This window comes from Bradyrhizobium liaoningense (genome assembly GCF_018130785.1).
GTDB lineage: Bacteria > Pseudomonadota > Alphaproteobacteria > Rhizobiales > Xanthobacteraceae > Bradyrhizobium > Bradyrhizobium liaoningense_A.
The window spans coordinates 1-110,849 of record NZ_JAFCJT010000017.1 but is presented as its reverse complement, the minus strand read 5'-3'; the positions used below and the strand labels follow the sequence as shown (position 1 = coordinate 110,849).

Annotated in this window: 116 protein-coding genes, 1 pseudogene and 1 riboswitch (1 of these 118 running past the window's edge); of the genes and pseudogenes, 58 read left to right on the top strand and 59 right to left on the bottom strand. The window is 64.3% G+C overall.

All coding sequences use genetic code 11. From position 1 onward, the window contains the following. On the bottom strand, positions 1 to 239 hold the 5' end (the start) of the coding sequence (locus tag JQ627_RS27660; RefSeq protein ID WP_212487387.1) for an LVIVD repeat-containing protein. It extends 1,087 nt beyond the left edge of the window; 239 of the gene's 1,326 nt are visible here — the first part of the coding sequence; the start codon lies at positions 237 to 239; its stop codon lies beyond the left edge, outside the window. A gap of 73 nt (positions 240 to 312) precedes the next feature. Further along, positions 313 to 2,220, bottom strand: a complete 1,908-nt coding sequence (locus tag JQ627_RS27655; protein WP_212487383.1) for an acyl-CoA synthetase — start codon at positions 2,218 to 2,220, stop codon at positions 313 to 315. 247 nt (positions 2,221 to 2,467) lie between these two features. On the opposite strand from JQ627_RS27655, the gene JQ627_RS27650 reads away from it, so the two are divergent. Continuing rightward, entirely contained in the window at positions 2,468 to 3,565 is a 1,098-nt protein-coding gene (locus JQ627_RS27650) for a SecDF P1 head subdomain-containing protein (protein WP_212487382.1), read from the top strand. Between the two features lie 250 nt (positions 3,566 to 3,815). Continuing rightward, on the top strand, positions 3,816 to 4,622 hold the full coding sequence (locus JQ627_RS27645; RefSeq protein WP_014494157.1) for a Crp/Fnr family transcriptional regulator: 807 nt from the start codon (positions 3,816 to 3,818) through the stop codon (positions 4,620 to 4,622). 39 nt (positions 4,623 to 4,661) lie between these two features. On the opposite strand, the gene JQ627_RS27640 is transcribed toward JQ627_RS27645, so the two are convergent. After that, entirely contained in the window at positions 4,662 to 5,408 is a 747-nt protein-coding gene (locus tag JQ627_RS27640; protein WP_212487381.1) for an SDR family NAD(P)-dependent oxidoreductase, read from the bottom strand. A 154-nt stretch (positions 5,409 to 5,562) separates the two neighbouring features. Here JQ627_RS27640 and JQ627_RS27635 point away from each other — a divergent pair, with 154 nt between their 5' ends. Next, entirely contained in the window at positions 5,563 to 6,468 is a 906-nt protein-coding gene (locus tag JQ627_RS27635; protein WP_212487379.1) for a LysR family transcriptional regulator, read from the top strand. Between the two features lie 19 nt (positions 6,469 to 6,487). Here the strand turns inward: JQ627_RS27635 and JQ627_RS27630 are convergent, their stop codons facing one another. Both JQ627_RS27630 and JQ627_RS27625 read right to left on the bottom strand, forming a co-directional pair. Next, entirely contained in the window at positions 6,488 to 7,129 is a 642-nt protein-coding gene (locus JQ627_RS27630) for a glutathione S-transferase family protein (protein WP_212487377.1), read from the bottom strand. A gap of 150 nt (positions 7,130 to 7,279) precedes the next feature. Then, a complete protein-coding gene (locus JQ627_RS27625) occupies positions 7,280 to 7,831 on the bottom strand; it encodes a cytochrome b (RefSeq protein ID WP_212487375.1) in 552 nt (183 codons plus the stop codon). A gap of 170 nt (positions 7,832 to 8,001) precedes the next feature. Here JQ627_RS27625 and murI point away from each other — a divergent pair, with 170 nt between their 5' ends. From murI to JQ627_RS27595, 6 genes are all read left to right on the top strand, one after another. Further along, complete coding sequence (gene murI, locus JQ627_RS27620) at positions 8,002 to 8,799, top strand: glutamate racemase (protein WP_212487373.1); 798 nt, start codon at positions 8,002 to 8,004, stop codon at positions 8,797 to 8,799. A gap of 69 nt (positions 8,800 to 8,868) precedes the next feature. Continuing rightward, entirely contained in the window at positions 8,869 to 9,642 is a 774-nt protein-coding gene (locus tag JQ627_RS27615) for an HpcH/HpaI aldolase/citrate lyase family protein (RefSeq protein WP_212487371.1), read from the top strand. Positions 9,643 to 9,709: 67 nt separating this feature from the next. Continuing rightward, positions 9,710 to 10,108 (top strand): cupin domain-containing protein, encoded by a 399-nt coding sequence (locus tag JQ627_RS27610; RefSeq protein ID WP_212487369.1) that lies wholly within the window; start codon positions 9,710 to 9,712, stop codon positions 10,106 to 10,108. 103 nt (positions 10,109 to 10,211) lie between these two features. After that, on the top strand, positions 10,212 to 10,979 hold the full coding sequence (locus JQ627_RS27605) for an acyltransferase (RefSeq protein ID WP_212487367.1): 768 nt from the start codon (positions 10,212 to 10,214) through the stop codon (positions 10,977 to 10,979). Between the two features lie 198 nt (positions 10,980 to 11,177). Next, positions 11,178 to 11,795, top strand: a complete 618-nt coding sequence (gene rpsD / locus JQ627_RS27600) for a 30S ribosomal protein S4 (RefSeq protein WP_014494148.1) — start codon at positions 11,178 to 11,180, stop codon at positions 11,793 to 11,795. A gap of 89 nt (positions 11,796 to 11,884) precedes the next feature. Then, entirely contained in the window at positions 11,885 to 12,952 is a 1,068-nt protein-coding gene (locus JQ627_RS27595; RefSeq protein WP_212487365.1) for a low specificity L-threonine aldolase, read from the top strand. A 62-nt stretch (positions 12,953 to 13,014) separates the two neighbouring features. Here JQ627_RS27595 and JQ627_RS27590 read toward each other — a convergent pair whose 3' ends face one another. The 4 genes from JQ627_RS27590 to grxD are packed head-to-tail and all read right to left on the bottom strand — an operon-like array spanning position 13,015 to position 16,495. Further along, complete coding sequence (locus tag JQ627_RS27590; RefSeq protein ID WP_212487363.1) at positions 13,015 to 14,280, bottom strand: serine hydrolase; 1,266 nt, start codon at positions 14,278 to 14,280, stop codon at positions 13,015 to 13,017. A gap of 1 nt (position 14,281) precedes the next feature. Then, positions 14,282 to 15,568, bottom strand: coding sequence for a serine hydrolase (locus JQ627_RS27585; RefSeq protein ID WP_212487361.1), 1,287 nt, complete (start codon positions 15,566 to 15,568; stop codon positions 14,282 to 14,284). Positions 15,569 to 15,613: 45 nt separating this feature from the next. Continuing rightward, positions 15,614 to 16,165, bottom strand: coding sequence for an O-acetyl-ADP-ribose deacetylase (locus JQ627_RS27580; RefSeq protein WP_212487359.1), 552 nt, complete (start codon positions 16,163 to 16,165; stop codon positions 15,614 to 15,616). A gap of 3 nt (positions 16,166 to 16,168) precedes the next feature. Beyond that, positions 16,169 to 16,495 carry a Grx4 family monothiol glutaredoxin gene (grxD, locus tag JQ627_RS27575; RefSeq protein WP_014494143.1) on the bottom strand — a complete coding sequence of 109 codons (327 nt, stop codon included), beginning with the start codon at positions 16,493 to 16,495 and terminating at the stop codon, positions 16,169 to 16,171. A 240-nt stretch (positions 16,496 to 16,735) separates the two neighbouring features. Between grxD and egtB the strand changes: the two genes are divergently transcribed. Together egtB and egtD are read left to right on the top strand one after the other, a co-directional pair. Then, entirely contained in the window at positions 16,736 to 18,034 is a 1,299-nt protein-coding gene (egtB, locus tag JQ627_RS27570; protein WP_212487357.1) for an ergothioneine biosynthesis protein EgtB, read from the top strand. A gap of 50 nt (positions 18,035 to 18,084) precedes the next feature. Further along, entirely contained in the window at positions 18,085 to 19,056 is a 972-nt protein-coding gene (gene egtD / locus JQ627_RS27565; protein WP_212487355.1) for an L-histidine N(alpha)-methyltransferase, read from the top strand. Between the two features lie 90 nt (positions 19,057 to 19,146). Here egtD and JQ627_RS27560 read toward each other — a convergent pair whose 3' ends face one another. Together JQ627_RS27560 and JQ627_RS27555 are read right to left on the bottom strand one after the other, a co-directional pair. Then, entirely contained in the window at positions 19,147 to 20,364 is a 1,218-nt protein-coding gene (locus JQ627_RS27560) for a low temperature requirement protein A (protein WP_212487353.1), read from the bottom strand. A 25-nt stretch (positions 20,365 to 20,389) separates the two neighbouring features. Beyond that, positions 20,390 to 20,635: a BolA family protein gene (locus tag JQ627_RS27555; protein ID WP_212487351.1), complete on the bottom strand. Its 246-nt coding sequence runs from the start codon at positions 20,633 to 20,635 to the stop codon at positions 20,390 to 20,392. A 183-nt stretch (positions 20,636 to 20,818) separates the two neighbouring features. Between JQ627_RS27555 and JQ627_RS27550 the strand changes: the two genes are divergently transcribed. Together JQ627_RS27550 and JQ627_RS27545 are read left to right on the top strand one after the other, a co-directional pair. Then, positions 20,819 to 21,178 (top strand): DUF427 domain-containing protein, encoded by a 360-nt coding sequence (locus JQ627_RS27550; RefSeq protein ID WP_212487349.1) that lies wholly within the window; start codon positions 20,819 to 20,821, stop codon positions 21,176 to 21,178. Positions 21,179 to 21,231: 53 nt separating this feature from the next. Further along, positions 21,232 to 22,335, top strand: coding sequence for an alpha/beta fold hydrolase (locus JQ627_RS27545; protein ID WP_249143420.1), 1,104 nt, complete (start codon positions 21,232 to 21,234; stop codon positions 22,333 to 22,335). A gap of 15 nt (positions 22,336 to 22,350) precedes the next feature. Here JQ627_RS27545 and JQ627_RS27540 read toward each other — a convergent pair whose 3' ends face one another. Beyond that, positions 22,351 to 22,524 carry a DUF1328 domain-containing protein gene (locus JQ627_RS27540; protein WP_212487347.1) on the bottom strand — a complete coding sequence of 58 codons (174 nt, stop codon included), beginning with the start codon at positions 22,522 to 22,524 and terminating at the stop codon, positions 22,351 to 22,353. Between the two features lie 180 nt (positions 22,525 to 22,704). Here JQ627_RS27540 and JQ627_RS27535 point away from each other — a divergent pair, with 180 nt between their 5' ends. Then, positions 22,705 to 23,895 carry an acyltransferase gene (locus JQ627_RS27535; RefSeq protein WP_212487345.1) on the top strand — a complete coding sequence of 397 codons (1,191 nt, stop codon included), beginning with the start codon at positions 22,705 to 22,707 and terminating at the stop codon, positions 23,893 to 23,895. Between the two features lie 60 nt (positions 23,896 to 23,955). On the opposite strand, the gene purL is transcribed toward JQ627_RS27535, so the two are convergent. Then, positions 23,956 to 26,166, bottom strand: coding sequence for a phosphoribosylformylglycinamidine synthase subunit PurL (gene purL, locus JQ627_RS27530; RefSeq protein ID WP_212487343.1), 2,211 nt, complete (start codon positions 26,164 to 26,166; stop codon positions 23,956 to 23,958). Between the two features lie 185 nt (positions 26,167 to 26,351). On the opposite strand from purL, the gene JQ627_RS27525 reads away from it, so the two are divergent. Then, on the top strand, positions 26,352 to 26,831 hold the full coding sequence (locus JQ627_RS27525; protein WP_028147494.1) for a PaaI family thioesterase: 480 nt from the start codon (positions 26,352 to 26,354) through the stop codon (positions 26,829 to 26,831). Between the two features lie 75 nt (positions 26,832 to 26,906). Then, positions 26,907 to 27,866, top strand: a complete 960-nt coding sequence (locus tag JQ627_RS27520) for a DMT family transporter (protein ID WP_212487341.1) — start codon at positions 26,907 to 26,909, stop codon at positions 27,864 to 27,866. A gap of 64 nt (positions 27,867 to 27,930) precedes the next feature. On the opposite strand, the gene JQ627_RS27515 is transcribed toward JQ627_RS27520, so the two are convergent. Continuing rightward, positions 27,931 to 29,286: an NAD(P)H-dependent oxidoreductase gene (locus JQ627_RS27515; RefSeq protein WP_212487339.1), complete on the bottom strand. Its 1,356-nt coding sequence runs from the start codon at positions 29,284 to 29,286 to the stop codon at positions 27,931 to 27,933. Between the two features lie 210 nt (positions 29,287 to 29,496). After that, on the bottom strand, positions 29,497 to 30,387 hold the full coding sequence (locus JQ627_RS27510) for a LysR substrate-binding domain-containing protein (protein ID WP_212487337.1): 891 nt from the start codon (positions 30,385 to 30,387) through the stop codon (positions 29,497 to 29,499). A 283-nt stretch (positions 30,388 to 30,670) separates the two neighbouring features. Between JQ627_RS27510 and JQ627_RS27505 the strand changes: the two genes are divergently transcribed. Both JQ627_RS27505 and JQ627_RS27500 read left to right on the top strand, forming a co-directional pair. Further along, positions 30,671 to 31,693: a TRAP transporter substrate-binding protein gene (locus JQ627_RS27505; protein WP_212487335.1), complete on the top strand. Its 1,023-nt coding sequence runs from the start codon at positions 30,671 to 30,673 to the stop codon at positions 31,691 to 31,693. Next, positions 31,690 to 33,570: a TRAP transporter large permease subunit gene (locus JQ627_RS27500; protein WP_212487332.1), complete on the top strand. Its 1,881-nt coding sequence runs from the start codon at positions 31,690 to 31,692 to the stop codon at positions 33,568 to 33,570. The genes JQ627_RS27505 and JQ627_RS27500 overlap by 4 nt, the downstream gene beginning before the upstream one ends. A 78-nt stretch (positions 33,571 to 33,648) precedes the next feature. On the opposite strand, the pseudogene JQ627_RS27495 reads toward JQ627_RS27500, so the two are convergent. From JQ627_RS27495 to purQ, 3 genes and pseudogenes are all read right to left on the bottom strand, one after another. Beyond that, positions 33,649 to 34,002: pseudogene (locus JQ627_RS27495) on the bottom strand (hypothetical protein); the annotation flags it as partial. 71 nt (positions 34,003 to 34,073) lie between these two features. Then, on the bottom strand, positions 34,074 to 35,063 hold the full coding sequence (locus JQ627_RS27490) for a tripartite tricarboxylate transporter substrate binding protein BugD (protein ID WP_212487330.1): 990 nt from the start codon (positions 35,061 to 35,063) through the stop codon (positions 34,074 to 34,076). After that, positions 35,060 to 35,761 (bottom strand): phosphoribosylformylglycinamidine synthase subunit PurQ, encoded by a 702-nt coding sequence (purQ, locus tag JQ627_RS27485; RefSeq protein ID WP_212487328.1) that lies wholly within the window; start codon positions 35,759 to 35,761, stop codon positions 35,060 to 35,062. The genes JQ627_RS27490 and purQ overlap by 4 nt, the downstream gene beginning before the upstream one ends. A gap of 167 nt (positions 35,762 to 35,928) precedes the next feature. Here purQ and JQ627_RS27480 point away from each other — a divergent pair, with 167 nt between their 5' ends. After that, positions 35,929 to 36,945: a magnesium and cobalt transport protein CorA gene (locus JQ627_RS27480; RefSeq protein WP_212487326.1), complete on the top strand. Its 1,017-nt coding sequence runs from the start codon at positions 35,929 to 35,931 to the stop codon at positions 36,943 to 36,945. Positions 36,946 to 36,994: 49 nt separating this feature from the next. Here the strand turns inward: JQ627_RS27480 and purS are convergent, their stop codons facing one another. Both purS and purC read right to left on the bottom strand, forming a co-directional pair. Beyond that, positions 36,995 to 37,237 (bottom strand): phosphoribosylformylglycinamidine synthase subunit PurS, encoded by a 243-nt coding sequence (purS, locus tag JQ627_RS27475; protein WP_128950927.1) that lies wholly within the window; start codon positions 37,235 to 37,237, stop codon positions 36,995 to 36,997. 15 nt (positions 37,238 to 37,252) lie between these two features. Further along, complete coding sequence (purC, locus tag JQ627_RS27470) at positions 37,253 to 38,020, bottom strand: phosphoribosylaminoimidazolesuccinocarboxamide synthase (protein WP_212487324.1); 768 nt, start codon at positions 38,018 to 38,020, stop codon at positions 37,253 to 37,255. Positions 38,021 to 38,349: 329 nt separating this feature from the next. Between purC and JQ627_RS27465 the strand changes: the two genes are divergently transcribed. Then, the gene (locus JQ627_RS27465) at positions 38,350 to 38,673 is read left to right on the top strand and encodes a DUF1476 domain-containing protein (protein ID WP_212487322.1); all 324 of its coding nucleotides are present in this window, start codon (positions 38,350 to 38,352) and stop codon (positions 38,671 to 38,673) included. A 94-nt stretch (positions 38,674 to 38,767) separates the two neighbouring features. Then, positions 38,768 to 40,210 carry an adenylosuccinate lyase gene (gene purB / locus JQ627_RS27460; RefSeq protein ID WP_212487477.1) on the top strand — a complete coding sequence of 481 codons (1,443 nt, stop codon included), beginning with the start codon at positions 38,768 to 38,770 and terminating at the stop codon, positions 40,208 to 40,210. Positions 40,211 to 40,270: 60 nt separating this feature from the next. Here purB and cynS read toward each other — a convergent pair whose 3' ends face one another. Together cynS and JQ627_RS27450 are read right to left on the bottom strand one after the other, a co-directional pair. Continuing rightward, a complete protein-coding gene (gene cynS, locus JQ627_RS27455; RefSeq protein WP_212487320.1) occupies positions 40,271 to 40,759 on the bottom strand; it encodes a cyanase in 489 nt (162 codons plus the stop codon). A 90-nt stretch (positions 40,760 to 40,849) separates the two neighbouring features. After that, the gene (locus JQ627_RS27450; protein ID WP_212487318.1) at positions 40,850 to 42,418 is read right to left on the bottom strand and encodes an alpha/beta fold hydrolase; all 1,569 of its coding nucleotides are present in this window, start codon (positions 42,416 to 42,418) and stop codon (positions 40,850 to 40,852) included. Between the two features lie 148 nt (positions 42,419 to 42,566). On the opposite strand from JQ627_RS27450, the gene mddA reads away from it, so the two are divergent. Genes mddA through JQ627_RS27435 form a run of 3 tightly spaced genes read left to right on the top strand, consistent with a single transcriptional unit; the run spans position 42,567 to position 45,115 of the window. Next, complete coding sequence (mddA, locus tag JQ627_RS27445; RefSeq protein ID WP_212487316.1) at positions 42,567 to 43,358, top strand: methanethiol S-methyltransferase; 792 nt, start codon at positions 42,567 to 42,569, stop codon at positions 43,356 to 43,358. Next, a complete protein-coding gene (locus JQ627_RS27440) occupies positions 43,355 to 44,332 on the top strand; it encodes an NADPH:quinone oxidoreductase family protein (RefSeq protein ID WP_212487315.1) in 978 nt (325 codons plus the stop codon). Before mddA ends, JQ627_RS27440 begins: the two co-directional genes overlap by 4 nt. 33 nt (positions 44,333 to 44,365) lie before the next feature. Next, positions 44,366 to 45,115 carry a hypothetical protein gene (locus tag JQ627_RS27435; RefSeq protein ID WP_212487313.1) on the top strand — a complete coding sequence of 250 codons (750 nt, stop codon included), beginning with the start codon at positions 44,366 to 44,368 and terminating at the stop codon, positions 45,113 to 45,115. 240 nt (positions 45,116 to 45,355) lie between these two features. Here JQ627_RS27435 and JQ627_RS27430 read toward each other — a convergent pair whose 3' ends face one another. After that, positions 45,356 to 46,555, bottom strand: coding sequence for a TrmJ/YjtD family RNA methyltransferase (locus JQ627_RS27430; RefSeq protein WP_212487311.1), 1,200 nt, complete (start codon positions 46,553 to 46,555; stop codon positions 45,356 to 45,358). Positions 46,556 to 46,905: 350 nt separating this feature from the next. Between JQ627_RS27430 and JQ627_RS27425 the strand changes: the two genes are divergently transcribed. Together JQ627_RS27425 and JQ627_RS27420 are read left to right on the top strand one after the other, a co-directional pair. After that, positions 46,906 to 48,120, top strand: a complete 1,215-nt coding sequence (locus tag JQ627_RS27425; RefSeq protein WP_212487308.1) for an NADP-dependent isocitrate dehydrogenase — start codon at positions 46,906 to 46,908, stop codon at positions 48,118 to 48,120. Positions 48,121 to 48,220: 100 nt separating this feature from the next. Continuing rightward, complete coding sequence (locus JQ627_RS27420; RefSeq protein ID WP_212487307.1) at positions 48,221 to 48,724, top strand: DUF3455 domain-containing protein; 504 nt, start codon at positions 48,221 to 48,223, stop codon at positions 48,722 to 48,724. A gap of 4 nt (positions 48,725 to 48,728) precedes the next feature. Here JQ627_RS27420 and JQ627_RS27415 read toward each other — a convergent pair whose 3' ends face one another. Then, entirely contained in the window at positions 48,729 to 49,955 is a 1,227-nt protein-coding gene (locus tag JQ627_RS27415; RefSeq protein WP_212487304.1) for a cyclic nucleotide-gated ion channel, read from the bottom strand. Positions 49,956 to 49,961: 6 nt separating this feature from the next. After that, the gene (alaS, locus tag JQ627_RS27410) at positions 49,962 to 52,640 is read right to left on the bottom strand and encodes an alanine--tRNA ligase (protein WP_212487302.1); all 2,679 of its coding nucleotides are present in this window, start codon (positions 52,638 to 52,640) and stop codon (positions 49,962 to 49,964) included. Positions 52,641 to 52,862: 222 nt separating this feature from the next. Then, positions 52,863 to 52,953: riboswitch (glycine riboswitch) on the top strand. A 144-nt stretch (positions 52,954 to 53,097) separates the two neighbouring features. Between alaS and gcvT the strand changes: the two genes are divergently transcribed. From gcvT to gcvP, 3 genes are all read left to right on the top strand, one after another. Then, positions 53,098 to 54,246 (top strand): glycine cleavage system aminomethyltransferase GcvT, encoded by a 1,149-nt coding sequence (gcvT, locus tag JQ627_RS27405; protein WP_212487299.1) that lies wholly within the window; start codon positions 53,098 to 53,100, stop codon positions 54,244 to 54,246. A gap of 11 nt (positions 54,247 to 54,257) precedes the next feature. Next, positions 54,258 to 54,626, top strand: a complete 369-nt coding sequence (gcvH, locus tag JQ627_RS27400) for a glycine cleavage system protein GcvH (RefSeq protein WP_212487297.1) — start codon at positions 54,258 to 54,260, stop codon at positions 54,624 to 54,626. 179 nt (positions 54,627 to 54,805) lie between these two features. Next, the gene (gcvP, locus tag JQ627_RS27395) at positions 54,806 to 57,670 is read left to right on the top strand and encodes an aminomethyl-transferring glycine dehydrogenase (RefSeq protein WP_212487476.1); all 2,865 of its coding nucleotides are present in this window, start codon (positions 54,806 to 54,808) and stop codon (positions 57,668 to 57,670) included. A gap of 118 nt (positions 57,671 to 57,788) precedes the next feature. On the opposite strand, the gene JQ627_RS27390 is transcribed toward gcvP, so the two are convergent. After that, the gene (locus JQ627_RS27390; protein ID WP_212487295.1) at positions 57,789 to 58,781 is read right to left on the bottom strand and encodes a hypothetical protein; all 993 of its coding nucleotides are present in this window, start codon (positions 58,779 to 58,781) and stop codon (positions 57,789 to 57,791) included. Positions 58,782 to 58,881: 100 nt separating this feature from the next. Next, the gene (recA, locus tag JQ627_RS27385; RefSeq protein WP_028178852.1) at positions 58,882 to 59,970 is read right to left on the bottom strand and encodes a recombinase RecA; all 1,089 of its coding nucleotides are present in this window, start codon (positions 59,968 to 59,970) and stop codon (positions 58,882 to 58,884) included. Positions 59,971 to 60,362: 392 nt separating this feature from the next. On the opposite strand from recA, the gene JQ627_RS27380 reads away from it, so the two are divergent. Then, positions 60,363 to 60,578 (top strand): hypothetical protein, encoded by a 216-nt coding sequence (locus tag JQ627_RS27380; RefSeq protein WP_212487293.1) that lies wholly within the window; start codon positions 60,363 to 60,365, stop codon positions 60,576 to 60,578. 31 nt (positions 60,579 to 60,609) lie between these two features. Here the strand turns inward: JQ627_RS27380 and JQ627_RS27375 are convergent, their stop codons facing one another. Continuing rightward, complete coding sequence (locus JQ627_RS27375; RefSeq protein WP_212487291.1) at positions 60,610 to 60,765, bottom strand: hypothetical protein; 156 nt, start codon at positions 60,763 to 60,765, stop codon at positions 60,610 to 60,612. 157 nt (positions 60,766 to 60,922) lie between these two features. Here JQ627_RS27375 and JQ627_RS27370 point away from each other — a divergent pair, with 157 nt between their 5' ends. From JQ627_RS27370 to JQ627_RS27345, 6 genes are all read left to right on the top strand, one after another. Further along, positions 60,923 to 61,108, top strand: a complete 186-nt coding sequence (locus JQ627_RS27370; protein ID WP_212487290.1) for a hypothetical protein — start codon at positions 60,923 to 60,925, stop codon at positions 61,106 to 61,108. A 769-nt stretch (positions 61,109 to 61,877) separates the two neighbouring features. Continuing rightward, the gene (locus JQ627_RS27365; RefSeq protein WP_212487287.1) at positions 61,878 to 62,045 is read left to right on the top strand and encodes a hypothetical protein; all 168 of its coding nucleotides are present in this window, start codon (positions 61,878 to 61,880) and stop codon (positions 62,043 to 62,045) included. 994 nt (positions 62,046 to 63,039) lie between these two features. Further along, on the top strand, positions 63,040 to 64,056 hold the full coding sequence (locus tag JQ627_RS27360; RefSeq protein WP_212487285.1) for a glycosyltransferase family 2 protein: 1,017 nt from the start codon (positions 63,040 to 63,042) through the stop codon (positions 64,054 to 64,056). Positions 64,057 to 65,087: 1,031 nt separating this feature from the next. Beyond that, complete coding sequence (locus tag JQ627_RS27355) at positions 65,088 to 65,282, top strand: hypothetical protein (protein ID WP_212487283.1); 195 nt, start codon at positions 65,088 to 65,090, stop codon at positions 65,280 to 65,282. A gap of 178 nt (positions 65,283 to 65,460) precedes the next feature. After that, the gene (locus tag JQ627_RS27350) at positions 65,461 to 65,697 is read left to right on the top strand and encodes a DUF6894 family protein (protein ID WP_212487281.1); all 237 of its coding nucleotides are present in this window, start codon (positions 65,461 to 65,463) and stop codon (positions 65,695 to 65,697) included. Positions 65,698 to 65,981: 284 nt separating this feature from the next. Continuing rightward, a complete protein-coding gene (locus JQ627_RS27345) occupies positions 65,982 to 66,167 on the top strand; it encodes a hypothetical protein (RefSeq protein WP_212487483.1) in 186 nt (61 codons plus the stop codon). A gap of 811 nt (positions 66,168 to 66,978) precedes the next feature. Here JQ627_RS27345 and JQ627_RS27340 read toward each other — a convergent pair. Continuing rightward, positions 66,979 to 67,215, bottom strand: a complete 237-nt coding sequence (locus JQ627_RS27340; RefSeq protein WP_212487280.1) for a DUF2798 domain-containing protein — start codon at positions 67,213 to 67,215, stop codon at positions 66,979 to 66,981. Between the two features lie 93 nt (positions 67,216 to 67,308). Continuing rightward, positions 67,309 to 67,560: a hypothetical protein gene (locus tag JQ627_RS27335; RefSeq protein WP_212487278.1), complete on the bottom strand. Its 252-nt coding sequence runs from the start codon at positions 67,558 to 67,560 to the stop codon at positions 67,309 to 67,311. Between the two features lie 422 nt (positions 67,561 to 67,982). Between JQ627_RS27335 and JQ627_RS27330 the strand changes: the two genes are divergently transcribed. Continuing rightward, entirely contained in the window at positions 67,983 to 68,171 is a 189-nt protein-coding gene (locus JQ627_RS27330; protein WP_212487276.1) for a hypothetical protein, read from the top strand. Positions 68,172 to 68,317: 146 nt separating this feature from the next. Then, positions 68,318 to 68,551, top strand: a complete 234-nt coding sequence (locus tag JQ627_RS27325) for a DUF6894 family protein (RefSeq protein WP_212487274.1) — start codon at positions 68,318 to 68,320, stop codon at positions 68,549 to 68,551. Between the two features lie 9 nt (positions 68,552 to 68,560). Here the strand turns inward: JQ627_RS27325 and JQ627_RS27320 are convergent, their stop codons facing one another. Further along, positions 68,561 to 68,815, bottom strand: coding sequence for a hypothetical protein (locus tag JQ627_RS27320; RefSeq protein ID WP_212487272.1), 255 nt, complete (start codon positions 68,813 to 68,815; stop codon positions 68,561 to 68,563). 103 nt (positions 68,816 to 68,918) lie between these two features. Then, positions 68,919 to 69,215 (bottom strand): hypothetical protein, encoded by a 297-nt coding sequence (locus JQ627_RS27315; RefSeq protein ID WP_212487270.1) that lies wholly within the window; start codon positions 69,213 to 69,215, stop codon positions 68,919 to 68,921. Between the two features lie 365 nt (positions 69,216 to 69,580). Between JQ627_RS27315 and JQ627_RS27310 the strand changes: the two genes are divergently transcribed. After that, complete coding sequence (locus JQ627_RS27310; RefSeq protein WP_212487268.1) at positions 69,581 to 70,045, top strand: PaaI family thioesterase; 465 nt, start codon at positions 69,581 to 69,583, stop codon at positions 70,043 to 70,045. 115 nt (positions 70,046 to 70,160) lie between these two features. Here the strand turns inward: JQ627_RS27310 and JQ627_RS27305 are convergent, their stop codons facing one another. Further along, positions 70,161 to 70,454 (bottom strand): HdeA family protein, encoded by a 294-nt coding sequence (locus tag JQ627_RS27305; protein ID WP_063203415.1) that lies wholly within the window; start codon positions 70,452 to 70,454, stop codon positions 70,161 to 70,163. 182 nt (positions 70,455 to 70,636) lie between these two features. Between JQ627_RS27305 and JQ627_RS27300 the strand changes: the two genes are divergently transcribed. Next, positions 70,637 to 70,879 (top strand): PilZ domain-containing protein, encoded by a 243-nt coding sequence (locus JQ627_RS27300; RefSeq protein WP_212487266.1) that lies wholly within the window; start codon positions 70,637 to 70,639, stop codon positions 70,877 to 70,879. Positions 70,880 to 70,925: 46 nt separating this feature from the next. Here JQ627_RS27300 and JQ627_RS27295 read toward each other — a convergent pair whose 3' ends face one another. Then, positions 70,926 to 72,962: a pyrroloquinoline quinone-dependent dehydrogenase gene (locus JQ627_RS27295; protein ID WP_409363821.1), complete on the bottom strand. Its 2,037-nt coding sequence runs from the start codon at positions 72,960 to 72,962 to the stop codon at positions 70,926 to 70,928. A gap of 12 nt (positions 72,963 to 72,974) precedes the next feature. Further along, complete coding sequence (locus JQ627_RS27290) at positions 72,975 to 73,205, bottom strand: hypothetical protein (RefSeq protein WP_212487264.1); 231 nt, start codon at positions 73,203 to 73,205, stop codon at positions 72,975 to 72,977. Positions 73,206 to 73,380: 175 nt separating this feature from the next. Between JQ627_RS27290 and JQ627_RS27285 the strand changes: the two genes are divergently transcribed. After that, entirely contained in the window at positions 73,381 to 73,785 is a 405-nt protein-coding gene (locus tag JQ627_RS27285; protein ID WP_212487262.1) for a hypothetical protein, read from the top strand. Between the two features lie 109 nt (positions 73,786 to 73,894). Continuing rightward, entirely contained in the window at positions 73,895 to 74,227 is a 333-nt protein-coding gene (locus JQ627_RS27280; RefSeq protein WP_212487260.1) for a hypothetical protein, read from the top strand. A gap of 58 nt (positions 74,228 to 74,285) precedes the next feature. On the opposite strand, the gene JQ627_RS27275 is transcribed toward JQ627_RS27280, so the two are convergent. Both JQ627_RS27275 and JQ627_RS27270 read right to left on the bottom strand, forming a co-directional pair. Further along, a complete protein-coding gene (locus JQ627_RS27275) occupies positions 74,286 to 74,753 on the bottom strand; it encodes a DUF6691 family protein (RefSeq protein WP_212487258.1) in 468 nt (155 codons plus the stop codon). 5 nt (positions 74,754 to 74,758) lie between these two features. Further along, on the bottom strand, positions 74,759 to 75,187 hold the full coding sequence (locus JQ627_RS27270; protein WP_212487256.1) for a YeeE/YedE family protein: 429 nt from the start codon (positions 75,185 to 75,187) through the stop codon (positions 74,759 to 74,761). A gap of 160 nt (positions 75,188 to 75,347) precedes the next feature. Here JQ627_RS27270 and JQ627_RS27265 point away from each other — a divergent pair, with 160 nt between their 5' ends. Then, a complete protein-coding gene (locus JQ627_RS27265) occupies positions 75,348 to 76,517 on the top strand; it encodes a GNAT family N-acetyltransferase (RefSeq protein WP_212487254.1) in 1,170 nt (389 codons plus the stop codon). A gap of 7 nt (positions 76,518 to 76,524) precedes the next feature. Here JQ627_RS27265 and JQ627_RS27260 read toward each other — a convergent pair whose 3' ends face one another. Next, entirely contained in the window at positions 76,525 to 77,190 is a 666-nt protein-coding gene (locus JQ627_RS27260) for a DsbA family oxidoreductase (RefSeq protein WP_038933896.1), read from the bottom strand. 76 nt (positions 77,191 to 77,266) lie between these two features. Further along, positions 77,267 to 78,088 carry a helix-turn-helix domain-containing protein gene (locus JQ627_RS27255; protein WP_212487252.1) on the bottom strand — a complete coding sequence of 274 codons (822 nt, stop codon included), beginning with the start codon at positions 78,086 to 78,088 and terminating at the stop codon, positions 77,267 to 77,269. Positions 78,089 to 78,189: 101 nt separating this feature from the next. Here JQ627_RS27255 and JQ627_RS27250 point away from each other — a divergent pair, with 101 nt between their 5' ends. Together JQ627_RS27250 and JQ627_RS27245 are read left to right on the top strand one after the other, a co-directional pair. Then, positions 78,190 to 78,465 (top strand): hypothetical protein, encoded by a 276-nt coding sequence (locus JQ627_RS27250; RefSeq protein WP_212487250.1) that lies wholly within the window; start codon positions 78,190 to 78,192, stop codon positions 78,463 to 78,465. Continuing rightward, on the top strand, positions 78,458 to 78,856 hold the full coding sequence (locus JQ627_RS27245) for a hypothetical protein (protein WP_212487247.1): 399 nt from the start codon (positions 78,458 to 78,460) through the stop codon (positions 78,854 to 78,856). Before JQ627_RS27250 ends, JQ627_RS27245 begins: the two co-directional genes overlap by 8 nt. 150 nt (positions 78,857 to 79,006) lie before the next feature. On the opposite strand, the gene JQ627_RS27240 is transcribed toward JQ627_RS27245, so the two are convergent. Further along, complete coding sequence (locus tag JQ627_RS27240; protein WP_212487245.1) at positions 79,007 to 79,561, bottom strand: SET domain-containing protein; 555 nt, start codon at positions 79,559 to 79,561, stop codon at positions 79,007 to 79,009. Between the two features lie 160 nt (positions 79,562 to 79,721). Here JQ627_RS27240 and JQ627_RS27235 point away from each other — a divergent pair, with 160 nt between their 5' ends. Then, a complete protein-coding gene (locus JQ627_RS27235; protein ID WP_212487243.1) occupies positions 79,722 to 80,327 on the top strand; it encodes a hypothetical protein in 606 nt (201 codons plus the stop codon). 22 nt (positions 80,328 to 80,349) lie between these two features. Here JQ627_RS27235 and JQ627_RS27230 read toward each other — a convergent pair whose 3' ends face one another. Further along, positions 80,350 to 80,955 (bottom strand): DUF6321 domain-containing protein, encoded by a 606-nt coding sequence (locus tag JQ627_RS27230; RefSeq protein ID WP_212487241.1) that lies wholly within the window; start codon positions 80,953 to 80,955, stop codon positions 80,350 to 80,352. 90 nt (positions 80,956 to 81,045) lie between these two features. Next, complete coding sequence (locus JQ627_RS27225; RefSeq protein WP_212487239.1) at positions 81,046 to 81,768, bottom strand: TetR/AcrR family transcriptional regulator; 723 nt, start codon at positions 81,766 to 81,768, stop codon at positions 81,046 to 81,048. Between the two features lie 108 nt (positions 81,769 to 81,876). Between JQ627_RS27225 and JQ627_RS27220 the strand changes: the two genes are divergently transcribed. From JQ627_RS27220 to JQ627_RS27195, 6 genes are all read left to right on the top strand, one after another. Then, on the top strand, positions 81,877 to 83,274 hold the full coding sequence (locus JQ627_RS27220; RefSeq protein ID WP_212487237.1) for a carotenoid oxygenase family protein: 1,398 nt from the start codon (positions 81,877 to 81,879) through the stop codon (positions 83,272 to 83,274). A gap of 74 nt (positions 83,275 to 83,348) precedes the next feature. Beyond that, positions 83,349 to 83,612, top strand: coding sequence for a hypothetical protein (locus tag JQ627_RS27215; RefSeq protein ID WP_212487235.1), 264 nt, complete (start codon positions 83,349 to 83,351; stop codon positions 83,610 to 83,612). Positions 83,613 to 83,688: 76 nt separating this feature from the next. Beyond that, positions 83,689 to 84,264 (top strand): hypothetical protein, encoded by a 576-nt coding sequence (locus JQ627_RS27210; protein ID WP_212487232.1) that lies wholly within the window; start codon positions 83,689 to 83,691, stop codon positions 84,262 to 84,264. 12 nt (positions 84,265 to 84,276) lie between these two features. Next, positions 84,277 to 84,828 carry an inner membrane-spanning protein YciB gene (locus JQ627_RS27205; protein ID WP_212487230.1) on the top strand — a complete coding sequence of 184 codons (552 nt, stop codon included), beginning with the start codon at positions 84,277 to 84,279 and terminating at the stop codon, positions 84,826 to 84,828. A gap of 107 nt (positions 84,829 to 84,935) precedes the next feature. Then, positions 84,936 to 85,232, top strand: a complete 297-nt coding sequence (locus tag JQ627_RS27200; protein ID WP_212487228.1) for a hypothetical protein — start codon at positions 84,936 to 84,938, stop codon at positions 85,230 to 85,232. Between the two features lie 14 nt (positions 85,233 to 85,246). Beyond that, on the top strand, positions 85,247 to 86,167 hold the full coding sequence (locus JQ627_RS27195) for an SH3 domain-containing protein (RefSeq protein WP_212487225.1): 921 nt from the start codon (positions 85,247 to 85,249) through the stop codon (positions 86,165 to 86,167). A 15-nt stretch (positions 86,168 to 86,182) separates the two neighbouring features. Here the strand turns inward: JQ627_RS27195 and JQ627_RS27190 are convergent, their stop codons facing one another. Both JQ627_RS27190 and JQ627_RS27185 read right to left on the bottom strand, forming a co-directional pair. Then, entirely contained in the window at positions 86,183 to 86,869 is a 687-nt protein-coding gene (locus JQ627_RS27190; RefSeq protein WP_249143413.1) for a hypothetical protein, read from the bottom strand. 281 nt (positions 86,870 to 87,150) lie between these two features. Continuing rightward, positions 87,151 to 88,806, bottom strand: a complete 1,656-nt coding sequence (locus JQ627_RS27185; RefSeq protein ID WP_212487222.1) for a fumarate hydratase — start codon at positions 88,804 to 88,806, stop codon at positions 87,151 to 87,153. A gap of 210 nt (positions 88,807 to 89,016) precedes the next feature. Between JQ627_RS27185 and JQ627_RS27180 the strand changes: the two genes are divergently transcribed. The 3 genes from JQ627_RS27180 to JQ627_RS27170 all read left to right on the top strand — a co-directional run bounded on the left by JQ627_RS27180 (position 89,017) and on the right by JQ627_RS27170 (position 90,716). Beyond that, entirely contained in the window at positions 89,017 to 89,490 is a 474-nt protein-coding gene (locus JQ627_RS27180; RefSeq protein WP_212487220.1) for a hypothetical protein, read from the top strand. A gap of 260 nt (positions 89,491 to 89,750) precedes the next feature. Beyond that, a complete protein-coding gene (locus JQ627_RS27175; protein WP_167358184.1) occupies positions 89,751 to 89,924 on the top strand; it encodes a hypothetical protein in 174 nt (57 codons plus the stop codon). A gap of 117 nt (positions 89,925 to 90,041) precedes the next feature. Then, positions 90,042 to 90,716 (top strand): isoprenylcysteine carboxylmethyltransferase family protein, encoded by a 675-nt coding sequence (locus JQ627_RS27170; protein WP_212487218.1) that lies wholly within the window; start codon positions 90,042 to 90,044, stop codon positions 90,714 to 90,716. A gap of 143 nt (positions 90,717 to 90,859) precedes the next feature. Here JQ627_RS27170 and JQ627_RS27165 read toward each other — a convergent pair whose 3' ends face one another. From JQ627_RS27165 to flgB, 10 genes are all read right to left on the bottom strand, one after another. Beyond that, positions 90,860 to 91,567 carry a glutathione S-transferase gene (locus JQ627_RS27165; RefSeq protein ID WP_212487216.1) on the bottom strand — a complete coding sequence of 236 codons (708 nt, stop codon included), beginning with the start codon at positions 91,565 to 91,567 and terminating at the stop codon, positions 90,860 to 90,862. A 200-nt stretch (positions 91,568 to 91,767) separates the two neighbouring features. Next, complete coding sequence (locus JQ627_RS27160; protein WP_212487215.1) at positions 91,768 to 92,448, bottom strand: lectin; 681 nt, start codon at positions 92,446 to 92,448, stop codon at positions 91,768 to 91,770. 146 nt (positions 92,449 to 92,594) lie between these two features. Next, positions 92,595 to 93,611 (bottom strand): Tim44 domain-containing protein, encoded by a 1,017-nt coding sequence (locus JQ627_RS27155; protein WP_212487212.1) that lies wholly within the window; start codon positions 93,609 to 93,611, stop codon positions 92,595 to 92,597. 304 nt (positions 93,612 to 93,915) lie between these two features. After that, positions 93,916 to 96,498, bottom strand: a complete 2,583-nt coding sequence (gene cckA, locus JQ627_RS27150) for a cell cycle histidine kinase CckA (protein ID WP_212487211.1) — start codon at positions 96,496 to 96,498, stop codon at positions 93,916 to 93,918. Positions 96,499 to 96,655: 157 nt separating this feature from the next. Further along, entirely contained in the window at positions 96,656 to 97,732 is a 1,077-nt protein-coding gene (gene flhB, locus JQ627_RS27145; protein ID WP_212487210.1) for a flagellar biosynthesis protein FlhB, read from the bottom strand. Between the two features lie 7 nt (positions 97,733 to 97,739). Continuing rightward, positions 97,740 to 98,510: a flagellar biosynthetic protein FliR gene (gene fliR, locus JQ627_RS27140; RefSeq protein WP_212487207.1), complete on the bottom strand. Its 771-nt coding sequence runs from the start codon at positions 98,508 to 98,510 to the stop codon at positions 97,740 to 97,742. 17 nt (positions 98,511 to 98,527) lie between these two features. Next, positions 98,528 to 98,791 (bottom strand): flagellar biosynthesis protein FliQ, encoded by a 264-nt coding sequence (gene fliQ, locus JQ627_RS27135; protein WP_007612284.1) that lies wholly within the window; start codon positions 98,789 to 98,791, stop codon positions 98,528 to 98,530. 74 nt (positions 98,792 to 98,865) lie between these two features. Next, positions 98,866 to 99,174: a flagellar hook-basal body complex protein FliE gene (fliE, locus tag JQ627_RS27130; RefSeq protein WP_212487205.1), complete on the bottom strand. Its 309-nt coding sequence runs from the start codon at positions 99,172 to 99,174 to the stop codon at positions 98,866 to 98,868. 16 nt (positions 99,175 to 99,190) lie between these two features. Beyond that, positions 99,191 to 99,616 carry a flagellar basal body rod protein FlgC gene (gene flgC, locus JQ627_RS27125; protein WP_212487204.1) on the bottom strand — a complete coding sequence of 142 codons (426 nt, stop codon included), beginning with the start codon at positions 99,614 to 99,616 and terminating at the stop codon, positions 99,191 to 99,193. A 75-nt stretch (positions 99,617 to 99,691) separates the two neighbouring features. Further along, complete coding sequence (gene flgB / locus JQ627_RS27120; protein WP_212487202.1) at positions 99,692 to 100,096, bottom strand: flagellar basal body rod protein FlgB; 405 nt, start codon at positions 100,094 to 100,096, stop codon at positions 99,692 to 99,694. Positions 100,097 to 100,444: 348 nt separating this feature from the next. Between flgB and JQ627_RS27115 the strand changes: the two genes are divergently transcribed. Together JQ627_RS27115 and fliP are read left to right on the top strand one after the other, a co-directional pair. After that, positions 100,445 to 101,425: a flagellar biosynthetic protein FliO gene (locus tag JQ627_RS27115; RefSeq protein WP_212487200.1), complete on the top strand. Its 981-nt coding sequence runs from the start codon at positions 100,445 to 100,447 to the stop codon at positions 101,423 to 101,425. Beyond that, positions 101,422 to 102,180, top strand: coding sequence for a flagellar type III secretion system pore protein FliP (gene fliP / locus JQ627_RS27110; protein WP_212487198.1), 759 nt, complete (start codon positions 101,422 to 101,424; stop codon positions 102,178 to 102,180). Before JQ627_RS27115 ends, fliP begins: the two co-directional genes overlap by 4 nt. 77 nt (positions 102,181 to 102,257) lie before the next feature. On the opposite strand, the gene JQ627_RS27105 is transcribed toward fliP, so the two are convergent. The 5 genes from JQ627_RS27105 to JQ627_RS27085 all read right to left on the bottom strand — a co-directional run bounded on the left by JQ627_RS27105 (position 102,258) and on the right by JQ627_RS27085 (position 108,417). Further along, a complete protein-coding gene (locus JQ627_RS27105; protein ID WP_212487195.1) occupies positions 102,258 to 102,494 on the bottom strand; it encodes a hypothetical protein in 237 nt (78 codons plus the stop codon). Positions 102,495 to 102,575: 81 nt separating this feature from the next. Then, positions 102,576 to 106,295, bottom strand: a complete 3,720-nt coding sequence (locus JQ627_RS27100) for a tetratricopeptide repeat protein (protein WP_212487193.1) — start codon at positions 106,293 to 106,295, stop codon at positions 102,576 to 102,578. A 230-nt stretch (positions 106,296 to 106,525) separates the two neighbouring features. Beyond that, complete coding sequence (locus tag JQ627_RS27095) at positions 106,526 to 106,720, bottom strand: hypothetical protein (RefSeq protein ID WP_212487192.1); 195 nt, start codon at positions 106,718 to 106,720, stop codon at positions 106,526 to 106,528. Between the two features lie 22 nt (positions 106,721 to 106,742). Then, positions 106,743 to 107,615 (bottom strand): tetratricopeptide repeat protein, encoded by an 873-nt coding sequence (locus tag JQ627_RS27090; RefSeq protein ID WP_212487190.1) that lies wholly within the window; start codon positions 107,613 to 107,615, stop codon positions 106,743 to 106,745. Positions 107,616 to 107,667: 52 nt separating this feature from the next. Further along, positions 107,668 to 108,417, bottom strand: a complete 750-nt coding sequence (locus JQ627_RS27085; RefSeq protein WP_312015812.1) for a FecR family protein — start codon at positions 108,415 to 108,417, stop codon at positions 107,668 to 107,670. Positions 108,418 to 108,642: 225 nt separating this feature from the next. Here JQ627_RS27085 and JQ627_RS27080 point away from each other — a divergent pair. Then, positions 108,643 to 110,849, top strand: a 2,207-nt coding sequence (locus tag JQ627_RS27080) for a VCBS domain-containing protein (protein ID WP_312015811.1), incomplete at its 3' end; no start/stop codon positions are given.

Here is a 110,849-nt window from a genome sequence, read left to right as displayed (position 1 = left end):
GTCACGCCGTCGCTGAACATGTGCCCGACATAGACATGCTGCCGGTTGAACATCACCTGCACGCTTTCGGGCCGGCCGCCGATATCGCTGTAGGAGACGTGCTTGATGCCCTTGCCGATACCCTCCGGTGGAATGTCCGCCTCTGACGCCGATGCCGGCCTCGACCATCCGGACAGTGCCGCGGCTCCGAACACACCTGACAATTGCTGGAGGTGACGGCGGCGAGAGAGTTGAGGCATCGATTTCCCCCTTTTTTGGAGAATGATGCTCGTTTGCGGCGAGGCGTGCAAGCCTTGTGTCGTCCGCCCTCACCTACGCATGCACCACCTCGTGCCGCATCACGAACGGGTCGAGCAGTGTGTGCACTTCGCGGGCGACGAGTTCGCGCTGGTCCGCCGGCAGGCCCGCGAGCGTCACGGTGGCGATCGAGCCGTGGCTACCGTGCGCGCCGACCTTCACCTTGCAGTCGATGCCGCGCTCGACGAGCGGCGTCAGCACTTTCGTGAACACGCGCTGCGCCGCGTCCCAACGCAGCTGCGGCTTGAACACCTTGCCGACGCCGGTCAACGGCATCGGATCGATCGGAATGACCTGCACCGGAACGGCGGCGCGCTCCGGCGTGCGCTCGCGTACCCAGGCTTCCAGCTCGCCCGGCTCGACCTTGGCGCCCGGCTTCAGCTGCACATAACCGACCGGCAATTCACCGGCATAGGCGTCGGGCTGGCCAACCACGGCGGCGAAGCCGACGGCGGGATGGCGAAACATGATCTCCTCGATCGGCGCCGGATCGATGTTGTGGCCGCCGCGGATCACGAGATCCTTGGCGCGGCCGGTGATCCAGAGATAGCCGTCGGCGTCGAGCCGGCCGAGGTCGCCGGAGTTGACCCAGACATCGTCAACGAAGGCGCCCTTGTTGTGCTCGTCGTTGAGATAGCCGCCGAACACGCCGGGCCCGGCCATGATGACGACGCCGATCTCGTCGGCTGCGCAGTCGCGGATCAGCCGGCCGTCGGCGTCAAGCTGCACGATGCGCACGCGCGCGTAAGGCATCGGCAGCCCCACCGAGCCGAGCCGGATCGGCCGCGACGGATAGGCGAGCGTATGCACACTGGAGGTCTCGGTCATGCCGTAGACCTCGACCACCGGCAGCTTCAGCTTGTCCTGGATCGCCGAGCCCACGGCGACAGGGATCGCCGAGCCGCCGCCGGCTGCATATTTCAGGCTGGAGATGTCGGCATTGCCGGGCGGCACGCCAAGCGTTGCCGCGAGCACCGTCGGCACACTCGACAGCGCCTCGGGCTTGAAGCGCTCCACCAGTCCCCAGATGTTCTTCACAGAATTCGGATTGCGCCAGCCGCTCGGCGAGAGCACGACCAGCGAGCCGCCACTCGACAGCGTCAGCAGCACCTGCGTCAGTGATCCCCCGACGTGAAACAGCGGCATGCCGAACAGCAGATTGGAGCCGGGCTTCGATCGCAGCAGCAGATTGAGCGCCCAGGCCTGGTAGACCTGGTTGGCGTGCGTGTGCCGCACGAGTTTTGGCGTGCCGGTGGTGCCGCCGGTGTGGAAATAGGCGGCGATGTCGTGGCCTGCAATCTTGCGCCCGCTGACAAGCCGGTCGGACGGCTGCTGCTTGATCAGGTCGTTGAACGCGAAGATGCCCTTGTCAGGATCGCCGCCGCCGAACACCTGCACGATCGCCTTGAGGTGTTTGAGCTGCGGACGGATCTGCTCGACCTTCTGCCAGATGTCGGTGCCCGGCATCGGCCCGAGCGCCACCAGGATCTTGGTGTTCGCCGCCTCCAGGATCTCCGCGATCTGGTGCGGCTCGAGCAGCGGATTGACGGGATTGGCGATGCCCGCGGCCTCGGCCCCCAGCAGCGTCACGAAGGCATCGGGCACCAGCGGCAGCATGAAGCTGACGACGTCGCCTTTCTCCACGCCGAGCGCATGAAACATGTTGGCGGCTTGCGTGACGCGCGCGATGAGATCGCGATACGTCACCACAACCGGCGTATCGGCCGGATCGGCGTTTTGCAGGAACTGAATCGCCGCCCCATCGGGGTTGCGCGCAGCGCCGAGCCTGACGGCGTCATAGGTGCTCTCGGCTGCGACACGATCGGCATAAGGCACCTGCTCGAAGGCCCGGACCTCCGCGTCCGTTGCCAGGTCCGGATAGTCGTCGCCGATGAGCCGATCGAGCGCGTGGATGCCCGCCATGGAATTCTGTCCTCCCTCAGATGCATTTCCCCGCCCCTGTCTTTTGACATTTTGGTTCGGCGAGGCCTCGACCGATGGCCGGTCGAGCGCGGACAGAATGATGGATGATTGAGCATTCGTCCATGGCCTAACGGCTATGGTCGTAGCACTCGTATTCGAAGCCTTTGAACCTCCGCGCCCGATCCGGGGACCAAGAACTGGCATCGGACTCGCCGGCCAGCGTCCTGCCGCAAGACTTGAGGTGATCATGACTACGCCCCCGCGGGACCGCGTCACACGGCAGCTCGTCGCGCTCACCATGACATCGGTGATCGGCGCATCGGCGATCGCCCTGCCGCGCGGCGCGCTTGCCGGAGACAGCCAGTTCGACAAGATGCGTGCCAGGATCGCGGCCCTCGTCGCCGACAAGATGGAGAAGCTGGGCGGCTCGCGCATCATCTACAAGGTCGACACCGACGGTTTGCGCGAGAGCGACGTCACGGATTTGCGCGACGATGTCTACAAGACCCTGCGCGAGGGCAAGATCGCCTTCTCCGGTCTTGCGATACGCGACGCCGGCGTCGAACTGAAGATCGCCGATGCCAAGGGCCGCGATCAGCTCGCACGCAAGCTCGCGTCAGCCGCGGAGGGATTGCCATCGCATGCGCTCACGGTGACCGACGGCGGCGACGGACTGGTCAGGCTCGCGCCGACCGATGTCGCATCCGCGGCACGGCTGCGCGATCTCGTCGACGATTCCATCGCCATGATCGAGCAGCGCCTCAAGGACGCCGGCATCGACCTCGCCAGCGTCCAGCCTGATGGCGCGGATCGCATCCGCATTTTCATCCCGGGCATGATGGAGCCCGGGCGCGTGACTGCTGTCTTCGCCAGGAAGGTCAATGTCAGCTTCCGCCTGGTCGACATCTCGATGCCGGCGGAACAGGCACAATCCGGCGCGCCGCCTGCGGGCACCGAAGTCCTGCTCGGCTTCAAGGACGCGCGCCGTTACCTCGTCGCCAAGGACAGCGCGCTCGACGGCGACGACATCAGCTATGCCGGCCCGGGATTTGCCGGCGGCACGAAAGACCCGATCGCCTCGTTCCGCTTCAACGGCCGCGGCACGCGGCGCTTTGCCCACGTCACCGAAGAGAACATCGGAAGGCCCTTCGCCATCGTGCTCGACGGCAAGGTGATCTCCGCCCCCGTGATCCGCGAACCCATCACCGGCGGCTCGGGCCAGATCTCCGGCAATTTCACGCTGGAGGAAGCCAATAGCGTCGCGATGTTGCTGCGCGCCGGTTCGCTGCCGGGGCACCTCGGCCTCGTCGAGCAGCAGGTCGTGCAGCCCGCCGCCAAGCCGTAAGGCTGGTCGCCCTGCGCCCCGCCGGTCGGGGACGCCACGGTCCACGCCGCCGAAGCCCGGGCCCCGAATCACGGGCGCAACACGGCCATGCGCACAACCAAGGGGCAATTGCCGAAACGCCCGATCAGGCTAAAATTTGCCCCTTGCGGCATGGCGGCCGAAGGCTTCATTTCAAGCGGTCGTCATTCGATTTCGGCTATACGTGTCGAGCATACCGACCAGGACTGAAGGCCTTACGCGGGGTTAGTACATGCCGTCCGGCAGCGCAGACATTTCCTCGATCCTCGACCGCATTCTCGATGCGGCGACGGACAACCTCAGGATCGCAAAGATCCTGGTCCAGATGGGCCTCGATCCCAACAACGTCACCTACGACGCGATCTTCAACCGGCTGCTGGAGATCTTTGTCCAGAACATCACGCTGGCCAATCTGTTCGCAGCGGTCGGCGCCGGCTTCTTCGTCGCCACCCTCTTGATGCGGACGATGGTGCCCCTGCGCGTCGCCAACATGGTCGGCTGTGCGTTCTTCGCCGTTTTCGGCGCACTGTCAGCCAACGTCTCTACGTTCCTCCTCTATCTTCTGCTGCTTCCGATCAACGCCCTGCGCCTGCGGCAGATGCTCAAGCTGGTCAAGAAGGCGCGCCATGCGGCCGAAGGCGACATGTCGATCGAGTGGCTCAAGCCGTTCATGACCGAGCGCAAATATCGCAGTGGCGATACGCTTTTCAAATTGGGCGATCCCGCCAAGGAGATGCTCCTCACGGTCACCGGCAAGTTCCTGGTCAAGGAGATCAATGTCGAGATCGGGCCCGGAGCTCTCATGGGAGAGCTCGGCTTCCTCACGCCGGACAACCGGCGCACCGGAACGATCGAATGCATCGAAGACGGACAGGTGCTGACGATCACCTATGACCGCCTGCTCGAGATCTATTTTCAGGACCCGCAGTTCGGCTATTACTTCCTGGTGTTGACCAGTCAGCGCCTGCTGCAAAACATCGATCGCTTGCAGAAGCAACTGGCGAGCGAGCGGGCGGCGACCACCAACAGGATCGCGTGAACCGGGCGGCCGAATGCGCTTCGGCCACCCGGCCACGGCTCAGAGCTTCGAGCCGCCGTCGACGTGCATGGTGTCGCCGGTGATCCAGCGCGCGTCGGGAGAGGCGAGGAAGGCAACCGCGTCCGCGATGTCGTCGGGCTCGGCAATCCGCTTCAAGGTCTGCATGCCGAGCGTGTAGTCGCGCCCCGCATCGGTCTTGGTGAAGGACGACATCTCGGTCCCCACCACGCCCGGCGCCACTGCGTTGACGCGCACGCCGCGCGCACCCAGCGCTGCCGCAAAGTGCTTCACCAGGGTGTCGATCGCACCCTTGGTGGCGGCATAGGCCGGCAGCGTCCCGACCACCGCATGGGCGGCAAGCGAAGAAACGAGTACGACGCTGCTGCCCTCATGCAGGATCGGCAGCAATTGCTGCACCAGGAAGAATGGCGCGCGAACGTTGACGGCAAACAACCGGTCGAAATCCTCAACCGTCGTTTCCTCGATCACAGCCGACTTGGCGATGCCGGCATTGGCAACCAGAATATCGAGCCGATCGCCGACGATGCCACGCACCCGGGTCGCCAGTTGATACGGACCATCAGGCGCGCCGAGATCGGCCCCGATCGCATCGGCCCGCCCGCCGCTCTTGCGGATTTCGGCGACGACGGCCTCGGCCTCCTTGGCGGCCTGGCCGTAATGCACCAGCACCTGCCCACCGCGCTTCGCGAGCGCCAGTGCCGAGGCGCGGCCGATGCCGCGCGAGGCACCGGTGACGAGAGCAGTTTTTCCCTTGAGGTCGGTCATGGTCATCACTCCTTCGCCGGGCGCAGGGACCCCATTCCCTGCCAATCAGGTATGGTGCTGGTGCAGCGTCTTTTGCTGGCATGCTGTTTGGAGCCGGCTGGCGGCTTTGAAAAAGACTTTGTAAGCTCATGGGCATACCCGGGAGGTATGCTTCATGGAGCTGCGCCATCTCCGTTATTTCATCGCCGTGGCCGAGGAAGGCAGCCTGACGGTCGCCGCCGAGAAGCGGCTGCACACCGCGCAGCCCTCGCTCAGCCGCCAGATTCGCGATCTCGAATACGAGGTCGGCGTACCTCTACTGGTACGCAGCGTACACGGCGTCGAACTGACGGCCGCGGGACGAGCCTTCCTTGATCACGCGCGCCTTGCGCTGACGCAGGCCGATGCGGCGATCGAGGCGGCGCGGCGCGCCGGCCGCCCCGAGAAGTCGCGCTTTGCGCTCGGCTTCCTCACCGGTCAGGAAATCGATTGGCTGCCGGAGGCTATGCGCGTGCTGCGCGACGAACTGCCGAACATCGACGTGACCGTGACGAGCGATTTTTCGCCTGCGCTGGCCGACGGCCTCAGGCGCGGAAGTCTCGACCTCGCCTTCATGCGGCGCGAGGCAAGCTCAGCGGAACTCGTCTACAAGACCGTGATCGAGGAGGCGCTGGTCGCAGTGCTCCCAAGCGACCATCGCCTCGCCAAGCTCGACCGCATCGACCTCGCCAAACTGGAGGGGACGCCCTTCGTCAACGTCTCCGACACCGCTCCAGAGCTCCTCAAGATCATCAACAGCCATGTTCGCGAAAGCGGCCTGCCGATCGCGACGGCGCATGATGCCGACAACATCGCGATGGCGGTGTCGATGGTGGCTTCCACCCGCGGCTTCGCGCTACTCCCGGGCTACGTCAAAAACTTCCTGCCCTGGTCCGTCGTCAGCCGTCCGCTCAGGGGCAAGGCGCCGACGATCGATCTCGTCGTGGGCTATCACAAAACCAATGCCTCACCGATCCTCGCAAAATTCGTCTCGAGGCTGAGCGACTTGATCGAGCGCGCGACCAAACATATGGCGCACTGATCATGACCCGCTCCGCGGCTCAGCTCAGCAGCAGCGCCATTCCCGGATCGCCCTTCTCCATCGCACGCCGGTAGGCTGCCCGTGCACCGATCCGGCCGAGATACTTGATCACGTTCGGACAGCGCTGGAGATCATAGGGCTGGAAGTAGCGCATCGTGGTGAGCGAGAAGCCGATCATGATGTCGGCGGTGGTGAAGGTATTGCCCGCCAGGTATTCGGCGTCGCCGACGCGCGCATCGACCAGGTCGAAGGCGCGGTCGATACGCCCCCTTGTCGCGGCCAGCATCGGATTGTCGTCGGCGAGCTTGAGCCGGTTCAGGATCATCAGCCGGCCCATGCCGGCCTGCAGCGTGCCGTTGGCGAAGTGAAACCAGTACAGGAACTGCGCGAAGTCAGCATCATCGGGGCGGAGCACGAGACGTCCCTTGCCGTATTTGGCCATGATGTAATCGACGATGGCACCGGATTCTGCGAGCACGAGATCGCCGTCGGTGATGACGGGCGCGGCCCCGATCGGATGCAGCGCCTTGTAATCGGGCGGCGCCAGCATGGTCACGGAATCGCGTGTGTAGCGCTTCAGCTCGTAGGGAATTTCGAGCTCCTCGCAGAGCCAGACGATGCGTTCGGACTGCGACTTGCCGAGATGATGGACTGTGAGCATGGCACTTCCTGCGACCGTGAGTTGGATCAGTCGTGACGCCGCATCCTAACCCGTCATTGCGAGCACAGCGAAGCAATCCAGAGTCTTTCCGCGGTGGCAGTCTGGATTGCTTCGCTGTGCTCGCAATGACGATGGGAGAGAGCGTCTCCCCTACCCCGCCTCGTCCGCCACCATCCGCGCCACGACGCGGTCGCGGCGGATGAAATGGTGCCAGAGGGCGGCGATCACGTGGATCGCGATCAGTGCGAGCAGCACATAGGCAAAGAGGATGTGGCGGTCCTCATAGGCGCCCGCCGCCGCACGGTCCGGAGAGGTGAATTGCGGCACGTGAAACAGGCCGAAGAAGTCGGAATAGTCCGGCGTACGCGCGCCGGAATGCGCCCAGCCCAGCAACGCGACCAGGATGACCACGAGATAGAGCGCGCCGTGGCTGACATGGGCCGCGATCCTCTGCCAGCGGGAGGTCTCAGGCGGCATCGCCGGCGTCGGGTTGACGGCTCGCCAGACCAGGCGCAGCACGGTCAGCAGCAGGATCACATAGCCGATATCGGCATGGATCGAGCGGTAGAAGAAGCGGTCGGGACGCGCCGGGATGTGGTTCATCCACCAGCCGAAGCCGATCATGCCGATGATGGCCAGCGCCAGGCCCCAGTGCAGCCACCGGGAAACGCGGCCCCAGCCGGCAGCGGTATTTCTGATCATGTCGGCTCTCCGGAATTTTGCGGATAAGTCCCCCGTCCGCAGCGCTGCTGCTGATAGCGGGAACATGCGGCAACCGTGAAATTGAATCGTTCCAAATTGGCCCCAAACGGCCCCGCCGCAAAACCGCCCCAAATACCGAATGGTAACCATGGTGCCCTTAAGGTAGCGACGTGACCTATTCCCCGACGATCCTGGTGTTCGATTCCGGCCTTGGTGGGCTCACGGTGCTCCGTGAGGTCGTGGCCGCGCGCCCGGACGCGCATTACGTCTACGTCGCCGACGACGCCTTCTTCCCCTATGGCCACCACAGCGAGGACGAGATCATCGCCCGCGTCGTGCCGCTGATGGGCGAACTGATCCGCACGCACGATCCTGACCTCGCCGTCATCGCCTGCAACACGGCGTCCACCTTGGTCCTATCTCACTTACGCGCCGCTTATTCCCTGCCCTTCGTCGGCACCGTGCCGGCGATCAAGCCGGCCTGCGCGCAGTCCAAGACCCGTCGCGTCTCGGTGCTCGGCACCAAGGGCACGGTGAAGCGCGAATACACCAAGGCGCTGATCCGCGATTTCGCGCTGGGTTGCGAGGTGACGCTGGTCGGCTCGCCCGAGCTTGCCTCGCTGGCTGAAGCTGACCTCAGCGGCCATCCGATCAGCGACGATGCCATCCTCGCCGAACTCACCCCCTGCTTCGTCGGCGATCCCCAGGATACGGGTGCGCGCACCGACATCGTGGTGCTCGCCTGCACGCATTATCCGCTGCTGCTCGACCGGCTGAAGCGGCTGGCACCCTGGCCGGTCGACTGGATCGATCCGGCGCCGGCCATCGCCCGCCGCGTCTCCGACCTGCTCGGCACACGCCTTGGCGATATCACGCAATCCGGCGCGGAGATGATCTTCACCTCGAACCGCGCGCATGGCCTTTCCGCCACGCTGATGCCGTTCTTCGGCGGCCGTGTGCCGGCCTGACTTTGCGCCGCAACGGCGCGCTGCTAGGCTTCGCCGTCGTCTCCCCGCAGGTCATCCCAAGGCAATTCCATGTCGGTCCCGACTACGCCACTCAACCGTCTGCGCCAGCTCTGGCGCGAGGGCCGCCCCGCCTTCGGCGCGATCGCGACGATCCCGAGCGTGCAGATGGTGCAGATCATGGCCCGCTCGCTCGACTGGATCATCGTCGATCTCGAGCATGGCCCGATCGGGCTCACCGAAGCGCATGCGATGATCGCCGCCACGACAGGCACGCCGTGCACGCCCCTGGTGCGGATCGCGGCGAACGAGCCGTGGCTTGCGAAAGCGCCGATGGACATCGGCGCCTTCGGCATCAATTTCCCGATGATCACCAATCGCGGCGATGCCGAGAAGGCGGTGCGCAGCGTGCGCTATCCGCCGCGCGGCGATCGTCTCTGGGGACCGTTTCACGCGCCGTTCCGCTGGGGCCAGTCGATGCCGGACTACATGGCGTCGGCCGACGACGAGATGATCTGCATGATCACCATCGAGCATGTCGATGCCGTCAACCGCATCGACGAGATCATGGCGACGCCGGGCATCGACGTCGCGGTGATCGGCCCCGGTGATCTCGCCACCTCGATCAACAAGCGCGGCCGGATGGATGATCCGGAATTGCTGGAGCTGGTCGCCCGCGCCGAGGCCGGCATCCTCAAAAGCGGCGTGCCGATCGGCGGCGTGGCGCGCACGGCCGACCAGGCCAACCAGCTGATCGACCGCGGCTATCGCGCGATCGCGCTGGGTTTCGACTGGTCGCTCTTCCAGCGCGGCATCATGGCCGCGTTCGACGGCATCAAGCGCTGAACAAGCGGATTGCGACCTTGCCGGGAATGGCGGCGCTGTTAGGGTCGGCCGTTCCAGGGAGGAAACAATGCCTAAAAAGACTTTGCTCGCTCTGACCTTCGCCACTCTTGCCTTCACGGGCCTTGCTTGTGCGGCCTTCGCCCAGCAGCCCGGCATCAAGCGCACCCCACTCCAGAAAATCGATTTCCCGGACAGTTACACGACGGTGACCGCTATCGCCGAGGTGCCGCCCGGCGGCGCCGCCGGCCGCCATACCCATCCCGGCGTCGAGACCGGCTATGTGCTGGAGGGCGAGGTCGACCTCCTCATCGAGGGGCAGCCCGAGAAACACCTGAAAGCGGGTGATTCCTATGTGATCCCGGCCGGCGTCGTTCATGACGCCAAGACACATGGCGATAAGCCATTGAAAATCATTGGTATTTACATCTTCGACAAGACCAAGCCGCTGGCGACGCCGGCGCCCTGATGCGGCGAACCGACCGACCCCAGGCGGGTTGGTTCGTGCTAGAGCACGCGGCGAGCGGGAACTCCTCTCGCCGCATTTTCATTCAGCCCGGAACCGGAGACCAATGCGCGGGAAAGCCAAGACCATTTCGATGCCGCGCCGCCTGATTTGCGACCTCATGCGCGCCTCGATGGACGTACCCTTCGTCTCGCTCTCCCGTACGCTCAATATTCGCCCCCTGCTGGAGGCCCGCGCGGGCGCGATGACGCCCGCCGGCTGGGCAGCGATGTTCGTCAAGGCCTTTGCCCTCGTGGCCAGGGACGAGCCGGTCCTGCGCACCGTCTACGCCAAATGGCCCTGGCCGATGCTCTACGAGCTGCCCAATAGCGTGGCGTCGGTCGCGATCGCCAGGGTCCAAGACGGCGAGGAATGCGTGATGCCGCAGCGAATCGCGGCTCCCGAAGCCATGGCGCTGGCTGCAGTCGACGCCGAGATCCGGCGCGCCAAGACGGCGCCGATCGAGGACGTGCCGATGTTCCGCAAGATCATGCGGGCGACCCGCCTGCCGCTGCCGCTGCGGCGGCTATCCTGGGCGGTGGGGCTCAATTTCGGCCGGCAGCGAGGCAACTGGTTCGGCAGCTTCGCGGTGAGCTCGGTGGCCGCCTATGGCGGCGGCGAGCTCCACCCCGTCACGCCGGGCCCGTTCATCGTCAGCTATGGCGTGGTCCAGGGCGACCAGACCATCCATGTCGTGATCCGCTGGGATCACCGCGTCACCGACGCCGCCCCGATCGCCCGGGTCCTGACCCGGCTGGAACAGGTCCTGAACACTGAAATCGCTGCCGAATTGCGGGCGGCTAGCCCCAAGCCTATCCGGGTGGTGAGGACCTGATTCCGGGGCCATTCGCATTGACAGCGAACCCCAAACTCCCCTAAAAGCCGCCTGCTCGCGGGCCGATTTCGGCCCGCGAAGCGTTTCGCGACCCGTGGTCCTGCCCCCTATGCTTTGGGGATCGGACCTGTCGGTGCCGGGATTTCCCGTCACACAGGAGGGCGCGTTTCCTCAAACCATGTACCTGAAGAGGACGCGATGACTAAGCGCAGTGAGGCGAAGTACAAGATCGATCGCCGTATGGGCCAGAACATCTGGGGCCGCCCGAAGAGCCCCGTGAACCGCCGCGAGTACGGCCCCGGCCAGCACGGCCAGCGCCGCAAGGGCAAGCTCTCCGATTTCGGCGTGCAGCTGCGCGCCAAGCAGAAGCTGAAGGGCTACTACGCCAACATTTCCGAGCGCCAGTTCCACGGCATCTATGTCGAGGCGAGCCGCCTCAAGGGTGACACCGGCGAGAACCTGATCGGCCTGCTCGAGCGTCGTCTCGACGCGGTCGTGTACCGCGCCAAGTTCGTCTCGACGATCTTCGCCGCGCGCCAGTTCATCAACCACGGCCACATCAAGGTGAACGGCCGCAAGGTCAACATCTCGAGCTACCAGCTCAAGGTCGGCGACGTGATCGAGGTCAAGGAAGCCTCCAAGCAGCTCGCGCACGTTCTCGAAGCCAGCCAGCTCCCCGAGCGCGACACCCCCGACTATCTCGAAGTCGACCACGGCAAGATGACCGCGAAGTACGTGCGCATCCCCGGCCTCTCCGACGTGCCGTTCCCGGTGCAGATGGAGCCGCATCTGGTCGTCGAATTCTATTCGCGCTAAGATCTGGATATCGAAAGGCCCCGGTTCGCCGGGGCCTTTTTGCTTAAGAGCCACACTTCAGTGGCCGTCATGCCTTCAGGAGGCGTCGCATGCTCTACACCCCTCCCCCGATCGATCCCAAGGCGCCGCCGGTGCGCATCAATCTGCTCTCGGACACGCAGACCAAGCCGACGGCTGCGATGCGCGAGGCGATGGCGCGGGCGGAGGTCGGCGACGAGCAGGTCGGCGACGATCCGACCGTGAATGCGCTGTGCGAGCGCGTCGCCGCGCTGCTCGGCAAGGAAGCCGCGGTCTACATGCCATCAGGCACGATGTGCAACGTCACCGCGACGCTGGTGCATTGCCGCCCCGGCGATGAGATTCTGGCGCATGAGACCGCCCACATCATCGCCCGGGAAGGCGGCGCGCATGCCGCGATCGGCGGCTTCCAGGTGACGCAGCTCAAAGGCGCCGACGGGCAGTTCACGCCGGAGACGCTCCGAAAGGCCCTGCACCCGCGCACCCGCTACCAGCCCCCGCAGACGGTCGTGAGCGTCGAGCAGACCGCCAATATCGGCGGCGGCACGATCTGGAAGAAGACCGCGCTCGACGAGATCGTCGCGATCGCCAAGCAGCACGGGCTCATCACGCACATGGACGGCGCGCGCCTGCTCAACGCCACAGTGGCGAGCGGCATCTCGCCGCGCGACATGACCGCGGGCTGGGATTCGGCCTGGATCGATTTCTCCAAGGGCCTTGGCGCGCCGATCGGCGGCGTGCTCGCGGGCACCCGCGCCTTCATCGACGCGGTCTGGCAGTGGAAGCAGCGCCTCGGCGGCTCGATGCGGCAGGCCGGCGTCTGTGCGGCCGCCTGCATCTACGCGCTCGACCATCACGTCGATCGCCTTGCCGACGACCACGCCAATGCGCGCGCGCTGGCCCGCGGGCTGTCGCAAATCGCGGGCGTCGAGGTGCAGGAGCCCGAGACCAATCTCGTGTTCTTCAAGCCCGACGGCGCCGGCATCGCCGGCGACAAGATGGTCGCAGCACTCCGTCAGCGCGGCGTGACGCTTGCGATGATGGACGGCCGTATCCGCGCCTGCACCCATCTCGACGTCAATGCGGCCCAGGTCGAGGAAACGATCGGGTACGTCCGCGAGATCGTGCGCGGGGCGTAATCAGAACGTTTTCAAGCGAAGTGGATACCGGTTCGCGCAAGGAAAACGCGTCAAAAGAGAATCTACCGCCCCATCGCCTGATAGATCAGCGTCTTCAGCGACAATTGAATCCGGCCGCGCTGCGTCGGGGTCTGCACCATGAAGATCCCGAACAGATCGTCTTCGGGATCGATGAAGAAGAAGGTGCCACCGACGCCGTCCCAGCGATATTCGCCAAGCGGCCACGATGTGCCTGATGGCACCGAGGTGCGCACGGCGAAGCCGAGGCCGAAGCCGGAGCTTCCGCCCGGATAGTAGTTCTGATCGCGCGCGATCTTCGTCTCGGGACCGATATGATCCGACGCCATCAGGGCGATGGTCTCGGGCTTGAGATAGCGCCGGCCGTCATAGGTGCCGCCATTGAGCAGCATCTGCGCGAAGCGGGCGTAGTCACCGACCGTACCGACAAGGCCGCCGCCGCCCGACTCCCACCTCAGCGGTTTCCTGGGATCGCGGACCTGCGTCATCGGGCTAATCGCGCGATCCTGCGGCATCGGCTCGGCGATGCGCGGCCACTTGGCAGGATCGGCGACATAGTATGCGGTGTCCGTCATCCCGAGCGGATCGAGCAGCCGCTCCTTCTCGAACGCGAACAGCGATTTCCCCGATATGACCTCGACGATGCGGCCGAGCACGTCCGTGGAGTGGCCATAGTCCCAGTTCGTGCCGGGCTGTTCGGCGAGCGGAAGCGTGGTGATCTTCGCGACGAGTTCGGCGTTGGTCAAAGCCTTGTTGTCGAACAGACCGGCGTCGGCATAGAGCTTGTTCACCAAGCCCCCGCCATAGTAACCGTAGGGCAGTCCGGCAGTGTGGCGCATCAAATCCTTGATCGTCACGGCGCGACTGAGCGGCTCCAGCACCAGCGCAACCTTGCCGTCCTCGGCCTTCGTCTCGACACCGACCTTCATCTCGGCAAACGCCGGAATGTACTTTGCAACGGGATCGTCGAGCGCGAGCTTGCCCTCCTCGACCAGCATCATCGCCATGACGGACGTGATCGGCTTCGACATCGAATAGAGCCGGAAGATCGTGTCCGCGCTCATCGATATCTCGGTTGCGACATCGCGGACGCCGAAATTCTCGTAATAGACCGGCTTGCCGTGCTGCTGGAGCAGCAGGATCGCGCCCGGAAACTTGCCCGTCGCGACCTCGTTCCGGATGAAGTCGGAGACCTTTGCCAGGCCTTCGGGAGAGAAGTTGTGCGCCGCGCGCCGCTCGGAGCCCGCTCTCGCACCGACTGCGCCGAACAGAAGAACGAGCGCCGCGATCAGCGCGCGACGCCCGCGCATGTCACTTCTCCATGGCTTCATAGACCAACTGCTTCAATGTCCGCTGCACGCGCTGGCGCTCGGTCGGGGTCTGCTCCAGCAGGACGAAGAACATGTCCTGCTTGGGGTCGATCACGAAATAGCAGCCGGAGGCGCCGTCCCACTTCAATTCACCGAGATCGCCGGGCGGCGGCGGCTTGGCGTTGCCGGGATCGGTGCGGACCGCAAGGCCGAGGCCGAAGCCAAAACCGTCGCCGGGGAAGTAGAAATAATCGCGACCGACGCCGGAGTTCGGGCCGACCTGATCGGTCACCATCAGCTTGAACGTCTCGGGCTTCAGTATCGTCTTGCCATCGAGACTGCCGCCGTTGAGTAGCATCTGCGCAAAGCGCGCATAGTCGGCCATGGTCGTAACCATGCCGCCGCTGGCGAATTGGATCTTCTTGACGACGGTCGGATCGTTGATCCGGCCAACCCGGAAATCGCTGTCGTTCGGCACCGGCTGCGCCAGCAGCTTCTGCTTCTCGGGGGCAGTGACGAAGAAGCCGGTGTCGACCATGCCGAGCGGCCCCAGCAGCTTCTCCCGTTCGATGTCGAGCAGCGGCTTGCCGGCCGCAACTTCCATCACGCGCGCCAGAATGTCGGTGGAATGGCCGTATTGCCACAGCGCGCCCGGCTGGTTGTGCAGCGGCAGCTTTGCGATGCGCTCGGCGAACTCGGCGAGGTCGAAATCGCCGGCATAGATATTGGCATCGCGATAGGCTTTGCGAACCAGGCTGTCGCCATAGAAGCCGTAGGTGACGCCAGAGGTGTGCGTCATCAAATCGTGCACCGTCATCGGCCGGTTCAACGGCACCAGTTCGAGCGACTTGGTGCCGTCGTCGGCCTTCTTCTCGACGCCGACCTTCAGATTGGCAAAGGACGGAATGTATTTCGAGACGGGATCGTCGAGCTTGATCGTGCCGTCCTCGATCAACTGCACCGCGACGACGGAGGTGATCGCCTTGCTCATCGAGAACAGGCGGAAAATGGTCTTATCCGTGATCGGCGCCTTGCTCACCACGTCCTGCACGCCGAAGGCTTCGTGGTAGACCGGCTTGCCGTGCTGCTGGATCAGCACGGTTGCGCCGGCGATCTTGCCGGTCGCGACCTCGTTCTTGAAGAACTCGCCGACCTTGGCGAGCTTGTCCTGATTGAAATGCGCGCCGGCCGGGATCTCGTAGGTGCCCTCCGCCCGCGCGAGCGTGATCGCCCCGAGCGATACCAGCGTGCCGCAGACGAACGAGCGCAGTCCAGAATGTGAAATCATATCCCCTCCCCGGAACATGGCGGGCGGAGTGTACTGACGGCGTTATCAGGCACAAGGGCCGCCGTACCGCGCCAGAACGTCCGTGTGGAGCGCGGCACTTGTCTCCGAGAAACAACAGAATATGACGTGGGTGACCAGCGGCGCAGCCGGCAGGGCTTCGATGGTCGTGTGGACCGCAATCTTCGCGGCCTGATCGGCCGGAAAGCGATATACCCCGGTCGAGATCGCGGAGAAGGCTAGAGAGTTCAGTCTATTGGCCTGGGAGAGCTCGAGCGCACGGCGATAACAGGAGCGCAACAAATCCGCCTCGCCGCGACCGCCGTCGTGCCAGACGGGACCGACTGCGTGAATCACATGTCGCGCGGGCAGACGGTAGCCCTTCGTGATCTTGGCATCGCCGGTCGGACATCCCCCGAGCATCCGGCACTCGGCCAGAAGCTTGGGACCGGCAGCGTCGTGGATTGCGCCATCAACGCCGCCTCCGCCCAGAAGAGACGAATTTGCGGCGTTGACGATGGCGTCAACGCCGAGTGTCGTGATGTCAGCTACGATAACCTCAAGCTCGACGCCGCCGATGCGGCGCGTCAGCTGGGCCACGTGTCAGGCCGCGACAGCGACGCCCTTCTCGGAGAAGAGCTGCTGCAGTTCGCCGGCCTGGAACATCTCGCGGACGATGTCGCATCCGCCGACGAACTCGCCCTTCACATAGAGCTGCGGAATGGTCGGCCAGTTCGAATATTCCTTGATGCCGTTACGCAGTTCGGCGGATTCGAGGACGTTGAGGCCCTTATAACCAACGCCGATGTGGTCGAGGATCTGGACGACCTGGCCGGAGAAACCGCACTGCGGAAACTGCGGCGTCCCCTTCATGAACAGAACCACGTCGTTCGACTTCACTTCGTTGGCGATGAATTCCTCGATGCTCATATCCATGTCCTTCCGGGGCGGAGCCCTCAACGATTCCCTCGGGCCGGCCCAGCCGAGTTAACCCGATACCTGCCTATATATGTAGCCCAAACCGTTGTGCATCCAAAGTAAAATGGCGGCGAACACCCCCTGGGCGGCCGGTCCAGCCCACGCCGGCCCCATTGCATGATGCCACGAATATCATCGCCGGGGAGGACTTTCATACCGTAACGGAGCCCTTATCTAGGACGAACCTCGGTTTTGGAACCGGGCAACGCCAACAACGTTCTCTTGTCCTGTCTGGAGAAAAACGTGACGAAACAAGCCTCCGCTACGGCCACCCCTCCGCTTTCGTCACCGTCGGCCGACCCGCGCGGCCTCGCCCAGGGGCTCGAAGAGGCGTTTCTCGCCGTCCGCAACGAGACCGAGCGCCGGGCCGCGCCGCTGTCGCCGGAAGACCAGCAGATTCAATCCATGCCGGATGCGAGCCCCACGAAATGGCATCGGGCCCATACCACTTGGTTCTGGGAGCAATTCCTGCTCGGCGAGCACTGTCCCGGCTACCCGCCCTTCCACCCTGACTTCGCCTTCCTGTTCAATTCCTATTACGTCAGCGCCGGCCCGCGTCATTCCAGGAATCGCCGCGGCGACATCACCCGTCCCAGCGCCGATCAGGTTGGCGCCTATCGCAGCTATGTCGATGCGGCCGTCGTCAAATTCTTCCGCGAGGCCGGCGCGGACAAGCTCCGCGAGATCGCACCGCTGGTCGAAGTCGGGCTCAATCACGAGCAGCAGCATCAGGAATTGATGTTCACCGACATCCTGCATGCGTTTGCGCAGAACCCGATCCCGCCGGCTTACGACCCGGATTGGCGTTTTCCGGCCTCGACGCGCGCAGGCGACGACTGGCTGACGCTGAACGAGGGCATCCATACCGTCGGCCATGTCGACGACAGCTTCCATTTCGACAACGAGAAGCCGGCGCATCGCGCCCTTGTCGGCCCGGTCAGGATTGCGCGCGATCTCGTCACCAATGGCGAATGGCTCGCCTTCATGCGCGACGGCGGCTACCGGACCGCAACACTGTGGCTGATGGACGGCTTTGCCACCGTCAACAACGAGGGCTGGGACGCTCCCGGCCATTGGCGCGAGATCGACGGCCAGTGGCACGTGATGACATTGGCCGGCCTCAAGCCGGTCGATCCCGACGCGGCGGTCTGCCATGTCAGCTATTACGAAGCCGATGCCTTTGCACGCTGGGCCGGAAAGCACCTCCCGACCGAGATGGAATGGGAGGTCGCCGCGCGCGCCGGCCAGCTCAACGATGCCTTCGGCATCGTCTGGCAATGGACGCGATCGTCCTACTCACCCTACCCCGGCTACCGCGCCATCGAAGGCGCGCTCGGGGAGTACAACGGCAAGTTCATGATCAACCAGCTGGTGCTGCGCGGCTCCTCGCTTGCAACTCCTGAGGGCCACAGCCGTATTACCTATCGCAACTTTTTCTATCCTCACCATCGCTGGCAGTTCACGGGACTGCGGCTCGCCGACTACGCCTAAAAAATATCCGACGACAACCGCGCGCCGGACAGCGCGTTCAGGAGAGTATCATGAATGTGCACGCCAGCGCTTTGGCCGAAGCCCATCTCCCCGACGAACAGACGACCGCTTTCGCCCGCGAGGCCATCGGAGACCTGTCGCAGCAGCCGAAAAAGCTGTCGCCGAAATATTTCTACGATGCGGCCGGATCCGAACTGTTCGAGGCGATCACGCGCCTGCCGGAATATTACCCGACGCGCACCGAGCTTGCGATCCTGGAGGAGCGTGGCAGCGAGATCGCGAAGATCATCCCGGAGCATGCGGCGCTGGTCGAGTTCGGTGCGGGCGCGACCACCAAAGTCCGCCTGCTGCTCAACCAATGCAAGTTTGCAGCCTATGTGCCCGTCGACATCTCCGGGGACTTCCTGAAGGCCCAGGCCAACGGCCTGAAGCGGGATTTCCCCTCGCTCGGCATCTATCCGGTGGCGGCCGACTTCACCACGCCGTTCGAGTTGCCCAGGGCAGTCGCATCGATGCCCAAGGTCGGCTTTTTCCCCGGCTCGACCATCGGAAATTTCGAACCGCATGAGGCGCAGGCCTTCCTGAAGAGCGCCCGCAAGATCCTGGGCAAGGGCGCGCAGATGATCATCGGCGCCGACCTCGAGAAGGAAGAGCGCGTCCTCCACGACGCCTACAACGATGCCGCCGGCGTCACCGCCCGCTTCAACCTCAATGTGCTCGTGCGCATCAACCGCGAGCTCGGCGGCAATTTCGACCTGTCCGCCTTCACCCATCGCGCGATCTATAACCGCGAGCGGCACCGTATCGAGATGCACCTCATCAGCAAGAAGAGCCAGACCGTGCGCCTGCTCGGCACCAGCTTCTCGTTCCGCCCCGGCGAGAGCATCCACACCGAGAACAGCTATAAATACAGTCTCGAGCGTTTTGCTGCGCTGGCGCAGGGTGCGGGCTGGCAGGTGCGCGAAAGCTGGACCGACGCGGCGAAGATGTTTTCGGTCCACGCGCTGGAGGCGGCGGAATAAGCGCTACATCGCATCTGAGAGCGGCTTCCCGCGGCGCATCCTTCGAGACGCCCGCCTTAGGCGGGCTCCTCGGAAGGACGAGGTGCTTGCTCAGGCGCTACCGCCGCCCGCGCTCTGATGCTCTTCGGCCTCCCCCACCTTCGATCCCAGCGACACCGATTCCCACACCCCGACCACGATCATGATCACGCTCGTCGCGACCGACAGCCAGAGCGGCGACAGGTCGGCGGCGAACCACCACAGCACCGCGAGCGCAATGATGCCGATGCCGTGGGAGAGCTGGAGGAAGCCGCGGATCGCGAGCTTGAACAGGATGGTGCCGACCAGGAACACCAGCGGTCCGCCGATCGTGCTCACGATGGTCCTGATATCGGAATGGCCGGTCGGATGCTTCAGCACCAGTTCGTCCGAAACCGCGGTCAGGATGATGCCTGCGATGATCGGCATGTGCAGATAGGTGTAGGCGAGCCGCGCCAGCCGGCCGGATTCGGAGGACTTCGACAGCAATTCGGAGCCGGCTTCCGCGCCCTTGTGGAAATAGATCCACCACATTGCGATGGCGCCGACCAGCGCCGAGACGAAGGCGAGGATGTTGTCCGCGGTCCAGTCCAGTTCGGCAAAGGTGGCGCCGTTGACGACGACGGCTTCACCGAGTGCGATGATGATGAAGCCGGCGCAGCGCTCGGCCATGTGACCGCCTTCGACGGCCCAGGCTTCGACTGACGAGAAGCCGAGCTTGGGGACCCAGAAGCGTGCCGCAGGCGAGATGTACTCCCAGGTGACCGCCGCGATCCACAGCCACAGCCGCGTTTCTCCCTCGGACAAGCCGCCTGCGATCCACAATACCGCGGAGATCGAGAGCCAGGTCAGGATACGGATCGCATTGTGCCGCACCAGAGTCCGGTGGCGCGGGGTCGCGAACAGCCAGAAGGCGGTACGTCCGACCTGCATGGTCGCGTACGCGATCGCAAACCACAGGCCCCGTCCCTCGAACGCGGTCGGGATCGTGGTCGACAGCACGAGGCCGCCCAGCATCATCAGGAAGAGCAGGATACGGACCGGGGTCAACTCGGGATTGAGCCAGTTGGTGACCCAGGCGGTGTAGACCCACACCCACCATACCGCGAGGAACAGCACGGTGACGTGCACCGCACCGAGCGGGGTAAAATGGTGCAGCAGCGTGTGCGAGACCTGCGTGACGGCAAAGACGAAGACGAGGTCGAAGAACAGCTCGGCATTGGTGACGCGGCTGTGCTGGTTCGGCGCGATGACGCGAAACATCGCGCCGCGAGGATTGTCCGCAGCCATCGTCATCCCCCGTCACGCGATCAGATCAGGCCCCGGGCGCCCCAGGGACCCCGGTTTGCAGCGCCAGAGCATGCAGAACGCCGCCCATCTGGCCGCGCAGGGACTGATAGACGATCTGGTGCTGCTGGACGCGGGACTTGCCGCGGAAGGATTCCGAGATAACGGTCGCGGCATAATGGTCGCCGTCGCCGGCGAGGTCGCGGATCGTCACCTCGGCATCGGGGATTGCCGCCTTGATCATCGCCTCGATATCGTGGGCGTCCATGGGCATTCGGGTCGTGCTCCTTCTGGTCTCAGCGTTCGAATCTCTGCCGGGGTCCCCTCGCCGGCAGGGCGAAACTTAGCGTGAACGGCCTTCTACGTCACGCCTTCCGGCACTATATCCGTGATCCCATCCGGATAAAGGCACGACAAAGTGCCGCGCGCGGCAGATTGATCGAAAAGGCGTGAAGTCATGAAGCTTCCAGGGCCCGACCACCCCATCACCATCACCCAAAACCCCCGTCGCGTCCGTGTCACGGCCGGCGACGTCGTGATCGCCGAGACCAGCAAGGCGCTGACGCTGAAGGAGGCCAAATATCCGGCGGTACAATATGTGCCGCGGGAGGACGCCAACATGGCGCTGCTCGAGCGCACCGACCGCACCACCCATTGCCCCTACAAGGGGGACGCCAGCTACTACAGCGTCAAGGCCGACGGCAAGACGCTCGACAACGCGATCTGGACCTATGAGACGCCCTTCCCCGCAATGACGGAGATTTCCGGCCATCTCGCCTTCTATCCGGACAAGGTGAAGATCGAGGAAGTGGGGTAAGCTGATCGCGCCGGGGCGATCGTAGGTCGCTTTCAGTCGGTACAAGGCTCAAGATGCCGCGCAAGGCCGCAAGACTGATTGGGGTCTCGTTGCTGGGCATGGCCGGCATCCTCATTGTGGTGGCCGTCGCCGGACTGGGTTTTCGCGCCTATCGCCAGCATCTTGCTGCCGAAACCCTCGCGATCCACTCACCGAAGGGCGTGCAGGAGGGAGGGTTCGTCGACATCGGCGGAATCAAGCAATGGATTCAAATCCGCGGCGAGGATCGGGATAACCCGGTCCTGCTGTTCGTCCACGGCGGGCCCGGGGGCTCCACCTTGGCGATCTCTTCGGGCTGGCGCCCCTGGGAAAAGCATTTCACTATCGTGCAATGGGACCAGCGCGGCGCCGGGCGGACCTATGGCGCGGCGGGAGACGCGCTCGCACCAACCATGACGCTCGAGCGGATGACACAGGACGGTGTCGAGCTCGCCGAGTACCTGCGAACCCATCTGCACAAGGACAAGATCGTGCTGGTCGGGCATTCCTGGGGCTCATTCCTGGGCATTCACATCGTCAAGCAGCGCCCCGATCTGTTTTACGCCTATGTCGGCACAGGACAGGTGGTCGGCAGGGCGACGTTCGAGAAGCAATTCGAGATCACGATCGCGCATCTGCAAGCGTTGGCGCAGTCCGCTGGCAACAGCGAGGCCCAGGCGGAATTGGCGCCAATCGTCGCGCGGCCTCTGATCAATCCACAAAATCGACTGGTTGCGGACAAGTGGAGCAAAGCGCTGGGGCTACCCTCCATCGAGAGCGTCCAGTTGGCGGGTCCCATCCCGCCCCCGTTCATGCCGGATTTCTCGCTGCTGGACTGGTACAACTGGCGCAAAGGCATGGCCTTCTCCGCAAAATATCTGCGCGGACGAGAGGGCCCCATGTTCAAGAGCGACGTCGCTTCACTGGGACTCGCGTTTCCGATTCCGGTGATCTTCATCGAGGGCGATACGGACTACAACACACCGGCCGGGCCGGCCGAACAACTCTTCAATCAGATCACGGCCCCGCATAAGGAATTTGTCTGGGTGCGCGGCGGGAGCCATTTCATTCCATTCGAGCGTCCCAACGAGTTCCTGGCGGAGTTGGTCACCCACGTGAGACCGCTCGCAGGCAATTGAGGGCCGGAGGCCCGGCTACGCCCTGAAGATCGTGAGCCCCAATACCAGCAGCACCAGGAAGATCACGACGAAGATATAGAACAGGAAGCGGGCGACATCGGCCGAGGCGGCCGAGAGGCCGGTGAAGCCGAGCACACCGGCCACGATCGAGACCAAGAGGAAGATCAGCGCCCATTTCAGGATCGTCATAGCCAACTCCGACTTGGATGCCGCATGCTTTGCGGCCCTCAACCCATTCGGGAACGCTAACTTCGCTGCACGGAACTGGTTCCTGAGGGCGTTGCCGGGCAAGGCGCGGCACAAACTGGGCTTGCTGAATCCGGTTCCCGGCGGCACAGTCCGCCGGGCAGGAGCGCAATCGGGGCAACCATGATGACGATGTCACATTCCGCGACGATCGGCGTGGAGGCGCACGCTGCGCCAAAGGCCAAGGCGCGCAATCTGGCGATTGATCGCGCCCGCACCTTCCTGACTCTGGTGGTGCTGCTGCATCACGCGGTGATCCCCTACACTTATTTCGGTCATACCGATCCGAAGTACTTCTTCGGCTTCGACATGATCGTGCTGGCCACCGACAGCTTCTTCATGGCGATGTTCTTCTTCCTGTCGGGACTGTTCGCCTGGTCTGGTATCGCCCGGAAGGGAGCGCTGAACTATTTGCAGGATCGCCTGCTTCGGCTCGCGCTGCCATTCGTGATCTGCGCCTTCACGGTCATTCCGCTCGCCTATTACGCCATCTCACTGCGGCACCATCCCGAGATCGGCTTTTCGGAGTACTATTGGAATATGATCACGAAGGGCCCGTGGCCGAGCGGGCCAATTTGGTTCCTTTGGGTCTTGTTCGCCTTCGATCTGGTTGCCTGCCTGCTGCACCGGCTGTCGCCGAATCTGCTCGATCCGATCAATCGCCTCTCGCTGCACGGTCGCCGTCGGCCCGCCGTGTTCTTCGCGGTCATGCTTGCCGTCACCGCAGCGTTCTACATTCCCGGGCGGGTTCACTTCGGATCAAGCAGCTGGTTCGAGTTCGGGCCGTTCTCGGTCCAGCACGGGCGCGTGATGCTCTACGCGACCTACTTCTTTTTCGGTGCCGGCATCGGCGTTGCGCAAATGGATCGCGGGCTGCTCGCCGCAGACGGCCGTATGGCAAAGGTCAGCTGGGACTGGATGGTGCTGACGATCGTTCCGTATTGCCTCTTGTGGGTACTGATCTTCATCAAGCGCGAAATACTGGGCAACCCGTCGCCGTTGCCGGACTGGTATGAAGCGCTCTATGCCATCTGCTTCACTGTCTTCAGCGTGGCCATCATGTTTCTGATCCTGGCGTTTTTCCAGAGGTTCAGGCAATCAGGCTCAGCCAAGCTGCTCGATCCAATGCAGAGCGACGCGTACGGCATGTTCCTGGTGCACTATCCGATCGCACTGTGGCTGCAATATTGGCTGTTCGACTATGACCTGCCGGCGATCGTCAAGGCCACGATCGGGTTTGTACTGACAGTCGCGTTCAGTTGGGCGCTAACGCGCGCCTTGCGCCAGATCCCCGGGGCAACGAAGGTGCTGTGACCCGGTAGCCCCGAACGAAGCGGGCTCGCGGAAGATTCCGCGAGCGTCGCATGTGGCGGCTCAGGCCGCCTTCCCGCCCATATATTCCGGCAGCCAGCGCTCGAACGACTTCCGCAGCGTGTCGATCGCAACCGGCGCCTCGCCCGCGATCGCGATCGCATCACCACCGGTGGTGCCGATCCGCACGCAGGGCACTTCGCAGCCGCGCATCTTCGCGAGCACGCGGCCGGCTTCCGCTTCCGGCACTGTGACGAGATAGCGCGCCTGGTCCTCGCCGAACCAATAGGCCTGCGGCACGAGCGCCGCCGGCGCTGCCAGCAGCTTCGCACCGATGCCGCTCGCCATTGCCATTTCGGCGAGCGCGATCAGCAGGCCACCATCCGACAGGTCGTGCACCGCGGTCGCGGTGCCCGCATGGATCATGCCGCGCACGCAGTCGCCGTTGCGCTTTTCGGCCGCGAGATCGACCGGCGGCGGCGCGCCCTCCTCGCGACCACAGATGTCGCGCAGGTAGACCGACTGGCCGAGCCAGCCGTGGGTTTCGCCGACCAGGAGGATCGCCTCGCCCTCGGCCTTGAAGGCCAGCGAAGCGGACTTGGTGAAATCGTCGAGCAGGCCAACGCCGCCGATCGAAGGCGTCGGCAGGATCGCGCGGCCGTTGGTCTCGTTGTAGAGCGAGACGTTGCCGGACACGACCGGGAAGTCGAGCGTGCGGCAGGCTTCCGAGATCCCCTTCAGGCAGCCGACAAACTGGCCCATGATCTCGGGCCGTTCAGGATTGCCGAAATTGAGATTGTCGGTGATCGCGAGCGGCTTGCCGCCGACCGCGGTGATGTTGCGCCAGGCTTCCGCCACCGCCTGCTTGCCGCCCTCGAACGGGTCGGCCTCGCAATAGCGCGGCGTGACGTCCACGGTCAGCGCCAGCCCCTTCGGCCCGTCCTGCACGCGCACGACGGCGGCGTCGCCGCCGGGGCGCTGCAAGGTGTTGCCGAGGATGACGTGGTCGTACTGCTCCCAGACCCAGCGCTTGCTGCACATGTCGGGCGTGCCGATCAGCTTTTCCAGCGCAGCACCGACAGCCATCGGCGCCGGCACCTCGCGCGCGTGCACGACCGGCAGCGCGGCAGAGGGACTATGCGGGCGGTCATAGAGCGGCGCCTCGTCGCCGAGCTCCTTGATCGGCAGATCGGCCATCACGTCGCCGCCATGCTTGACCACGAAGCGCTTGCTCGGCGTAGTGTAGCCGACCACGGCGAAGTCGAGGCCCCACTTCCTGAAGATCGCCTCGGCTTCCTTCTCCTTCTCGGGCTTGAGCACCATGAGCATGCGCTCCTGGCTCTCCGAGAGCATCATCTCGTAGGCGCTCATGCCGGTCTCGCGGGTCGGCACCGCGTCGAGATCGAGATCGACGCCGAGGTCGCCCTTGGCGCCCATCTCGACCGCCGAGCAGGTCAGGCCCGCCGCGCCCATGTCCTGGATCGCGATGACGCAGCCCTTCTCCATGATCTCGAGGCAGGCCTCGAGCAGCAGCTTTTCGGCGAAGGGATCGCCGACCTGCACGGTCGGACGCTTCTCCTCGGACTTGTCGTCGAACTCGGCCGAGGCCATCGAGGCGCCGTGAATGCCATCGCGGCCGGTCTTGGAGCCCAGATAGACGATCGGCATGTTCACGCCGGAGGCGGCCGCATAGAAGATCTTGTCGGCGTCGGCGAGGCCCACCGCCATCGCGTTGACGAGGATGTTGCCGTCATAGCGGGTGTGGAAGCGCACCTGGCCGCCCACCGTCGGCACACCGAAGGAATTGCCGTAGCCGCCGACACCGGCCACGACGCCGGAGACGAGATGCCGGGTCCTGGCGTGCTCGGGCGCGCCGAAGCTCAGCGCATTGAGGCAGGCGATCGGACGCGCACCCATCGTGAAGACGTCGCGCAAGATGCCGCCGACGCCGGTGGTCGCGCCCTGGTAGGGCTCGATGTAGCTCGGGTGGTTGTGGCTTTCCATCTTGAAGACCACGGCCTGGCCATCGCCGATGTCGATCACGCCGGCGTTCTCGCCGGGGCCCTGGATCACCCAGGGCGCCTTGGTCGGCAGGCCTCGCAGATGGATGCGCGAGGATTTGTACGAGCAGTGCTCGTTCCACATCGCCGAGAAGATACCGAGCTCGGTGAAGGTCGGCTCCCGCCCGATCAGTTTCAGGATGCGCTCATACTCGTCGGGCTTGAGCCCGTGGGCGGCAACCAGTTCGGGGGTGATCTTGGGTTCGTTCTTCATGGATTCGGGGCTTTCGGCGGCGTTTTGCCGTTCTTAGGAAGATCGGGGGCCTACGAAAAGCCCTTTATGGCGCATTTTCCCGCTGTCCCACGTTTTGCGGGCAGGCGGTCGGCGGGAACGGGAATTGCAAGGCGCTGACGGATCGGATTTAAGGACTAAAGACCCGTAATTGAAGGCCCATTTCCTTGCACGAATTGACCAAAGTCCCCTCCACCCGCCGCCCGGACCTGCACGTCGCCACCGATGGCGAGTTCACGGGCTGGCGGACCTGGATTCGCGACAGTTTTGAGAGCCATATCGGCCCGTTCTGGCACAAGATCGAGGACGACGGCAGCGTCCGCTCGGCCTTCCGGGTCGAGAAGAAGCACCTCAACGGCTCCGGAAACGTCCATGGCGGCTGCTTCATGGCGTTCGCCGACTATTGCCTGTTCGCGATCGCCACCCACGAGCTGGATGGTCCGGCCGTGACGACGAATTTCGCCTGCGATTTCCTCGACGCGGCCCGCGAGGGCGAGTTGGTCGAATGCGTCGGCGAAGTGTCCCGCGCGGGAGGCTCGCTGATCTTCCTGCGGGGCAAGCTGACCTCGGCCGGGCGGCCGCTATTTACCTTCTCGGGGACGATCAAGCGGGTGAAGCGGAAGCCGGCACTCCAGCCAAACGCATAGCTCAACGCCTTCCCTTTTTGCGTTCCCTCGCCCAGACTTGCAGCAAGCGCTTTGGCGCGGGGGAGCAGGAACAAGGTGCCGCAGAGCACATCGTCGGGCCGCACGGCGGCCGCCGCATCATCGTCGCCATCCATCATCGCCACCGGTGCGCGCAACTGGCGCGACTACGCGCTGCTGTTCGCGCTCGCCTGCTGCTGGAGCTCGACCTATCCGCTGGCGAAGCTCGCGCTTCCCACGATCCCGCCGATCACCTTCATCTCGGCGCGCTCGCTGATCGCGTTCGCCTTCCTGTTCGCGATCCTGTGGATGCGCGGCGTCAAGCTGCCGACCGACGTGAAGGCCTGGAAGCTGTTTGCGACCCAGCAGCTGATCAACTCGACCTTTCCGTTCCTGATCATCACCTGGTCGCAGCAATATGTCCCGGCCTCGAACACGGTGGTGCTGGCCTCGACGACGCCGATCTTCGCCTTCCTGATCACTTCGCTGATCACGCGGCATGAGCCCGCGACGCTGTTGAAGCTGGCGGGCGCAATTCTCGGCCTCGCCGGCACCATCGCCATCGTCGGGCTGGACGCGCTGCGCGGCTTCGGCAGCGAGATCGTGGCGGAGATCGCAATCCTGCTCGCCACCATCTCCTTCGCCTGCGCGACGATCTTCGGCCTGCGGCTCTCCGAGTACGATCCGATGGTGGTGGCGACCGGCTCGCTGCTGTTCGGCGGCCTCGTGCTGCTGCCGCCCTCGCTGATCATAGACCAGCCCTGGACGCTGCATCCGACGCCGACGGCGATCGTGGCCACCATCGTCATGGGCATCGTCTCCAGCGCGCTGGGGCTGATGCTGTTCTACGTCTGCCTCGGCCGGCTCGGCACGCTGACAACGAACGCGCAAGGCTATTTGCGCATTCCGATCGGCGTCGGTCTCTCCGTGCTGCTGCTCGGCGAGAGCGTGCCGTCGAACCTCGCGCTGGGGCTATTGCTCGTCATGGCCGGCGTTGCGGCCATGACGGTGCCGGCGGAACGGCTGAAGTGGCGATAAGCGGAGGCTATTGCTTGGCGATCGTCCGCCAGCAATCCCGGTTGCCTCCGCTTAATTGCGCCGATCAAGCAGCCATGTTTGGTTGCCGGAAGGCCGCTTCCATCTCGCGGCGCACCCGCACGGCGAGATTATCGGGATCGTACTCCACGTCCTCCCATTTCAGACGTTGACCCGGCTCGATATCGGTCTTGAGCTTGACATGATGGGCGAGGCCGAGCGGCAGGTAGCCCTGCTTCAATGAAGCGTCGGCCGGGGTCTGCTTGCCCCAGACGCAGAAGCCGCCCTCGCCGTCGAGCATCTCGCCGGCCTTCAGCTTGCGCTTGGCGGTCGCGACGACGTCCGAATTGAACACGATCGGCGCACCGGTCGGCTCCTTGCGCAGTGCCGCGGAAGCCACGGAGATACCAAGCTCGAGCCCGATCATGTGGATCGGCCGGTACAGCGAAGCGTATTTACCGGTCTTGTCCGGCAGCATGCTGTATTCGCGGAAGCATTCCTCGGAATAGGCGCTGTCGGTCTCGAACACGACATAGGTCCCCATCACGAGGCTCTGCGGGACGTCGGTGCCGTCACGATAGACCGAAGACGTGACCTCGGTGACGCCCGACTTCTCCAGCATGCCACCGTCGGATTTCGGCTTGCAGATCTCGGCATGCTCGAACCGCGTCGCTGGCGGGAACGACAAGCCCTCGCTCTGCGCATGCAGCCCGGTCGCATTGCACACCGCCGTCATCTCGATGCCCGACTTGGTGCCGTCGACGAAGGAGTTGAACATCTTCGGGTTGATCGAGTTGCGATCCTTAATCTTCATGTATTTGTCGAGGATGTCCCAGACCGTGTCCGGCGTCGACTGGTGATAGGTCGGGTGGTAGCGCGTGCCCTTGCCGGCGGCGACGACCTTGAAGCCGGCGGCCCGCGCCCAGTCGACGTGATCGGCGATCAGGGCCGGCTGGTCGCCCCAGGCGAGTGAGTAGACGACGCCGGCCTGCTTCGCCTTGCGCGCCAGGATCGGACCTGCGACGGCGTCAGCCTCGACATTGACCATCACGATGTGCTTGCCGTTCTCGATTGACTTCATCGCGAAGCGGATGCCGGCGCCGGGATCGCCGGTCGCTTCGATGATCACCTCGATCGCCGGATGGGTGATCAGCGCATCGGCGTTGTCGGTGACGATGGTGCGGCCGTGCTTGAGCGCGTCGTCGATCGACGTTGCCGCGTATTGTTCCTCGGGCCAGCACCCGAGCTTGAGCTGCGAACGGGCGCGGGCGGTATTCAGGTCGGCGACGCCGACGAGATGCATGCCGTCGGTCTGGCGCACCTGCGATAGGAACATCAGGCCGAATTTTCCGGCCCCGATCAGGCCAATGGTCACGGGCTTGCCGGCCGCCTTGCGCTCCAGCAGCATGCGATGGAGATTCATCTGGATTTCCTTAAGCGTTCCTCGGTGACGGCGTTGTTGCAGCCGTGAGTGCGGCCGCGCTCGCCTTGTACGGAAACGTTAGGCAGCGGCGAATCCGAGGGCAATTCAGATTATCTGCCGCGACGATGTAGGCGCGCTAAACAATCCGCGCGCCTCGGCTCTTGGTTTGCGCATGATCTTTCTCGGAAAACCGCTTCACACTTTTCCGGATCATGCGCGCGCGCTCCAGGCGTCGCGCTCCCCGCGCAACCAGTCGAGGAAGGTACGGGTCTTGCGGTGGCGCAGATGACCGTGCGGGCAGACGATCCACTGCGTGGTCAGCGCGACCTCCGGCGGGTTCCTCACGGGGCAAACCAGGCGGCCGTCGCGTAATTCGCGCCAGGCCAGCAGCTCGCTCTCCAGCCCAATGCCGAGGCCGTCGACAGCCGCATCGATCGCCATGTGGCTGCGGTCGAACAGCACTCGCTTCCAGCGTTCCGTTGGCTCGATACCGGCCTCTGTGAACCAGCGCGGCCATTGCATCTGCGATTTCACCGAATGGATCAGCCGGTGCTTGAGCAGGTCTTGGGCGGAAAGACTGCCCGGCGCAAAGGCCGAGGGCGCGCACAGTGGAAAGAATCGCTCCTTGCCGAGGCTTTCCACGAACAGGCCCGCCCAGCCGCCTTCGCCGTGGCGGATCTCAAGGTCGACGTTCTCCTTACGGAAATCGGTCGGCTCATTGGTGCCGTCGAGCCGCAACTCGATGTCCGGATGGGCGTCAACGAAGCTCGCAAGCCGCGGCAGCAGCCATTTGCTCGACACGCTCGGCGCGGCACGCACCGTCAATGTCGTGGCGGAGCGGATGCCGCGGACATGCTGCGTGACGTCGGTAACGTGCTCGATCTCGCGGCTGATCATCTCGAAATAGCGCTCGCCGGCCTCGGTCAGCGTGATGTTGCGCCCGACCCGCGAGGTCAGCGCCGTGCCGAGATGCAGCTCCAGCGCCTGGATCTGCTGGCTGACGGCCGACGGCGTCACCCGCAATTCATCCGCCGCACGGGAAATGCTGCCCGCGCGCGCCACGGCGTGGAAGACGATAATGGCGCGAAACGGGATCTGCATCAGGAAACCTTTTAGGCCAGCTAAAGTGACGACGAATATAATTCAATTGTCCTGCATGACCAGCGATCTAGGCTTCAGGCTCAAAGGCAACCCGCGACAGACGGGTGCCGACGAGGAAACAGGACCGCGCAAAGCGCCGGTTCGCCCGGGGGAAGGAACGCAAGGCTCAAGCCCTTTCACCAGACAAGCGATTTTGACGACACCGGCGCAGCAACGCCTGCGCGCGGCAACGCGCACGTGCGCCGATAAAGGCGCCGCATGAGACCATCAGGGAGGACTAACGATGTCGGGCAAGGTCCACAGGATTTCACGCCGCAACTTCATGGTGGCGGCCGCCGCCGTTCCACTGGTCGCGATCCGCACCAGGCCGGCGCAGGCAGCGGAGTTCGAATACAAGCTCGCCACCGGCCAATCGCTGACGCAGCCGATCAACACCCGTCTCGATCAGGCCGTGAAGCGGATCAGGGAAGCGAGCGGCGGCCGGCTGGAGATCAAGTTCTTTCCCGCCTCGCAGCTCGGCTCGGACACCGACCTCTTGACCCAGATCCGCAGCGGCGGCGTCGACTTCCTCAACATCGCGGGCTCTGTGCTGTCGACGGTGGCGCCGATCGCCGGCATCGCCAATGTCGGCTTCGCGTTCTCCGACTATAGCCAGGTCTGGAACGCGATGGACGGCGACCTCGGCAAGCTGATCGCAACCCAGATCGAGAAGACCGGCGCGCTGGTGATGGCCAAGCCCGCCGACAACACGTTCCGGCAGATTTCGTCGTTCACCAGGCCCATCAAGACTCCGGCCGATCTCGCCAGTTACCGCATCCGCGTGCCGGTATCGCCGATCTTCACCTCGCTGTTCAAGTCGCTCGGCGCCAACCCGACCTCGATCAACTTCAACGAATTGTACACGGCCCTCCAGACCCATCTGGTCGACGGCCAGGAGAACGGACTCGTCACCATCGAGGCCGGCAAGATCTACGAGGTGCAGAAATACATCTCCGAGACCAACCACATCTGGGATCCGTTCTTCATTCTCGGCAACCGTCGCTCGGTGAAGGCGCTGCCCGACGAATTGCAGGCGATCGTACGTCGTGAATTCGACCAGGCGGCGATGGAGCAGCGCGCGGACACCGCGAAGCTCAATCTGACGCTGAAGGACCAGCTGACCGCCAAGGGCATCACTTTCGAGGCCTCCGACAAGGAGGCCTTCCGCAAGGGGCTGTCAGCCGCCGGCTTCTACAAGGAATGGCGCGGCAAGTTCGGCGAGGACAATTGGAAGATTCTGGAGGCCGCGGCCGGAGCACTGGCATGAGCGCTGCGATCGGCATGCAGGACACGGCGACGCTCGGCGAGGCTCAGGCGCTGCGCGGACGCTGGCTGGAGCAGTCGCTGCGCTGGCTGGTGGAGATCCCGGCCGCGATCGCCGTGGTCGCCGAGGTGGTCATCCTGTTCGCGGGCATCGTCGCGCGCGGAATCTTCCACCGGCCCATCATCTGGTCGGACGAACTCGCCTCCATCCTGTTCCTGTGGCTGGCGATGCTCGGCAGCGCGATCGCCGTGCAGCGCTCGGCGCATATGCGCCTGACCTTCTTCACGTCGTATCTGTCGCCGCGTGCGGAGGCCTTCGCCTCGACGCTCGCTGCCGGCGGGGTTGCGCTGTTCCTCGCGATCATCCTGCACCCGGCGCTGGATTATGTGGAGGACCAGGCCTTCGTCGAGACGCCGGCGCTCGGTTGGTCCGGCATGGTCCGCGCGGCAGCGATCCCGGTCGGCTGCGTCATCGCGCTCGCCAGCATCTGCCTCACCCTCGTCAAGCGGTCGGCGAAGGACCTGCTTGGCGTGGCCGTCTTGTTCGCGGCGATTGCCGGCGTGCTCTATCTCGCAGGTCCCTCGCTGAAGCTGCTCGGCAACTGGAACCTGCTGATCTTCTTCGTCGGCCTGCTCGGCTGCGCCGTGATGGCGGGCGTGCCGATCGCGTTTTCCTTCTGTCTTGCGACCGTCGCTTTCCTGCTGACCACGACACGGACGCCGCTGCTGGTCGTGGTCGGGCGGATCGACGAGGGCATGAGCTCGCTGATCCTGCTCGCGGTGCCGCTGTTCGTGCTGCTCGGACAACTGGTCGAGCAAACCGGCATGGCGCGCGTCATGGTCGCGTTCCTCGCCTCTGTGCTCGGCCATGTCCGCGGCGGGCTATCCTACGTGATGTTGGGCGCCATGCTGCTTGTCTCGGGCATCTCCGGCTCCAAGACCGCCGACATGGCGGCGATCGCGCCGGTGCTGTTTCCCGAGATGCGCAAGCGCGGCATGAAGGATGGCGAGCTGGTCTCGCTGCTCGCGGCGTCCGGCGCGATGAGCGAGACCATTCCGCCGTCGATCGTTCTGATCGCGATCGCCTCCGTCACCGGCGTGTCGATCGCGGCACTGTTCACCGCCGGCATCCTGCCGGGGATCGTGCTGGCGATTGTGCTGGCCTTCGTCGCGCGCTATCGGGCGGGCACCGAGGAGAACGCCACGCTCAAGGTCGCGCGCGCCCCCATGTCGGTCGTCGCAAGGACGCTGTGGGCGGCGTTGCCGGCGCTGGCCCTGCCGTTCCTGATCCGCAGCGCGGTGGTCGAGGGCTACGCGACCGCCACCGAAGTCTCGACCATCGGCATCGCCTATTGCCTCGTGCTCGGCCTGATCATCTATCGCGGCAGCCTGGTCTGGAAGAACGTGCTGCCGATGCTGGTGCAGACCGCCTCGCTGTCCGGCTCGATCCTGTTCATTGTGGGCGCCGCGAGCGCGATGGCCTGGGCACTGGCGCAATCTGGCTTCTCGCATGATCTCGCCGCGCGCATGGCCGGCGTGCCGGGCGGGGCTTACGGCTTCCTGCTGATCTCGGTGGTCGCCTTCATCGTGCTCGGCAGCGTGCTGGAGGGCATTCCCGCCATCGTGCTGTTCGGCCCGCTGCTGTTTCCGGTCGCAGCAACGTTCGGCATCAACGAGGTGCACTATGCGATGGTGGTGATCCTGGCGATGGGCCTCGGCCTGTTCGCACCGCCATTCGGCCTCTGCTATTACGCCGCCTGCAGCATCGGCGGCGTGTCGCCGGATGCCGGCATGCGCCGGATCTGGATCTATCTCGCCTGGTTGTTCCTGGGCCTCTTGCTGATCACCTTTGTGCCCTGGATATCGCTGGTGTTTCTATGAGATTTCCGACCTGAAGCCATTTCCGCCTGGCATGCCCGTTTAGGTCGAAATCTGCTTCTCGGTGCTGACCGGCGGTGTGGCATAGGCGGGATCGTGGCCCATCGGCAGCGCCAGAGTATGATCGTAATGCTGCTCGGCTTCACCGTAGCGCCCGATCTTCGCGCACTCCTCGGCCAGCGCCGCGCGATTGGCGATGGTATCGGTGACAGCCAGCCTGTCGGACAGCTCGCGGTAGCGCTTCGCCGGATCGAGCCGGTTGGCGACGCGTTGGCGCGCCTGCCGCGCGCCGGGGCTGGAAAACCATTCCGGGATGAGCTCGACCGCGATATAGGCGAGCGCGCCCATCATCGGCACCAGCAGGATGATGTAAGCCCAGGGCCGCAATCGCCCGGTTCGCGACGCGTCCGCAGAAATCAGCGACCCCGGACGCACGCCTTGATGGCGACGAGGAGCCAGTCGTCTCAAATGCGATTGAGGTTCATGAGATCGCAGCCAAAGCGCGGCTATTGCTTGGCGTCGTCCGCCAGCATCTTCCGGTACTTCTCGACGTCGCGCGTCACGAGCTTCTGGAGCACCTCGGGCGTATGCTCGTCGGGATCGGGCGCAACGGTCGACAGATCGGCAAAACGCTTCTTCACTGCGTCGGTTTCCACGGCGGTGCGCGCGGCTGCATTCAGCTTGGCGATGATGGCCGGCGGCGTGCCCTTGGGTGCGAACAGGCCATTCCAGCCCTGCGCCTCGAAGTCCGGCAGGCCTGCTTCGGCAGACGTCGGCAGATCGGGCAGCGTGCCCAGCCGCACGGTCGAGCCAACCACGAGCCCTCGCACCAGCCTCTCGTTGATCGACTGCGAGACCGAGGCGGCGGCGTCGCAGACGCCGTCGATCTGGCTGCCGACCGCGTCAGTGAGCGCGGGCGCCGCGCCACGATAGCCGACCAGCGTCGCATCGATGCCGGCGGCCGTCACGAAGCTTTTGCAAATGAGGTAGTTCGACGAGCCGACCCCGGCATGGCCGAGATTGATCCTGCCCGGGTTGGCCTTGGCGTAGGCGATGAACTCTTTCAGGTCCTTCGCGGGAAAATCCTTGCGCAGCGCGATGATGCCGAACGTCTTCGCCACCATGGCGATCGGCACGAAGGATTCCGGCGTGAACGGCAGCTTTGGATAGATCGTGTAGGTCGCGGCATTGGTGCCGGCGTTGCCGATCGCGATGGTGTAACCGTCAGGCTCGGCGCGGGAGGCCCGCGCCAGCGCGGTCGAGCCGCCGGCGCCGGCGACGTTCTCGATCACGATGGTCTGGCCGAGCGCGATACCCATCTGCTCGGCGACCGTGCGCGCGATCACGTCCGACGTGCCGCCGGCTGCGAACGGCACGATCATGGTGATCGGGCGCTTGGGGAAATCCTGCGCGAATGCAACGGTCGCGAGCGAAAATGTCGCGAGCGACAGTACCGCGATCGCGGCGAGAGACCGCTTCAACAGAAACGAGATCACGCGGCCTTTTCCAGATGGGCGGTGAGGCCGGCGAACAGGCCGCGGCCGTCGGTGCAGCCCATGATATCTTCGACGTGGTTCTCCGGGTGCGGCATCATGCCGAGCACGTTGCCCCTGTCGTTGACGATTCCGGCGATGGATTGCGCCGCGCCGTTGATGTTGTGGGCTTCGTCCACGACGCCTTCAGCGGAGCAGTACCGATAGAGCACCCGGCCCTCGCCTTCGAGCCGCTTGATGGTCTCTTCATCCGCTTCGTAATTGCCTTCGCCATGGGCGACCGGCACGCGGATGACCTGCCCCGCATTGTAGCCGCGGGTGAACGGCGTATCGGAACGCTCGACGCGCAGATGCACGTCCTTGCAGATAAATTTCAGCCGCGCGTTGCGCATCAGGACGCCGGGCAGCAGGCCGGCTTCGCAGAGGATCTGAAAACCGTTGCAGACGCCGAGCACGAGACCGCCCTTGGCCGCATAGTCGCGCACCGCGTCCATCACCGGCGACCGGGCTGCGATGGCGCCACAGCGCAGATAATCGCCGTAGGAGAAGCCGCCCGGCACCACGACGAGATCGGTGCCCGCGGGCAGCGAGGTCTCGGCGTGCCAGACCATTGCGGGCTCGCTGCCGGAGATCAGCCTCAATGCGCGCGCCATGTCGCGCTCGCGGTTGATTCCGGGAAAGACGAGGATGGCGGCCTTCATGGTTCGGGTTCCGACGGTGATGGGAATCGGGCTGGCCAGAGGGCCAAATCGTGAAGAGACATAGCCATTTGACGGGGATTTTACCAGTGCTAGCCTCGCCGGGCGGCCTTGTACACAGGCCATAGCCTCGGCACTCTTGCCTGACGATCTTGCCCGGGATTGAAGCCATGAACGTCCCGTCGCGGCCCGCCTCCCCCTCCGAACCGGTGTCCGCTCAGGGCGTCATCGCTGCCGGCGCCTATGTCGACGGCCGGCGTGTCGCCAATATCGCCATCAGCGAGGCTTCGAGTTGGCGGGCCAAGCCCGGCCATGTGGTGTGGATCGGGCTGCACGAGCCTGACATGGCACTGCTCGGCGCCGTGCAGAAGCAGTTCGACCTGCACGACCTTGCCATCGAGGACGCCAACAACGCCCATCAGCGGCCGAAGATCGAGCAATATGGCGAGGCCCTGTTCATCGTGGCGCGGACGGCGCAACTGATCGAGGGCAGGATCACCTTCGGCGAGACGCACATCTTCGTCGGCGAAGGCTATCTGGTCTCTGTGCGCCATGGCGCCTCGACGTCCTACACGCCGGTGCGCGAACGCTGTGAAAGCTGCCCGCGGGCGCTTGCGCGCGGCGAGGACTACATCCTCTACGCCATCCTCGATTTCATCGTCGACAACTACTCGCCCGTGCTGGAGAGCATCGACGAGGAGGTCGAGGGCATCGAGGACGACGTGCTCTCCAAACCGATCAGCAAGGGGCAGATCGAGCGGCTCTACATGCTGCGCCGCGACCTGTTGCGGCTCAGGACCGCGATCGGCCCGCTGGTGGAAGTCTGCCGCCGCCTCGAGCATGACGAGCTTTCGATGGTGCGCGCGACGATGCAGCCGCTGTTCCGCGACGTCACCGACCACGTCAGGAACATCCAGGAGCGCATCGATTCCATGCGCGAGGTGCTGGCCTTTGCCTTCGAGGCGAGCCTGCTGGTCGGACAGGCGCAGGAGACGGCGGTCTCCAAGAGGCTCGCCTCGTGGCTCGCCATCATCGCTATCCCGACCGCGCTTGCAGGCATCTACGGCATGAACTTCAAGCACATGCCGGAGCTGGAATGGGAGTACGGCTATTACATGCTGCTCGGCGTGATGCTGATCGCGTGCGGCGCGCTGTACTGGCGTTTCCGCCGCGTCGGATGGCTGTGACGCGCCGGTCCGACTTTAGCGGACCGCCACGTCGGGCATTTGCCTACCCTTATGCTTTCATCTCGATCGCATAATTCTCGATCACAGTGTTCGCCAGCAGCTTGTCGGCGGCGTCCTTCAGCGCCGCTTCGGCCTTGGCCTTGTCGGCACCGGCAAGCTCGATGTCGAACACCTTGCCCTGGCGGACGCTGGCGACGCCGTCGACGCCGAGCGACTTCAGCGCGCCTTCGATGGCCTTGCCCTGCGGATCGAGGATGCCCGTCTTCAGGGTAACGGTGACACGTGCCTTCACGTCAAAAAATCCTCTTTAGCTCTTCACCAGCACCGGACCGGTGCCCTGCGGACGCTCGTTCTCCATGAGGATGCCGAGGCGCTTGGCGACTTCCGTGTAAGCCTCGAGCAGGCCACCGAGATCCCTGCGGAAACGGTCCTTGTCGAGCCTCTCGTTCGACTTGATGTCCCACAGACGGCAGCTATCCGGCGAGATCTCGTCGGCGACGATGATGCGCATCATCTCGTTCTCGAACAGCCGGCCGCACTCCATCTTGAAGTCGACGAGGCGGATGCCGATGCCGAGGAAGAGACCGGTGAGGAAGTCGTTGACGCGGATGGCGAGCGCCATGATGTCGTCGATCTCCTGCGGCGTGGCCCAGCCGAAGGCGGTGATGTGCTCTTCCGACACCATGGGGTCATTGAGCTGATCGTTCTTGTAATAGAATTCGATGATCGAACGGGGCAGCTGCGTGCCCTCCTCGATGCCGAGGCGCTGCGACAGCGAGCCGGCGGCAACGTTCCGCACCACCACTTCCAGCGGCACGATCTCGACCTCGCGAATCAACTGCTCGCGCATGTTGAGGCGGCGGATGAAATGGGTCGGCACCCCGATGTCGTTGAGGTGCTGAAACAGGTACTCCGAGATCCGGTTGTTGAGGACACCCTTGCCCTCGATCACCTGATGCTTTTTCGCATTGAACGCGGTGGCGTCATCCTTGAAGTGCTGAATCAGGGTACCGGGCTCGGGACCTTCATACAGAACCTTTGCCTTGCCTTCATAAATACGACGCCGACGGCTCATGGGGATGTACCGTGTTTTGTTGAAATCCATGTATTTGGTGTGCTCCGGTTACCAGGTTACGACCCACAGCGGAGCTGCCGTGAACGGCCGGGAACCCATCTGGAACCCAAGGAAAGACCAAGGAAACAGAACGGGAACCAAGCCTTCAGGCAACCTATCCGATTGGCTGTCCCAGCACAATCGATCCGGCCGTCCGGCATCAACTTATACCGTCTTGCCTGCGGCTTAACGGCTCGTTGTTTTGCCGATTCGTGCCCCCTATCTAGGCATGCGCCGGGGCCGTCGCAACGAGGGTCGCCGGGTCCAGTCAGCAGGGAATTGGAAAAGGCATGAGCACTTTGGACAAGCGCGAGGAAGGCTTCGAGAAGAAGTTCGCCCTCGACGAGGAGCAGAAATTCAAGGCGGAAGCCCGCCGCAACCGGCTGCTCGGCCTTTGGGCCGCCGAGAAGCTCGGCATCACCGGCGAGGCCGCCACCGCCTACGCCAAGGAGGTGGTCGCGGCCGATTTCGAGGAGGCCGGCGATGCCGACGTCCTGCGCAAGGTCATGGCCGATTTCGCCGCCAGGAACGTCGCCATCACCGAGCAGGCGATTCGCGCCAAGATGAGCGAACTGATCGCCGTGGCGGCTGCCGAGGTGAAGGCAGGGAAATAAGCCAAAAGGGAGTGGCGAACGGCGATGGTCATCCCGCTCGCCGCTCCCTCCATAACAGCTTGCAGCCGGCCCCGGGCAATGCCAAATGAGCGGCATGTCCCAGGATAAGACCCAAGATCACATCTCAAACGTCCTCGCCGAACGCTATGCCTCGCCCGCCATGCGCGCCATCTGGAGCGGCGAAGGCAAGGTTCGCCTCGAACGCGACTACTGGATCGCGGTGCTGAAGGGTCAGCGCGATCTCGGCATTCCGGTGCCGGATGGCGTGATCGAAAGCTACGAACGCGTGAAGGACCAGGTCAACCTCGAGTCCATCATGCGCCGCGAGCGCATCACCCGCCACGACGTCAAGGCGCGCATCGAGGAGTTCTGCGAACTCGCCGGTCACGAGCACCTGCACAAGGGCATGACCAGCCGCGACCTCACCGAGAACGTGGAGCAGCTGCAGGTCTACCGTGGACTCCAGCTCATCGAGACCAAGAGCATCGCCGCGCTGATCCGTTTTGCGAGACACGCGAAGCAATTGCGCGACATGCCGTTCACGGCACGCACGCACAACGTGGCCGCGCAGGTCACGACGCTCGGCAAGCGCATCGCCATGTTCGGCGAAGAGATGCTGCTGGCGCATCAGAGCCTCGTCAATGTGCTCGACACCTATCCCGCGCGCGGCCTGAAGGGCGCGGTCGGCACGCGGCTCGACCAGATCACCCTGTTCAATGGCGATGCCGGCAAGGCCCGTGCGCTCGAACAGCGCATCCTGGTCCACCTCGGCCTGCCCAAGAGTTTCGATGCCGTCGGCCAGGTCTATCCGCGCAGCCTCGACTTCCGTGCGGTCAGCGTGCTCGTCGATCTCGCCAGCGGTCCGGGCAGCTTCGCCAAGACGTTGCGCCTGATGGCCGGCCACGAGCTCGCCAGCGAAGGCTTTGCGAAGGGCCAGGTCGGCTCGTCCGCCATGCCGCACAAGATGAACAGCCGCTCCTGTGAGCGCATCAACGGCCTGCATGTGGTGCTGAAGGGCTATCTCGCCATGGCCGCAGGCCTTGCCGGCGACCAGTGGAACGAGGGCGATGTCTCCTGCTCCGTCGTCCGTCGCGTCATGCTGCCCGATACCTTCCTCGCCATGGACGGCCTGCTCGAAACCCTGCTCTCGGTGCTCGACCAGATGGAAATTTTCGACGCCGTCGTCGCAACCGAGCTCAACCGCTACCTGCCCTTCCTGCTGACCACCACGGTGATGATGGAAGCGGTGAAGAAGGGTGCCGGCCGCGAAGGCGCGCACGAGGCGATCAAGGAACACGCCGTCGCGGCCATCCGCGACCTGCGCACCGGCAAGATCGTGCAGAATGACCTTTTGCAGCGCCTCGCCGCTGATCAGCGTCTCGGCCTGAGCGAGGCCGAGTTGCAGCGCGTGCTCGATCACGGCCGCGCCAATTCGGGCGACGCCGGCGCTCAGGTCGATTACTTCGGCGAGCGGGTTGACGCTCTGGCCAAGGCCAATCCCGAAGCGGCCAGCTACATGCCGGGCGCGATTTTGTAGCGAATAGTGAGTAGCGAATTGGAAAAATCCATTCGCTACTCGAACTCGCCATTCGCCCTCTTACTCTTCCTTGAAGCCATATTCCGGCACGTTGCCGCTGGCGCCGTAATATTTGTACGGCAAAAACTTGCCGCTCATGGTGATCTTGACGCGGTCACCCTTCGGGTTGGCGACGCGCTCCATGGCCATGTCGAAGTCGATCGCCGACATGATGCCGTCGCCGAATTCCTCCTCGATCAGCGCCTTCCACGCCGGACCGTTGACCATCACCATCTCGTAGAAGCGATAGATCAGGGGATCGGTCGGCGGCATCGGCGTGCCGGTGCCGCGCATCGGCACCTCGTTGAGCATCGCGGTCTCGGCCTTCGACAGGCCGAACAGCTCGCCGGCATTGGCGGCTTGCGGTTTCGTCAGCTTCATCTGGCCGAGGATCGCGCCAACGATCAGCACTTCGGAATAGCCGCCAATCTTGTCGCAGATGTGCTTCCAGCTCCAGCCCTTCTCGCGCTTGATGTCGAGCAGCTTTTCGGTGAGGTCTTCGCGTTTCATGTCAGGGTCTCCCTTCGCCAGGCATCGTGTCAGGTCGTTTCGTGCCGCTTTGGGAGGCACGAAACGTGCCAATAAATGAGGCTCAAGGCTTCACCGCCTCGACCTCCCCTCGCGCGGCAAAGCCTCCGTGAATCGCTTGATCGCCGCGAGCACCGGCTGCTGATCGCCGGCAAAGAACCAATGGTCATTGCCGTCGAGCTCGACGAATTCTGCGCCGGCAATCCGGCTCGCGATATCGCGGCCGGCCGCGATCCGCACCGCCTTGTCGTCCCGCCGGTGCAGCACCAGCGTCGGCACGGCAATCTGCGGCAGGAGGTGCCGCACGTCGGCGTCGCGAAACGCTTCGAGCACGGCCGAGATGCCGCCGGGACTGGACGCCGCGCGCAATAGACCAGCCCACCAGGCGCGCGCCTGGGGATCATTGGCGAGGCTCGGCGCGAAGGCTTCGATCCCCACCGGGCCGCCCCATTGCGCAATCAGGTGCTTGCTCCAGGCGTCGTACTGGCTGGCGCGTAGCGCGTGCGGATAGTCCTCTGACCAGCAGCCCTTGGCCAGCGCGCCGAACAGAATGAGCCCGGCCACGCGGCTGTCGTCATCGACCGCGAATTTGATGCAGGCCGGCCCGCATTCGGACGCACCGAACAGCACGACGCGGCGCGAGTCCACCGCCCGCAGCACGGTGCCGATATCCTCCGCGGTGACGTCGATGCCAGGGGCCGATCCGACCCGGTCGGACAGACCGATGCCGCGGCGATCGAAAACGATCAGGCGTCCAAGCTTCATCAATGAGGCCAGAAACGTCCGGCTCGCGGGGTTCTCCCAAGCGCGTTCCACATGCGACACGAAGCCGGGCATGACCAGGATATCGAGCGGGCCACTTCCATAGGTCTGATAGGCCAGATGAACACCTGAGCCCTTGACGTAGCGCGTCGCCGGAACAGCATCGCGCAGGGCGGCCGCCGCAGGACTCATGATCGCCTCGGTCTCAGCTTCCGGCGCGACCCCAAGCTCGTCGCGCAGCCGCTGAGTCAGCGCCGCGTGGTGCCGTTCCGCCGCGCTTCGGTCGCCGGCCAGCAGGAGGCTGCGGATCAGATGCCGGCCGTAGACTTCGCTGAGCGGATCGAGCTCGACCAGATGGCCCGCATGCAACGTCGCAGCGACATGATCGCCCGCGGCATTCTTGTCCTGCACCAGACGTTCGAGTGCATGCACGAGCCGTCCCCGCAGTGCCTCGCGGCGGAAAAACGCCCAGTCGTCGAATTCGGAAGAGTCCTCCGGAGAGAAGCCCGCGAGGAAGTCACCGCGATAAATCCGGCAGGCCGCTTCAAACGCACCGCGATCGCAGGCACTCTCGAACTGATGCGAGTCGATCTTCAGCTCGACCTCCGGAGACCATCGCAAGCTGGTGCGATCGGTCTCAAAAACCGGCTGACCGAGCGTAAGCTCGACACGGTGAAGCAGGCGCCGCAACCGAGCGAGACTGGTCTCTCGGGCCGTCTCCGGCCACAGCAGCGTGGCCATGACGTCACGCGCGACGGTGCCCTTGGCCTCGGCGAGATAGACCAGCAGCGCAAGACCCTTGCGCAGGTTCAGCTTGATGGGACGCCCGTCGGCGTGGATCTCCGGGAACCCGAACGTCCCCAGCGAAAAAGCCGTCATGGAAATCCTCTTTCCCCGGCCGGCGTCCCCGGGGGACGCGCAGGGGACGGTCCAGCGCTAGCAGTCTGGCCAGATCGAGCCTGACCGCCGGCAAGCGGTTCAGGCTCGTGCATGCGGCACCGCTGTATCAGGCACAATAGGAAAAACCATGTTCGCGCGCCTCGCAATCCTGCTCTACGCCCTCGTGAGCTATGCTGTATTCACCGTTTCATTTCTCTACGCGCTCGGTTTCGTCGGCAATTATGCCGTGCCCAAGTCAATCGACAAGTCGATCGACGTCGGCAGCCCCGCGAATTTCGGCGAGGACATCCTCGTCAACCTGCTGCTGATGAGCCTGTTTGCCATCCAGCACAGCGTCATGGCGCGCCCGGCCTTCAAACGATGGTCGGCCAAATTCCTTCCCGTGCCCTGCCAGCGCAGCACCTACGTGCTGCTCTCCAGCCTGATCCTCCTGCTGCTGTTCTGGCAGTGGCGTCCGATCCCGACGCCGATCTGGCAGGCCAGCGGCATTGCGGCCTGGTTGCTGACCGGCGTGCATTGGCTTGGCTGGCTGATCGTGTTCGCCTCGACCTACATGATCGATCATTTCGATCTGTTCGGCCTGCGCCAGGCCTTTGTCGCACTGCGCGGGGCCGAGATCTCAGGTCAATCCTTCCGGACGCCGCTGCTCTACAAGATCGTGCGGCACCCGCTCATGCTGGGCTTTCTGCTCGCGTTCTGGGCGACGCCCGAGATGACCGCCGGCCATCTGCTGTTCGCGATCGCGAACACGGCCTACATCCTTGTCGGGCTCCAGTTCGAGGAGCGGGACCTGATCGCCGAGTTCGGCGCGACCTATCAGCAGTATCGCAGCCAGGTTCCGATGCTGTTGCCGCGTCTCTTCGGTCGCCGCCCGGCGGACAATCGCCAGCCGTCTCGGTCTGTTGGAGCGCCACAATGAAAGCCGTTCTGTGCAGCTCGTTCACCGGACCGGGAGATTTGCGCCTCGGTGAGATCGATGAGCCGCGGCCCGCCGGCGACGAGATTCTCATCGACGTCCATGCGGCTTCCGTCAGCTTCATGGACCAGTTGCTGGTCTCCGGCCTCTACCAGATGCGGCCACAGACGCCCTTCGTGCCCGGCACCGAAGCATCCGGTGTCGTCGTCGCCGTCGGCGACAACGTCACGACATTCGTCCCCGGCGATCGCGTCGCGTGCAGCAGCTGGACCGGCGGCTACGCCGAACGGATGACCGCGAAGGAATCGAAGAGCGTGCTTCTACCCGACGGCGTCGCGTTCGAAGCCGCGGCGACGGTGCTGCACAATTACGGCACGGCCTATTATGCGCTGGTCGAGCGGGCACGGGCGCAACGCCGCGAAACGATGTTCGTCACGGGTGCTGCCGGCGGGGTCGGGCTCGCCGCCGTCGACCTCGGCCGTCATCTGGGCCTCCGCGTCATCGCCGGTGTCGGCTCCGATGACAAGGCGGCCCTGGTGCGGAGTTACGGCGCCAGCGAGGTCGTCAACTATTGCAGCGAGGATCTGCGCGACCGGATCAAGTCGATCACATCAGGACACGGCATCGATGTCGGATTCGACAATGTCGGCGGCGAGATATTCCAGCAGATGGCCCGGTCGATGAAGTGGGGCGGACGACTGATGCCGATCGGCTTCACCAGCGGCGAGATTCCACAGATCGCGATGAACCTGCTGCTATTGAAGAACTATTCCATCATCGGCGTCTTCGTCGGCGCCTGGGCGGAGAAATTCTCCGCGGAAGCCGCGCGCATGAATGATATGCTGATGCAATTGCTGGCCGACGGAAAAATCCGCCCGCACATCGATCGCGTCCTCCCTTTGGAGGAGGCCACTGAGGCCATGCGCGCCGTCGCCAATCGCTCGGTTCAGGGACGAATTGTCCTCAAGATCAGGTAGACTGGGCCCGACGAGGAAGAGAGGACAAAACCGATGACCGAGATCATCATCGACAAGCGTTTTTGCGGTCCTCCGAACTCCGGGAACGGCGGCTACGTCTGCGGCCGGCTGGCCAGCCACATTTCCGGCGGCGCCGAGGTGACGCTGCGCGCGCCGCCTCCCCTGGACACGCCGCTCGAAGCCGTCGCGACAGACGACGGCACATGGGAGCTTCGCGACGACACCAAGGTCGTCGCGACCGGGCGCGCAGTAAGCGTCGAGCTTGCGCGCGTGGAGACGGCCCGTTTGCAGGAGGCACGCGCGGCCGAATTGCTGGCGCTGTTCGAACCGCACGAGCATCCGCTGCCGAACTGTTTCGTCTGCGGTCCCGCAAGAGCGAAAGGCGACGGCCTGCGTATCTTCGCCGGCCCGCTCGGGCGTCATGCACACACACCCGTTCTCGCAGCGAGCTGGACGCCCGATCCAAGTCTCACCGCCGACGACGGTCTCGTCGCCCCCGAATTCCTCTGGTCGGCACTCGATTGCCCCACCGGCTTCGCTTGCAATTGCGATCCGCAGAGCGATAGCTACGACAAGACACCGCTGCTGCTGGGCCGGATGTCAGCCCGCATCGAGTCCCGCCCGCGCCCCGGTGTCCCCTGCATCGTCACCGCATGGCCAACCGGCCGCGACGGCCGCAAGCGCACGGCAGAGGCTGCGCTGCATGATGAGGCCGGGACATTGCTTGCAGTGGCGAAGACGACATGGATTGCGGTCGAGCGCGACGTACAGCTCGGGCGCTAGGAGCGTAGGATGGGATTAGCGAACGGCTGCGCAAAGCGCGGGCGCTGGCCTAATCCACCGTGTTTCAGCGAATGCAGGACGAAGTTGGTGGATTACGCCTTCGGCCAATCCACCCTGCAACCACAAACGCGATCACGCAGGGTGGGCAAAGGCGCGCAGCGCCGTGCCCACTTCTTGCTCGGAAGACATGGTGGGCACGCTTCGCTTTGCCCACCCTACGAGAGCTGTGCGCGACGAAACCTACGCGCTCTGCTCGATCATCTCCTGCAGCCGCGCCAGCTCCGCCTCCAGATCGCGCTCCACATCCGCCGCCCGGATCTCCAGCACCCGATAGTCCCGCGCCTCGAGCCACGCCCGCCGCGATGCGCGATCGGCGGCGATCGTCTCACCCTCGCCCGGGTTGACCAGCTCGATCGCGATCCGGTGCGGGAACGAGACGAAGTCGGGGATGTGGCGGCCGACAGGGGTCTGGCGCTTGAACTGACCGGCGAAGCGGCGGTCGCGGGTCAGGGCCTGCCAGAGCAGGCGCTCGGCGTCGGTCGGGTTGCGGCGGAGCAGGCGCGCGAGGCCGCGCACCGTCGAGCCGCTGTCGGGCACGCCACCGCCCTGCCCGTGCTCGGCCAGCAGCGCGCGCAGGCGCGTCGCCTGCTCGCCGTCGAGCACGCCGCCCTTGGCCGGGCCCTTGCGCCCTTCCGCGATCGCCATCACCACGCCGTGCAGCGTGTGCATGTCCTGCTTGGTCGGCTCCATCCGGCTGAAAATGTTGCGCAGGTTGACCAGCATGGTGTCGCGCTTCTCGGCCGGGCGCAGGAACTCGACCCGGTCGAGTTCGCGGATGAGGTTGTCGAAGAAGGCCTGCATCTGGTGCTGCGACGCGCGCTCGGAGCGCTCCGGCATGCCGTGCGGGAGCTCGCCTGAGGTCGCGCGCTTGAACCATTCATAGCCGACCAGCAGCACGGCCTGGGCGAGGTTGAGCGAGGCAAACCCCGGATTGACCGGGAAGGTGATGATGCGGTTGGAGAGCCCGACCTCCTCATTGGTCAGCCCCCAGCGCTCCCGGCCGAACAGGATGCCCGCCTTGCCCCCGGTCGCGACATGCCCGGAGATTTCGGCCGCGGCAGCTTCCGGCCCCACCACCGGTTTGGCCTGGTCGTGGGGGCGCGCCGTGGTGGCGAACAGCAGGTCGAGATCGGCGACAGCCTCGCCGACCGTGTCGAACAATTCGACCTTTTCCAGAATATAGTCGGCGCCGGCCGCCGCGCGCTGGGCGGCAATGTTGGGCCAGCCGTCGCGGGGATTGACGATGCGCAACCGGCTGAGCGCGAAATTGCCCATGGCGCGCGCGGCCATGCCGATGTTTTCGCCAAGCTGCGGCTCGACCAGGATCACGATGGGACCGTCGAGGGAAAGGCCCGCCTTGCTCTTGTCAGTCCCCGACATCTGGTTTCGCTTTCACACTGACTCTCCAAGGCCTTGGCAAGGCGCTCTTCAGGAATTGATTCAAAGCCGGCCTTGCCCGATCTTTTGGGCCGGCCTTGCTGTTCGCCTGTCGTTTGCCTGTCCTGACAAAATTCTCAAGGGAAATAACGGGTTGGATTCGACTTTTGAATCTCGCCTGAAACTTCAGGGCCGCCCTGCCGGGAAGCCGCTCCCGGCCCCCCATCTGTGGAAGCTGGATGAGCTAAAAGTGCATAATCACTTGGCTTTCGCCCGCCGCGGTCCGGTGCTAAGAGGCGGCGGATATTCCAATTGGCGCCAGCGGCGCCGTTCCCAAGAGGGCTTTCCCGATCATGGCAAAAATCAAGGTATCCAATCCCGTCGTCGAACTCGATGGCGACGAGATGACCCGGATCATCTGGCAGTACATCAAGGACAAGCTGATCAACCCGTACCTCGATGTCGAGCTGCTGTATTTCGACCTGGGCATGGAGTACCGCGACCACACCAACGATCAGGTCACGATCGACGCAGCCGAAGCCATCAAGAAGGTCGGCGTCGGCGTCAAGTGCGCCACCATCACCCCGGACGAGGCCCGGGTGAAGGAGTTCAACCTCAAGCAGATGTGGAAGTCGCCGAACGGCACCATCCGCAACATCCTCGGCGGCGTGATCTTCCGCGAGCCGATCATCTGCAAGAACGTGCCGCGCCTGGTTCCCGGCTGGACCAAGCCGATCATCATCGGCCGCCACGCCTATGGCGACCAGTATCGCGCCACCGACATCAAGTTCCCTGGCAAGGGCACGCTGACGATGAAGTTCGTCGGCGAGGACGGCACCGTCATCGAGAGGGAAGTGTTCAAGACCCCGGGCTCCGGCGTCGCGATGCAGATGTACAATCTCGACGACTCCATCATCGACTTCGCCCGCGCTTCGCTGAACTACGGCTTGCTGCGCAACTACCCGGTCTATCTCTCGACCAAGAACACGATCATGAAGGTCTATGACGGCCGCTTCAAGGACATCTTCCAGGACGTCTACGACCGCGAGTTCAAGAAGGAATTCGAGGCCAAGGGCCTGACCTACGAGCACCGCCTGATCGACGACATGGTGGCCTCGGCGCTGAAGTGGTCCGGCGGCTATGTCTGGGCCTGCAAGAACTACGACGGCGACGTGCAGTCCGACACGGTCGCGCAGGGCTACGGCTCGCTCGGCCTGATGACCTCGGTGCTGCTCACCCCCGACGGCAAGACCGTGGAAGCCGAAGCCGCCCACGGCACGGTGACCCGCCACTACCGCGAGCACCAGAAGGGCAAGGAGACCTCGACCAACTCGATCGCGTCGATCTTCGCCTGGACCCGTGGCCTGGCGCACCGCGCCAAGCTCGACAACAATGCCGAGCTCGCCAAGTTCGCCACCACCCTCGAGAAGGTCTGCGTCGACACCGTCGAGGCCGGCTACATGACCAAGGACCTCGCGCTGCTGGTCGGTGCCGACCAGCGCTGGCTCTCGACCACCGGCTTCCTCGACAAGGTGTCGGAAAACCTGACAAAGGCGCTGGCGGCCTAAGCTGCCATCCGCAATTTCGCCCGACTGGGCCAGACATCATCAAGGGCCGTGCCAAAAGCACGGCCCTTTTTTTTGAGAGCTTTTGCGCGGAGATGCGACCATGTCGATCAAGCTTGCCGTCCCCTGCCTGATGCTGCTCGCTGCCCTGGCTGGGCCGACCATCGCCGCGGAGACGCTTCCCGAGGCAATCGCCGCGCCTGGCGAGAGCGTCGTGCTCAGCGTCCACGCCGAGGGCGCGCAGGTCTATGAGTGCAAGGCGGCCGCGGACGGCAAGCTCGCCTGGGCCTTCCGCGAACCGATCGCGACGCTGCTGTCCGAGGGCAAGACCATTGGCCGCCACTATGCGGGGCCGAACTGGGAGCTTGCCGACAGCAGCGCCGTGGTCGGCAAGGCCATCGGCAACGCGCCGGGCGCGACGGCGGCCGATATCCCCTGGCTGAAGCTGGAGGTCATCTCGCGCCGCGGCAGCGGCGTCCTCACGCCTGTCACCACGGTCCAGCGCATCAACACCCACGGCGGCAAGCTCGACGGCGCTTGCGACAAGGCCGGCGAGTTCAAAAGCGCGCCCTATTCGGCGGAGTATGTTTTCCTGAAGAAGGGCTAACCGCTCAGCGATCAGTGCTCCCGCGCTCCGCCTGCGCCAATTCTGCCGCCGCGAGATCGCCGCTCTCCTCGAGCCGCGCTTTCGCGGTCTGGTGGACGTGCGCGGCGAGCGTTGGCATGCGTTCGATCAGGGCGTGAAAATCCTGGGCGTCGAGCAGCAGCAGCCGCGTCTTGCGTGTCGCAGTCACGGTGCCGCTGCGTTTTGTCTTATGTAGCAACGCGATCTCGCCGAAGAAGGTGCCGTCGGTGAGCCGCACCTGCTGGCTCGGCAGCGCGATCTCGACCTCGCCCGCGGTGATGAAATACATCGACGAAGCGGCATCGCCCCGCCGCACCAATATCTCGCCCTGCTCGATGGTCCGCGCTCTGAGCAGCCGCATGATATCGGCGATCTCCGCGGCGGACAGGTGCGAGAACAGCGGCACCCGCGCCAGCATGCCCCAGGTGACCACGAAATCGCGCCGCCTCACCTCTTCCGCGAACGCGGAGGAGATGATCGCGACCGGCAGCGCGATCATGGCAAAACCGCTGATGATCGCGAATACCGAGACGAATTTTCCGAGCGGCGTCACCGGCACGACGTCGCCATAACCGACGGTGCCGAGCGTCACGATCGCCCACCACATCGCATCGGGAATCGTGCCGAGCTTGCTGGGCTGCACATCACGCTCGATGGCATAGAGCAGCGAGGCGAACGTCAGTACCACACCGATCAGGATGACGATGCAGCCGATCAGCGCACGCCGCTCGGCATGGATGGCCGCGAGCAGCGAGCGCATCGCCGGCGAATAACGGATCAGCTTGAAGAACGGCAGCACGCCGAGGCCGGCCAGCGTCGCGTGCCGGCCTGTAGCCAGCACGATCGCGGCCGGCAGGAACGCCATGAGGTCGATGATGCCGAGCGCGGAGAAGGCATAAGAGAACCGGTCGGACAGCGCGGAGCCGTTGCGCTGGGTGTGCCCCGCCACGGTCCACAGCCGCGCCAGATATTCGAGCGCGAACACGATGACGGCGAGGACGGCGATCGCGCTGAACAGCGTGTCGAACCGCGCGTCCAGCTCCGGCACCGAGGCGAGGATCATCGCGGCCACGTCGAGCACGATGACGCCGATGATGATCTGGATGAAGCGCGACCCGACCGAGTAGGCCAGCGGATCGTGCTCCAGCAATTCGTACAGGCGATCCCTTAGGTTGGGATCGGCTGAGCCACGCCCTCGCGGAACGAGGCCCATGGGTCCTTAAGCGCCTGCCATCGCTTTTTCGATCGCCGCGAGCGCCTCGGGCGCCCTGGCGCCATCGGGGCCGCCGGCCTGCGCCATGTCGGGCCGGCCGCCGCCGCCCTTGCCGCCGAGCGCTTCGGAGGCGATCTTCACCAGATTGACTGCATTGAAGCGCGAGGTCAGGTCCGCGGTGACGCCGACCACGACACCGGCCTTGCCGTCCTCGGTGACGCCGACGATGGCGACCACGCCAGAGCCGATCTGCTTCTTGCCGTCGTCCGCAAGGCTCTTGAGATCCTTCATCTCGATGCCTTCGACCGCGCGCGCCATCAGCTTGACGCCACCGGCCTCGCGCACGCTTGCGGCTGCGCCGTTCCCGACGGACGTACCGCCGCCCATCGCGAGCTTCTTGCGGGCGTCGGAGAGTTCGCGCTCAAGCTTCTTGCGCTCGTCCATCAGCGCGGTAATGCGCGCCGGAACGTCGTCGATCGAGGTTCGCAGTTCGTGGGCTGCCGTCTTCGCCAGCGCCATGGTCTCGTTGGCATGCCTGCGCGCATAATTGCCGGTCAGCGCCTCGATGCGGCGCACGCCCGAGGCGACCGCGCTCTCGCCGGTCAGCGTGATCAGGCCGATGTCGCCGGTGCGCCGCACATGGGTGCCGCCGCAGAGCTCGACCGACCAGCCGAGCGCGTTGGCGCCGCGCTCGCGCGCGGTCCTGCCCATCGAGACGACGCGAACCTCGTCGCCATACTTCTCGCCGAACAGAGCGCGCGCCCCCGCTTCGCGGGCTTCGTCCACGCCCATGACGCGGGTGGTGACCTCGTCATTCTCCAGCACCACGTCGTTGGCGATGTCTTCGACGCGGGCGAGCTCTTCCGCCGTGATCGGCTTCGGATGCACGAAGTCGAAGCGCAGCCGATCCGGCGCGACCATCGAGCCGCGCTGGGCGATGTGATCGCCGAGCACCTGGCGCAGCGCCTCGTGAATGAGATGCGTCGCGGAGTGATGCGCACGGATCGAGGAACGTCGCGAATGATCGACCTCAAGCTGCAGCGCGGTGCCGAGCTTCAGTTCGCCGCTCTCCAATGTGCCGACGTGCACGAAGAAATCGCCGAGCTTCTTCTGCGTGTCGGTGACGCGGAACTTGATGCCGCCCTCGCCCGTGAGCACTCCGGTGTCGCCGACCTGGCCGCCGGACTCCGCGTAGAACGGCGTCTGGTTCAGCACGAGCGCGCCGGTCTCGCCGACCTTGAGGCTGGTGGCTTCCTTGCCGTCCTTGACCAGCGCGGAGACGACGCCTTCGGCGCTCTCGGTCTCGTAACCGAGGAATTCGGTGGCGCCGAGCTTTTCGCGCAGCGGAAACCAGATCGCCTCGGAGGCCGCCTCGCCCGAGCCCTTCCAGGACTCGCGCGCCTTGGCCTTCTGGCGCTCCATCGCGTCGGTGAAGGATGCCTGATCGACGCCGATGCCGCGCGACTTCAGGGCGTCCTGCGTCAGGTCCAGCGGGAAGCCGTAGGTGTCGTACAGCGTGAAGGCGACGTCGCCGTCGAACATGTCGCCCTTTTTCAGGCCTACGCTCTTCTCGTCCAGGATGGCCAAGCCGCGCGAAAGAGTCTTGCGGAAGCGGGTCTCTTCCAGCCGCAGCGTTTCCTCGATCAGGTTTTCCGCGCGCATCAGGTCAGGATAGGCCTGGCCCATCTCGCGGACCAGCGCCCAGACCAGGCGATGCATCAGCGGCTCCTTGGCGCCGAGAAGCTGCGCATGGCGCATCGCGCGGCGCATGATCCGGCGCAGCACATAGCCGCGGCCCTCGTTCGAGGGCAGCACGCCATCCGCGACAAGGAACGCGGAAGAACGCAGATGGTCGGCGATGACGCGGAACGAGGCCACGGTCTGCTCGTTCGGCCCGCTGCCAAGCGCGGACGACGTCGCGTCGATCAAATGCCGGAACAGGTCGGTCTCGAACACGCTGTCGACGCCTTGCATGATGCAGGCCATGCGCTCCAGGCCCATGCCGGTGTCGATCGAGGGACGCGGCAGATCCACGCGCTCCTCCTTCGTCACCTGCTCGTACTGCATGAACACGAGATTCCAGAACTCGAGGAAGCGGTCGCCATCCTCTTCCGGCGAGCCCGGGGGTCCGCCCCAGATGTGATCGCCGCGGTCGATGAAGATCTCCGAGCACGGCCCGCACGGGCCGGTGTCGCCCATCGCCCAGAAATTGTCCGAGGTCGGGATGCGGATGATGCGGTCGTCGGAGAAGCCCGCGATCTTCTTCCACAGGCCGGCCGCCTCGTCGTCGGTGTGGTAGACGGTGACAAGCAGCTTGTCCTTCTTCAGCCCGAACTCGCGGGTGATCAAAGTCCACGCCAGCTCGATCGCGCGCTCCTTGAAATAGTCGCCGAACGAGAAGTTGCCGAGCATCTCGAAGAAGGTGAGATGGCGCGCGGTGTAGCCGACATTGTCGAGGTCGTTGTGCTTGCCGCCGGCGCGCACACATTTCTGCGAGGTGGTGGCGCGCTGATAGGGCCGCTTCTCGACGCCGGTGAAGACGTTCTTGAACTGCACCATGCCGGCATTGGTGAACATCAACGTGGGATCGTTGCGCGGCACCAATGGCGAGGACGACACGATCTCGTGGCCGTTCTCGGCAAAGAAGTTCAGAAAGGTCGACCTGATCTCGTTGACGCCGCTCATGTTCATCCAATCGGGTGTGCTTGGACCCGCTGATTTGCCATCCAAACCGGGCATTTGGGCTGATATCTGCGGGCCAAAGCGCTTTTAGACAAGGCCAGCTTCGCTGTCCAGAAACTGTGCAAGGAGATCAGTGGGTTGCCGCAGGCGCGCAATCCCGTTGAAAGGCGCTCGTGCCGCGTTGACAGGCTTGGCCGGCCTGTGGTCTGTACCCATCTGTATCGTACGGCCACGTCGGGAGAGACCGGCATCTGGTAGCCGGCGCCGAAGGAGCAACCGCCCCGGAAACTCTCAGGCAAAAGGACCGCGTGGCTTTGACAGCATCTGGAAAGAGGCGCCGACGGGTATAGCCCGGACAGCGTCCGCCGACGGGATAATACTCTCAGGCACAGCGACAGATGGGGCTTCGACTGGTTGCTTCCGGGGAATCGTCCCCGGGGAACCGCCGAGGACCCCTGTGATGCCAGTGCGTGACGACCAAGACTCCCTGAAACGTACCCCCCTTTACGACCTTCACGTGTCGCTCGGCGGCAAGATGGTGCCGTTCGCGGGCTATGACATGCCCGTGCAGTACCCCGCGGGCGTGCTGAAGGAGCACCTCCAGACCCGCGCCTCCGCCGGCCTGTTCGACGTCTCCCATATGGGCCAGATCGCGCTGCGGCCGAAATCCGGGAGGATCGAGGACGCCGCCCGCGCGCTGGAACGGCTGGTGCCGCAGGACATCGTGGCGATTGCACCGGGCCGTCAGCGCTACGCCCAGTTCACCAATGCCGATGGCGGCATTCTGGACGATCTGATGGTCGCCAATTTCGGCGATCACCTGTTCCTGGTCGTCAACGCCGCCTGCAAGGACGCGGACGAGGCGCATTTGCGCGCAAATCTCTCCGGCGACTGCGTCATCGATTCGCTTGCCGACCGCGCGCTGATCGCGCTCCAGGGCCCGAAGGCGGAATCGGTGCTGGCGAAATTGTGTGCAGAGGCGCCCTCCATGAAGTTCATGGACGCCGGCCCGCACAAGGTTGCCGGCCTCGACTGCTTCGTCTCGCGCTCCGGCTACACCGGCGAGGACGGGTTCGAGATTTCGGTCCCCGCCACGCACGCCGAGCACCTCGCCAGGACGCTGCTTGAAAACCCCGACGTGATGCCGATCGGCCTTGGCGCCCGCGACAGTTTGCGGCTGGAGGCCGGGCTCTGCCTCTACGGCCACGACATCGACACGGGGACAACGCCGGTCGAAGCCGCGCTGGAATGGTCGGTGCAGAAGAGCCGCCGCACCGCCGGCGCCCGCGCGGGCGGCTTCCCCGGCGCCGAGAAGATCCTCGCACATTTCGATCACGGCGCATCACGCCGCCGCGTCGGCCTGCTTGCCCAGGGCCGTGCGCCCGTGCGCGAAGGTGCGCTGCTGTTTGCGGACGCGACCGCGCGCGAGCCGATCGGAAAAGTCACCTCGGGCGGTTTCGGCCCGAGCCTGAATGCGCCGGTGGCGATGGGCTACGTGCCGGCGAGCCTGAGCGCGCTCGACACAAAACTCTTCGCCGAAGTGCGCGGCCAGCGGCTGCCGCTGACGGTCGCGGCCACGCCTTTCGTGAAAAACACCTACAAACGCTGAGGACTGAGAAAATGACCACGACTCTGTACACCTCCGACCATGAATGGCTGGCCATTGACGGCGACGTCGCCACCGTCGGGATCACCGACTACGCGCAGTCCCAGCTCGGCGACGTCGTGTTCGTCGAGCTGCCCAAGGTCGGCCGCACGCTGAAGAAGGCCGAAGCCGCCGCCGTCGTCGAATCCGTGAAGGCCGCCTCCGACGTCTACGCGCCCATCTCGGGCGAAGTGCTCGAGACCAACGAGGCGCTGGCCGCCGAGCCGGCGCTGGTGAACTCGGACGCGCAGGGCGCGGCGTGGTTCTTCAAGATAAAGATGGCCGACAAGAGCGAACTCGGCGGCCTCATGGATGAAGCCGCGTACAAGGCACATACGGCGTGAGATGAAGCGAACTCTGACCTCATATTCGGTGTCATCGCCCGCCTTGTGCGCACTGCGCACTGGGGCGGGTGATCCAGTACGCCGCGGCTTCTCGGCTCAAGCCCTGACACCTGCGTTTACTGGATGCCCCGCCTTCGCGGGGCATGACGGCGACAGCGAAATCTAAGCGAGGACCCATGATGACCGCGCACCGCAAATCCAACGGCGACACAGCCAGTTTCGTTCGCCGCCACATCGGCCCCTCCACGCGCGATGTCGCCGCCATGCTGGAGGCCGTCGGCGCCAAGAGCGTCGACGCGCTGATGGCGGAGACGCTGCCGGCCTCGATCCGGCAGGCCGCCCCGCTCGATCTCGGCAAGCCCTTGAGCGAGACCGAGGCGATCGCGCATATGGGCGAGCTCGCGCGGCAGAACCAGGTCTTCACCTCCCTGATCGGCCAAGGCTATTCCGGCACGATTTTGCCCGCGGTGATCCAGCGCAACATCCTCGAGAATCCGGCCTGGTACACCGCCTATACGCCCTACCAGCCCGAGATCAGCCAGGGCCGGCTGGAGGCGCTGCTCAACTTCCAGACCATGATCTGCGATCTCACCGGGCTCGACGTCGCCAACGCTTCGCTGCTCGACGAGGCAACCGCCGCGGCGGAGGCGATGGCGCTGGCGGAGCGGCACTCGCAGGTCAAGGCAAAGGCCTTCTTCGTCGACAGGGACGTGCATCCGCAGACGCTCGCCGTGATGCGCACCCGCGCCGAGCCGCTCGGCTGGAATTTGATCGTCGGCGATCCCCTCACCGATCTCGACAAGACCGACGTGCTCGGCGCGCTGCTGCAATATCCGGGCTCATCGGGCGCATTGCGCGACCTCAGGCCCGCGATCGCAGCGCTGAAGGCCAAGGGCGCGCTGGCAATCGTTGCCGCCGATCTCCTGGCACTGACGCTGCTCGCCTCGCCCGGCGAACTCGGCGCCGACATCGCGATCGGCTCCGCGCAGCGCTTTGGCGTGCCGATGGGCTATGGAGGACCGCACGCGGCCTATATGGCGGTGCGCGATGCGCTGAAGCGCTCGCTACCCGGCCGCATCGTCGGCCTGTCCGTGGACTCGCGCGGCGCCCCCGCCTATCGGCTCGCGCTGCAGACCCGCGAGCAGCACATTCGCCGCGAGAAGGCGACCTCCAACATCTGCACCGCGCAGGTGCTGCTCGCCGTGATCGCCTCGATGTATGCGGTCTATCACGGCCCCGAGGGCCTTGCGCAGATCGCGCGTAATGTGCATCGCCGCGCCGCCGTGCTCGCAGCGGGCCTGCGCAAGCTCGGCTTTGCGCTGCAGTCGGACACCTTCTTCGACACGCTCAGCGTGGATGCCAGTGCCAAGCGCGCCGAGATCGTCGCGCACGCGGCCGCCGAGAAGATCAATCTCGGCGTCGGCGAAGCCGCTCTGCGCATCGCGCTCGACGAGACCACGACGCCTGCGACGGTGGAAGCGGTCTGGCGCGCGTTCGGTGGCAAGCTCGCCTATGCCGAGATCGACGCTTCGACGCGCGAGGCGCTGCCGGACGGCTTGAAGCGCACGACCGCCTTCCTCACGCATCCCGTGTTCCACGCGCATCGCTCGGAGACCGAGATGCTGCGCTACATGCGCAAGCTCAGCGATCGCGACCTCGCGCTCGACCGCGCCATGATCCCGCTCGGCTCCTGCACCATGAAGCTGAACGCGACCACCGAGATGATGCCGCTGACCTGGCCGGAATTCGGCAGCCTGCATCCCTTCGCGCCGCGCGAGCAGGCCGCCGGCTATCACGCGCTGTTCGCGCGGCTGGAAAAATGGCTGTGCGACATCACCGGCTACGACGCGATCTCGCTGCAGCCGAATTCGGGCGCGCAGGGCGAATATGCCGGCCTGCTCGCGATCCGCGGCTATCACGCTGCACGCGGCGAGGCGCATCGCAAGATCTGCCTGATCCCCTCCTCCGCCCACGGCACCAACCCGGCCTCGGCCGCGATGGTCGGCATGGACGTGGTGGTGGTCGCCTGCGAGAAGAACGGCGACGTCGACGTCAACGATCTCCGCGCCAAGGCGGACAAGCATTCCAACGATCTCGCCGCTGTCATGATCACCTATCCCTCGACGCACGGCGTGTTCGAGGAGCACATCCGCGAGATCTGCGACATCGTCCACGGCCATGGCGGCCAGGTCTATCTGGACGGCGCCAACCTGAATGCGCAGGTGGGCTTGTCGCGGCCCGGCGATTACGGCGCCGATGTCAGCCATCTCAATCTGCACAAGACCTTCTGCATCCCGCATGGCGGCGGCGGCCCCGGCATGGGCCCGATCGGCGTGAAGGCGCATCTCGCGCCGTTCCTGCCCGGTCATCCGGCAACCCACGCGGATGCACCGGTCGGCGCGGTCTCGGCCGCACCGTTCGGCTCGGCTTCGATCCTCACCATCTCCTACATCTACATTCTGATGATGGGCGGTGACGGCCTGAAGCGCGCCACCGAGATCGCGATCCTCAACGCCAACTACATCGCCGCGCGCCTCGATGCGCATTTCCCGGTGCTCTACAAGAACGCGAAGGGCCGCGTCGCGCACGAGTGCATCGTCGATCCCCGTCCGCTGAAAACGACGTCCGGCGTCACCGTGGACGACATCGCAAAGCGCCTGATCGACTACGGCTTCCACGCGCCGACCATGAGCTTCCCGGTGCCGGGCACGCTGATGATCGAGCCGACCGAATCGGAATCGAAGGCGGAGCTGGATCGCTTCTGCGATGCGATGATCGCGATCAGGAAGGAGATCGCCGAGGTCGAGGCCGGCCGCTTCAAGATCGAGGCCTCGCCGCTCCGTTACGCCCCGCACACGGTGCACGACATCGCGGACGACGCCTGGAATCGCGCCTACACCCGCGCCGAGGGCTGCTTCCCCGCGGGCACATCGCGCACCGACAAATACTGGTGCCCGGTGGGGCGCGTCGACAACGTCTATGGCGATCGCAACCTGGTGTGCTCGTGCCCGCCGGTGAGCGATTACGCGGAAGCGGCGGAGTAAGGGATCGTAGCTTCGTAGGGTGGGCAAAGCGGAGCGTGCCCACCACCTTTGTACGCGTTGGAATATGGTGGGCACGGCGCTTACGCGCCTTTGCCCACCCTACGGCCCCGAACGGTATCTAAGGCACCACCAGCGAACGCCTCTGTGCATCCCAACGCCAAAGCCGTTCGCTGGTGAGAAGCGTACCGCCCCACCAGCGCCGGATCGGGTTTTGACGGCGGAAATCCTCCCGGCCTTCAAGAACCGCTTCGCCGAATTCGGTGAGCGACAGCCGGCTCCGGCGAAAGGCCGCGTTGCGACCTCGTCCATTGTCCGGATCGAGCGTCGCCAGCTTGCCATCCAGACCTGCAATGGCGGGCGCTGGTCCGAAAGCAAGCCCTTCGAGCAACGCACCCAATTCCCAGGGATCGAACACGCGTGTTCCGAGCGCGCCCGGTCGAAACAGCTCGTCGGTACGATTGTGTCCGCTCGCGATCAGCTCGAGAAGCCGCGCCTCGGTCGCCCCCAGTCCCGTCGTCGGCGACGGCAGCTCGGCGAGCAGGTCTTCCATGGCCGGCTTCAGGAAAGACAACTGGCCGAGCGGCCTGTCGAGCAGCCCGGAGCAGAGCTCTGGCGTCGGCGCGCGGTAGGCCTCCCAAGCCAGGCGGGCGATCTCGAAATCGCTTTCCTCGATATCGAGCTCCCGCACATCACGATGACGAAGCTCTGTCGGATCTGCTCCACGCAGGTCGAAATCGACACGTCGTAATCTCAGACTCGATGCAATAGACGGCTCGGACCGCAGGTAGTCGAGGATCCAGATCAATTGCAATTGACTGTTGGGTTCAGGGTCGAACCACAGCTCGATCAACTCGACGCCGTAAGTCTCGCAGAACCAGAGTAGTGCACCTTCCCGATCCAGGCGCTGAACATAAGGCAGTTGGCGGACGCAATCAGACCAGATGATCTCTTCGAAAATTCTGAGCGCGCGTCCACCGAGATAGCGATTGAGGTGCTCAGCCGACGGAAGTGGCCCCGAAACGAAGCGAAAGATGAACGGCACGACCATGTCGGCGCGATCCGCATGGGCAAGACCGACGCCGGACGAACTGGTCAGGATCACGCGTTTCATCGCGAACGCCCCCACCCACAAAACGAAACGGGCGCTGACGACGTCGGCAACTCAACGTCCTCAGCGCCCGCTCCTCGCGAAAAACTCTTCGCGTTAGGACTTACTCTTCCGCCGGCTCCTCGCCGTCGGCGTCGCGTTCCGGAGTGCCGGCCAAAATCTGCTCGGCGATCAGGCCGGAGTTCTGGCGGATCGAGGTCTCGATCTTGGCGGTGATATCGGGGTTGGCCTTCAAGAACGCTTTCGAGTTCTCGCGTCCCTGGCCGAGGCGCTGGCTGTCATAGGAGAACCAGGCGCCGGACTTTTCGACGATGCCGGCCTTGACGCCGAGATCGAGGATCTCGCCCATCTTGGAGACGCCTTCGCCGTACATGATGTCGAACTCGACCTGCTTGAAGGGCGGTGCCAGCTTGTTCTTCACCACCTTCACGCGGGTGGTGTTGCCGACCACCTCGTCGCGCTCCTTGATCGCGCCGATGCGGCGGATGTCGAGGCGGACGGAGGCGTAGAACTTCAGCGCGTTGCCGCCGGTCGTGGTTTCCGGCGAGCCGTACATCACACCGATCTTCATGCGGATCTGGTTGATGAAGATCACCATGGTGTTGGATTTGTTGATGGAGGCCGTCAGCTTGCGCAGCGCCTGGCTCATCAACCGCGCTTGAAGTCCCGGCAGCGCATCGCCCATCTCGCCCTCGAGCTCGGCCTTCGGCACCAGCGCCGCGACCGAATCGATCACCATCACGTCGACCGCGCCCGAGCGCACCAGCGTGTCGCAGATTTCCAGCGCCTGTTCGCCGGTGTCGGGCTGGGAGATCAGGAGCTCGTCGATGTTGACGCCGAGCTTGCGGGCATAGACCGGATCGAGCGCGTGCTCGGCGTCGATGAAGGCGCAGATGCCGCCCTTCTTCTGCGCTTCCGCCACCGTATGCAGTGCCAGCGTGGTCTTGCCCGAGGATTCCGGCCCGTAGATCTCGACGATGCGCCCCTTGGGCAGGCCGCCGATGCCGAGCGCGATATCGAGCCCGAGCGAGCCGGAGGACACCGCCTCGATATCCATCGAGCGGTCGTTCTTGCCGAGCTTCATCACCGAGCCCTTACCGAACTGGCGCTCGATCTGAGAGAGCGCGGCGGCCAGGGCTTTACTCTTGTCCATGGAAGATCCTTCGACGATACGCAGGGCGGTAGCGGACATTGGGTCGTGCTCCTTATGGCGAGGATTCGGGTGCGGGACAAACGATTGGCGAGGCGGCTCGTCGATAAAAGCAACGTACCCCATTTGTTCTCGGTTCGCAATATGTTCTTTTGCGGATTTTGCTACTGTCCGTATTTAACCCCCAGTGTTAACCCCCAGTGTCCTAAGTTGAATTCGGGAGTGTCCCAATTTGTTCTCAGACCGCCTTGGACGCGCCCAACTCTGTTCATATCCGCTGTTCACGTTGGCCGACATTCAGCCAAGGTCTGTTCATGCCTCCAACGGGGTATGTCCCATGGTGCCCCTAATTCATTAGTGGATTTTTGGTTGTGCACATCGACGGGCACAGCTTGCCAATTGCATGCTCTCCTAATTGCAACGAAGGAGACGTCATGAAGAAGTGGTTGCTTTTGTCGGTTGTTGGCTCGGTCGGGATCATCGCGGCGTATCCTGCTCAAGCTAGGTCGTGCTCTGACTACAAAGCCATCTGCATGTCCAAGGCCGCTAAGCCAGAACGGTGCGACGGCGCGTGGAAGCAGTGCATGAAAACCGGCATCTACATCGGTCCCGAGAGTGGGACCAACCACGGACAGGCCGATAAGCGCTAACTAGAGAGGCCGCCTCAGTTGGCGGCCTCCTTCATTTTGGTTTTCTCGGCCTTGGAAGGTCGTCGAACGGCAGAAGCAGAATGGCGGCGTTCAACTTCGGATAGGCAATATCCATCTTCTCCCAGAAGTCGTGCTTGTCCTTCGATAGGCGCATAATCGCCTTCACGCCCTCCAGCATTTCCTTCAAGCGCAATTCTTTAGTGTCCTACAGAAGTGCTGTCCTAATCAGCACAGCACCCGGATTTTGCCGCCAGCCTGTTTCCGACCTCAGTGGCCTAGTTTGATTTTGTAACTGGCCTATTTTGATCTCTGGGTGCACGCTGGTTCCAGATTGGAAACCGGCAATGACGCTGGATGAGAGGATCGCTCGGGCGCAGCGCCACGTTGATAGGGGCAGGCTCATTGTTGAGCGCCAGCGACTGATTGTCGCCCGGCACGGAATGTCGGCCTCAATCGACCTTCTAGAGCTCTTCGAGCGGACACAGCAGATATTCGAATTGGATCTGGCCGACCTGCTCAAGAGAAAGTAGGGCCGCCTGAAAATGTGAGTGGCCTGATTTCAGTTGCGTACACTTTTGGACAGAACTCGCCGGGCGCGACGTGCGTTAATGGAACATCACAGACCGGACCGTGGCCTTTATCTGTGATGAGATCGCTCCATCACAGCGCTCCCGCCTTCCTCTCATGGAAAGGAGCGCGCCATGTTCAAACGGCGGCGTTTCAAGCAACAGGTAACGCTTCAAGATAGGCTGTCCGCATGGGCGAAGCAGCTCGAGGAGCAGGCCTCTAAACTCCCGCCGGGTGCAGAGCGTGAAGCCCTCGTTAGGAAGGCCCGCCAAGCGGACGTGGCAAACCATCTGGACGATTGGGCCAAGTCGCCGGGCTTGCAGCCGCCGAAGTGACAAGCCCGCGCAGATGGACTCCCGAGGAGGAGCGGCAGCTTTTGGAGCTTTGCGCTTCAGGCCTTCGGTTGGCCGCAGTTGCCAGAAAGATCGGTAGGACTGAGGCAGCCGTAATCGGCCGTCTCGGAATAATGAAGGCGAGGCAAGAAGCCGCGAAAGAGTAAGGCCGCCTCAGTTGGTGAGACTACCCACTATGGATTAGGCGCGGCCGGTGTCACAAACCTGTGGCATGGGCATTGCACACTCGAAGGTGACTGGGATTTCAGTGCTCAGTTAGAAAATAGCGCGCTGCCGGAACGAGTATTTCGAGTCCGGCAGCGTTTCTTTGACGCGTTCGGTGTCGCGCCGTTCTGCGGCACCGAGATTTCCCGCAATCGTGGGGATCGGGAGCTGGATCATGACGGGAGATATTCATCGCGACGCAGATCGGCGTAATCGACTGCTAGAGGCAGCTCAACAGGAGCTGGTCGAATTCGAGCGGAAGGAACGTGAGTTCCGCAAGAAGGATCAGACGGAGCGCGCAGCGGAACTTCGCCTTCCCGTGGATACGATCAACGTCCACTAAGCGACGGCCGATAAATTCACACAACTGTCATGGCACATTTCTAGCATCGTCATGCGACGGGGGACCGACGCGGCAGCTCCCCGCCCATCTTCGGCCTAGACCACCAGACCGGGCGGGGAGCTAGCGTCTTTCCGTGAGAACCATCCGGATGCATGCGGATTGTCCCGGCATGTATCGCATCACGTTTTTTTCGCCTTGCCCGCCGTCGCCAGGATTGGTTTCGGTTTGCTGGTTGCATGACCCATTTTGGCCAGTCAGCGTATTCGGGCCCAATTACGACATTGGCAATTTCGGATTAGCTCACTTCGCTTTCACATAGGCTAATGCGCGCCATCGCCATCTGTGCTTGCGTGCCTGTCTTGGCGCTTTGCAGCCCCGGAGCGCCAGGCAAAAGCGCCGCCCGCTTAAATGTTACGCGGGCGGCGGCTTACCAGCCCCGGGAGGGGAATTGCAAAATCCCGATACCCATGTGTCTGCACGTGTCGTGCCAAGGTTCATTGTGCCGGAACGGGACACCCGCAGAAGGCCAGGCAATAGCATGGGACAGCGGGGAAGCTGTCGAACGTGCTCGGCCTGCATGGTTCGCCCGGCGATGCGGAGCATCGTCCGGAGACGCCCGCTTTGGCGGGCTTGTCACCATGAGGGTCTGATATCTCGCCGCAAAGCGCGACCTCATCCTGAGGGTCCGCCGCAGGCGGGCGTCTCGAAGGATGGCTGCGACTTGGCCGCCACGTTTTTCGTCATGTGCGATCGCTAAGGGCTACAGCCTCATCCATTGATTCCACGACGGCAAACTTGTCGCAGTCGGCCGCTTCGAAACGTCGCGGCCTGCGGGAACAAATGTCATGCGAATGGACGATGCCCGCGTCCCGATCGTCTCCCTAGATTCACCGCGCCTCGTTCGCTCGGTTCGAGAATGTTCTGCGAACAGGTTGCCGGAGGTGGGTCTGCCACTTCCAGCCGCGACCGCTTCGATGGAATGAGGTACGACTGAATGGATCAATTGCACGCCGAGCGGTCCGATAGCTCCCACAGTTCGGAACACCGCCCATTCATTTCGGTGGCACTACCAACCTTCCGCCGACCGGAGATGGTGTGCCGTGCGATTGACAGCGTGCTGCAGCAGAATCACTGCGACTGGGAAATGGTGATCAGCGACGACGAAGGCTCGGAAGGCGCGACCTGGAGCATCCTGTCCGAACACGCGCGGAGCGATCGGCGTATTCGCGTTATCGAGAACCACCGCGGCCGGGGCCAGGTTGAGAATACCAACAACGCGATGCTCGCATGTCGCGGCCACTGGATCAAAGTGTTGCACGACGACGACTGGCTCACGCCAGGATCGCTTGCGACTTTCGCGAGGCTGGCGAGCACGCATCCCGCCGCTGCATTCATGACCTCCACATCTCACGTGGTCCAGGACAGCGGCATAAAGTACCGGCGAGGACGCCAGGTTTATCTGTATTCGAGCCAGCAGTGCCTGACGGATCTCTATTTGGCGGGCAAGACCCGGTTGCTTGGGATTGTCCCGTCGACCCTGCTGATCAACAGCAAGGTCATCCAGGCCGGTTGCCTGATGCGAAACTACAAGTCGATCAGTTGGGGCGTGGACCAATTGTTCTTTCTTGATCTCGCCTGCCAGGGCGACATGGTGGCGATAGACGATGGTCTTGTCTTCTACGACGCGACCAACCACGCGAGCATCACGGCATCGGGATCGTTCCGTCAAATCGACCAAGAGACCATCGATCTCAAGCACCTCACCTGGAGCCTTCTGGAGGATAAGCGCGGACTTCCGGATCCTGAAACGGTGGTGCGTGCATTGCGGGTTGCTCGACTGCGCAGTCGGGTCCTTCACCAGCCCGTGATCGCAACGATCCGCGATGCTTTTCAAATCCTGCGCCCCTCGGTTTTGAAGGCGGCCAACCTGGCGATCCGGGCTTGGGTGCGTGCACCGGGTGCGATCGTAAGCCTGCCCGGGCTGGCTCATTGCACTTCGGAATTCTTGTGAGCGTCACCGCTGACCCGGCAGCGTTGCGCCGGCACGCGCCAATCGGATCGCCTGCCCTTCAGGCCGCCTCTCCTGGCGGCACATGCGAAGGCCGCAGCAGGGGTCTGCCGCGGCCCACCGGGTTGCGGGAATGTTTGGCAATGCGGCGGACTTGACTGCAGCTCGCTCGCCTCGACATCGCGTTCCGCCCAAATGGACCGCCGGAAGCTGATGCTGCAACCCTTCCGCCCGTCCCTGCCAGCTTGGCTGCGAACTTTGTTTCGATCACCGCTGGCCCTCGAGAGACCGTCCCTCCCTGGAGATGCATTCGCGCGGGTGAACCAGGTCGGGATAATTTGGTAATTGTGTGCTGAAACGAACAGAAACGCGGTGAGCGTAGATTAAGCTTGGAATCGCTTGGCCTTTGCCAAGGGCCAAGCATCCCCAAGCGGCCCCGGCCTTCACCCCTATCAAGCCCCACCGGCCGGGGTCGTCTTTAGGTACCTGACCTGTTTCCGAGCCTGTTGGCCTGGTTGATTTCGGGAGTGGCGGGTTTTCTCGCTGAACACAACTTGACCACGAATATGGTGTTGGAGGATAACGTGACATTGCAACGCAAAGGGTCGTCAGCGCCCCGCGTGGGAACAATATTTAGGGTTGGGCTGTTGACCCGTTTATTTACGTGGGTCCAATTATGATCAACGCTGCCAAGTGCGTGGAACTAGCAAATCATTACAAAACCCTTTCCCAGGCATCCGGCGTTTCGGCGGAGAGGGCATCCCTGATGAAGAACATCGCCCGGAGCCTCACTGGCGTGGCAAGCCAATTGGATAGGCTGGCCGCTCTCACGAGAGACGAAGCAAGGTAACGCCGCCACAGCCGGCGCCGGCCGTAGGGGGCTTCGAGAGATTGGCTCTGCGCGGCGTCCTAATTCGAAGGAACACTCCTTTGAGTGGGCTGTTGTCTGGACATCACCGGCCGAGGCTCTGCCCGTAGGCGTCGGTGGCTGAGAGATTCTTGCGCTCCCGCCTGCATAACCGGGGAGCGTTGCCATGGCGGAACATCGCCACTCGATCCTTGTTCACGTCGCCAGCATCGCGGAAGAAATTCAGCGGACGCGGGAGATTTGCGAGTTCTCCTGCGCGCTTCTGCGGCTTCCCTGCCCAGACACCTTTCTGGGACGTAAGACACAGCGCCATGACGTCGAGGAAGCAAGGCCGATCGAGATCGTCCGAGAAAGCGGCTAGGATCAACCTGGTTCAACGGCGCCCGACGTCCGGGGTCTGTCGATTGCCCAACCTGCAAGCGGCAGTACCGGAACGACCGGTTGGCGGCCTCTTGGAACAGCACCCGGATAGCAGCGAAATAAACTAGGAACAGTCCACTCAAGGCGGGGTTGGCGCCGACACACCGAGAGGCGGCGCCATGGTGCGGTACTTTTTCGATATCCGAGACGACACCGGCCTCTACGCCGACGAAGAGGGATTGGAGTTTCCCACCCAGCGCGAAGCAGAGATCGAGGCGACGCAAACATTAGGCGGCCTCGCGCGCGACCTGGCGGGACACGAGGATCGAACAGACGTTGCGATCGAAGTCCGCACCGACGCCGGACGCGTGTTCCAAGCCGCCCTCATCTTCGAGACGCCGACGACGAAGCAGTAGGCCGCCACAGTTCGACACGTTGGGCGCTTCTCGACGGAGCAAGGCCGCCTCGGTTGGCGGCCTTTTTGATTTTTCCTGATCCGCCGCATGTCGTGCAGGGACGAAGCCCAAGCTTTTCATCAAGGCCCCCTTCCCGCTTCAGAGAAAGGCAAGGTCGCCACCTGTCACCTTCGACTGAAGCTGACGCGCATCAAAGACGCAGCCGCCGCGCGCCGTCATAATTCCGCAATCCTGCGGCACCGAACCTTTCTGCGGTGTCCGGCTTTCTCCGGGATGGGACCGCAATGACGGGGATCTGGAACATGACGGAAGACACGCACCACGATGCTGTCAGGCGCACTCATTTCCTGGAGGCGGCGCATGAGGAGATGGTGAAGTTCGAGCGGAAGGAAAACGAATTCCGCAAGAGGGACCGCGAAGAGCGCGCCGCCGAACTCCGCCTTCCCCTCGGTGAGATCAAGGTCCATTGAGCCAGCCGACGGGCTTTGGATCTGACCGAGGCTGCACCGCGATGGGCAGGTAGCACCCGCACCGGCCGTCGGGGTTGCGCCCCGGAACCGTTATGCGCAATTAAGGTATCTAAACACCTCGACTAAGCCATTGATCACGCAGCGAAATCGCCCAACGCGCTACTGTGCATGGGGTTGTTTTGCATGTTTTGAAAAGGCGCGGCGGCGTCCTGGGTGTCCACCCAGGAGCGAGCGCCTGGTTAGCCTCGCCTCAACTGCCGCCTCGTGGTGCGCCCTACAGCACCGCCAGCAGCACGATGCCGATCACCAGCACGACGAAGCCAGCCGCCGTCGCGGCGGCGAATGACCGCTCTACGTTATCCATGATGCCACCCCGTTGCCGGCACGCCACGTTTCCCCCATGGCGCCACCGACGATGCAGAATTTCGCTGAGGCGTGTGGCTCCAGTTGTGCGATCGCGTGACCAAATTGGGACGGGTGCGGGGCCAGTCTGCGGCCTTCCCGATGCGGATTTCGCTGCCGCCGTCAGGCACCCGTAAGCCTGGTCTCCTAGTCTGGCTGTACCCGGTGGACCAACACCGGGCTCCATACCCAGTCGAGGACCCCGCTCCACCCCGAGCGGGGTTTTCTGTTTGCGGGCACGAATGCGCGCCGGGCTTGCAAGCCGATCTGCCGGCCCTGTCAGGCTCTCGTAAGCTCAACCGGCTAGGGTCGTCTCGCTATGGTGTTGCAGCCCAGCACCTCAGCCTCCAATAACCTTTGACCCGCTTGGCTCTCCCCAAGCGGGCTTTTTTCATGCTTGCCGGCCACCTCACCGAGCCCTCTCCTCTCGCGTCAGCCGCAGCGAGAAGGCGCGGATCGCCGGGGCCGCGAGCAGCACGATCGGCAGCATCGCGGCCCACGCGATCAGCCATGACTTCATCCAGTGCGCGAGGAAGACCGTCCCGGTCGCGGGAAGGCTGGCGATGCCCGCCGCGATCAGCGAGGTCAGGCCAGACTGGATGACACCGAAGACGAAATGAGAGTAGCGGCGGGGGATGCCGAGCATGACGCGCCCATGTTGTTTGCCGTCATGAGGCCAAGCAAGGCATGTGCCGAAGCGCGCATCGAGTGGGCTTCGACACACACCGCCGGCGTTGGATCAATGCCGCGAATCGGACAGCGGCGCGCGCCGCATCGCTTCAGTGCAATCGGTCCGGCACGATAGTCCTTCGAAACGCCAGAACGTGACGACGCTGGTCTCGCCGCACTCTTCGCAGACGAGCTTCTCGTCACCGAGCATGAAACGCGCGCGCTTGAAGGTCGGTGAGGACGCAGGATGCCGGCAATGGGGACAGGTCAGCGAGAAATTCCTGACACCCCAACGCAGCACAAGATGTCTCAACCAGCTCACGCCTTCCCCTTCGTTACATCGCGTTCGAACCGTCATTCACAAGCAGAGCATAGATGCATGACACGCAAAAGTGGAAAAGCATCGACCCCACCTGCTCGCTTCGAATGGCCGCGGCGGCGGCAACGCGCGCAGCTTTGGGTTCCATGAGATACGGGATGGAACCGGATCGCGCTTCGCAGCGATGTGACAAATGGGCAGATCAATTGCTTCAAATTCAATCAACGAGGGATCATCATCGCTGCACCGTCCCGTGGTTCTCCGACCATGAACAGAGTTCCTCGGCGCGGACGGCTGCACGGCCAGACCGTCGGTTCCAGGATTGCCGTGAACTATCCAGGAATGACCGGCAAATTTCGCTGGTCGCGGGAATATGATGACGCCCGACATGTTACCGTCATGGAGGGTGAATCCTGGAGGTGACCATGAATCACAGGGGCGTGGAGTTCACCGTTACCAAGACGCCGCTTCCCGGAATCTGGCAGTGGCAATTCCGCATCGGTGACGAGACCAGGACGGGCAAGACCGAGACGAAGATCGAACTGTTGGCGATCCGCCGCGTGCAGCTGCGAATCGATCGGGAACTGAAGGCGATCGGGCGCAAGACCGCATGAATGAGCCACCTGAGCCGGATTCAGCAGCCATGCGGCCTGCGAGGTGTCGTCCGTAGCGGCCCGGAATTGATCTGTCCCTGGTTTGGGACTGCACTGCGCGCGCTCATGGCCCGGGAGGCGGGACCATCACGCGACCGGTGCCAGCCATGCCGCTCTACTTCTTTCGAATTCGGAACGGCTGCTATTCCGGCTGCGCCGACCAGGCGACGGAATTTACCGATCGCGATGCGGCCTGGCAGAACATGACCAACATCTGCGCCGACATGGCCGCCGGCATCGCCCGCAAGCTCCACGAAAATTCCGAGTGGCACATGGAGCTGCTGGACGAGGCCAAGGAGCCCGTGTTCCGGATTCGCATCGTCGCGGAATCCTTCGAGTAGGCCTGACGTCTAGTCGGCGCTGGGCAGCCGCCGCATGGTGAATTCGATGTCGCCGCCCGGCAGTTCGCGCCAGGTCTCGACCGCGCTCATGTAGCCGGCCTTGGGGTAGCGAGCGAAGAAAGCCTCCGCCCTCGCCCGCGCCGCCGGGCGCGGCAGAGTGAAAGTCTCACGCAAAAAGCCGTCGCCGCCGCGCTCGCCCGGCTTGTCGCCCATCCTGCGCCGTCGCGCCATCCGCTCGGCGAGATCCCGCGGACGATCGGCCATGCCGTTCCTCCTCAACGCAATACGCTCTCGAAGATGTAGGAAGCAGGCGGGCCGAAGAGGAGTCCCGGCCGGAGGCATCGGCCGCCTCCGATCGAGCACAAGGTCAATTGGCGGTCGTGCCGGACTTCTTCTTGGGCGCGCTGGTTGCGGCCGACGCCTTCGGCGCAGCCGCCTGCTTCGGCGGGTCGGAACGCATGCCGCCCCAGGGATCGTTGGACGCCTTGGTGTCCGGAATCTTCTTCAGCGTTTCCTTGTAGGCCTTGTCACGCTCGGCTTCCGCGGCCTTCTCCTCGGGGGTCTTGCCCGGGCCTTCCTGAAGCAAATTGAGATTGGGCATTTGCGCGTAGGCCGGTCCCGCCAGCACGGCCAGCAGCACCGCCGCCATACGGAAAAGCTTCATTATCGACTCCTTGATCTTCCATACAGGTGCGGATCAACCGCGCCTTGTCATCCCTGTCAACGGCCCGCTCGGGGCCGAATAGCGCGCTAGAGCCGGTCCGATCTGCACGATTTCGGCGCATGCAGCCAGTCATCCCAGATCGGGCCGCATCTGGTGCACCCGTCCAGCGCGAGACCGAGCGTTATCAGCCAAAACACGAGGACACACCGACGCAACATCGCCCACCCGCCGCCAAGCCCGGTATCATATCGGGCCAAGTCAGGCATTTTCAAGCCGAGAGAGCCGGTGGAAGACCGGGTGACTTTGCCACGCCGATGCGCGCAGAATGGCAGAAACATCCGGCAACACAGGAGGGATCGACAGCAATGCCATCGCAGCCAGAAGCCGAGTTCGGCATCGCCGAGGCCAGACGAATACTCGGCGAGGTCTTTGCGCCCTGGGTCCGGGATCTCAACCTCTTGGTCGAACGCATCGAGCACCTGCCGCCGCCGGACGTGCCGGACTGGCAGCCGGCAGCGCTCTTGCGCATGCCATTCTCCGAGCGGTTGTGCCGCAACGGCGGCGTGGTGTGCGGCCAGGCGCTGATGGCGCTCGCCGACACCGCGATGGTGATCGCGAACCTCGCCGCCAACCGCGGCTATCGGCCGATGACGACGGTCGACCAGACCACGCATTTCATGCGCGCGGTCTCTTCGTCTGACGTGCTCGCCGACGCCCGCGTGGTGCGGCTCGGACGTACCATGAGCTTCGGCCGCGTTACGCTGCTCTCGGCCACCGACAACAAGCCGGTGGCAATGGTGTCGAGCGCGTTCGCGATGTTGCCGGGTTGATCCAAAAAGCGAGAGCCGCGTGGGCGCAAGGCGCACCGCGGCTCTCCATCACGATCGTGTCGAAGCAAGGGACCAAAGCGCGATTGCGGTCGCGCTTCGGTCCGCACGCTTCAAATTACTTGCCGAGCACTTCGTCGGCCGCGGTGACGATGCTGGCGGTCGGATTCTTTCCACAATAGGCACCGAACTTCTTGGCGTTCTCGATGAACACGTCGGTATCGATGATCGCGTTGTCCTCGTCGCCCTTGTACCAGCCATCCATCCAGGTCAGCACGACCTGGATATTGTCCTCGCCGCTCTCGAGGAACTGCTTGCAGCTCATGGTCGAGAGGTCCCACTTGACGGCGTGGGCGGGCATCGACGACAGCGAGAGCGCAGCGGCGAACAGAAGCGAAAGCGTGGTCTTCATTGGAATCTCCATCGGCGCGTAACGCCATAAAGGAAAGGCTTGTGAGGAAAGTCGGCGGAGAGAGTCTCCGCTTCAACGTCGTAAACGAAGTCTGAAGCGTTGCACAAGTAGCGCCAGTATTGAGTTTAGTTCAACGTAATTTCTATGCACTACTTCACAAACGTCGTTATGGATTAATGCAGATGATCGAGAAACGTGCAGCGCAGCGTCACCGTGTTTTCAAGGGTGGGACGATCGCCTTTGAAAGCGGCGGCATCGCGTGCACGGTGCGAAACATGTCGGAAGGCGGCGCGGCGATCGACCTCGATTCCCCCGTCACATTGCCGCAATCATTCACGCTCTCGATCGCGCGCGACAATTTCGTACGGAATTGCCGCACCGTCTGGCGCAATGACAGGCGCATCGGCCTCGCTTTCGTACGATAGCGTACGCGATGTGAACAACCGTTCGCATTTCATACACAACGCAGCGTCATGCTTGCTTTATACGACGTCGACGACGCCAGCGCAGGCCCGCGATGATCAGCGCGATGATCGCGAGCACAATTGCTGACGCCGACGCCCAAAATCGTCCGCCCGGACGATCGATGGTGCGCGACCACAGCGACGGCCCTTCACCCGGCCGCGCCAGGCGAAACGCAACGACGCTGTCGCCGATCGAGGTGCCGACTTCGGAGTGGCCGCCGGCGCCGATCGCGACATACTGCTCGCCCTTCCAGAGATAGGTCATGGGGTTGGCGACGCCGGGCACCGGCAGCCGGCCTTGCCACAACTCCCTGCCGCTTCGCGCATCGAAGGCCCGCAGATAGGCATCCATCGCGCCAGTGAAGACGAGACCGCCCGCGGTGACCGCGAGCCCATTGAGGAGCGGCCCGCCCCACGGCAGCGGCACGCCGAGCGGCGCAAGGTCTTCCGTGGTGCCGACCGTCGAACGCCAGAGGATTTTTCCGGCCTTCAGATCGACCGCGACCATCTCGCCCCAGGGCGGCTTGTTGCAGGGGAAGCCGAGCGGCGACATCACCACTGCACGCGACATCGCGAACGGCGCGCCGCGCTGCTGGCCGAAATCATGCCCGGGTGGCGGATTGAACCCGGCCGCCTCCGCGCGCGGGATCAGCTTGATGAGATGAACGGCACGGCTGGTGTTGGCGTAAAGGATCTGATTGACCGGATCGAACGCCGCGCTGCCCCAACTCACACCACCGCCGGTGAAGGGAAACTCCAATGTGCCCTGCACTGACGGCGGCGTAAACAGGCCGTCGTTGCGCGCGTCTGCGAACTGGCGTTCGCAGGACGAGCGGCGCAGGCCGGGCAACAGCGAGAGCGCATCATCGGTCGAGATCGTCTGCGACGTCAGCGGCGGCACATGCGTCGGGAATGGCTGCGTCGGCGACAGTCGTTCACCTTCCGCGCCGCCCTGGGGCACCGCGCGCTCTTCCACCGGCCACACCGGCTTGCCGGTATCGCGGTCGAGCACGAAGACAAAACCCTGCTTGGTCGGCTGGATCACGACGTCGCGCTGACCATCGCCGGTGTCGATGCGCGTGAGTGTCGGCTGCGCCGGCAGATCGTAATCCCAGACGTCGTGATGCACGGTCTGGAATGCCCACGCGACCTCGCCGGTCTCGATGTGCAGCGCGACCACCGAATTGGCGTGCTCGTTATTGCCCGGCCGCTTGCCGCCCCAAAAGTCCGGAGACGGCGAGGATGTCGGCAGGAACACAAGGCCGCGCGCCGCGTCGACCGACATCGGCGCCCAGACATTGGCGTGACCGGCTTCGATACCGTCGCGCTTGAGCGGCTCGAACGTCCAGCGCGGCTGACCGCTGCGCGCATCGAACGCGCGCACAACGCCGCTCGGTGCGTCGACGCGGCGGTTGTCGCCGATCGCGGATCCGACCACGACGACACCGCGACCGACCGCCGGTGGCGAGGTGATCTGGAATTCGCCGGGCCAGTCCAGCTTCATGCCGATATCGGGCCTGACCTCACCGCCAGTGCCGAAACCGGCGCAGGGAATCCCCGTCTTTGCATCGAGCGCGATCAGGCGGACATCGTTCGTGCCCATGAAGATGCGCGATCGGCAGGCGGCATTCGCGGGCGCCTCATCGTCGATCCAGTAGGTCACGCCGCGGCAGACATAGCGATTGGCGGGCCGCTGGTTGATCGCGATCTTCGGATCGAAGCGCCACTTCTGCGCGCCCGTGCCGGGATCGAGCGCGATCACTTCGTTGAAGGGCGAGCAGAAGATCAGGCTGTCCTCGACGAACAAAGGCGTCGCCTGGAATTTGGTTCGCCGCATCACCTCGGGCGGCCGCGCCGCGAGATCGCCGGTATGGAATTCGAAGGCCCGAACCAGATTGCCGACATTGTCGGGCGTGACCTCTCGCAATGACGAGAAGCGTGAGCCGCCGGGGTCGCCACCCCAGCTCTCCCAGGCGATGCCTGGCCACGACGAAAACAAGAGGAGCACGATGGCAGCGGCCGACTGGCACAGACGGGTCGCCAACGCCCACCTCACTTATTTCGGCTTCTTGGCAGGTTCAGCCGGACGGGCTCCGCTCCACGGGTCGTACTTCTCCTTGGACTCCGGAATGCGCTCGAGCGCGGCCTTGTAGGCCTTTTCGTCGACCTTGGGCTTGTTGTCCGACTTCTGCCCGCCTTCGTTCGGCTGGCCTCTGCCGCGGCCCTGCGCCTGGGCCGACGCAGCCGTCAATGCGAGCACTGCGGCCGCGACGACCAAAATCCTCATTGGTGCCATCCCCAATCCCCTCGTCTCGGGTACAAACTAGCCTGCAATCCCGTAATAGCAAACGCCGCGGGTTCCAGGCCTTCAGAAGAAACTGGGTTTCAGCAAATCTTGATCGGCAGGGACTTTGCCCGATCGCATTCCTGCCTATCTGTTGGCCCGCAGGGGACCTCCACGAATGTTGCGGATTATTGCTCATGCGGCGCTGATAGCCGGCGCGCTCGCGCTCGGATCTTGCGGCTTTGCCGACAGCCGCGCGCCAGTGCCTGAGTTCATGCGCCTGAAGGAAGCCGAGCAGCCGCCCCCCGAAGCGCCCCCTGACGTCAAGCGCGTGGTACGCGAGCAGATCAATGTGGTCTTCCTCAACACGTCCTATCCGCGCGAGGTGCACGTCGCTCCGCCCCATCGGGAGGTGCGAGGACCGGGCTGGACGGCCTGTGTCCGCGCGCAGCTCACCTCCGCCACCGGCTCCCCACTCGGCACCCAGATTTACATCGTGACGATATCGGGCGGAAAGGTGGTCGACCGCCGCCGCGCGGAGGCCGACGACATTTGCGGGACCGAGACCTACGAGCCGATCTAGGAACAAATCACGCCAACACGCGCTCTGGTTCCGGGAAAAACCTGTAATTCGACCGGAACGATACCCGTCTCCCTTTCTTGTTACCGCCGAGGGCAGTTTCGAGGAGGACATGATGAGGACATTCACGATTGCGCTGATGGCAGGTGTTGGCGCCCTTGCCGCAGCGAGCGGTGCTAAGGCCGCGGACATCTACACGACCAGTGAATACATGAACCCTGATCTCATTCAGGAAGTGCGGCTCGTTTGCGACGATGCCGGCAATTGCTATCGCACCCGTGGCGGCTCGCGCGTGATCGTGCGCGACTCCTATGCGACCATGCCGCGCGATCGCTATTACGAGCGCCGCACCTATCGCGACTGGGACGATGGTCCGCGCGGCGGCGTCGGCATTCGGGCGCCCGGCGTCAGCGTGGGTGTCGGTGTCGGCGGGGACCGCTGGTAGTCAATGAAGCTGTAACAGGGCAGGACCGGACGAGATAACTCGCCCGGTCCTGTCCATGTCAGGTTTCGAGCGGATCGGCCGGCGTGACGAAGTGCGCTGACGACGGGAGCTGCCCGATGAAGCGGGCGAGCACCATGCCGGCACACATTGCGGCGACGAAGATGAAAGCGGACGCCGAGCCGAATCCGAGCGCAGTGAGCGCAGGGCCTGGACAAAAGCCTGCGAGCCCCCATCCGATGCCGAAGATGGCAGGGCCGACGACAATTCGCAGATCGATGTCCTTTCGCGCCGGAACGTAGAAGCGGTCAGCGAAAAACGGTCGCGCGAGTTTCAGGACGCGGCTGAAGCCGATGAAGGTTACCGCGACTGCACCCGCCATCACGAAGGCGAGGCTCGCATCCCACGTTCCGGCGGGAATGCCGCCGACGTCCAGAAAGTTCAGCACCTTTGCCGGATTCGACATGCCGGAGACGATGAGCCCGATCCCGAAGACGAGGCCGATCGCGAATTGAATGAGGATTGCCATCGTCGTCAGCCCCAGTGCCGCACCATGAAGACAGTGGCGATGCCCGCCGCCATGAAGGTGATGGTCGCGACAAGCGATCGCAGCGACAGCCGCGACAGGCCACAGACGCCATGGCCGGACGTGCAGCCGCTGCCCCATACCGCACCGAAGCCCGTGAGCAATCCGGCGACGATCAGCACCGGCGTTCCCGCCGCGATCGTTTGCACCGGCAGGCTTCCGCTGACAAAGCGCGCCAGGATGGGCGCGGCGACGAGGCCGGCGACGAAAGCGAGCCGGCCGGCGAACTCGCGGTCCTCGTAAGGCGGAAACAGTCGCGCCGCGATGCCGCTGACACCGGCGATCCGTCCCGTCGCCCACATCAGGAGCACGGCGGCCAGGCCGATCAACGCTCCGCCCAGGAACGACGCCATCGGCGTGAAAGGTGTGGCGATCATTGTGATCCTCCCGGTCGAGAGCTTCCATCATGGCATCCCGCGGCTTGCCGCCCGAATGCTCAATGAGACGTTAATACTACCATTCGAATTGAAGCGGCGTCCCAACGGTATTTTCCAATCTTTGCGCTAGCATGGCCTCCTGAACGGGGAACGACGGGACGTGGTCGACATCGCGCACCAGGTAGCGATCAAGCCGGCATCTACAAAGCATGCCGCGACGGCGCGCGCTCTCGTCCCTCTCGCCACGATCGACCCTGGCCAATGGCGCGCGCTGGCGCAGCGCGCGGTCGAGCCGAACGGATATTACCTGCCCGCCTGGGAGCTCGCCGTCAGCGCAACCGCGCGCGGCCGCACCGATGCCTCGGCGCTTCCCGCATTCGACGGATCTTCGACGCGGCTGATCGGCCTGATGCCGGTGATCTCGCTGTGGCGCGCATGGAGGATCCCCTTGCCCGCGCTGGTGGGCGCGCATCCCTATGGCACGCTGTGCAGCCCGCTGATCGACCGCGATGCTCCGATCGAGGCCGCCACGCGCCTGTTGCAGCAGGCCCGCGAGGCCGGCGCGCACGCGCTCGTGCTGAACGACGTTGCGCTCGACGGCGCGGCGATCAATTCGCTTAAGGAAGTTCTCAATCGCGACGGCCTGAAGCCGCGTGTCCTCTCCTCCTACATTCGCGCCAGCCTCGACGCGACGCAGGATGGTGAAACGCTGTTGCATGAAGCGCTCGGCACCAAAAAGCTCAAGGAGCTGCGCCGCCAGCGCCATCGCCTCGAAGCGTACGGTCCCGTCGCGTTCGAGGTCGCGCGCAAGCCCGACGAGATCAGGCCCGCGCTCGAAACATTCCTGCAACTCGAAGCCAGCGGCTGGAAAGGCAAGCGCGGCACCGCGCTGATCCAGCATGCGGGCGATGCGACCTTCATTCGCCACGCGGTTCCCGCGCTGGCAGAGACCGCGCAGTGCGAGGTCATCACGCTGCGCGCCGGCACGACGCCGGTGGCAGCCGGCATCGTGCTACGCCACCAGGACCGCGCCTTCTTCTTCAAGCTCGGCATCGACGAACGCTTTGCAAGATATTCGCCGGGCGTGCAGCTCACGCTCGAGCTCACGCGGCATCTCTGCGCCGATCCGACCATTGCGAGTGCGGATTCAACCGCAAGCGCCGACCACCCCATGATCAACCCGATCTGGCGCGGACGTTTCGCCATCGGCGACGTGCTGATTCCGCTGCGGCGTAACGATCCCGCGGTGGCCTTGATTCACGCAGCGCTGGCCGGCCTCAACGCCGCCCACGAGGCCGCGCGACGCGTGGTCCACCTCCTCCGCAAATAAGCGAAAGCTACTCTGCCGCCTGCGCGTTGATCTCCGCCGAGACCTCGCGGATGGCGCGGGCGAGCAGGTTCGGATCCTGCGCGCCGGAGACGGCATATTTCTGCGCGAACACGTAGGTCGGTACGCCGGAGATACCCTTCTCGGCGGCCTCCTGCGCGTCGGCCGACACGCGCGCGACGTCCTCGTCGGTGGCAAGGCGCTTGCGCACGTCTTCGGCATCGAGGCCGACATCAGCGGCCGCCTGCACCAGCACGTTCACGTCAGTGAGATCGCCACCGTCGCGAAAATACAGCTCCATCAGCCGCTGCTTCATCTCGGGCGCCTTGCCGATCGCCTCGGCCCAGAGGATCAGGCGGTGACAGTCAGTGGTGTTGGGCTGGCGCGCGACCAGCTCGGGCTTGTAGACGAGGCCCTCCTCGCTTGCAGCCGCGACCACGCGGCCGGCAATGCCCTTGTAGGCTTCGACCGAGCCGAACTTGGTGGTGAGATAGTCCTCGCGGCTGATCCCCTCGCGTGGCACCCACGGATTGAGGAAGAAGGGGCGGAAATTGAGCTTGACCGGAACGTCGGGAACGAGCGCAAGCGCGCTCTCGATCCGGTGCTTGCCGATGTAGCACCAGGGGCACACCACGTCGGAGACGACATCGATCTGGAGCGGTTTCAACGTGCTCATAGCGCCTCCTTCGGGCGATGCGGATTTGACCCAAGATATGCCGAAGATAAGCCGAACCCGCCCCGAGGCAAGGGCGCTAGGTCATAGCTGCTGCCATCTGCTTCAGCCGCTCGGCGGTGCGCTCGTCGGCCGGGAAGAACGTCTCCAGCGCCAGCTCGGACAGCGTGATGTCGACCGGTGTGCCGAACACCATGGTGGTGGAGAAGAAACTTAGTATCTCTCCGCCATGGCGCAGCTTGAAGGGAATCGCGACATTGTCGCTCGACAGCGGCGCCGAGCGCGCCGGGATGGGATAGCTCTTGAGGTCGTTGTAGAGCTTGATCAGCTCGGGATCCGCCGTTGCCTCGCATTGCCGGTGCAGCCGCTCCAGCAGGTGCCCGCACCATTCCGCGAGATTGACCGTGCGCGGCGCCAGCGCTTCGGGATGAAAGGCGAGCCGCAGCACGTTGAAGGGCTGACCGAGCAGCCGCTGCGGGATGCCTTCGAGCAGCGGCGCCACAATGCGGTTGGCGGAGACCAGGTTCCAGTGCCGGTCGTAGGCCAGCGCCGGATTGGGCTCATGCGCCCTGAGAACGAGGTCGATCGCCTGGCGAGCTGATTTCAAGGCGGGATCCTCCAGCGGGCGCTGCGGAAACGCCGGCGCGTAGCCGGCCGCGACCAGCAGCACGTTGCGCTCGCGCAAGGGCACGTCGAGACGTTCGGCGAGCCTGAGCACCATGTCGCGCGAGGGCGCGGCGCGGCCGGTCTCGACGAAGCTCAGATGCCGCGCCGAGATCTCGGCTTCGCCCGCCAGATCAAGCTGGCTCATGCGGCGGCGCTGCCGCCATTCGCGCAAATGGTCGCCGATATGGACGGGCTGGCTGCGGTCGGCCTGTGCCGTGGATGCATGTGCGTTCATGGTCGAAAACCTAGCATGCAGATTTCAGCCCTTCCATTACCCGCGAGGTAATCGAATTGGTCCCCGCCCTGGCGCATCTTCGGTCGCAACAGGAGATGACTATGATCGCGCTGCTGCTGTACCGGACCATCGCAGACCACCTTGTTCCCTGGGCCGTGACGCTCGCGACCCGCATGCTGGCACGCAGCCTCAACATGCCCGAGCCGCTGGTGCATTCGACCGGCGACTATGTCGTCGCACAGGTCACAGCCTTCGAGCACGGCGTCGGCAAGAGCCTCTGCCCGTTCCGCATCGCCCGCCTGCTTCGCGCCCGGTGGCGCGGACGGCACGGAATTCACCCCCAAGCCCAACCCAACCATGGAGACCACGATGATTGACGCATCCACCTTCCTGCGCCGGGCACTTCTCGCCGACGCCATCTTCAGCGGCGTTGCCGCCCTCGGCTTCACCTTCGGTGCAGGCGCGTTCGCATCGCTGTTCAACCTGCCCGAAGCGCTGCTGCGCGAGACCGGCCTGTTCCTGATCGCCTACACTGCGCTGGTCGGCTGGCTTGCCTCGCGCGCCTCAGTGGCAAGGCCGCTCGTGCTGCTGGTCGTGGTCGGCAACGCGGCCTGGACGGTCGGCAGCATCGCGCTGCTGTTCTCGGGCGCGGTGTCGCCGAACATCAGCGGCGAGCTCATGGTCGTCGCCCAGGCGATCGCGACCGGCGTGTTTGCCGAGCTGCAATATGTTGGATTGCGGAAGAGCGGGAGTGTGGTGGCGGCGTGAGGCCGCCGCACTAGCATTCTCAGTCGTCGCCCGGCTTGGCCGGGCGACCCAGTATTCCAGGGACGGCGAAGGAATACGGATAAGCTGCGGCGCACTGGATGCCCCGGTCAAGCCGGGGCATGACGGCGGAGCAAAGTGCGCAAGTGCGGGCTATGCCCGCGCGCGGCCGTTCTTCTTACCAACGGCATGACCGTTGAGCTTCTTCTTTTTGGTAGCGCCCGCCTTCTTGGCCTTGCGCTCGGTGCGCGCCTTCACCTTGGTGCGTTCGGCGCGGGCCTCGGCGCGCAGCTTCTTGCGCTTGGTCTCGCACGAAGGACATTTGCAGCCGATCGGCTTCAGATAGGCTTTGAAGTAGTCGGTGCCGTAATCGTAGTTGATCTCGTCGCCCGGCTCGATGTTCTTGATGGCGCGGATGAAGACCTTGCGCTCGCGCGGCCGGACGTCGGACTCGGCGTTGGGACGGCAGGAATGGTTGATGTAGCGGGCGAGGTTCTTGCGGACCGAGCCGTCTATCGTCCAGCGGCCGTTGAGCTCGAACAGGTACTTGTTCTCGATATCGTCCTGCTCGGGGATCCGCGAGTCCAGGATCGGTCCGAAATAGCGGATGATCCGGGTGCCCTTCTTGATCGGCATGGTGGCGAAGAGGCCAAGTCCGGTCTTGGAACGACCGACACGATAGGATTTGCTGGAAGCGATGGCTGGCATGATCGAATGAGATGTCGCGGACGAAGCGCGGTAAGCGCAGCGGAAGGCGCCCTTCTAGAACGATTCCGCGCCGCTGTCAGGTACATCCCGCCTCTGTTTGAACCTTGCCCACAATGAAGACGTCTGATGGAGGGAGTTCCCTCTGTATCAAGGCATCGTCATGAGGCGTATCGCGTTCATTTGCCTGACCGTGCTGCTGACTTGCCCGAGCGCGGGTCAGGTCGCCGCCCAATCCATGGGCAGCACCTACTCGTCCACAGCGCCAAAAGATTGCCGCCAGATCGGCAGACCCAGCGAGCTCGACGGCAGCACCACGCGGGTCTGCCCGGGAAAGAACGGCCTGATCGTGCTGATCGCCGAGGACGATCTGCGCGAAATCGTCTCGGTCGGCCGCAACCGCAGGGCCGCAGCGGAGGAACCGGCGGCAAAAGTCTGGTTCGCGCCATTCAATTCATCGGAGGCCACCGTCGAATGGCGTAGCGCGGGCACGAAGCCGTTTGCCATGATCCAGCGCTGGCACATCGCCGATAGCGCCGATCCCGACAAGCAGGGACGGCCGAACACCAAGGCGATGCTGATCGTGACGCGGCTGCCGCCGGGGCCGGTCTGCCACGTCGCCTATGTCGATGCCATCGCCAACCCCGCCGCCAATGAGCTCGCCCGCAAGGCGGCGGACGATTTCGCCCGCGGCTTCACTTGCGGCAAGGACGACGTGAAGATCGTCGGCACGCGAGGCCGCGCGGTCGAACTCGCGACGATGCGCTAGGTCTTGGCGCTAAGTCTTGGCGCTAAGCCCTCGCCCTGGCGCGCCGGTAGCGCGCCAGAAGCCGCTCGCCTTTCGCCGCAATGCGCCGTGCCGCTGCCACCGTCTTCGGCTCCGGCTCGCCCCAGGCATGCGCCGACAACGCATGCCGGGTCGGTCGTCCATTGGCATCGACCAGCGGCGGCAATTTCGCACGGCCATAGAAGCGCACGGCCCAGCTTCCCTTGCGACGCATCTCCTGCGCCGTCATCTCGGATTCGTTCTTGATGACGCCGGGACGTAAGTGAGCACCCTGCTTGCGCGCAAAAGCCTTGCGGCCCGCTGCGGTCAGGCCGCCGCGCGGATCCTTTTCGCGCGCCGACGCCCTGCGCTTGCGCGAGGATTTTGCGGTCTTCTTTGCCGCACGCTTGCGGGTCTTCTTTACCGATTTCTTTTTTGCTGACTTGCTCGCCTTCGAAGTCTTCTTCGCTGCCATGCGCATGTTGTCCACGAGGTTGGGATAGCGGCGCCCGGCCCGGCGGGCGCGTGCCTTCGCCGCCGATTTCTGCGCAGGCGTGAGATGCTTGGATGCCTTGCCCGCGCGCTTGCGCGGGTTGGCGCGTTTCCAGGGCGCGCGGGGTGTTCTTGCCATGCGGCGTCAACGCCGGACGATGGCAAGGGTTGCTTGGCAAGGATTACTTGGCAAGAATTACTTGGCAAGAATTGCTTTCGCCCCTGGTGATCAGGGACAGGGCAATTTCCCCGTGATGGGCGCCGTCAGCATCGCCTCGAGCAGGCGTTCGGTCGTCGTTCCCTCGGGCAGGCGCCCCAAAATATCCTCGAGCCGTCCATCGAGCAGCAGCATGGTGAAGCCGTGCACCATCGACCAGGCGCGCGCGATCGCGGCACCCTGGTTCAGCGTCAGCGCGTCGCCGCTGATCTGCTCCTGCCGCATCATGCCGATGGCATTGGCGAGCCCGGCGAAGGAAGCCTCGGCCGCCTCGTGCAGCGAGGACCTGGAATAGTCCAGCCGTTCGGTCCGGAACATGATGCCGTACATGCCGGGATGGGCCTGCGCATAAGCGACATAGGCTTTCGGCCGCGCCAGTGCGCGCTCCATCGGCGTGGTGGCAGCATCGCAGGACGAGGCCATCGCAGCGTTGAACTGGCGGAAACCGACGGCCGCGAGCTCGCTGAGCAGGCCGGTGAGATCGCCGAAATGATGGGTCGGCGCGGCATGCGAGACGCCGGCCTCGCGCGCCACTGCGCGCAATGTCAGGCCGGAGAGCCCGTCACGCTCCAGCACCTGTTCGGCGGCCTGGAGCAGCGCCTCGCGCAGGGCGCCGTGATGATAGGGCGTCTCGGCCTTCGCCGCCGGCCGTCGCGCGGGACGCGGCGGCGCGCTCGACGCTGACGATGTCTTTCTCGGAGTGCGCGGGCTGCGCGCTGTTTCGCTCTTGGCCATGGAGACAAGCTATATGACGCCATATTGACAGTGTAAAGATTTCCCTTGACGGACGGGACGATCGGTTCTATTTGATCTTTACGATGTAAAGATAGGGAGGGATACGCCGTGCAGCACGACGCTGTCACCGAGCGCCGCCATAACCTCGGTCCGATTCCATTCGAGGCCGACGCGCCCTTCCTCAAGATCGTCGGCGAATTGCCGCGCGATCTGAATGGCGTGCTCTACCGCAACGGTCCCAATCCACAATTCGAGTCGCCCGGCGCACACTGGTTCGTCGGCGACGGCATGCTGCACGCATTTCACCTCGAGAACGGCCGCGCCAGCTATCGCAACCGCTGGGTCCGCACGCCGAAATGGCTGGCCGAGCACGATGCCGGCCGCGCCTTGTTCGGCGGCTTCGGACGCAAGCTGCCGGATGCGCCACAAGACCTCACCGACGGCGGCGTCGCCAACACCAACATCATCTTCCATGCCGGCAAGCTTTTGGCGCTGGAAGAAGCGCATCTGCCGACCGAGATCGAGCCAGGCACGCTGGCAACGCGCGGCTATCACAACTACCTGGGCCGCGTCGCCGGCAGTTTCACGGCGCACCCGAAGGTCGATCCGGTCACCGGCGAACTCGTGTTCTTCGGCTACAACGCGGCTGGCCCGCTGACGCCTGCCCTCTCCTACGGCTCGATCGACGCCTCCGGCAAGGCGACGCGCTTCGAACGTTTCGAAGCGCCCTATGCCAGCATGGTGCACGACTTCATCGTCACCGAGAACCATGTGCTGTTTCCGATCCTGCCGATCACCGGCAGCATGGAGCGCGCGATGAGCGGACGGCCGCCTTATGCCTGGGAGCCGGACAAGGGCGCCTATGTCGGCGTGATGAAGCGCAACGGCACCGCCAAGGACATCGTCTGGTTTCGCGGTGAAGCCTGCTACGTCTTCCACATCATGAATGCGTGGGAGGACGGCAACCGCATCATCGCCGACGTCATGCAGTTCGAGGAGGCGCCGTTGTTTTCGCATCCCGACGGGCGGCCGACGGATCCGGAAAAATCGCGCGCCCGCCATTGCCGCTGGACGTTCGATCTCTCAGGAAATACCGACCGCTTCCAGCAGACCTACCTCGACGATCTCACCGGCGAATTCCCCCGCATCGACGACCGCCGCGCCGGGCTGAAGAGCCGTCACGGCTGGTATGCCTGCGCCAATCCAAAACTGCCGATGTTCGGCGCGCTTTCGGGCATCGTCCATGTCGACGGCAACGGCAAACGGCTCGGCCATTACCTGCTGCCGGCCGGCGACACCATCTCCGAGCCGGTGTTCGTCGAGCGCGCGACGGATGCCGCGGAAGGCGACGGCTGGCTGCTGGCCGTGGTCTGGCGCGCGCGGGAGAACCGCAGCGACCTCGCCGTGTTCAACGCCACCGATGTCGAAGCCGGCCCCGTGGCGCTGGTGCAGCTCGGCCACCGCGTGCCCGACGGCTTTCACGGCAATTGGGTGGGCGCACAGTAACTCTTGTCATTCCGGGGCGCGACGACGTCGCGAGCCCCGGAATGACATCGCTGATGTCGCCAAAGGGGCCTCGCATGCACATGCCCTCGATCACCGCGGATTGCCTTGCTGTCCTCGCCCTGGCCTGCGCCGCGCTCGCACTCCGGATGATCCGGCTGCGACGGAGCGGCCATGTCATCTTCAACGGCGGCATCTTGCTCTCGATCGGCCTCCTGCTGGCCGTCGCGCTGCCGATCCTGTCACGCCTGCCCTGGGCGGAATTCGCCGACGAGGCATCCGATCAAGCCATTGCAGCACTTCATTTTTTGGAAGTTACCTACGTTATTTTGACACTGTAAAGATTTCGCTTGACCCGGCATCACCCCTGATTTATCTATCTTTACATCGTAAAGATTAGCCAGGCCGAGGCGGCTCATGGCGCTTTTCCTGATCCTCGCGCCCTACGGCGCCTACACTTTCCTGATGCTGGTGACGTCGGCCACGATCAGCGTGTTCGCCGCGTCTGCGATCTGCCTTGCCACCATCACGGTCGATGTCGCGCGCGGCCGCTCCGTGAAGATCCTGGCGATGGGCTCGGCAATCGTATTCGCCGCAATCGGCCTCTACCTCGCGCTGATCGACCCGAAGCTCGGCACGTTGGGCATCAAGCTGTCGGTCGATATCGGCATCTTCGTCATCGCGCTCGGCTCGATGCTGGTTCGCCGTCCGTTCACGCTGCAATATGCGGTTGAATCGGTCCCGGCCGAGACGGCGGCGATGCCCGGCTTCCTCACCGCCAACTACATCATCACCGGCGCCTGGACTGCGGCCGCGCTGTTGATGATGGCCGCCAACATCGCCCTGCTCTACTTCCCCGGCCTGCCGCTCTGGTCGAGCCTTGCGGTCGCCTTCGCCGCCCGCAACAGCGCCATCTACTTCACAAAATGGTATCCCGAGTATCGCCAGATCAAGTACGGTGCGCCGGCCGGCGCAATGCCCAACACTCGCTGAACAGGATTGACGATGAAGGACGTATTCCGCCGGCTCGTCTCCGACTTCCTCTCCACCATCGTCTTCCTGGCGATCTATCTCGCGACAGACAACGTCATCCTCGCAACCGTGGTCGCCATCCTCGGCGCCGTCGGCCAGGTGGTCCGGTCGCGGATCAAGGGCCAGACGCTGGGCTACATGACCTGGGCGAGCCTTGGCCTCGTCATCGTGCTCGGTGGCGCGACGCTGCTGACCCACGATCCGCGCTTCGTGCTGGCAAAGCCGGCGATCGGACATGTCGCGATCGGCATCATCATGCTCAAGCGCGGCTGGATGCTGCGCTATCTGCCTGCGATCGTGACCGAGACCATTCCGGAATACGTCACCGTCGCAGGCTACGCCTGGGCCGCGCTGATGTTCGTGCTCGCCGCAGGGACCGTTGCGGTTGCCATGACCGGCGACATGAAGCTGTGGGCCTTCTATATCTCGGTGGTCCTGATCGGTGCGAAAATCGCCGCGTTCGCCATCCAATACGTTGCCTTCCGCTTGCTCGTCGGCAGCCGTATCCGCGCCGCCCGCGCTTGAGACCGCGTCAAAGAGAGCGTTAGGCACGCCCCCCGAGTTGGGCTATAGGCGTTCCCGGCCAGCCTTGCGGATTGTCGCAGGCGCCGGGAAAAAGTTGGGAGACACGAATGGCCGTGGACGGCAACTGGACTCTGACCATGACGACGCCCATGGGCGAGCGCAAGGCCACGCTGACCTTGCTGAGCTCCGGCGGCACGCTGACCGGAACGCAGGGCGCCGACGGCAATTCGGCCGAGATCTTCGATGGCACCATCAGCGGCGACGCCGTCAACTGGAAAGTCTCGATCACCAATCCGATGCCTTTGACGCTCGAGTTCATCGGAACGGTGTCCGGCGACAGCATGAGCGGCGAGATGGGCATCGGCCCGATGGGCAGCTTTCCGTTCACGGGCGCGCGCACATAGGCACGTTGCGAACCGTGCGCGTGCTCCGTCTCATCGCGGCAACGATCCTGTGTGTCGCGACGCAAGCGGCGCGCGCGGATGACACCGAACCGGCGTGGCGCGCAAGCGCGCTCGCCATGGTGCCGGCGGGCTATGTCGCCGGCACAGCCTATCGGACCGAAGGCTCGACCGGCTACCTCGCCGTCTATTCGGCCGCCTCGAACGATCCGAAGACACCGGCAAGCGTGTTCGCTGCCCGTCAGTCTCTCGTGGTCACGCTCACACCGGATGCGACGCGCGCGGTTTCAGCCACGTTGAAGGCGCGCAGCGGGCCGGATCCTGATAACGACGAAACTGACTTCGCAAAGCTCCACGCCGATCTCGCCGCCAGGCGCACAACGCTGCCCGACGGCACCGAGCCCTGCGATCTCGGCGCCTGGTCCATCGACAAGGATCCTGATGGCCTCAATGTGCGTGCCGAACCGTCGGTGAAAGCGCGCGTGCTCGGCACGATGCCGCCGCCCTATCGGCTGAAGCTTGGCGGCAGCGAGAATACGCCCGACAACGGCTGGCTCACCGAATTCCGCATCATCGGCTCTAGGGATGGTTGGTTTCTGATCGAAGGCGCCAAGCCGCCGGGCAAGGACTACGAGGACGAGAAAAGATATCCGCGCAACGCGCCAAAACCTTATGCCGGCCGCGGCTGGGTCGCCGCGAACAAAGTCGGCGCCTCTTACGCCAATGGCGCCACGCGCATGGGCGGCCTGTTCCAGGCCCCCTTCGTCGACGCCAAATGGATGCCGGCCCAGCGCGAGCTTGGCGGCCCGATCGACACCGACGGCGGCCCGAAGCGCCTGCTCGCCTGCAGCGGCCTCTGGGGCCTCGTCGAGAGCCAGGACGGCGTCCGCGGCTGGTGGCGCGCGCTGTGCTCCAACCAGGTCACGAATTGCAGCTGAGACGGTGCGGCCGTCTCACCAGGTGATCACATAGGTCCCGAAATACGGACTGTCGCCGGGCAGAACGTTCTTGGTGCCGTAAGCCCTCTGCAATGCCGGGATGTCGGCATGCACCGTCACACCTCTGCCACTCCAGCCGAACTCGCCACCGCTGGCGCTGAACTCTTCCGTTGCCGTTACCATGCTGGAATCCGTCGCATGGATCTGCATACGCCCCTGCAGCGCCGCCTCGAGCTCCTGCTGGTACCCGACAATGTTTTGCTTGATGAGTTCTGCCTCCGCCGGACTGACCGACGAAAGCTGGTCCTGCATGCGCGCGATCGATTCCGGATAGGTGTCGAGCACGGACTTGACGCGATCCGAAAGCGCCTGCTCGATCGTCTTGGGCATTGCGTCGTAGAGGCCCTGCAGGGTGCGAACCACGCCGTAGATACTCTGCTCGCTCTTGCTGAGACCGGCATATTGCGCCTCGTCGAGAGCAGGAAGCTCGGCGAGCTTGCCGTCGCGAACGAGCGCGCGGACCTCATCGTCCGCACTTCCCTGGGCCGCATTTCGAAAGGCGCTCGACTTCGCCATCGCCTTGATGGCAGCAATCGCATTCGTGCCGTCCGACAGGGCGCCCGACGCCGAGTAAGTCAGCAGGGCGCTGAAGGCGCCACTCGCCCGGTTTGATCCCTCAAAGCCATCGCTGATGGGAGCCAATGTCGCGGCCCCGGACTTCGAGTCTGATCGCAAACCGTTCCACGGCCGGGACAGAATCTGGAGCGCCGTGAGTTCGGATTGGATGGCGGCCGCGGTTACACGCATCGGTTGCCCTCACCTGCAAGACATGCAAATGGAGCACCGGCAGTAGTTAACGTTCGGTGAATCTGTGCAACCCTAAGCAGCAATCCGCTACATCGATCGCGCGTCACAACGTCCCAGCCGGCGCCGGGATGGCGCCGGCCAGCATGCGGTTGCCGCATCCCGGACCAGACGAAAGGCTAGCCGAGGTTCAGCTCCTTGAAGAAGTCATTCCCCTTGTCATCGATGATGATGAACGCCGGGAAATCGACGACCTCGATGCGCCAGATCGCTTCCATGCCGAGCTCGGGATATTCGAGCACCTCGACCTTCTTGATGCAGTGCTCGGCGAGGTTCGCAGCCGCACCGCCGATCGAGCCGAGATAGAAGCCGCCATATTTCTTGCAAGCCTCGCGCACGGCAGGCGCCCGGTTGCCCTTGGCCACCATCACCATCGAACCGCCGGCGGCCTGGAACTGGTCGACGAAGGAGTCCATGCGACCCGCAGTGGTCGGGCCGAACGCGCCGGAGGCGTAGCCCTCCGGCGTCTTGGCGGGACCGGCGTAGTAGACTGGATGGTTCTTGAAATAGTCCGGCAGCGGCTCGCCCTTGTCGAGCCGCTCGCGCAGCTTGGCATGCGCGGAGTCGCGCGCGACGATCATGGTGCCGGTCATCGAGACCCGCGTCTTGGTCGGGTACTTGGAGAACGTCGCCAGAATGTCCTTCATGGGCTGATTGAGATCGATCTTGACGACCTCGCCGCCGAGCGACTGCTCGACCTGCGGCAGGTACTGCGCCGGATTGTGCTCGAGCTCTTCGAGATAGACACCATCCCTGGTGATCTTGCCGAGCACCTGGCGGTCGGCGGAGCAGGACACACCAAGCCCGATCGGGAGCGAAGCGCCATGGCGCGGCATGCGGATCACGCGCACGTCGTGGCAGAAATACTTTCCGCCGAACTGCGCGCCGACGCCGAGCGACTGCGTCATCTTGTGGATTTCCTGCTCCATCTCGACGTCGCGGAAGGCATTGCCATCGGGCGAGCCGTGCGTCGGCAGCGCGTCGAGATAGCGGGCCGACGCAAGCTTCACCGTCTTCATGCAGAGCTCGGCCGAGGTGCCGCCGATCACGATCGCGAGGTGATAGGGCGGGCACGCCGCGGTGCCGAGCGTGAGGATCTTTTCCTTCAGGAACGCGAGCAACCGGTCCTTGGTCAGCACCGAGGGCGTCGCCTGGAACAGGAAGCTCTTGTTGGCGGAGCCGCCGCCCTTCGCCATGAACATGAACTTGTAGGCGTCATCGCCCTCGGCGTAGATCTCGCACTGCGCCGGCATGTTGTTGGCGGTGTTCTTCTCCTCGTACATCGACAAGGGCGCGACCTGCGAGTAGCGCAGATTGCGGCGCAGGTAAGCGTCCCGCGCGCCTTCCGACAAGGCCGCCTCGTCGTCACCGTCCGTGATGACGTTGCAACCCTTCTTGCCCATAATGATCGCGGTGCCAGTGTCCTGGCACATCGGCAAAACGCCGCCGGCGGCGATGTTGGCGTTCTTCAAAAAGTCCAGCGCGACGAACTTGTCGTTCGGGCTCGCCTCGCCGTCCTCCAGGATCGCACGGAGCTGCTTCAGATGGCCGGGCCGCAGGTAATGGTTGATGTCGCCGAAAGCCGCCTCCGACAGCGCCCGCAGCGCCTCGCGCGACACCACCAGCATGTCCTTCCCCAGCACCTTCTCGACCCGCACGCCCTCGGCCGTGATCTTCTTGTAGGGCGTCTCGTCCTTGCCCAGCGGGAACAGCGGGGTGTGCTTGTAGGGCGGAACGGGCTTTGACGGGTCGGGGAAGGCGGTGGGAGCGTTCATGGGCAAATCTCGGGGTTTTGGGCCCTCGCGCGGGCCATAGCATAGAAGCGTTCTAAGCGCATTTTGGGCGGAAAAGAAAGGGAGCGGCGCGCATGGGAGAGGTCGGCGCGGGCTCGGGAGGGCATCGGGACAGCACGTGGAAATGCCCGGCCTACCCTTGCGCTTCGCGTCCGCCGACGCTTGAATGCGACCGATAAGGGGCTTTTCATCATGATTTTCAAACTGAACGTCCGCGGCGCGATCCTGGTCGCCGCCGCCATCACCGGCCTTGTGGCTCTCGCTTCGCCCGCGCGCGCCGACCGCTGCGACGACAGCGCCAAAGAGCTGTCGAACCAGATCGAGCGCCTCAAGGTGAATTTCCGGGCCGCCAACATCGTCTACCTCTCGCACCCGGCAGCCAAGGAGCTGTCCGTGGGTTGCCGCGGCGACAAATATTCCATCGAGCTCTATGCCAAGGGCGATCGCAAGCCCACGCCGGAATTCCTTGCGCTAGTGGGATCGATGGCGGCGATCGTCTTCACCGTCACGAAGGATGACACCACGACGGGCGCGACACGCTGCCTGAAGCGGATGGGACTGTTGCGCGGTGACAAGGTCGTCATGCGCTACCGCCGGCTCAACATGGAATGCACGCGCACCAAGACGGACGCGTCCATCGCGATCACGCGCGGCAAGGACGAATAGGCAGGACACTCTCGTTCCACAACCCTCCGTCATTGCGAGCGCAGCGACGCAATCCAGAATCCCTCCGCGGAGACGGACTGGATTGCTTCGCTACGCTCGCAATGACGAGGAGAAATTCATCGTCTCCCTCACGCGGCGCGACGAGGCGCTAAAGTAGCCTCCTCCCCGCACCAACTCCCTCGCATTTTAACGATTGGCTTGACGGAAGCTTCGCTCCTCGCAGCGCAAGGTCAATTGTTTCCATGTGTGAGGATTTGTGGATGAGCGTTTCTACCGTTGCGCCGCCGCCGATCGCGATCGTGGTGCCGAGCTACGACACGACCAAGCAGCAGGACGACCAGACCAAGACCAAGGACAACGACCCGACCTACAAGCCGCCGCCGCCCGCGCCGCTACCGCCGGGTCAGGGCACGCGGATCGATCAGCTCGCCTGATCAGGCCGGTCAAAGATGAAACGCCCGATCCGGTCGATCGGGCTTTTCGCGTGTCCGGCCGCATCTTCGCCGGATAGCGGGACCAATACCGTGCGCGGCTGACCCCGGGACCTGCGCATGATCGCAAAACTGCTGTTGCAGAACACGATCACCACCGTCGGGATGGGCGCGCTGCTGTTCGCGTCCGCCGGAACCTTGTATTGGCCTTCGGCCTGGCTGTTCCTCGCCACCTGCGCCCTGCTCGGCCCGCTTTGCGGCTGGTGGCTCTATCGGGTCGACCCCGCGCTGCTCGCCGAACGTCTGCGGCCGGTCCTGCAAAGGGACCAGCCTGCCGCCGACAAGGCGTTTATGGCCGTGTTCGTTTTTGCGATGCTGGCCTGGCTGGTCGCGATGGGACTGGACCGGCGCACTCTATCATCCGACATGCCGGTTGCGTTCCAGATGCTCGGCCTCGTGCTGTTCCTGCTCTCGACGCTGTTCATCCTCTGGGTGTTCCGCGAGAACTCGTTCGCCGCGCCCGTGGTGAAGCTCCAGGCCGAACGCGCACAGCGCGTGGTCTCGACCGGGCCTTACGCGTATGTGCGCCATCCCATGTACAGCGGCATGATCCTGTTCTTTGCCGGCGTGCCGCTGCTGCTGGGCTCGTGGTGGGGCCTTGCGATGGTGCCGCTCATCCTCATCTTGTTTGCTGTCCGCATCGGCATCGAGGAGCGCACGCTGCGCGATGGCCTGCCGGGCTATTCCGACTATGTGACGCGCGTGCGCTATCGCCTGCTGCCCGGCGTGTGGTGAGGGCGCATCACTCCCTCGGCACTGCACGGAAAAGCGTTCTCTCTCCTCCGATCGGCTGACGTCGCCGCAACCGAACCTCGCTAGAGGGAGCCCCGCAGCCGTTTTCCTCACGCGAACCGTTATTCACTTCGCTCGAAAACGCTCTAGCCATCGAGTTCCTTGTAGCGGCGGAAGATGCCCTGCTCGTTGAAGGGGATGCGGCGCTCGCTCGCCAGATAGGCCTTGATGTTCGGCCGCGCGGCGATGCGGTCATGCAGGCCGACGAGGCCCGGGATATCTCCCTCGAACGCCTTCATGCGCTTGGGGAAGGAGTAGCGCAGCCCATCGACGATCTGGAACAGCGAGAGATCGACGTAAGTCAGGCGACGACCGGTGACATAGGCACCGCCATGGCCCGCGAGAAGCTCTTCGAAATAGCCGAGATATTTCGGCACGCGCTCGCTCCAGAAATCGGCGGTGCGCTTCTTCGCCGATGGCTTCTGGTCTTCATAGTACATCGATGGCCCGAGCGGATGATGGGTGTCGTGGATCTCGATCACGAGGTCGGTGATGGTGAGCTGAAGCTGGTGCACCCAGAGTTTTCCGGCTTCCGTCGTCGGCGCGAGGGCGTGGCGGGCGCCGAGATAAAGCAGGATGTTGGCGGTCTGGCCGACGATGAGCTTGCCGGCTTTCAGGAACGGCGGTGCAAAGGGCGGCGTGCCCTTATGCGCGTCCATCATCTTCATCATCGCAGCGGTGCCGCGCGGGCCGCGCGCGACGTCGACATAAGCGGCCCCCGCCTCCTCCAGCGCCAGCCGCACATATTCGCCGCGTCCCTGGATCTCAGGCCAGTAATAGAGCTCGTATTGCATGGGCGGGGTCCATGAGCGTGGGGCGATAGGACCAATGTAGCATGCAACCAAAGGTTCCGTCAGGCCGGCGCGGAACGGCGGTGCCGCAAGCACCGTCATTGCGAGCGCAGCGAAGCAATCCAGAAATGCTTCTGCGGAGACATTCTCGATTGCTTCGTCGCAAGGGCTCCTCGCAATGACGGAGGAGAGAGCTCAGCTCCTCAATTCGCCGCGAAACAATACAGTAGGCCGTCGCCGCCGGTGCTCTTCAGATCGGCCTGCGAGCAGCCGCCGTCGGGACCGCGCGAGGGGTGAGAGCTGTTCCAGGACTTTGACGGCTCGTCGTCGCGCAGGCCCTTACGATCGACATGGCCGACAACCGCCGCGCCTTGCGTGCTCGACGTCCAGTTCTTGCAGGTCTTGTCGTCACCCGCGGCAAAAGCGGTGCCGTCCGCTTGCGATCCCGTGAGGATATCGTGCCGGTTCGGCGTGTCGCCGCTGCCGTTGATGACTTCGCCCTTCTCGCTGAGCGCGGTCTGCTTGGTGAGATTGTTGGCCGCGCCGTGCAGGTCGGCAACGTCCTTGGCAATCACCGCACCCTTGGTATTCTGCCACGGTCCCTTGCCAATGCGGTCCTTGGCATTGACGGCCGGCTTGCCGTCAGCGGCCTGCGTCGAGAGATAGGCGCGCCAGGTTTTTGCAGCGGCTCCGCTGGCCTGTGCCAGCTTCTGGCATTGTGCATCGGCCCCCTCCAGGCCGCCGAGATCGGCACCCTTGCCCGGGCCGTTCGAGGTCACGAAGAACGTCATGTCGGCCGACTGCGCCTGTGCCGATGGCGCCGCAAGCAAGGCTACTGCGAGCGCGAGGCCCGAAATCGTCACGGATCTCTCGATACGGATCATCTTGTCCTCCCAATTGTGTTTGTTGTTGGCCGCCTGATTTCAACCCGACGCGCGCCCGCTTATTCCGATGCCGCGATGCGAGAGGCCCAAAAGAAAAAGGCGCCGTGCAAGAAGCACGACGCCCTGGTTTCTCATGTCGCTTGCGATCAGTTGGTCTGCTGGATCGCTGACAATTCCCAGCTACCGTTCGGACGGCGGGCGAAGGTCCAGACTTCGGTCGCCTCGCCCGGCTGCTCACTGCCGGCGACAATTGCGCCGCTGTTGCGGTCGAGCGTCTTGTCGGTGAGCGCGAAGCGCAGCGCCACCGTGGCGTATTCGGTCTCGCCCTCGCGCCAGGCTTCCGCGAGGTCGCCCTGCAACAGCTTGACGTTGGTGACCTTGTTGACGACGTTGCGCGCGCGGTTCTGGCCGAGGTCCTGCTCGAAATAGGAGACCATTTCCGGCGTCGCGAGCGTGTGCAGCTTGGCCACGTCCTCGTTCGACCACGCGGTCTGGACCTCGCCGAGCAGGCGTTCGAACGCCTCATAATCGTCCGGCTTGATCTCGAGCGGCGCGTTGTTGGCGCCGAAACCGAAGCCGCCAAGGCCGCCACCAAGGCCACCGCCACCGAGACCGCTGCGATAATTCGTCTGCGGTCCTGGAGCGGCGCCGGCGTCAGCATTGGCGTAGGCCGTCTGCGGGGTGTGGCGGCGCTGCCACCACGACATCGCGAGCCGGACCACCAACACCACGAGCGCGATCTGGATGATCAGGCCAATGATCGACGACAGGCCGCCGAGGCCACCGAACAGGCCGCCGCCGAACAGCATGCCGAGCAGGCCTGCGCCGAGGAAGCCAGCCGCGAGGCCGCCCATGAAGCCGCCAGCGCGGCCGAACAGGCCGCCGCGCGCGGGCGCAGCCGCGGCCGAATTCATGCCGGCACCCGGCTGGGTGTAGGTGCGGTTGAACTGCGAGGTCGAGCCCGGCGCGGTCGTGGTCGACGGCGGGGCCGAATAGGTGCGCGAGCCGCGCGAACCCGACGACATGCCGCCACCGACGCGCGCGTCAGCGGACGAGATCGCCAGCGCAGTCGGCAGCGCAAGCGCCAGCACGACGGCGATGGCCTTGAAGAGAGCGCGGGAGCGTTGCGAGAAAGTCATGTGCGTTTCCCAAATCCCCGGCATGGGGACGTGCCCCTAACATGGGCAGACTTCCCGAAAAGTGAAGACGGTTTCGGAACCTATGGCTGCGGCCCTCAGTCGCGGGGATGTGGCAAAAGCCCATATTTGGCGGGGGTTTGGCCGAATGCGCAGGGGGAACCGCGGTCGCGGGTTACCGGCGGGTCTACGATGGGAACGCCGCTCTGTCCTCGTCGTTGCGAGCGTATCGAAGCAAACCAGAGTACCTCCGCGGAGACAGTCCGGATTGCTTCGTCGCAAGAGCTCCTCGCAATGACGGAGAATGTCGGAAGGGCGCGTCGTCCATGCCTCACCCCGCCTTTGCCATCGTCTCCTTTACGGCCGCCACGAGCTGGCTGAGCGTGAACGGCTTTGGCAGGAAGTCGAACTGCTGGCCTTCGGGCAGGCTCTTTTCGAAGGCGTCCTCGGCGTAGCCGGAGACGAAGATGAACTTGATATCAGGGTTCCTCTCGCGCATCGCCTTCAGCAGCGTCGGACCGTCCATCTCGGGCATCACGACGTCGGAGACGACGAGATCGATCGCGCCGCTCTGCTCCTCCAAAACCTCCATGGCCTCGACGCCATTCTCGGCTTCGACCACGGTGTAGCCGCGCGAGCGCAGACCGCGTGCATTCAGCGCGCGCAGGCCCTCTTCGTCCTCGACGAGAAGGATGGTGCCCTGTCCGGTGAGATCGGTGCGCGGTTTGGCCTCCGCCGCCGCAGGTGCGGTCTCCTTCGCGGCGCCATTGGTAGCGCTGACCGCTGCGGCGGGCTGCTCCTGCACCTCCGGCTCGGCGTGATGGCGCGGCAGGAAGATATGGAACGAAGTCCCCTGCCCCGGCTCCGAGTCCACGTAAATGAAGCCACCGGTCTGCTTGACGATGCCGTAGACGGTGGAAAGCCCGAGGCCGGTGCCCTTGCCCACTTCCTTGGTCGAGAAGAACGGCTCGAAGATCTTGTCGCGGATATCGGCGGGGATGCCGGTGCCGGTGTCGGCGACCTCGATCCGCACATAGTCCGCGGCCGGCATGCCCTTGTAGGCGAGCTTGGCCGCTTCTTCCGCCGTGACGTTGGCGGTGCGGATGATCAGCTTGCCGCCGTCAGGCATGGCGTCGCGCGCGTTCACCGCGAGGTTGACGATCACCTGCTCGAACTGGGAGACGTCGACCTTCACCGGCCAGAGATCGCGGCCGTGGATGGTCTCGTGCTTGACCTTCTCGCCGATCAGCCGGCGCAGCAGCATCGCGAGATCGGAGAGCGCATCGCCGAGGTCGAGCACCTGCGGCCGCAGCGTCTGTCGCCGCGAGAACGCCAGCAACTGCCGCACCAGCGTCGCGGCGCGGGTCGCGTTCTGCTTGATCTGCATGATGTCCTGGAACGACGGATCGGTCGGCTTGTGCGCGTTCAGCAGGAAGTCGTTCGCCATCATGATGGCGGAGAGCACGTTGTTGAAGTCGTGGGCGATGCCGCCGGCGAGCTGGCCCACCGTCTCCATCTTCTGCGACTGGTTGATCTGGTTCTCCAGCGCGCGCCGCTCGGTGGTCTCGAGCATGTGCACGATGGCGGCTTCGGCGTCGTTCTCGGCGGCATCGACCGGCGTGACGAAGAACTGGCCCCAGCGCTCCTTGGTTCCTTCGAGCGCCACCTCGACCGGCGCGACGTCGGCCTGGCCCTCCGCGGCCTGGTTGATCGCCGCGATCAAGAGGTGCCGGTCGCGCGCATTGACCGCGCGGAAGATCGACTTGCTGGCGCTGTCGAGCCCGAGGGCCTGCCCCAGCTTGGCGTAGCGCGCGTTGGCGCGCACGACATTGCCGCCACGGTCGACGGTGGCGATCGCCATCGGCGTATGGTCGAAGAAGCGCATGAAGCGCACTTCGGCGGCGCGGTCGGGATCGCTGCGCTCGTCGCGGGCGCGGCTGATGACGAGCGTGCGCGACGGCCCCGGCGCGCCGTCGGCGCCGAAGGCGAGCTTGTGGTAGAGCCGCACCGGCATGGTCTTGCCGGTGCGCATGCGCAGATCGATGTCGAAGACTTCCGTCTTCACCTCGCCCGGCACCGCCACGATCGCTGTGAGCAGCGAGGCGCCATCGCCGGAGACGATGTCGGTGAGCTTCAGCCCGCCCGAGCCGATCTCGGCGAGATCGTAGTCGAGCCAGTTCGCCAGCGTCGCATTGACATAGGCGAGCTCGCCCGCCGGATTGACCGAGAAGAACCCGCAAGGCGCGTGATCGAGATATTCGATCGCGTGCTGGAGCTCCTGGAACACGTCCTCCTGACGCTCGCGGTCGCGGGTGATGTCGGCGATCGACCACACCGCGTATTTCGCCTCGCGCTTCCCGGTGCCGAGCGGGCGCACCCGCATGCGCAGCCAGCGGCCCTGGCTGCCGTCGTGGCCGGAGATGCGCACCTCTTCCTGCTGCCGTTTTCCTTCACGCGCGGCCTTGAGCAGGCGGAACACGGCTTCGGAGACGTCGGGGTTGCCGATGAAGACGCGCTCCACGGGCCGCACCTCCTGCGGGCCGGAGGCGCCGGTGAGCGTCAGATAGGCGGCGTTGGAATAGACCACGTGGCCGCGGGGATCGGTCACGGCCAGGCCGTCGAAGGCGTGGTCGGCAATGCGCCCCATCACGGGATCGTCGAGACTGCGGTCGACGAAGCGGATGATGCCGGCGGCGAAGGCGAACAGGTTGAACAGGCCGACCATCGCCAGCACGGCGAGGATGCCGAGGATATAGGGCTGCGCCTGCGCGCGCCCGAGCGTCATCAGGCCGACGGCGGCGGCGACCAGGCCGGCGGCCACCAGCAGCACCAGCGCAATGCTGCCCGAGCGTGGCGACGGCTCGTGCGCCGCAACGGGCTCGCGTGTGAGGTCGTGGTCGGTCTCAGCAGTCATCTCAAGCTGACGCAGCCTGTTGGAATAGAATCAACGCGCTGCGGCGCGCGTGGGGCCTTCCCTGCCTCAATCGGACCCGCAGGCGCAAGGGCAGCAAGGGTGAAAGGTACTCTGATTCCCAGATTACGGCCATTTCCGGTGATTTTCGGGTGTTTCATCACCGTCCGGCACCGAATCCGCGCTTCAGCCGCATGACGTAACCGATGACCTCGGCGACCGCATGGTAGTGCTCGGTCGGGATTTCCTGGTCGATTTCGACGGTGGCGTAGAGCGCGCGGGCCAGCGGCACGTTCTCGACGATCGGGATGTCGTGCTCGCGCGCGATCTCCCGGATCTTGAAAGCGAGGTTGTCGACACCCTTGGCGACGCAGATCGGCGCCGACATGCCACGCTCGTAGGACAGCGCAATCGAATAGTGGGTCGGGTTGGTGATGATCACGGAGGCATTGGGAACCGCTGCCATCATGCGCTTCTTGGAGCGCTGCTGGCGCAATTGCCGGAGCTTGCCCTTGATGTGCGGGTCGCCTTCGGACTGCTTGAACTCTTCCTTGATCTCCTGGAGCGACATCTTCTGCCGCTGGAACCAGCTCCGGTACTGGAAGAAGTAGTCGCCGATCGCGATGATCGCGAGCGCCGCAACCACGGCGCCGAGCAGGTGGATGGTCATGCTGGTGGTGGCACCCAGCATGGCGGCCGGATCGAGCTTGACCATCGCCTCCATGCGATGGCGCTCCGGCCACAGGACCGTGGTCATGACCGCACCAAGCACGATCAGCTTGCCGAGCCCCTTGAGGAAGTTCGCCGCCGCCTGCTTGCCGAAGATGCGCTTGAGGCCCTCGGCCGGCGACAGCTTGCTGAATTTGGGCTTGAGGGATTCGGCCGACCAGACCAGGCGGTGCTGGAGCATGTTGCCGGCAATCGCCGCCAAGACCAGCATCAGCAGGGGCACGCCGACCGCTGCGAGCACGGCGACTTCGATCTGCTGCATCAGCGCGAGCAGCGCCCGGCCGTCGGTCTTGATCATCCAGGAATTGGCGAGCAGGTTGCGCATCGGCGTCAGCAGCCCGCTGCCGACCGATCCCGAGAACGTCGAGACCACGAGCGTGCCGCCCGCGATCATGAACCAGGTGTTGATCTCCTGGCTCTTGGCGACGTCGCCACGTTCGAGCGCCTCTTCGAGACGCTTTTGCGTGGGGTCTTCTGTTTGACTCTCTGGATCGTTGTCTTCCGCCATCGATCACCTATTTCAGCGGCATCATCTGGTGCATGACACCGACGAAGTAGTCGAGATACGTGCCCATCATGGCGGTGAGCACCACGGCAAGCACGAGGAAACCCGCAAAGATCGACAGCGGCACGCCGACGAAATAGACCTGCATCTGCGGCATCAGCCGCGCCAGCACGCCAAGCCCGATGTTGAAGACGAGGCCGAACACCAGGAACGGCCCGGAGAGCTGCAGGCCGAGCAGGAATGCAGCGGAAAAGGCGCGCGTCGCCAGCGAGGCGACGTCGGCGCTGGATACCGTCTCGCCGGGGGCGAAGATCGTGTAGCTGTCGTTCAGCGCGGCGATCACCAGATGATGGCTGTCGGTGGCAAACAGCAGCGTCACCCCGAGCATGGTCAGGAAATTGCCGACCAGCACGCCCTGCTGTCCTTGTGTCGGATCGACCGAGGTGACGAAGCCGAGCCCCATCTGCTGAGCGATCACGGAGCCGGCGACCTGCAGAGCCGAGAGCGTCACGCGCGCCGTCGCCCCCAGCACGATGCCGATCACGATCTCGTGGAGCATCAGGACCAGGAGCGGCGCGAGCGAGCCCATGTCGACATGGTAGGCGTTACGATGCAGCGGCAGGATGATCAGCGTGAGCAGCAGCGCGATCGACAGCTTTATCCGCGTCGGGATATTGGTTTCGCCCAGCCCCGGCAGCAGCATCACCATCGCGCCGACCCTGGCGAAGGCGAGCATGAAGGAAGCGGCAAGCGCCGGCAGCAGCGAGACGTCGATGCGCATGACGGGCGCATTGTGCCTCAGCCGCCGATGATTCGCGATGAGATCCGCAGCATGTGGGAATGGAGTGCGTCGGCCATGAACGGCAGCGCCAGCAGCATCGTGGCAAAGATGGCCAGGATCTTCGGCACGTAGATCAGCGTCTGCTCCTGGATCTGCGTCAGCGCCTGGAACAGCGACACGACGACGCCGACCACGAGGCCGACCACCATCAGCGGCGACGACACGATCACGATGGTCCAGATCGCATCACGCGCGACGTCGAGGGTTTCAGGTCCGGTCATTTTGAATTCCTACTGTGAACTATTTTTCGTCATTCCTGGGCTCGCAAAGCGAGAACCCGGAATGACACCATCCGTCAGATCGGCATCTTCATGATGTCTTCATATGCCGCGATCACGCGGTCGCGGACCGAGACCAGCGTGGACACCGCAACGTCGGTGTCGGCGACCGCCGTCACCACGTCCATCACGTTGGCCTTGCCGGCGGCCATCGCCACCGTCTGCGCGTCGGACTTGCGGCCGGATTCCATGACGCTGCCGACGGCGTCTTTCAGAAGCGATGCGAAGGACTGCCCGCCGGCCTCGCTGCCCTTGCCGGCACCGTTGTTCTCCAGCACGCGGGCGAGGCTGGCATAAGCGTTGGCTGCGATTGTCGGTGATGCCATGGCTCAATTGTCCTGTTCAGCTCTTGAGGATGTCGAGCGTGCGCTGGATCATCCGGCGCGTCGCACTGATGATGTTGAGATTGGCCTCGTAGGACCGCTGCGCATCGCGCATGTCGGTCATCTCGACCACCGAGTTCACGTTGGGATATTTGACGTTGCCGGTTGCATCGGCCGCCGGATTGTTCGGCTCGTATTTGGTGCGGAAGTCCGACTGGTCGGGCTTGATCCTGCCGAGGGTGACGACCTGCGCGTCGAGCGTGCGGTCAAGCGCGGAGGAGAAGGTCGGCACCTTGCGCCGGTAGGGGTCGCCGCCGGCGGTCTGCGAGGTCGAATCCGCGTTCGCGATGTTCTCCGAGATCACCCGCATGCGCCCGGCCTGCGCGCGCAGGCCGGAGGTCGCGATCGCCATCGAGCGGGCAAAGTCGCTGCTGTCATTCGCCATGATGCGCTTCCCTCAGCTCTTTTGTTTGAGCATGATCTGGTCGGAAAACCGCCACACACTTTTCCGGATCATGCTCTAGCCTTTGCCGATTGCGGTCTTGAGCAGATGCAGGCTCTTGGAATAGAGCGAGGTCGCTGCCGCGTAGTCCATCTGGTTGCTGGCGGCCTTCATCATCTCCTCTTCGAGATTGACGGCGTTGCCCGCGGGACGGGTCTCGAAACCCGCATTCCTGTTCTGGTCGAAGGCCGAGGCCGCGCCGGATGGCGTCATGTGGGAACCGCTGGTGCGGGTGAGCGCCAGGGGGCCCATCGAGCCCGTGACGGCGCCCGATTTGTCGAGCTTCGGCTCGACCAGGTCGCGCGGCCGGAATTTGGGCGTGTCGGAATTGGAGACGTTCTCGGACAGGACGCGCTGGCGTTCCTGGTGCCACTGCATCTTGGTGCGAAGCGCCGACAGCACCGGGAGGTCGTTGATGGACATCGTTGCGGCTCCTTCCGCCTCACGGACCAAAGGCCCGAAGCTAGGCAGAATTTGCCGCGTCTATGGTTAACAGGTGGTTAAAGATGGCATCGATGCATGTCCCTTGGCGGGACACCATTTTGCGCCCCCGTGATTCTACGCGTCCAAAAGCGGCATTAACCCAACCGTTTGGCGGGCCATGCACAGGCCAAGAAGTCGTTTTGGATCGAGCGATTCATAGGTTATTAAGAGCTGGGGACGGCAAAACTTGCCGTGGGACGTTAAGAAGTCGCAGTTGGGGCATCCCACGCCGGTGGTTGGCGCATCTGACCATGGGCACGAGAAAAGCGCCATTTGTCGGGGACAAGTATGCAAGGCAGCCCTATCACCTTCATCGTGGCGTTCATCGTCGTTCTGGCGTTGATCGGCGTCGCCGCGTGGCTGGTTCGCCGATTCGCCACCAGCCGGCTCGGTGCCAACACCCAGCGCGGCCGGATGCCCCGGCTTGCCGTGATCGATGCCGCCGCGGTCGATGGCCGGCGCCGGCTGGTGCTGGTCCGGCGTGACAATGTCGAGCATCTGCTGATGATCGGCGGCCCCACCGACATCGTGGTCGAGCCGAACATCGTGCGCGCCGCGTCCGGCCGCGACCAGCTTCCGCAGCGTCCCAATGCCGCCGAGCCGCCGCGCCTTGCCCCGATGCCCGATACCAGCAGCTGGGCCGACGAAGCCCCGCGGCCCGAACTGCTCGATCATCCCGAACCGCAAATGCCCGAGCCGCCGCCGCGGCCCCCGCGTCCCTCCTTCGCCGACGAGGTACGCCGGCCCGCTCCCGCGCTGGCCGAGCGCCGCAGCGAACCGCCACTGGCGGGCTTTCCGCCTGAGCCGATCCTGCCGCCGCGCCCCGAGCGCGAGCCGCGCCCCGAGCCGATTCCGCCGCGCGTCGCCCGCAACGAGCCTCCGCTGATGCCACGTCCCCCGCGCCAGAGCGAGCCGGTGAAAGTGCCGCCGGTTCGCGCCGAGCGCGCGGCCGCGCCGCCTCCTCCGCCCGTGCCGCAGGCTCCGGCCGTTCCGCCGCCGGCCTCCGCTCCTGCCGCGCCCTCGAACGCCGAGCAGAATCTCGCCGAGATGGCGCAGCGTCTCGAAGCCGCGCTTCGCCGCCCCGCCGGCGAGACGGTCGCGCCTCCTGTTGCGCCGGAGCCCCCCGCTCCACCGCCGCCCCGCGCCGCACGCAGCGAGCCGCCGGCACCACCGGCCCCGCCCGCAAAGCCGGCCGCGGAGAAGACCAGCTTTGAAAATCTCGAAGACGAGATGGCCTCGCTGCTCGGCCGTCCGAAGCCGTCTTCGTGAGGCTGCCGGCCCTCCCGCGTAGAGTTGTTTTTCTTTCTGTCCTGATCGGCGCGGCTTCGCTCGCAAGCCTTGCGCATGCGCAGGACATCAGCATCAATCTCGGCGGTCAGGGGGGCGGCGGCGTCACCGAGCGCGCAATCCAGCTCATCGCGCTGCTCACGGTGCTGTCGATCGCGCCGTCGATCCTGATCATGATGACGTCATTCACGCGCATCGTGGTCGTATTGTCGCTGCTGCGCACCGCGATGGGCACGGCGACCGCGCCGCCAAACTCGGTGATCATTGCGCTGGCGATGTTCCTCACCTTCTTCGTGATGGGGCCGGTCTTGCAAAAATCCTACGACGAGGGCATCCGTCCGCTCGTCGCCAACCAGCTTGGCGTCGAGGATGCGCTCCAGCGCGCGTCCGTCCCCTTGCGCGGCTTCATGCAGAAGAACGTCCGCGAGAAGGACCTCAAGCTGTTCCTGGATCTCTCCGGCGAGCCGCCGCCGGCCACTCCCGACGATCTCGCACTGCGCATCCTCGTGCCCGCCTTCATGATCTCGGAGCTGAAGCGCGCCTTCGAGATCGGCTTCCTCCTGTTTCTCCCCTTCCTGATCATCGACCTCGTCGTCGCCTCCGTGCTGATGTCGATGGGCATGATGATGCTGCCGCCGGCGACGATCTCGCTGCCGTTCAAGCTGATCTTCTTCGTGCTGGTCGACGGCTGGTCGCTGGTGGCGGGGAGTCTGGTGCAGAGTTACGGGGGCGGATAACTGCGGCTCCATCCGCGGTCATGCCCCGGCCTGCCGTCTTCGCTGAAGCTTCGCCGGCCGAGCGCCCGTGTGGGCCCCTACCCCTTCACATCATACTGCTTGCTCAGGTGATCGCCGATCTGCACCAGCATGGCCACACTTTCCGGAAAGCCCGGCTTGTCGCGCGTGGCCTGGTCGGCATCGGCGCGGAACTCCCAGCTGTCGCCGTCACGAACGATCGAGATGGCGAGGCCGTCCGGACCATCGGCATGGGCCTTCAGTTCGGCTCGCGCCATGGCGATGAGTTCGGCTTCGGTCTTGGCAGGCTTGCTCATATCGACGCTCTCCCGGCATGAAGGTGCACAAGTTGCCGCCTTGCGCGGCACCTGTCGAGAGGCCCAGAGGTAGCAGGGTTCCTACCGCGTCATCTTGATCTGCCGCACGACGGGGATCGTGGGCAGCGAGCCGGTGTGGTCGGTCTCGTCCTTGGCCTGCGGCGAGGCCGGCGCGCGGGCGGTTGCGTCGGGGAAGCGCTGCTTCATCTCGCGCAGGAAGCCGTCGAGCGTGTCGACGCTGGCGGCGAGCTTGGCGATCTCGGCGAATTCGGCGCTGGAGGACGCTGCCGGCTTGCTCGCGATGTCGAAGGCGACCCGGTCCGCACTCTCGCTCATCAGCGGTGCATATTTCTCGCGGAAGCGCGACAGGCCGATCGAGTCGTCGGCGAGCGCATAGCCAACGGCCGCGCGAATGATGTCGCTCTTCTCCACCGCGTTGAGCGGCTTGAAGTCGCGGAAACGGTCGCCGTAATAGAGCTCGATCTGCTCGGCTGATTCGCGCCAGCGCCGCGCCGCCCAGAAGATGTCGGAGCGCAGGCGGAGCCCTTCGCGCCCGGAAACGTTGGAGACGATGTCGAGCGCGAGATCGTGGCGGCCGACGTCGCTCTGCGCACGCGCCTCCAGCAGCAGCCGCTGCTGCCGCAGCTCGCCGGAGAGATCGCTGATGCGGCTGGCGCGCAGCGCCGAGATCGCCATGTCGGGCTTGCGATTGGCGAGGTAGATCATGGAAAGGCGCGCGGCGACCTGGGCGCGGGCTGCACCTTCGAGGCGATGGTCGACCTGATACTGCAACAGCTCGGCGGCCTGGTCGAGCAGGTCGATCGAGGCGAGACGGTCGGCGAGGCGGCGGATCAGCTCGTCGCCGCGACGTCCAATCGGCGTCAGCTCGCGGAACTCGTAGAACATCCCGAGCGCCTCGACCGGCGGCAATTCGTCGCCCTTGGGCCCCAGGAAGATCTGCGTGAACAGGTCGGAGGCGAGGTCCTGCGCCTGACGCGAGGCCTCGGCGTTCGGCTGGAGCTTTGTCGCGGTGCGCGCCGCGCTCAGCGCGTCCCGGTAGCGCCCGTTCTCGGCATATATCTGCGACAGCATCTGGAGAGTCTTGACCTCGATCGAGTCGCCCCGCCAGGTCATCGACAGCGTCTCGAGCTCTCGCAGCGCGTCTTCCTTGCTGATCTCGTCGCGCTTCTGCCGCAGCGCCACTTCGAGCTGCTTGGCCTCGGCGGCCGCCTGACGATCGTTCGAGGCGACCGCGAATTTGTAGTCGTCGAGCGCGTCCTTGTCGTGGCCGAGCGCCTCGGCGAGCCGGCCGCGCAGCACGGCGAAGCCGGGCGCCGCCTCGGGCGATACGCCGACCACCTCGATCTCGCTGCGGCGCTTGGAGGCGCCGGCATAATCCTTCACCTCGAGCGAGGCGCGCATCGCCTCCATCGTCACGATGCGCTGGATGTCGATCGGCAGCGAGGCGATGGCGAATTCGACGTTCTTGAACTTCTCGCGCGCATCCGCCCATTTGCCCTGGCGCGCATAGGCGAGCGCCTTCCAGAGCTGGGAATCGTGGCTGTTACCGATCACGGGGTTGGCGAGGTCCTTCAAGCCCTGCGCCGGCCGGCCGATCAGAATGCTCGCGATCGCATGCATGATCAGCGCGCCGCTCTCCTCCTTGTTGAGGGGATCGGTCAGCATCAGGTCGGTCACCGACTTGGCTTCGTGGTACATGGCGCGCGACATGTAGAACTGCGCGAGATCGAGCCGCGGTAGCGAGCGCTGCGCCGGCTCGACGGCCGAGATCGCCGCAATCAGGCTGCCCTGGCGCGTCCAGAAATCCTCCGACTGGCCTTTGCGCCAGCCTTCCGGACTGAAGACCGGCCGCACCGCGGTCGGCGCCCGCTCCGCGGAGATATCGACCGGCGACAGCGTCAGTCCGCCCTTCTTGCCGAGAATGACCTTGTCGGATCCGACCTCGACGCCGACCTCGTCGGAGTTCGGCCGGATCGCGATGCCGTGCGCGGATTCCAGCAGCGAGAGATCGACGAGATCCTGCCGCTTGATGAAGCCGCGCACCGGGCGCTGCCCGGTGACGACATAGAGCGTGTCGCCGGCGTCGGGATCGGTCAGCTTGTGCAACAGGCCCGGATTGGCGAACGGGATCGCGATATTGGCGAGCGCGGGGTCGGTGATATTGCGCGACATCATCAGCGGCAGCGGCGTCGCCTGGATCTTGTCGGCGAGCGTCAGGAGCCAGTTGGTCTCCTTGCCGACCTCCTCGCTCGTCAGCGAGTAGACCAGCGGCCGGGTGAGACGAATGCGGACCGCCTGCCCCTTGTCGAGCGGCATGCGGCTGACCTCGCCGATCATCGCACCGCCCCGGGTGCGGATCGCCTCGACGTCGATCGGCTTCGGCGTATCGAACACCAGCCACACCGTGTCGCCGCGGCGGAACGCCGCCGCAGGCGTTGCCACCTGAAGCGGGAAGATCACGCGCAAGCCATCGCTGTCGCGGCGCACATCGACGCTGGCCACAGTGGGCTGCGGCGCGGCCGGCGCCTCGGCAGGTGCGGCCTTGACCGCTTCTTTCGGTGCGACCTTAACGGGCTCCTGCGCAGCTTCCTTCACGACCTCTTTGGGCGCTTCGACGACGGCAGGCGTCATCGGCGCGACGGGAACGGCCGGCGCGACGGCCTCCGCAGGCTTGGGTGCTTCGGCCGCGGGAGCCGGCGCAGGCTTCGGTGCCTCTACGGACGGCATCGCCGCCGGAGCTTCCGGCTTCACCTCGGATTTGACATCGATCTTCGCTTCGCGCGCGATCGTCTCGGACGTCGGCGGCGCGATCTCGCGATGAGCGTCCTTCGACTTCTCCGCCGCCGGCTTTTCCGGTGCCGGTCCATGGCTTTGGGCCACGGGCTTGGCCTGCGCAATCACGGATTCGGCCGTTGCGGCGGTCTTGCCCTTGTCCGGCTGGAAAGAGACGTCGACGACGTAGTTCTTGTCGTCGCGGAAGGAGTGCACGTCGGAATCGCCGATCAGCGCGATCTCGACACTGGTCTGGTCGATGTCGGCCTTCTGCTTGATCGAGGCGACGTTCGGGGGCGCGGCGACGACGGCGTCCGCGAGATCGAAATTGAGACCGGCATTGAACGCGAGCGTGAGCTTCTGCTCGTTGAGCACGGAGGAGACGCCGACGCCGTCGGGCATCTCGAACACGAAGCGCACGAAGGTCGGCTGGATCGAAGCACGCACGCGGATCGGCGGGCGTTTCTTGCTCTCGGCCGCAGCGCGCTGGGCGCGCAGCGCCCGCTCGGCGACGCGGGCGCGCTCCGCGAGTTCCTTCACCACCTCGATCGGCAGGCTCGGCGGCGGCCCCTTCCAGCCCTCCGGCAGCAGGTCGATGAAGGTGCGCTCGCCGGCATTCATTGTGTTGACGGTGACGCGCCGCGCCAGCGACAGGCGGATGGCGCTGCCGTCGGGATCGCGGCGGGCGGAATTGACGTAGTCGGGCGCACCTTCCGGAACGCGATCGACGGGAACGTCGACCGCCCGGTCGAAGCGGATGATGAGAATGGAGCCGGCCGTGGTCACCTCGGAGGGAACGTCCTCGCCGAGCTTGATAACCAGACGGGCAAAGCCGCCGCCGGCCGAGAAGGTCGCCTCGCCCCGGACCGTATCGGCGGCATGGGCGGACGCACCGAGGCCGATGAACAGGCAGGCCGCCAGCACGGACGCCTTGCGGACATGACTGGAAAGCCCCCGCGCCAGAGCGCGGGCTCGCGACATAAATCCAGCGGCAGCCTTCTGCGCCATTGGCGGCGTTTCTTCCGGTTCGGCGGTCCATGCCGGCACTGCGCCGGCCCGTGCCGTCGACTGTAGGTTTTGCCAATTAAGGACTTGTTAATGCTGTAGCGACGGATTGATCCGGCACAATGCGTCGCGCCGCCTTGCTTGCGGGCTGAGGCGTTCGTGCTTCGAATCTGGAGAGCAAGTGGTTAAGGAGGTATTAACGCCTCGTCGTCCGCCCCCGTCAGGAATGCCAATCAAACCCCGCGATTGGCCGGCAAGGAATTCACAGTGTCTCGCGCTTCGCGAATTGACTGCAAGGCCAATCGTTTTTCCGAGATTCGGCTCTCGACGTACTCACGCTCGAGATCCGTCAGCGGCGTGTTCAACAACCGCTGATAGCGGCGAATGCTATCGTCGTGAGCTTGAATGAGCGCGAACCTTGCAACCATAGTCACCTCCAATTCGTTCCGCTCACCAGGTCAACTCAGTTGTATCGACGCCATAACGCGCGAACTCGTCGTCGATGTTCTTCTGAATCGTCTTTGCAGTCGAAATGTCAGATTTTCCGCCGATCGCATCGCCCTGCTTCAGCTTGGCAAGCCCGCGGCCAAAAAGCGCACTCGCCAATTCCGGGGCGGCTCGCAAGGCAGAATTGTAGTCATCGATCGCCGCACCGAACTCACCCATCTTCAAGTGGATCAGCCCACGCGAGTCGTACACGGCGCTGGTTGAACCCGATTGAAGCGCTCTGTCGCAATCCGCCAGCGCTTCTCGCGAGGCACCGAGAACCGCCCGGGTCCAACATCGTCCGCTCCATGCCGCCTGCGAGGCGGGCTGGAGACGGATTGCCTCGTCGTAATCATGCGCCGCGCGCTGGTGGTCGTTCTTCTTCAGGTAGGCTCCGGCGCGGTTGACGAAGGCTGCGCCATAGCCAGGATCGAGCTTGATCGCATCATCAAAGGCTTCAATCGCGAGCTCATATTCGCGTCTCCTCAAGTGAGCCACGCCGCGATTGTTAAAGGCCTTTGCGTATGTCGGATTGAGTGCGATCGACTGATCGAAATCGCGGATGGCGCTGTCGTAGTCGCCCTTTGCAGTGTAGGCGCTGCCACGATTGTTATACGCGATTGCCAGAGCTGCCCTCGAATCTGGACGCGCCTGTATGAAAGTCGTGCAGGCACCGATCCGGGCATCGAACGAGGTGGTACCCGTCCCGTTGCACAGTTCGATGTTGCTGAGATAGCTGTCCGTCACCCTGGAGTTCTGGGCCCCGACGGGCAAGCCGGTCAACATCAGCACGACAAGCGCCAGTCCGCCTTCAGCAATGGAGGATCCTGGTTTCATGTCAGGCTCCCGATCTTCTGAGATCTGGCGATTGCACGGGCTGAGACCAATTCTAGCAGCCGCGGCAGATGTTCAGATTGAGCCTGTGCTCGGCCCTTTTCTCGGGTTGGGGTGTCGCTGCTGGGCCGGGCTTCTTCGTATATTTGCTCTTGCCCTCTTCGATCAGGGTGGAAAACCTGGCGGTTCCATCGTCGGAGATTTCGACGTGAGGTGTGGTGCCTCGAATGCCCATCGTCGCGACCGGCGTTTCGATCTTCATGTCGCCGGTCTTCGCAACCTGGCCGGCAACAAAAACGAACGTACCCTTGGTCAGGTTGAAGACTGTCGAATTGGACTTTCCACCCGGCTCGTAGACGTATTCGTCCAATGTCATGCGGGCGTTGCTCGACAAGTTGAACGAAGTTCCATCCACGAAGTTGATGCCGACCCGACTGTCGGCACCGGTTCGAACCAAATCGCCCAAATAGACGGGATCACCGATCTTCGTCTGGATGGATTCGCCCCCGACGTTTGCCTGGACTATGGCGGCGCCCGCATGCTCGATGATGACCGAGCCATCGGCTGCCACCACTTTCCCGATTGGCTTTGATGACGAGTCCAGCACGGCAGGCCGCGGAGAATCGCTCTGTGCCTGAACCGGGCGGGGTGACCAACCGGCCAGCGCAAAGACGAGACCTGCCACGAGAACAATCGTTGCGCGAGTGCCCATGGCTTCCTCCTTCTCGAAGATATGGTCCTTGAGCATCCGAACAGCGCCGGCGAAAGCCTCCGCCATCATGGCAGACCGGCCACAACAAACCACGACGGTCAAAATGGTTATTCCGGCTTACCCCGAATGGCTAATCGCCGTGTCCGAAAGAGTCACTATCCGCGCAAGGTAATTTCAAACAGCTTTTGGCGTCGAAAGCGGTGCCGTCGGCCGAAAACGACAGCAGTTCTGCCGTGATCAGCCTAGGCGGAATTCTCGGAAACTACGACCTTTAGCGGGCATGGCTGAGGTTGCCGGCACAAATTTGCTCCCGATCGCGTGACGCGGCAGGCCGGCCAAGACGCGGCGGTATATGGCGAATTAGGCAATCGAGGTTGGAAAATGGCCGTCACGTCCACTGCAAAGCACGGGGACGAGCGCGAAGCCGCTGCGGCCCAGCATCGCCGAGTGAAGACGGCGAAGAGCAGCTCTCCTGACATACCCGTTATTCAATCTCATGAGCGAGCCTCTGCCGGTCGCTTCGGGATGCTGTCGCTCACGGCATTGCTCTTCTCGATGATCAAAGAGGTCAGGGCCGCAGACCCGAACGCAACGTTCCTCGACGACGATACGATTACATACAAGGACTTTGCACACGGCTCGTTCGAGCTCACGACCAAGGAGCCAACCCCGCGGCACATCATCGTCGAGGACCCCGGACAGACGGTCATGCTGAGCAAGGTCGGCTCAGGGCTTGCCGTGAACCAGCTCGACAACAGCCCTGCGCGCATGGAGGAGCTGCGGGTGGCCCAGCAGGAGGCGCTCGAAAATTTCTCGAAGGGATTTGGCAAGAACGGGTCCGGCACCCCACCGTTCGTCGAATCTCTGCCGCTGGAGCCGATCAATTTCATACCGCCTGAGGAGCCAAACGCACTGCCACCGTTGCTGCCGATCGTCATCACGGTGCCCGACATCATCACCACCGTGCGGACGCCGCCGACCTTGAATGTGCAGGCGGGCCCGGTTGAACTCGACACGGTCAAGTTTGACGTCTTCACCGCAACGACGGGAACGTTCAGCGCCAGCAGCTCCAGCTCCAACGCCGCGCTGACTTTCGGCATCAGCGGAGGCGCTACGGGCACTACCGTGCTGGATGGTGCGACCTACGACATATCGAAGACCGGCTCTTATGGCACGCTTTATCTGAACAGCAGGACTGGCGCCTATGCCTTCGCTCCCGACAGCGGCGCGATCAACGCGCTGAAGACGTCGACCACCGACGGCTTTGTGATCACCGTGTCCGACGGGTCGCTTTCGGCTAAAGAGGCCTTCACGATCAACATCAACGGAGCCGACGACGCGGCGATCATCTCCGGCACGACGACCGGCTCGTCAATCGAACTCGGCAGCGGCGCCAATGCTGTAGCCGGCCCTCCTGTCACAACCGGCAAGCTTTCGGACGTCGACGTCGACGACCCCGTCAACACTTTCACGGCCGTCGATTCGCCGACGTGGAGTGAGCACGGCTACGGCACTTTCACGATGACCGCCGACGGCGTCTGGCGCTACACGCTCGATCAATCCAACGGCGCAGTGCAGGCTCTGAACGTCGGCAAGACGCTGACCGATACCTTCACGGTGACCAGCATCGGCGGGACCCCGCAGTTGATTACCATCACGATCGACGGCTCCAACGATGCTGCCGTCGTTTCCGGGACGACGACCGGCACCGTAACGGAAGCCGCGTATGGGAAGCGCGAGACCTCGACCGTGACCGGCAAGCTTGCAGATGCGGATGTCGACAATACTCCCGACAGCTTCACGCCGGTGACCTCGCCAACGATGAGCGACCACGGTTACGGCCGCTTCCAGATGACGGCTGACGGCGTCTGGACCTACACGCTCGATAACGCCAATTGCGTCATCCAGGCGCTGAACGCCTGCGACACCCTGACCGACACTTTCACCGTGACCACCATCGACGGCACCGCGCAGGTGGTGACGATCACCATCCACGGCACGAACGATCCGGCCATCATCCACGGCTGCATCACTGGTTCGGTGATCGAATCCAGTTGCGAGGAACGTGGCAAGCCGACGGCGAGCGGCAGACTGACTGACACCGACGTCGACAACGCGCCCAACACATTCACGCCGGTCTGTTCGGCGACACCGAGCGCGGGCGGCTACGGCACCTTCACGATGACCGCCGCCGGCGTCTGGACCTACGCGCTCGATAACGCCAATTGCGTCGTCCAGGCGCTGAACGCCTGCGACACCCTGACCGATACTTTCACCGTGACCACCATCGACGGCACCGCGCAGGTGGTGACGATCACCATCCACGGCACGAACGATCCGGCCATCATCCACGGCTGCATCACCGGATCGGTAACCGAGCCCGGTTGCGAGGACCGCGGCAAGCCGACGGCGAGCGGCAGACTAACTGACACCGACGTCGACAACGCGCCCAACACATTCACACCGGTCTGTTCGGCGACACCGAGCGCGGGCGGCTACGGCACCTTCACGATGACCGCCGCCGG

Coding starts and splice junctions, on each gene's coding strand:
- JQ627_RS27655 (WP_212487383.1), bottom strand. CDS start 2,220: ATGGCGGGCATCCACGCGCTCGATCGGCTCATCGGCGACGACTATCCG.
- JQ627_RS27650 (WP_212487382.1), top strand. CDS start 2,468: ATGACTACGCCCCCGCGGGACCGCGTCACACGGCAGCTCGTCGCGCTC.
- JQ627_RS27645 (WP_014494157.1), top strand. CDS start 3,816: ATGCCGTCCGGCAGCGCAGACATTTCCTCGATCCTCGACCGCATTCTC.
- JQ627_RS27640 (WP_212487381.1), bottom strand. CDS start 5,408: ATGACCGACCTCAAGGGAAAAACTGCTCTCGTCACCGGTGCCTCGCGC.
- JQ627_RS27635 (WP_212487379.1), top strand. CDS start 5,563: ATGGAGCTGCGCCATCTCCGTTATTTCATCGCCGTGGCCGAGGAAGGC.
- JQ627_RS27630 (WP_212487377.1), bottom strand. CDS start 7,129: ATGCTCACAGTCCATCATCTCGGCAAGTCGCAGTCCGAACGCATCGTC.
- JQ627_RS27625 (WP_212487375.1), bottom strand. CDS start 7,831: ATGATCAGAAATACCGCTGCCGGCTGGGGCCGCGTTTCCCGGTGGCTG.
- JQ627_RS27615 (WP_212487371.1), top strand. CDS start 8,869: ATGTCGGTCCCGACTACGCCACTCAACCGTCTGCGCCAGCTCTGGCGC.
- JQ627_RS27610 (WP_212487369.1), top strand. CDS start 9,710: ATGCCTAAAAAGACTTTGCTCGCTCTGACCTTCGCCACTCTTGCCTTC.
- JQ627_RS27605 (WP_212487367.1), top strand. CDS start 10,212: ATGCGCGGGAAAGCCAAGACCATTTCGATGCCGCGCCGCCTGATTTGC.
- rpsD (WP_014494148.1), top strand. CDS start 11,178: ATGACTAAGCGCAGTGAGGCGAAGTACAAGATCGATCGCCGTATGGGC.
- JQ627_RS27595 (WP_212487365.1), top strand. CDS start 11,885: ATGCTCTACACCCCTCCCCCGATCGATCCCAAGGCGCCGCCGGTGCGC.
- JQ627_RS27590 (WP_212487363.1), bottom strand. CDS start 14,280: ATGCGCGGGCGTCGCGCGCTGATCGCGGCGCTCGTTCTTCTGTTCGGC.
- JQ627_RS27585 (WP_212487361.1), bottom strand. CDS start 15,568: ATGATTTCACATTCTGGACTGCGCTCGTTCGTCTGCGGCACGCTGGTA.
- grxD (WP_014494143.1), bottom strand. CDS start 16,495: ATGAGCATCGAGGAATTCATCGCCAACGAAGTGAAGTCGAACGACGTG.
- egtD (WP_212487355.1), top strand. CDS start 18,085: ATGAATGTGCACGCCAGCGCTTTGGCCGAAGCCCATCTCCCCGACGAA.
- JQ627_RS27560 (WP_212487353.1), bottom strand. CDS start 20,364: ATGGCTGCGGACAATCCTCGCGGCGCGATGTTTCGCGTCATCGCGCCG.
- JQ627_RS27555 (WP_212487351.1), bottom strand. CDS start 20,635: ATGCCCATGGACGCCCACGATATCGAGGCGATGATCAAGGCGGCAATC.
- JQ627_RS27550 (WP_212487349.1), top strand. CDS start 20,819: ATGAAGCTTCCAGGGCCCGACCACCCCATCACCATCACCCAAAACCCC.
- JQ627_RS27545 (WP_249143420.1), top strand. CDS start 21,232: ATGCCGCGCAAGGCCGCAAGACTGATTGGGGTCTCGTTGCTGGGCATG.
- JQ627_RS27540 (WP_212487347.1), bottom strand. CDS start 22,524: ATGACGATCCTGAAATGGGCGCTGATCTTCCTCTTGGTCTCGATCGTG.
- JQ627_RS27535 (WP_212487345.1), top strand. CDS start 22,705: ATGATGACGATGTCACATTCCGCGACGATCGGCGTGGAGGCGCACGCT.
- purL (WP_212487343.1), bottom strand. CDS start 26,166: ATGAAGAACGAACCCAAGATCACCCCCGAACTGGTTGCCGCCCACGGG.
- JQ627_RS27515 (WP_212487339.1), bottom strand. CDS start 29,286: ATGAATCTCCATCGCATGCTGCTGGAGCGCAAGGCGGCCGGCAAGCCC.
- JQ627_RS27510 (WP_212487337.1), bottom strand. CDS start 30,387: ATGCAGATCCCGTTTCGCGCCATTATCGTCTTCCACGCCGTGGCGCGC.
- JQ627_RS27505 (WP_212487335.1), top strand. CDS start 30,671: ATGTCGGGCAAGGTCCACAGGATTTCACGCCGCAACTTCATGGTGGCG.
- JQ627_RS27500 (WP_212487332.1), top strand. CDS start 31,690: ATGAGCGCTGCGATCGGCATGCAGGACACGGCGACGCTCGGCGAGGCT.
- purQ (WP_212487328.1), bottom strand. CDS start 35,761: ATGAAGGCCGCCATCCTCGTCTTTCCCGGAATCAACCGCGAGCGCGAC.
- JQ627_RS27480 (WP_212487326.1), top strand. CDS start 35,929: ATGAACGTCCCGTCGCGGCCCGCCTCCCCCTCCGAACCGGTGTCCGCT.
- purC (WP_212487324.1), bottom strand. CDS start 38,020: ATGAGCCGTCGGCGTCGTATTTATGAAGGCAAGGCAAAGGTTCTGTAT.
- JQ627_RS27465 (WP_212487322.1), top strand. CDS start 38,350: ATGAGCACTTTGGACAAGCGCGAGGAAGGCTTCGAGAAGAAGTTCGCC.
- purB (WP_212487477.1), top strand. CDS start 38,768: ATGTCCCAGGATAAGACCCAAGATCACATCTCAAACGTCCTCGCCGAA.
- cynS (WP_212487320.1), bottom strand. CDS start 40,759: ATGAAACGCGAAGACCTCACCGAAAAGCTGCTCGACATCAAGCGCGAG.
- JQ627_RS27450 (WP_212487318.1), bottom strand. CDS start 42,418: ATGACGGCTTTTTCGCTGGGGACGTTCGGGTTCCCGGAGATCCACGCC.
- mddA (WP_212487316.1), top strand. CDS start 42,567: ATGTTCGCGCGCCTCGCAATCCTGCTCTACGCCCTCGTGAGCTATGCT.
- JQ627_RS27440 (WP_212487315.1), top strand. CDS start 43,355: ATGAAAGCCGTTCTGTGCAGCTCGTTCACCGGACCGGGAGATTTGCGC.
- JQ627_RS27435 (WP_212487313.1), top strand. CDS start 44,366: ATGACCGAGATCATCATCGACAAGCGTTTTTGCGGTCCTCCGAACTCC.
- JQ627_RS27430 (WP_212487311.1), bottom strand. CDS start 46,555: ATGTCGGGGACTGACAAGAGCAAGGCGGGCCTTTCCCTCGACGGTCCC.
- JQ627_RS27425 (WP_212487308.1), top strand. CDS start 46,906: ATGGCAAAAATCAAGGTATCCAATCCCGTCGTCGAACTCGATGGCGAC.
- JQ627_RS27420 (WP_212487307.1), top strand. CDS start 48,221: ATGTCGATCAAGCTTGCCGTCCCCTGCCTGATGCTGCTCGCTGCCCTG.
- JQ627_RS27415 (WP_212487304.1), bottom strand. CDS start 49,955: ATGGGCCTCGTTCCGCGAGGGCGTGGCTCAGCCGATCCCAACCTAAGG.
- alaS (WP_212487302.1), bottom strand. CDS start 52,640: ATGAGCGGCGTCAACGAGATCAGGTCGACCTTTCTGAACTTCTTTGCC.
- gcvT (WP_212487299.1), top strand. CDS start 53,098: ATGCCAGTGCGTGACGACCAAGACTCCCTGAAACGTACCCCCCTTTAC.
- gcvH (WP_212487297.1), top strand. CDS start 54,258: ATGACCACGACTCTGTACACCTCCGACCATGAATGGCTGGCCATTGAC.
- gcvP (WP_212487476.1), top strand. CDS start 54,806: ATGACCGCGCACCGCAAATCCAACGGCGACACAGCCAGTTTCGTTCGC.
- JQ627_RS27390 (WP_212487295.1), bottom strand. CDS start 58,781: ATGAAACGCGTGATCCTGACCAGTTCGTCCGGCGTCGGTCTTGCCCAT.
- recA (WP_028178852.1), bottom strand. CDS start 59,970: ATGTCCGCTACCGCCCTGCGTATCGTCGAAGGATCTTCCATGGACAAG.
- JQ627_RS27380 (WP_212487293.1), top strand. CDS start 60,363: ATGAAGAAGTGGTTGCTTTTGTCGGTTGTTGGCTCGGTCGGGATCATC.
- JQ627_RS27370 (WP_212487290.1), top strand. CDS start 60,923: ATGACGCTGGATGAGAGGATCGCTCGGGCGCAGCGCCACGTTGATAGG.
- JQ627_RS27365 (WP_212487287.1), top strand. CDS start 61,878: ATGACGGGAGATATTCATCGCGACGCAGATCGGCGTAATCGACTGCTA.
- JQ627_RS27360 (WP_212487285.1), top strand. CDS start 63,040: ATGGATCAATTGCACGCCGAGCGGTCCGATAGCTCCCACAGTTCGGAA.
- JQ627_RS27355 (WP_212487283.1), top strand. CDS start 65,088: ATGGCGGAACATCGCCACTCGATCCTTGTTCACGTCGCCAGCATCGCG.
- JQ627_RS27350 (WP_212487281.1), top strand. CDS start 65,461: ATGGTGCGGTACTTTTTCGATATCCGAGACGACACCGGCCTCTACGCC.
- JQ627_RS27345 (WP_212487483.1), top strand. CDS start 65,982: ATGACGGGGATCTGGAACATGACGGAAGACACGCACCACGATGCTGTC.
- JQ627_RS27340 (WP_212487280.1), bottom strand. CDS start 67,215: ATGCTCGGCATCCCCCGCCGCTACTCTCATTTCGTCTTCGGTGTCATC.
- JQ627_RS27330 (WP_212487276.1), top strand. CDS start 67,983: ATGAATCACAGGGGCGTGGAGTTCACCGTTACCAAGACGCCGCTTCCC.
- JQ627_RS27325 (WP_212487274.1), top strand. CDS start 68,318: ATGCCGCTCTACTTCTTTCGAATTCGGAACGGCTGCTATTCCGGCTGC.
- JQ627_RS27320 (WP_212487272.1), bottom strand. CDS start 68,815: ATGGCCGATCGTCCGCGGGATCTCGCCGAGCGGATGGCGCGACGGCGC.
- JQ627_RS27315 (WP_212487270.1), bottom strand. CDS start 69,215: ATGAAGCTTTTCCGTATGGCGGCGGTGCTGCTGGCCGTGCTGGCGGGA.
- JQ627_RS27310 (WP_212487268.1), top strand. CDS start 69,581: ATGCCATCGCAGCCAGAAGCCGAGTTCGGCATCGCCGAGGCCAGACGA.
- JQ627_RS27305 (WP_063203415.1), bottom strand. CDS start 70,454: ATGAAGACCACGCTTTCGCTTCTGTTCGCCGCTGCGCTCTCGCTGTCG.
- JQ627_RS27300 (WP_212487266.1), top strand. CDS start 70,637: ATGATCGAGAAACGTGCAGCGCAGCGTCACCGTGTTTTCAAGGGTGGG.
- JQ627_RS27290 (WP_212487264.1), bottom strand. CDS start 73,205: ATGAGGATTTTGGTCGTCGCGGCCGCAGTGCTCGCATTGACGGCTGCG.
- JQ627_RS27285 (WP_212487262.1), top strand. CDS start 73,381: ATGTTGCGGATTATTGCTCATGCGGCGCTGATAGCCGGCGCGCTCGCG.
- JQ627_RS27280 (WP_212487260.1), top strand. CDS start 73,895: ATGATGAGGACATTCACGATTGCGCTGATGGCAGGTGTTGGCGCCCTT.
- JQ627_RS27275 (WP_212487258.1), bottom strand. CDS start 74,753: ATGGCAATCCTCATTCAATTCGCGATCGGCCTCGTCTTCGGGATCGGG.
- JQ627_RS27270 (WP_212487256.1), bottom strand. CDS start 75,187: ATGATCGCCACACCTTTCACGCCGATGGCGTCGTTCCTGGGCGGAGCG.
- JQ627_RS27260 (WP_038933896.1), bottom strand. CDS start 77,190: ATGAGCACGTTGAAACCGCTCCAGATCGATGTCGTCTCCGACGTGGTG.
- JQ627_RS27255 (WP_212487252.1), bottom strand. CDS start 78,088: ATGAACGCACATGCATCCACGGCACAGGCCGACCGCAGCCAGCCCGTC.
- JQ627_RS27250 (WP_212487250.1), top strand. CDS start 78,190: ATGATCGCGCTGCTGCTGTACCGGACCATCGCAGACCACCTTGTTCCC.
- JQ627_RS27245 (WP_212487247.1), top strand. CDS start 78,458: ATGATTGACGCATCCACCTTCCTGCGCCGGGCACTTCTCGCCGACGCC.
- JQ627_RS27240 (WP_212487245.1), bottom strand. CDS start 79,561: ATGCCAGCCATCGCTTCCAGCAAATCCTATCGTGTCGGTCGTTCCAAG.
- JQ627_RS27235 (WP_212487243.1), top strand. CDS start 79,722: ATGAGGCGTATCGCGTTCATTTGCCTGACCGTGCTGCTGACTTGCCCG.
- JQ627_RS27230 (WP_212487241.1), bottom strand. CDS start 80,955: ATGGCAAGAACACCCCGCGCGCCCTGGAAACGCGCCAACCCGCGCAAG.
- JQ627_RS27225 (WP_212487239.1), bottom strand. CDS start 81,768: ATGGCCAAGAGCGAAACAGCGCGCAGCCCGCGCACTCCGAGAAAGACA.
- JQ627_RS27215 (WP_212487235.1), top strand. CDS start 83,349: ATGCACATGCCCTCGATCACCGCGGATTGCCTTGCTGTCCTCGCCCTG.
- JQ627_RS27210 (WP_212487232.1), top strand. CDS start 83,689: ATGGCGCTTTTCCTGATCCTCGCGCCCTACGGCGCCTACACTTTCCTG.
- JQ627_RS27205 (WP_212487230.1), top strand. CDS start 84,277: ATGAAGGACGTATTCCGCCGGCTCGTCTCCGACTTCCTCTCCACCATC.
- JQ627_RS27200 (WP_212487228.1), top strand. CDS start 84,936: ATGGCCGTGGACGGCAACTGGACTCTGACCATGACGACGCCCATGGGC.
- JQ627_RS27185 (WP_212487222.1), bottom strand. CDS start 88,806: ATGAACGCTCCCACCGCCTTCCCCGACCCGTCAAAGCCCGTTCCGCCC.
- JQ627_RS27180 (WP_212487220.1), top strand. CDS start 89,017: ATGATTTTCAAACTGAACGTCCGCGGCGCGATCCTGGTCGCCGCCGCC.
- JQ627_RS27175 (WP_167358184.1), top strand. CDS start 89,751: ATGAGCGTTTCTACCGTTGCGCCGCCGCCGATCGCGATCGTGGTGCCG.
- JQ627_RS27170 (WP_212487218.1), top strand. CDS start 90,042: ATGATCGCAAAACTGCTGTTGCAGAACACGATCACCACCGTCGGGATG.
- JQ627_RS27165 (WP_212487216.1), bottom strand. CDS start 91,567: ATGCAATACGAGCTCTATTACTGGCCTGAGATCCAGGGACGCGGCGAA.
- JQ627_RS27160 (WP_212487215.1), bottom strand. CDS start 92,448: ATGATCCGTATCGAGAGATCCGTGACGATTTCGGGCCTCGCGCTCGCA.
- JQ627_RS27155 (WP_212487212.1), bottom strand. CDS start 93,611: ATGCCGGGGATTTGGGAAACGCACATGACTTTCTCGCAACGCTCCCGC.
- cckA (WP_212487211.1), bottom strand. CDS start 96,498: ATGACTGCTGAGACCGACCACGACCTCACACGCGAGCCCGTTGCGGCG.
- flhB (WP_212487210.1), bottom strand. CDS start 97,732: ATGGCGGAAGACAACGATCCAGAGAGTCAAACAGAAGACCCCACGCAA.
- fliR (WP_212487207.1), bottom strand. CDS start 98,510: ATGCGCATCGACGTCTCGCTGCTGCCGGCGCTTGCCGCTTCCTTCATG.
- fliQ (WP_007612284.1), bottom strand. CDS start 98,791: ATGACCGGACCTGAAACCCTCGACGTCGCGCGTGATGCGATCTGGACC.
- fliE (WP_212487205.1), bottom strand. CDS start 99,174: ATGGCATCACCGACAATCGCAGCCAACGCTTATGCCAGCCTCGCCCGC.
- flgC (WP_212487204.1), bottom strand. CDS start 99,616: ATGGCGAATGACAGCAGCGACTTTGCCCGCTCGATGGCGATCGCGACC.
- flgB (WP_212487202.1), bottom strand. CDS start 100,096: ATGTCCATCAACGACCTCCCGGTGCTGTCGGCGCTTCGCACCAAGATG.
- JQ627_RS27115 (WP_212487200.1), top strand. CDS start 100,445: ATGCAAGGCAGCCCTATCACCTTCATCGTGGCGTTCATCGTCGTTCTG.
- JQ627_RS27105 (WP_212487195.1), bottom strand. CDS start 102,494: ATGAGCAAGCCTGCCAAGACCGAAGCCGAACTCATCGCCATGGCGCGA.
- JQ627_RS27100 (WP_212487193.1), bottom strand. CDS start 106,295: ATGGCGCAGAAGGCTGCCGCTGGATTTATGTCGCGAGCCCGCGCTCTG.
- JQ627_RS27095 (WP_212487192.1), bottom strand. CDS start 106,720: ATGGTTGCAAGGTTCGCGCTCATTCAAGCTCACGACGATAGCATTCGC.
- JQ627_RS27090 (WP_212487190.1), bottom strand. CDS start 107,615: ATGAAACCAGGATCCTCCATTGCTGAAGGCGGACTGGCGCTTGTCGTG.